Raw genomic sequence first — 102500 nt, 5'->3', positions numbered from 1 at the left:
TTTCTCTGCTTGTATTTTCTTTAATTCTTCTGGGATATCCATTGTAAATAATACTTTCATTTCTCTACTCAGCACCTTTATTTATTATTCTATAGTAAAAGTGTAGGACTTTTCATAGAAATAAGCAATCAACTTGCGTTTGCTACTCCGTAAGTTTTTATATAAAATAGAAGAGATGAAATTAATAAGGAGATGTCAATTGTGAATCATAGTAAATCAGAAGAACTGCATAAAGAGGCCTTGGAACATATTGTTGGTGGGGTAAATAGCCCTTCTCGGTCTTATAAAGGTGTAGGCGGCGGAACGCCTGTAACAATGGAACGAGCTGTCGGTGCGTATTTTTGGGATGTAGACGGCAATAAATATATTGATTATCTGCAAGCATTCGGTCCGATCGTTACCGGTCACGCGCATCCGCACATTGCTGCTGCCTTACGTAAAGTTGCGGAAAATGGATTGATCTACGGTACGCCTACTGTCCATGAGATCCATTTTGCGAAAAAATTAAAAGCAGCGATTCCTTCTTTGGAAAAAGTTCGGTTTACCAATTCTGGAACAGAAGCAGTTATGACCACGATTCGCGTAGCTCGTGCTTATACCGGTCGCGACAAGATCATTAAATTCGGAGGAAGCTATCATGGCCACTTTGATCTAGTGCTCGTAGAAGCCGGATCTGGTCCGTCTACGCTTGGTTCACCGGACTCAGCAGGCGTGACAGAAGCGACTGCAAAAGAAGTGATCACCGTTCCATTCAATGACATTCCTGCTTTTAAAGAAGCATTATCAGCTTGGGGTGATCAAGTCGCTGCGGTTCTTGTAGAGCCGATCGTTGGGAATTTTGGGATGGTAGCTCCGGAACCTGGCTTTTTAGAAAGTGTCAATGAGCTTACTCATCAAGCAGGAGCACTCGTAATCTATGATGAGGTTATTACCGCTTTCCGCTTTATGTATGGCGGTGCGCAGAACTTGCTGCATGTAACACCTGACTTGACCGCGCTTGGAAAAGTGATCGGCGGTGGATTGCCGATCGGGGCTTACGGTGGCCGAATCGATATTATGGAAAAAGTAGCACCACTCGGACCTGCTTATCAAGCTGGAACGCATGCTGGTAATCCTGCTTCTATCCAAACCGGGATCGCTTGTCTAGAAGTACTGGAACAGCCCGGTATCTATGAGGAGTTGAATCGGCTTGGTGAAAAACTCAAATCAGGGTTGCAAAATGCTGCGGATAAGAACGGAATTGCTGTAACGATCAACCAGATCGGTGGATCATTAACAGTTTACTTTACAGATAGATCGGTTAAAAATTATGAAGATGCTAAAGCCTCCGATAGCGAACGATTCGGACGTTTCTTCAAGGGCATGCTCGAAGAAGGAGTAAATCTAGCTGCTTCCAAGTATGAAGCATTATTTATCACGACAGCACACACCGATAAGGATATCGAGGATACAATCACAGCAGCGGAACATGTCTTTGCCGATATGGCACGCAAATAATCAAGACATCCGCGCAATTACTTGTTATAATAGCAACAAGTAATGTACTAAAAAGGAAATATAAGAGAGAGGAATACGACAAATGAAATTCGGAGCAAGAATTTTAAAAACTGGAATCGCCATTTGTCTGGCGCTCTTCATTGCAAAATTGTGCCATTCACCATCTCCGTCACTTGCTGGTATTTCAGCAGTCTTCGCCATTCAGCCTTCCCTCTACCGCTCCTATCTAACCATTTTGGAGCGTGCACAAGGGAATATTATCGGAGCGATCATTGCTATTATATTTGGATTATTTATCGGCCATGATTTTATTTTGATCGGTGTCGCGTCTATCATCTGTGTGGCCTTACTGATTCAACTCAAGTTGGAAAATACGATTGGATTGACTGTCGTAACGCTGATCGTCATCATGGATTCTCCTGGAACAGAATTTCTTCAAATCGCTTTGATTCGTTTCGGAACGATCATGCTGGGACTGGTAGCAGCCTTTATCGTAAATATGCTGTTTATCCCGCCAAAATATGAGATTTCTTTATTTCAATTGATCTATCAGACCAATACAGAGATCGTTCGCTGGATAAAGCTTAATTTACGGCATGCCGCCGACTTTCCGCTTTTAAAGAAAGACATGAAGTGGATGGAGAAACAATTGGGGCAAACGCGTAGTATTTATGATCTTTATCGCGAAGAACGTACGTTTTTAAAGAAAAATGAAGTATCGAAAGGTCGGAAGATCGCGGTCTATCGGCAGATGATTCTTTGTTCACAGAAAGCTTATGAACTGCTTAAAATCCAAAACCGCTATGAAAATGATTATCTTCAGCTTTCCGATGAAAAGCAAGAATTGATCAGGCAACAGATCGATTATCTGACCGAGAAACATGAACAGCTGCTTCTCACCTACATCGATAAAGTATCGATCGATGAAGAATATGCAGAACAGAATCTCGTACAGGATTCTCAAGAGTTGCTACAGCTATTTATGAAAGAGATCGATCCAAATGGTTTTGAAAAAGATGATGAAATGTTAGATAAATATCATTTGATGCGCATTATCGCCAGTATTTACGGCTATCAGGAAACACTTGATTACTTGGAAAAGCTGATCCACAGCTTTAAAATTCGCCACCGCGAAGCCAACAAAATCAACATTTCTATTACAAATGACTAAAAAAAGAACGCCGGGATATCCCAGCGTTATTTTTTTAACGATACTCTTTATACTTATCATACCAAATATCAATATAATCCGGAGAGAACGGTCCTTTTTTATCTAAAATCCAGTGACTCAAGATATCGACATTCTTTCGAAGTACACGATCAATAGCGTCAGGGTAATGCATTTGCTTACGATGTTGCTCATATTCTCCTTCGTCCAGCAAATGAAATCTGCCGTCCGGAAAGACTTTAATGTCAAGATCATAATCAATATACTTGAGTGCTTCCTCATCCATTGCAAATGGCGTTCCCAAATTGCAGTAGTGATAAATCCCGTCTTCTCTGATCATCGAAATCACATTGAACCAATACTCACTGTGAAAATAACAAATCGCTGGCTCGCGGGTCACCCATTTTCTCCCGTCTGATTCTACAACAAGTGTATGATCATTGCCGCCGATAATGATATTTTCTGTAGATTTTAGGACAACCGTTTTCTTCCAAGTACGATGAAGTTTACCGTTATGTTTGTAGCTTTTGATTTGAATTGTTTCTTTTTCTCTAGGTAGGTACATACTTTATCCTACTTTCTTCATGTACTAACATATCCAAATCCATTATAACACAACTATTGCTTTCTAAAAAACTATATATTCTGTAACTTGCCCAAAATTCATTATAAAATCTGATTTTAGCTGTAAAAACCTTCCTTTATACTAATAAAGTCCGTCCACCGTCGACCACGATCGTTTGACCACGGATCATGTCGGCTTTTCCACTAGCCAAGAATAAAACAGCTTGGACCAAATCATCCAGTGCTACCATTCTACCTGCTGGTGTTTTACTTGCTGCATCCGCGATCAGTTCCGCTTTATTCGGGAAATGATCCAATGCTTCGGTTTCGATCAAGCCACCAGAAACCGCATTAACGACAATCCCAAGCGGTGCCAATTCTACTGCTAAATATCGAGTCAGTGATTCTACCGCCGCTTTCGATACGCCAACTGTCGTATAGTTTTCTAAATAACGAATCGCTCCGATCGAACTCAAACTGATGATCTTGCCGCCCCCATTTTTAGTCATTCGTTTCGCTGCTTCTTGTCCAGCGAACAGTAGTGCTTTTGCATTGATATTCATCGTCCAATCCCAGTGAGATTCTTCGAGTTCCATCAAAGGCCGAAGCACTCCACTCGCTGCGTTGTTGATAAATAGATCAAGCCGTCCGAATGCTGCATCGACTTCTTCAAATAAGGTTTTTATTTTCGCGACATCTCCGACATTTGCCCGGAAAATCTCGCATTTTCTGCCTAGCGCTTGGATCTCTGCTTGTACAGCTTCTGCTTTTTTGCGATTTCTTGCAAAGTTGACTGCAATGTCATAGCCTTCTCTCGCTAAAGAAATTGCGATCTCTCTGCCAAGGCCTCTACTACTTCCTGTTATTAATGCTACTTTAGTCATTATTTTCCTCCTTATATTGACGCCACATTTTCTGATAAGGCACGGGAAAAGCAAATTGTTCTAGCTCTTCTTCCCGGACAAATTCCCAACTGTCTTTCTTTTCATAACCATCGATCACTGCGGTATAAATATCCACATTCCACACCAAATGAGAGAAAATGTGTTTGACGGCAGTGACAGGTGTTTGGCTGAGATGGATATCTAAGTGATATTCTTTCAAAAACTGCAGTTTGATTGCGGTAGGAGAAAGGTCTTCGGTGATATCGATCGTTGGGAACTGCCAAAGTCCAGCTAATAAGCCTGTGTTAGGGCGCTGCTCAATGAGATATTTGCCATCTTCTCGTATTGCGATCACTGCGATCCGTTTTTTCTTAGTCACTTTTGTTTTTTTGATTTTAACTGGATAATCGAGCTCCGTCCCATCTTGATGCGCTTCGCAAAACTCATTCAACGGACACAACAGGCACATTGGTTGTTTTGGTGTGCAAATCAATGCACCAACCTCCATGAGTCCTTGATTAAAGGAAGATGGTTTTGTTCCTGCCAGTAAGGGTCTTAATTTACTATCAAAAAGTTTGCGCGTTGCCGGTTTCATGATATCGGCATCGATTTTGAACACCCGCGACATGACCCGCATGACGTTACCGTCGATCGCCGGCTCTGCCTGTTCATAAGCAATACTTAAAATAGCGCCTGCTGTGTAAGGGCCTACGCCTTTAAGTGACAATATCGTCTGCAGATCGCTGGGTACTTTACCAGCATGATCCAGTAAGACTTGCTGCATCGCTTTTTGAAGGTTGCGTACACGTGAATAATAGCCCAGCCCTTCCCATATCTTCAAAATAGCATCTTCTTTTGCTTCTGCAAAATCCCGCATCGTTGGAAAAGTTGTCATAAACCGTTCAAAATATGGAATAACGGTGTCTACTTTCGTCTGTTGCAGCATCACTTCAGATACCCAGATACGATAAGGATCATTATTCTCACGCCATGGCAATATTCGCTTATTGCTCTCATACCAGCCAACTAGGGCTTTTTGGAAAGCATTGATTTTTGATTGGTCCCAATCTAAACTATCGTTTTTCACTAAATATCCCCTAAATTCTAATAAATTTCTAATGTGTAGTTGTTCCCAATGTGTAGTATAATGGAAACAGGGAATAATGTATACATGACCTGTTTGACCGTTTTCTATTATACAAAATATCTACTTACTTGAATAGTCTTCTAGAAGAATTCGTCAAATCTAACAGGTGAATCGGCTTTTATTCCTAGCACATCCTAACGTCCCGATTCCATAAAGGAGGAATATTCTTGGACACAGGTACTCACGTCGTAATGGGAGTAGCATTAGGTGCATTAGCTACGGCTGACCCGATGATTGGAAGCCACCCGACCGCTACAATCGGCATTATGGCAGCGACGATAATCGGTTCACAAATCCCCGATATCGATACTGTCTTGAAATTAAAAAACAATGCAGACTACTTGCGAAATCACCGCGGGGTCACACATTCATTGCCAATGCTTGCTATTTGGCCATTACTATTATCATCGATTCTATATTTATTATTTCCACAGGCAACTTTCCTACATCTCCTGCTTTGGACCTTCATTGCGGTTGCCGTGCACATTTTCGTCGATATATTCAACGCCTATGGTACACAGGCTATCAGGCCATTCAAAGATACTTGGGTCGCTTTTGGATTTATCAATACATTTGACTGGTTTATCTTTTCCACACATATTATCGCGATTTTGCTTTGGCTACTTGGCGCTCCGCCATTGCCAACGTTTATTACCTTGTATGTCGTGCTTGCCGCATACTATGTCTTGCGTTTCATCACGCAGCAGGTCATTCGCGGTCGCGTGTTGAAACTGATTCCGGATGCAGAGGAAGTCATCACTGCTTCTACCATTCATTTTTTCCAATGGCGTATCGCAGTAACTACGAAAGACCATTATTATGTCGGTCGTTCTTTCAAACGAAACATTTCGATCTATGAAAAGTTTGAACGATTACCGGTACCAGATAATGAGATCATTCGTAAGGCAAAACAAGACAAAAATTTAGCGGCTTTTCTCTCTTTCTCAAAAGTGTATAACTGGCGAATCGAAGAAAAGCTTGATGGAACTTACGTGACTTTTACCGACTTACGTTACCGCAGTAATGGTCACTATCCTTTCGTTGCAGTAGTGAAGCTGAACGATGATCTGGAGATTCTCTCCTCTTACACCGGTTGGATCTTCAGCAACGAAAAATTGCATATGAAATTAGCAACTGTTTAATTAAAAACCGGCTTATACATCTAAGCCGGTTTTTCTATGTTTCTTATCTACCTGTACTCCCGACCCCGCCGATCCTAGCTTCATTGGCGACGTTATCTTCATCAGCGAGCAAATATTTTTCAAAAATACCTTGGGCGATTCGTTCTCCTTTTTCAACGCGAACGTTTTCGCCTGATTGATTGCGGATCGCGATTCCAATGTTCCCGTCATTGCCGGGATTATTGTAATAGGAGGAATCGATAATGCCTGTTCCGTTAGAAAGGACCAATCCTTTTTTGATACCTACTGAAGAACGTATGTAGACTTTTAATACCTCGTCTTCTAGCATATAGCTTTTCACATCTGTCCAGAAGATGTGCTGTTTAAGAGGCGCTATATCAACGGTTTCATTCGAAAAGAAATCATAGCCCGCTGAACCTTTGTCCCCTCGAAGTGGCAGGGAGATCGTTTCCGCTGCAAATTTACGATTTTCTGTTTTTACTACTTCAAATCCTCTTGTTTTCACTACTTATTCTCTCCTTTATTGATTTCATGTAAATGTTTCCCATGCTGTTGGATTTGTTTAGCGACATAATCAGCCGTATAATCCGGTCCTTTATAGGGATAACCAGCTTTTGCATAAGAACTTTCAAAATCATTCCATAGCATTTCGACCCACCAAACTGCTTTTTCTTTATCAAGCTGCGGATTCTCCGCAAGTAGGCTGGCTACTAATTCATCTAAATGTTCGTACAATGTTTATTCCTCCTCTTCCAATGGATGTTCCATTAAATAACCCTGGATACTATCATAACTGAAGCCTTTTTGCATCAAAGACTGAATGATTTTTTGTTTGGCTTTTTTTGGATTATGACGGCTATTTTTGCGGACGGCTTTGGCGAATTGTTCGGCCAAGATAGCATCTTCTTCTTGGGTATCAAGCTCACTTACAACATCTGCACTAATTGCTTTCGCATCGTCTGTGCCATACCCTTTTTGAATCAGATCGGTCACGATTTTTTGGATAATATTGCGCTTTGCCATTTTTTTAGAACGCCGCATGATTTTCTCGGCTGCTTTTCGACCATTTTCAAATTGCGCTTCTTCAGAATAAGTCGCCATCACACGCTCAATGATTTCTTTAGTGATTCCTTTTTCTATCAATTCGCGTTCAATTGTTTTGGGACCTTTTAAAGTTGTTTTGATTTGTGTGCGGACAAATAATAAGGCAAACTCTTCGTCGTCCAAATATTTGCGGTCGACCAACATTTCCAGTATCACTTCGATCTGATCATTCTCGATCTCTTGTTTTTTTAAAAACTCCCGCACTTCTTTTTCCGAACGGACACGATGTGATAAAAAGTGAATGGCTTTATTTAATCCAGTACGAAGCATATCGGCTTGTTCGATCTCCGTGATCTCCGCTTCGGTGATTTCTCTGCCTTTCAACAGATGGAACCTAGCTACTACTTCTTCGTCGGCGCTAAAGCGATAGGTTTCGTCAATAAAAATATTATAGCGTTCTTTTTTCTTTTGCTGCACTTGGATCGCTGTCACTTTCATTTGGTCTCGCCTCCTTTATTCATTGTAACCTATTTTTGCTTCTTAATAAATATTCACGTTTCTTTATGTGCGAAAAGGGAATATACTAGTTAATAAAACGAGGTGATAGATATGCGTATTTTAATGAGCGGAGCAACGGGGTTTATAGGTAACCATCTCGTCTCCTATTTTCAAAATGAAGGACATACCTTATATATATTAACGAGGCATCCAAAAGAGGATCAAGATAATATCCATTATATCGAGTGGCTGACAGATGATAATGTTGTTCCGGACCTTGGGACAACAAGGATCGATGTGTGCATCAATCTCGCAGGAGCCAGTATCAACGGTTCGCGTTGGACCGATGAGTATAAAGAAAAAATCTTAAAGAGCCGTTTGGAAGCAACTTCTGCGTTGCTGGAGATCGTCAAACGCTTGGAGCAGAGACCAACTACATGGATCAATGCCAGTGCGATCAACATTTATCCATCTTCTAAACGAACAATTTATTTAGATACGGTAAAAAATCCGCATAAAGACGATTTCCTAGCGGATACTGTCGCGCGTTGGGAGGCAAAAGCCAAAGAAGCCGAAGCACTAGGTATTCGTGTTGTTTTCACTCGCTTTGGGTTAGTACTTGGAAATGATGGAGGGGCATTCCCAGTTTTCCAAAAACTATTTGCATCTTTTCTTGGTGGACGATTCGCTCATGGGAAGAACTGGTATTCCTTCATCCACATCGACGACCTGGTTCGCGGCTATGGACACATTATCGACCATCCAGAGATTGCTGGCGTCGTCAATTTGACAGCTCCCCATCCCGTTACTCAGAAAAAATTCGCAAATATCTTGGGACATGCCTTGCATCGCCCTAGTAAGGTCAATATTCCCAAATTTGCTCTTCGCATCGGTGCCGGGGAACGCGCCACTGTTTTACTGGAAAGTCAGCGTGCACAGCCGCAGAAACTGATCGAAAGTCAGTTCCATTTCCAATATCCAACGATTGAAGAAGCTGTGGATGCTCTAATCGACGATAAATAAAGAAACAGTGCCTTTCCGGCACTGTTTTTTATTTGTCCCCTTCCTCCTTCTTTTCCGTCAATGGAAAGTCTAGGACCATTTGATTTTTAGTGAGTGGACGCTTTTTACCTACTAAGATCATTAGCTGTAGCATTGTAAAGGCGATCGAGCTGCGTTTACGAAAGGCTACAAATTTTTGATCCCATGTGGTAACATATTTCGCTTTAAATTTACGAATCCCTTTAAAACCATAAAAGCCTTGGCTATATCGATATACCAGTCCAGCCAAGCGTTCACCAAGAAAAGCAAATTTGGATTCGCCAACATTAGCAAGTGGGGCCATGCCGGTATTGAAGCTTTGATAGCCCTGCTCTTTAGCGCGTTCAAACAAATGAATGAAAATATAGTCCATGATCCCGGACGGGGCAGCTTTTCCATAACGCATCAAGTCGATCGATGTCACTTCATCATTGTAATTAGGCATCATCGACACAAAAGCAATAATCTCTTGTTCGGCATCACGAACGATTCCGATTTCTGCCTGCTGCAAATAATAAGGATCAAAAAATCCTAATGAGAACCCTTTTTCCATTCGCCCATCCAGCCATTCTTCTGAGATGATCTCCAATTTTTGCAGCAATGCATCGTCAAAAGGTGGTGCTAGCACTTCAAACTGGTAGCCCTCACGTTCAAAACGGTTCATCGTTGCCCGCTCACCTTTACGTTTTTTACCAGTCAGCGAGAAATTCTGAATGTCCACAAACCCTTCTTCTCCGAGCTTGATAAAGTCAAATCCATGGTCATGCAGGTAAGGAATCAGATTATTGCTCACCTCATAAAAGACCGCACGATAACCAAATCGATCTGCTTCCAATATTACCTCTTCGATCGCATCATCGAATTTGGATCTATCTCCAACCGGTTCCCCCATGATCACCATCTTATCTGCGATCAATCTAAAGATGAATAATACCTCTCCTTCTGCTGCCCAAAACAATAATTTATCGCGCAGAAAGACTGTATGGGTTACTTCATTTCCTTCATATTTTTCTAAATGCTCTCGCACCCGTGTGGCATCAAATGGAGAACCGATTTTTTCTTTGGAGGTCGTCAAATAGAGATAAATGATCACCAAACTGATCACAGCAATCATCACGCCGATAAATCCAACGATCCAAAGTCGTTCTGAGGTGATCTCCAAAAATTCCGGAATTGGTCTGCCATGATGCATCTTGGGTGAATTATAGATTCCAATCAACAAATAGCCTAATAAACAAGCTAGGAAAATAATCGAATCCTTGATGATCTTGCTCCATGTATAAACAAGTTTTTCACGGTAAAATTCATTTCTTGCTAAGAATACACATAAGAGCACGATTCCTAAGAAAATCGCTTGTTTCAAAGAGAAAACTCGGAAAAGCGTATTGAAAATCGCACAACCGAGGACGATGATCGTTGCCAAATAAGCCTTTTTCGTTTTCCGTTCGATCCCTCGTGCAAGTCCGAGTAACAAAAAGCCGAATGCAACGGTGGTGATTTGCGACATAAAGATAAAGCTGAACGGCAACAAGCGATATAAGAATGGCACATGGAAAATAAAATATGGCGCTGAGGCAGATAAAATCAGCATCAGCCCGGCAAAGTATACAAAGATAACTAAAAATTGGTGCGCCACTTTCTGCAGAAATAGTAATGGCAGTCCCTCTAAAAATTGGTTGAATCGCGTACCTGCTTTTTGAACAAAAAACAACAATCCGGCCAGAAAAGGAATAATGTAGTAGAAGATCCGGTAAAACAACAGCCAAACAACTGCAAACTCGCTGGAAACGCCTAAAACTTCCAGACCGCTGATCATAACGATATCAAAGGCACCGATACCACCGGGCGTCATGGAGATGATTCCTGAGAAAGAAGCAATAATAAATAGTAAGAATAATTTCGTATCATAGATCGGTATGTTCAAAAAGTAGCCGATCACAGCAAAACAAACAAATGCCATTCCCCATTCCAGTAAAGAAGCACCAATCAATGTCACTTCTCTACGCCAAGGTAAATCAACAAATAATGATTTGCTCTTCCATTTCATGACTGCAAAAACGATTGGAAAATAAAGGCCACCTAGTAAAAGGATGATCCAATATTTCCGAAACGGGACAGCGAAGTCCGGGAACAACAACAAAATAAAGCCGATTAAACTGTAGATGGAGAGGCCAGCTAATAAGAATAAGGCGATTTTCGAAATAGCAGCTAAAATCTGCTTGTGTGTCGCATTTTTCCCATAAAAACTAGCACGCAGCGAAGCGCCGAGTACGCCACCAAAACCACCGATATTCGTAAATGTGTTGGTAATCCAACCGGAAGAAAAAATATGCATTTTCGAAAATTTTCCCGGTAGCAGTTGAACGATCACTAAATCATACAGTAGCATCGGAGTAACTGAGATAAGTCCGATCAATGTCATCCAAAAAACACTCTCTGTCGATTGAGAGGTCAGATTTTGTTTTAGTTCACCGTAATCGATATCGCTGAAAATTTTTACCACTTCAAATACAACAAAGACCAAAATAAATAGTATAAAAACAATCTTTACGATCGTCCCGTTTTTTTGAAACCATTCATAAAATTTTTTAAAGAGATTCTTCATTTTTCTACCTCGCATTTCGTCTGTTTGTCTTTTTATCTATTTGCGCCCCATCCGCTTACGCACTTTCGGGATAAGATAAGCAGCGAGAATGCCGAGCAGCCCACTGCAGCTGTTTAGAATAATGTCATCAATATCTGCGGAACGATGGCTATTAGCTGGCATTAGCTGATACATCGAAGCAAATGTCGTTTGCAAGAATTGGATACATTCGATCCCAATTGCTACTGCTACGATCCAAAGAAAAGTTTTGCCCGCTTTTTTTGTCAATTGAAAATACAGCAGGAAAAATGCCAATGGTGCGAGCATCAAGATATTGCCAATCACTTGGATCGTGACCGAAAAATTCGGATCGATCTGGTTGAAGGTTGCTTCGATCGTTGCAAACGGTACAAGATTGATAGATTGGAACTGCAGATGAGGATGTGCCGTCAGCTGTCCTTTGATAAAATTGCCGATGTATAAATAAGTGACCAAATAATGCAAGATCATCAAATATAAGCTGAAAACTAAAAACCAAATAATATCTAAAAATTGCTTGATATTGGCTTTTCTTGCGATCAGTAAAATGATAATAAAAAGAATCAAGCTATTACTCAATGCATTGATCTGATCAGCGGAAGTACCTAATTGTTTTGCTAAATAATAATCGTAAATAAAATAAAGAACGGGCAGTATCAATGCACCGTATTTCCACGTTTGAAGTTTCATCGTTTTTCCCATACTTTCTTGGTTAATCTGCTTTGTGTTTATTATCAAGTTTAGCAAAAATATTTTTGAAAAGAAAGTAAATCTTTTGCAATATGTAAGTCGCTACTCTTCTATAATTGGCTTTTAGCTCATAAAATGCTATTATTTTTTTAGAATGGAGCGAAGAAAATGAAAGAATTGATGCAATTACTGAAAAAAGGGAATAAATCCGCATTATTAGCGGCAGTTGTTAATGCGGTCGTTTCGCTAGTTAAAGGAGTGACTTTCTTTTTTACTGGAAACGTTGCTATGTTTGCGGAAACGCTGCATAGTCTTGGTGATGCGGCGAACCAACTCTTTGTGTTTACTGGATCGGCATTGAGCAAAAAACGGCCTACCCGTCGTTTTCCGAATGGCTTTGGGCGCCTCGTCAACTTAGTGCTGCTTGGTGCAGTCATCGTAGTTGGGATCATGGCTTACGAAACTATTAAAGAAGGATTTTCCCATATCTTTGAGCCGAATGAATCTACTGGATTTTGGCTGAATGTCATCGTGCTACTAGGATGTACGCTATTAGAATCTACGGTATTGATCAAAGCTATGCATGAGATCACGGAACATGCTGGGATCGAATCAAAGGGACTTAGCCTGTTTACAGATAGTCTGAAACATTTCAAGACCGCAAGCGGACCGACGAAACTCGTATTCCTAGAGGATTCTGTCGCAAAAGGCGGTGGACTGTTGGCAGTCATTTCGATTTTCATTTCCCACTATACGCCGTTTCATCAAGCAGAAGGAATCGCTTCGATTTTGATCGGGATCTTGATGTTCTTGGTAGTTGGACGCGTTTTCCTTGATAATGCGGCCGGTGTTATCGGCGAATCGGATGAAAGCATGTACTTGAAAATCGGGCAATTAGCGATGAATGATCCAGATGTACGGGATATTGAGAAATTGACGGTCATCAAAGAAGGCGACCATTTTCATGTCGCGATCGAGATTGAGTTGGATGCATCGCTGACTTTAGCCGAAGCAGATGATATCAAAGATCGTTTGGAAGAAGCGATTTTGAATGAGCAAGGTGTTCAGGATGTAAGTGTTTCTTTCGATGAAGATGATTCCATTCCAGATTGGGATTATGGAGATGGCAGATAAAAAACCAAGGCGCAATGCCTTGGCTTTTTTATTGGGACAAGCCTTCGTATATTTTGTCTAGATTCCACTTCATCATCGCATAATAACTGTCACCATTTTCACCTTTTTTAGCAATAGAATCTGTAAAGATTTTTGCATAGATCGGAATATCCGTATCTCGAGAAACAGATTTCATCGGACGTTCATCGACGCTGCTTTCCACAAATAATGCTGGTACATCTGTCTTTTTCAACTTGTCGACAAGGTCTTTGATTTGATCCGGAGTTCCCTCTTCTTCTGTATTTATCTCCCAAATATAGGCAGATGGGATACCGTATGCTTTCGAGAAATATTTAAAACAGCCTTCACTCGTGACAATCATTTTTTTCGCTTTAGGAATCGAATGGAACTTCTGTTTTGCTTCTTTATCCAATTTTTGCAATTTCGCTACATATTTGTGTAGATTCTCTTGATAGAAGGCTTTATTTTTTTCATCTTTTGCGGAAAGTTGTTTTTCGATGTTTTTTGCGAAAATAATGCCGTTTTCGATATTCAGCCAAGCATGTGGATCTTCTTTACCTTGTTCTTTTTTGCCTTCTAAATGAATGACAGCAACACCGTCGCTAACTGCAAAATAATCACGATCCGGTTTTTTATCTGCATTTTTCATTAATTTAGTAAACCAAGCATTGCCACCCGTTTCTAAATTGATCCCGTTGTAAAAGATTATATCTGCATGGGTGGACTGACGCACATCATTTGGAAGTGGTTCATATTCATGCGGATCTTTTCCTACGGGAACAATGCTGTGCAGATTGATTTTATCTTTGCCGATTTGTTTGGTGATATCAGCAATGATCGAGTTGGTTGCGACGACATTTAGTTTGCCATTCTCCTTTTTGGGAGCGGCGTTATTTCCACATGCAGTAATGATAAAAACGGCAGCGATGAGTAGTAGTGCGAGTCCATGATATTTTTTCATTTTGTTGCCCCTCTCTTCCATAATATAGTGAATTTTTGCTTTGGTGAAATAAAGAAACTGATTGTAAAGATGATAGCGGCAGTTAATACAATACAAGAGCCGACAGCAATATTGAAACGATAACCAATAAATAACCCTAGAACGGAAGATAATGCGCCTAAGCTTGCGGAAAGCAACATCATCTTTTTCAAACTATTGGTATATAAGTAAGCCGTTGCAGCCGGCGTGATCAGCATTGCCACGATCAAGATCGTCCCCACACTTTGCATTGCTGTGACAGCTACCAATGTCAGTAAGACCATAAGTAAGTAGTGATAAAAAGAAACATTCATACCGACAGCCTTTGCCATCGCAGGATCAAAGGATGTCAGCAACAGTGGTTTAAAAAATAAAATGATGGTTATGATGACGACAACTGCAACGCCGATCGTCAGCCACTTATCGATATCTTGAACAGCAAGGATATTTCCGAATAAAATGTGGAATAAGTCTGTAGAGCTGTTAGCTACACCAATCAATATGACACCGAGCGCCAAAAAGGAGCTGAATGTGATCCCAATCGCGGTATCACCTTTGATCATGCTGTTGTTTTTTACATAAGTAATGATAATGGAGGCAAGTAAGCCGAAAAAAATTGCACCGATAAAGAAATTGATGCCAAGAATAAAGGAAATCGCAACGCCTGGCAACACCGCGTGAGAGATCGCATCGCCCATGAGTGACATCCCTCTAAGAATGATAAAACATCCGACTACTCCGGAAACGATTCCGATTACTACAGCAGTGATCAAGGCATTTTGTAAAAAATGATATTCTTGGATCCCCCAGATAAATTCATTGATCATGTCAAAACTCCCCTTTCGTCAACACGCTGCTTCCATAAGCATCATGGAGGTTTTCTGGTGTAAAAATTTCCATTGTTGGTCCAAAGGCAATTCGCTTTTTATTAAGTATTAATAGATGATCAAAATAATGATTTACCTTACTCAAATCGTGATGCACAATCAAGATCAGCTTGCCTTCCTGCTTTAGTTGGCGCAAGATCGCCATAATGATTTTCTCGCTTGCCATGTCGATGCCGACAAATGGTTCATCCAACAAAAAAATATCCGCATCCTGAGCAAGTGCTCGTGCTAATAATACGCGTTGAAACTGACCACCGGATAACTCGCCGATTTGTCTCTCCTTATAGTCCGTCATTTCTACAGCTGCCAAAACTTGAGCAACCTTTCTTTTATCGGCTTTCTTCACTAGCCCAAAACGTTTTAGGCGTGGATAGATGCCTAGCTCCACGCATTCCGCAACTTTAATGGGGAATGTGTAGTCGATCTGGCTTTTCTGCTCCACATACGCCACATTGGCTAAATGCTGGATCAGTGAAGATTTCCCTTGATGCGGGATCATATTCAACATCGCTTTGAATAAAGTGGATTTTCCCGCCCCATTTGGACCAATGATCCCGACAATACTTGGTTTATCGATGGCGAAAGTAACGTCTTTGATCGCATATTCCGCTGCATCGTAAGAAACAGTTAGATTTTTCACTGCTAACATAGCACCCCTTCTTTCCTTAGAGAAAATAAGTTTCCTTAGGGAAACTTTATAAGGATATGCTAACAATAATGAGAATGAATGTCAATCGTTAATAAAAAAAACGTTCCTTTTTGAAGGAACGTTTTTTGATACTTATCGTTTTTGCATTACAGTGACTGTCTCCACATGTGCCGTTTGCGGAAACATATCCACCGGCTGAATGGCGTTTATCTGATATTCTTTTGAAAATAACACCAGATCTCTTGCCAATGTCGATGGATTACAAGATACATAGACGATCTGTTTCGGCGCGTAATCGAGCAGTGCGCGTATCAAGGCTTGGTCACATCCAACTCGTGGCGGGTCTAAGATCACTGCATCTGCTTGGAAGCCCTCTTCTAGCCATTTCGGCAAGATCGTTTCTGCTTTTCCTACTTCATAATAACTGTTGGTCACTTGATTGAGTGCGGCATTATGTTTCGCATCTTCAATCGCTTCGGGAATAACGTCCATGCCTCTTACTTCGCGTACTTGTCCGGCTAGCGACAAGCCGATCGTTCCTGCCCCGCAATACGCATCAATGATTCGTTCGGTACCAGTCAGGTTTAGCGCACGCCGAACTTCGTTATACAGCTTTTCCGTTTGCACTGGATTGAGTTGAAAAAAAGCGCGGGCGGAAAGATCGTATTTCATTTCGCCTAATGCTTCCTGCATCGTTTCCTCGCCATCTAAGTGCATGGTTTCTTCACCGAAAATCAACGAAGACTTTTGCGTATTTACGTTCTGCATGATGGATATGATTTCCGGGTGTTTTTGCTTGATGATTTCTAAAAGTGCCCGTTTTTTCGGTAATTTTTTACTATTAGTGATCAGCACCAGTTGAGATTGACCTGTTTTGAAGCCAGTTCGAACCACGATCGTCCGTACAATCCCACTGTTTTGCTTCTCATTATAAATGGGGATATTTAATTCTTGCAGAGCTTCCTTGACGGTATTCGTGATCGCAACAGTAGCCGGGTCTTGTACCAGACAGTCATCGATGGGGACTAAGTCATGAGAATTAGCGCTGTACAATCCCGCCACCACATTTCCATCCTCAGAATATCTAGTTTGAAACTGGCTCTTATTTCGATAGCGGAAAGGCTCATCCATGCCAATTACGTCTTTGATCGGTAATTTGCCGATGTTGAATTTCGTATGCTTTTCGAGTGCTTGAATCAAGATGTCACGTTTCAGTTCTAATTGTGCCTGATAGGAGATATGCTGCAACTGACAGCCCCCGCATGCTTCATATACTGGACAAGGCGGTTTGACCCGATTAGGAGAAGGGATGCGGATCTTCTTGATTTCTGCTTCTGTATAGCGTGGGGCTATTCTTTTCGCCTCCACCACCACTTCTTCTCCTGTGATCGCTCCGGGCACAAATACGATCGCCCGTTTATAATAACCGATTCCTTCTCCATTTATCCCCATTCTTCTAATCGTGAGCGGGAAGCGTTGTCCTTCTTGGACAGGGTTTGTCTTCATCCTTTTTCTCCTTTTTTATTCAGAAATGATTTCTACACTTTCCGTAATTTCGATGCTACCTTCTACAGAACGTGCCATGGAACAATGTTTTGGTACTAATTTCAATGCCTTGTCTAAACTAGTTGCATCAAGATCTGTTCCTGTTATTTTAAAATGGATATGGACAGCAGATATCCGGTTTGCTTCTTCCGGTACTTTTTCAGCCGTTGCCTCTAGCCATAGATCCGTATACGCCATTCTTTTTTTGCTTAGAATATTCCGGAATACGAGCGCACTGCATCCTGCTAAAGAAGCGATCATTAGATCGGATGGGCTGTGTCCATTGCCCTTATTATCAATAATAATGGTTTCTGCTGGAAGTTCTGTTTCAAAACCTTGTTCGGTCAACTTAATTTTTAATGGTTCACTCATGTCTTCGCCTTCTTTCTTTTACCATTGTACAAAAAAATTACGTTTTTGGCACTATTTTAGCCCAGAAGATATTGATATTATTTAAGTAAGCCTAGCAGAAACAAAAAGTCTTATATATCAACGTTTTATACATTAATAAATAGAGTCTTCAAAATCTATATAAATCTAATCAAATACTATTATTAGGGGCAAACTAGGGGCATGAATGAAATTAAGACCTTTACAATTTTCAAAGTAGGGGTCTTTTAAATATAAAAACCCCGCCGAAGCGAGGTGCTTATATAATGTGATCCTATAAAATCGTTTCAACTTCTATATCATTATTTGCAAGCAGCTCTATCCACGGTTTACCATCGATTTTGCTCTCCATAATTAGTTTATAATAATTTTTTTCAGGCCCTACTTCCCAGCCATCATCTTTGCAAAAATAAAATCCTTCTTTAGCATGCAGGAAGATATATTTATCATCATTATAGCTGAATTCGATTTCACGTCCCGAATCAATAGCATCCAATAGTTCTTGATAGTCTTTTATATTCATAATTAATCTTCTCCTTTTATTTAATGCCCTTCTCTTTTCATTTTTCCATTTTTCCATGTTATTTTGTGTCGATGTGGAAACTTAACTGTTTTTTTCAAACTTTTAGACAGAGCATGAAAGTAATCAATGTCTAATTCTGCTTTTCCATTTTTTCCGTAATATCTCCGTTGTTTTACTTTACCATCGACAATTAAATCTTTTGAAGAATATTTTTTACCAGTTTTTGGCAAATTACTATCGCCTTTTTTACTTACTTTCTTAGAATCATTCCCCTTAACCTTTTTACCTTTTTTCTTAGCTGACTTGTATTTTTGAGCTTTAGTTTTTTTCTTCTTCTTTTTCTTTTTGCTCTTCTTCTTGCCTTTTTTACCTTTGTTTGATTTTGGCTTAGGCTTAGGTTCCAGAGTTGGCTTTGTATAACCTCCACCCGATGCAGGTGCTCTTCCTACTCCACCACCCGGCGAAGGTGGGCTACCGTCTGTTTGATTTGCTGCAGGGCTAGCAGTCTGTTCTTTTGCTATTGCTGCAGTCGCTGGTACACTTACAGAAAATAACATTAAACTAGCTGCTAATATGTACATCAGATGCTTTAATTTCATTCTCTCACACTCCTATTTATTTTCAAACATTTATTTTACTTGATTTCCCGATAAATGTCTGCGGAGATTTTGTGACAATTTGGAATGAAATGTGTCGTTTTATTGTGTAAGTATGTAATTTCTTTGATCGTTCAGTCATTATTATCTACTAAAAGAATCAAGAACAACACGGGTTTATAACCATGCTGATGATAAACTTAATAAAGACACACTTAGCAAATATACAGCGTATAAAAGTGTAAAAGGACTCTGAATATCTTTTAGGGGCACGGCTAGGGGCAAAACAGCAATATAGCGTTTTACAAGCCCCCTACCCGTTGATAAATAGCAATTTCTTTTAAAAATAGCACTATTTTAGCCCAAAATGTACTATAGTAGTAACGGAGGGGTCCAAATTGAAAGGAGACGACATGAGTGTGATTGTACTTGCAGGAATGATAGGTGCTGGTAAAAGCAGCTATACGGAATTATTGGCTAATAGCTTAGAAAGCAAGGCTTTTTATGAAGAGATCCAAGATAATGCCTTACTGGAGAAATTTTATGAGGATCCAAAGCGATGGGCTTTTGCTTTGCAGATCTATTTTTTAAATACTCGTTTTCGCAGTATCAAAGCTGCACTAACGGATAAACATAATGTGTTGGATCGCAGTATTTATGAGGATGCGTTATTTACACAGATCAATTATGAGAATGGCAATATGTCTAAAGCGGAGATGGCTACATACCTAGATCTGCTCAGTAATATGATGGAAGAACTTGACGGCATGCCGAAAAAAGCGCCGGATCTGCTTATTTATCTGCGTGGTAGTTTGGACACGGTACTTACCCGGATCAAAAAACGTGGACGTTCCTATGAACAGATTCAGGAGCACCCGGAATTATTTGCATATTACAAACAGCTCCACAGTAGATATGATGACTGGTTTGCTTCATATGATAAAAGTCCGACGCTGCTTATCCCGATCGATGAGATCGATATATCTGATCCGGCTGATGCGGAAAAAGTAATCGCGCTGGTAAAAAAACATTTATAACCTTGCCCCGCCTATATTTAAAACAGGTACTCATTGGAGTACCTGTTTTTTAATTCAAATCGCCTACTTCTTTCTTTTGTTTGATAAAAGCAAGTGTCCCATTTAATTCGCCGCCAACGATCAATATGATGCCTGTTAGGAAAAACCATAGCATGAGAATGATCACGATCCCGATACTGCCGTAAGTCGCTGTGTAGTTGCCAAAATTATTGACATAAAAAGCGAAACCAATCGAAGCAAGGCTCCAGCCAATCGAAGCGAACAAAGCTCCGGGCAACACTGTTTTGATCGTCCCCTTGCGATTAGGTGCAAACCAGTATAAGAATGTAAATACGACCAAGATCACTAGAACCGAGAGCAGTTCACGTATTCCATTCCAAACATCGATCACCTGACTTGGCATATGTAGAGAATGCAGTAAAAAGTCCCCGATTTGCTGTCCGAAAACAAGCAATACTAATGTGATCGCAACGGTTACCAACATCGCAACGGTAAATAAAACGGATAATAATTTTTGGATGATAAAGTTGCGGCGATCAATGATCCCGTACGCTTTATTCAGAGCCTTCATCACAGCCGCCATCCCGTTTGATGCCGACCATAACGTTGCCAAGATACCAACTGACAATAATCCGCCACTCCGGTTAGAAAGCACTTGATCCAAATTTGTCTGGATAAAATCAATGATTTGTTTCGGAGCAAAGTCTTCTACCATTTGAAAGATCGAATCTTTGTCTAAATTTAAAAAACCAAGTAAAGCTACAGCAACTAATAACAATGGAAATATAGAAAATAGCATATAATACGCTAACTGCGCAGCATTCCCGGTGACGTCATTTTTTTTCATTCGCGCTAATAATAATTGCACAAAGCGAAAAAAATCTGAGTGCATGAACCTCGTAAGCATATTGATCCCTCCCGTTTTTTAGTGAATTCCCCAATTTCTGAGGCTCCAAACGCCCAGCTACTAGCTTAGACGAAAGAATTATGATAAAATCTTTCTATTGAACCTGAAAGAGGTGCCGCAATGGACTTAACGAATCGCACGCAAGAAAATGTGGATTATATGATTAAAACAATTACGACCAAACTGAAAATGGTAAATGCTGGCGTTTTTGAAAATCTACAGCTGGAAAATATCCACTACGACACATTGCTTGATCTTTATACGCTTATCGATCGCAAAGCGAACTTTAGTCCGCGCGATATGCAACTATTTGCAGAAGAATTAAAGGCGATACGCAAGTAAAAGGCTCAGATCCTATTTTTCATAAGGATCTGAGTCTTTTTTCTGCAAATAATCCACTGCAAAATCGATCAGTTCGCGCATTTCATACAATTTGCAAGGTGCTCCTGCAAATCGCTGCTTATGATACTGCGTTGCTCTTTCATATGCAGTCCCGATCTCGAGAAATCGATCGCTGTCATAATCAGGCTCTTCAAATTCTGCCCACTGTGTTACTTTTTGCCGGCTGACTGGCGCTCGTCTGACCACTATTTTCGCTGTACCGGCACGTTCTTCTGCCAAATGGAGCGAAGTATTATTATCGTTGTCTACGCCGAGCAACAGGATCTTCGTCCGCAGCTGATATAATTTAGCAAGTGGTGACTGTTCTCCAAATCCGTGACCAAGAGAATGGTCTGCTACAAGCCATTCCTTTTTCGAGCCCCATGCCACAAAAGAATGCAAAGGGTGACTGCTGCGAACTACATCTGGAAAAGAACGGAATGTTTCGGGAATAACACCCATGCGATAGCAAGGCGTCTTCGCTTTATGAAAGGGAGGCATTTCTTGGCGGATCGTTTCCCACCATTCTTCCGGAACGGGCGGGTTCTGCCATGTACTGGGATCAGAAAGATTCTCTGTTTGCGATGGCATGACAAGATTGCCTTCTGTCCCGACGCTTTCCTGTAGCGCTTCAATAAAAGTGACCGCGCCACCGCAAACCCAGCCCGCCTGGCCCATTGCGGAGTGGAAAATGAGCGTGTCCCCATTCTTCACACCTAATTTCCGCAATCCTTGCACCAGTAAATCTTTGGTATACGGCTTTTTAGACCGCCAAACTGCCATTTTCTCGCCCATTCTCGTTCTCTCCTATAGTTGGTTCATTTTTTAATCGTTTTCACCTTGATACGTCAATATTTCCGGACCATCTTTGGTAATCGCCAAAGTATGCTCATACTGTGCGGATAACGAACCGTCAACGGTTCTTGCTACCCAGCCATTATCATCCATTTTAGCTTTCCAGCCGCCTGTGTTGACCATCGGTTCGATCGTAATGACCATTCCTTCTTTCAAGCGCGGTCCCTTGCCAGGATTGCCGTAATGTGGGACTTCTGGCTTTTCATGCATCGTTGGTCCGATTCCATGTCCGATAAATTCCCGGACAACAGATAGATTTTGACTTTCGACGTAGCTTTGGATCGCATGCCCAATATCGCCGATACGGTTACCGACTTGTGCTTGTTCAATTCCCAAGTAAAGCGATTTACGCGTTACTTCCATTAACCGGGCAACTTCTTCCGAAACTTCCCCCACACCATAGCTCCAAGCAGAGTCTGCAAGTGCGCCGTGATGATTCACGACCATATCGACCGTGATCAGATCTCCTTCGTTCAGTTTCTTCTTCCGCGGGAAACCGTGGCAGATCTCATCATTGATACTTGCACAAATGGCATATTCGTAACCTTCAAATCCTTTTTGTTCCGGTATCGCATCGTGCTTACGGATAAATTCATCGGCAAATACTTCCAGATCCCAGCTTGTGATCCCGGGTTTGATCAATTTTTTGATCTCTTTGTGCGTCGCTACCAAGATATCGCCCGCTTTTTTCATTTCATCGATTTCTCGTCTCGATTTCAGTGTGATCATCTTTCTTTCCCCTCTCTCTACATTTCACTGCCTTTTATTATAGCATCATTATCTGTATCTGACGAATGAAAAATGTAAGAAGGACTTGCTTTCATTTCCGGATATTTGCTATAATTATCTGGATTATAGGGTAGGATTCAAGTGCTACGGACTCGTTTCTTTTGGCAGCTTTATTAAAAAGTGCGTAAAGGACAGATCATCCACTTGGTCTAGCAGATGATAAAACTAAAAAAGATGGTGATAATGTTGGCAAAAGTAATGATTGTATATGCGAGTATGACTGGTAATACTGAGGAAATCGCTGATATTCTCGGCGAAGAATTGGAAAAATACGATATCGAAGTCGAGATCGAAGAATGTATTTCTGTTACTCCAGAAGATCTTTTGGAATATGATGGTGCATTGATTGGTGGCTATACCTATGATGATGGCCAATTACCGGACGAATTTGTTGATTTTTATGAAGATATGGCGGATGTTGATTTCAGCGGCATGATCTGTGCATCCTTTGGTTCAGGCGATACTTTCTACGATGAGTTTTGCCTGACAGTAGATCTTGTGGAGACAAGATTGAAGGAACAAGGAGCGACCGTTCCTGTGGCAGGTTTTAAAGTTGATCTTGATCCAGATGAAGACGATGTTGCTAAAGCAGAAGAATATGCGAAAACTTATGCGGATGCCCTTTTAGGAAACGCATAATCGATTTAGCCGACCTAAATAATGGTCGGCTTTTTATTTTGCTTTGATTTTTCTGTTTTTTTTGAAGTTTCGATCTCATGGAGTTGCTTTCTCATGCCCTTTAAGCTACAATTTCAATATTGAGAAAAAAAAGAGGTGTAATTATATTGGCAACATTTGAAGAAAATCTAAAAAAATATGCAAAACTGATCGTGGAGGTTGGCGTGAACGTACAACCTGATCAAAAAGTAGTTGTTAATGCAACACTTGAAAACGCACCGCTTGCTAGACTTATTACAGCATTTGCGTTTGAAGCAAGTGCAAAAGATGTCATTATCAACTGGTCCGATTCAGAAGTAACGGCACTTCGCTATAACAATGCTCCCCTCGCTGTCTTTGAAACGCCGGATAAACACCGCGCTGCAAAATTGACAGAATTAGCTAAAGAAGGTGCTTGCTTTATTTCCATCACTTCGGAAGATCCTGATCTACTCAAAGGCGTCGACGGTGCTAAAATTGCCGCTAACCAACGCGCTAATGGCGATGCACTGGCCGAGTACCGCGAATTAATGATGTCCAACACCGTGAGCTGGACTGTTGTCGCTGCTGCTTCAGAAGGATGGGCGAAAAAAGTATTTCCAGATGCAGCAGAATCAGAACAAGTGGATAAATTGTGGGAAGCTATTTTCCAAAACACACGTATCCACACAGATGATCCGGTTGCAACATGGAAAGCACATGATAAAAATCTAGCTGCTAAGGCGGATGAACTGAACGAAAAACAATTTAAAACATTACACTATACTGCTCCCGGCACTGATTTATACATCGGACTGCCGGAAAACCATTTATGGGTCGGAGCTGGCAGTTATAATCAAAAGGGACATGAATTTATGGCAAACATGCCGACAGAAGAAGTTTTCTGTTGCGCGGATAAGTATGCTGTATCTGGTCACGTTTCCAGCACGAAACCACTTAGCTATGGTGGCAATATCATCGATAACTTCACCATCACATTTGAAGAAGGCCGTATCGTTGATGTAAAAGCAGAACAAGGTGAAGAAATCTTGAAAAACTTGATCGAAACTGATGAAGGTTCGCATTATCTTGGCGAAGTTGCATTGGTTCCAGATCCTTCCCCTATTTCGCAATCAGGTATTCTTTTCTATAATACGCTGTTTGATGAAAATGCTTCTAACCACTTGGCTATTGGTAGCGCGTATGCCTTTAATGTAAAAGGCGGCGAGGAAATGTCCCGCGAAGAGTTAGAAAAAATGGGTGTCAATAATAGTCGTACGCACGTCGACTTCATGATTGGTTCCGCTCAAATGGATATTGACGGTATCACACAATCTGGCGACTCAGTTCCCGTTTTCCGAAATGGAGATTGGGCATTCTAACCTTTTACGTTATAACATATGCCTAAGCGATACAGACCCTTAGAAACTTAATGTTTTTAAGGGTCTTATTTTATAGAGAGAAAGAAGGTATATGATGAAATTCAATACTTGGGATATTAATTTAAAAGTACGGTTGTTCGGGGAAGCGTTGCTTGATATTTCTTTTTGGACAGTTTTCCCCTTTTTAACGATTTATTTTTCAAAAGAACTTGGTATTCAGATCACTAGTTTTCTACTGATCGGTTCTCAGGTACTCACTGTGTTCACTGGTCTGTTGGGAGGGTATTTTGCTGATAATATTGGCCGGAAAAAGATGATGAGCATTTCGGTGATCGGCGAATGTTTTGGTTTCTTGTTGTTTGCCTTCAGCGCTACAGAAAGTTTCCACCAGCCTTATCTCGGTTTTCTCGGCTTTACGATCGCTAGCGTATTCACTTCTTTTTATCAGCCTGCCAGCCAAGCAATGATTGCAGATGTGGTTGCTGCGGAACACCGCTCGCATGTGTACGCTGTTTTCTATATGATGATCAATGTAGCCGTCGTTATCGGTCCGATTATCGGCTCGGTCGTTTTCTATAATTATCCTGTTGTGACCCTTGTGGCAATCGCGCTTGCCGACCTGCTGCTGCTTGTATTGCTGCAAAAATTCGGTCATGAAACGGCGCCGCTCGTGCTCCATCCAGAAGGGAAAATCAAAAAAACGGTGTGGGAAGCTTTGCGGGAGCAGGTCAGTCAATATAAGATCATTTTCAAAGATAAAGTGTTTTTACTATTTATCGTAGCCGGAATCATCATCGCACAAGCCTTTATGCAGCTGGATCTATTATTCCCGCTTTACATTAAAGATGTGATCGGAACTAGCTCGCTTTTTCACTTCTCATTGCGCAGCGAGCAGCTATTTGGCGTTAGTGTAGCGTTGAACGGCTTTATCGTTGCTACGTTTACTGTCATTATCTCCCGGCAGATCTCGCGGTTCAAAGAGAAGTTCGTTTTTATGAATTCTTCCTTTCTTTACGGGATCGCACTCTTTATTTTTGGTTTCTCCGCTGGGCCTTGGGGTGTTATTATCGCGATCATCCTGTTCAGCTTTGCCGAATTGATGACCGTTGGGATCCAACAGAATTTTATTTCTATTATCGCGCCTGAAAAATTACGTGGTATGTATTTCTCTGCCTCCAGTCTGCGTTATACGGTAGGAAAGGTGGTCGCACCCTTTGCGATCACACTAGCTTCTGTGATCGACTATCCACTCACTTTTATTATCATTGGTATTTTGGCGATCTTCAGCGGTTTTGTTTATTACTATATGTACTTCTTGTTTGAAAAACAGCGTTGATTTGTTAGAATGACACTAGAGAGAGAAAAAAGTAATGATTCTTACCAGTTTCAGATCCGTGATAGATGGCAAGCTGTCGTTTCTTTTTTTACAAGTTAATGACGCTTTGCATTATTTCTGGGCAATATGTATTAAACTTTTTTACTATTTCATGTCAACTTTATTGTATACCCAACATATTGCCCAAATTCCTTTATACTGGAAAGGGAGTTTTTGAAAAATCTCGTATTATTAGAAAGTTAGGTGGAAAAATGTTTGGAACTACAACGATAGGAATCGATTTAGGAACAGCAAATATTCTAGTTTACAGCAAAACAAAAGGAATCATTTTGAATGAGCCCTCTGTAGTTGCACTGAATCGTGAAACGAATGAAGTACTGGCAATCGGCCATGAAGCTAAGGAAATGATCGGAAAAACACCGGCCAACATTATCGCTGTCCGTCCCATGCAAGATGGTGTCATTGCAGATTTTGATTTAACAAGTGGTCTACTTAATGCCATTATGCGCCGAATCGGCAGTAAATCCGGCAACAACATCCGTAAACCTAATGTCGTTGTTTGTACGCCTACGGGTGCTACATCTGTAGAGCAACGTGCGATCCAAGATGCAGTACGCTCTACAGGTGCAAAAAATGTCACATTGATCGAAGAACCCGTTGCAGCAGCAATCGGAGCAGACCTGCCAGTCGACGAACCGATCGCAAATGTGATTGTTGATATCGGCGGCGGAACTTCTGAAATCGCGATTATTTCGTATGGCGGTGTCGTTTCTAGCACATCCATCCGTACCGGCGGCGATCATATGGATGAAGAAATCATTCAATACATTCGTAAAAATTACAATGTGCTTATCGGGGAGGCAACTGCTGAACGCATCAAAATGGAACTTGGCTATGCGCCAATCACGCACGAAACTATCACTTCTGATGTTCGCGGTCGCGACCTTCTAACTGGTCTGCCAAAAACGATCCAAGTAGAATCTACCGAGATCCAGCGTGCACTGACCGAAACATTGAACCGTATTTTGGAAGCGATTCGTCATACATTGGAACAATGCCCGCCAGAACTCAGCGGCGACATCGTTGATCGTGGCATCATCCTTAGCGGTGGCGGTTCCCTTTTACACGGCTTCCAAGATTGGCTTAAACAAGAAATCGACGTACCTGTCCACATGGCACCAAGCCCGCTGGAATCCGTTGCAATCGGAACAGGACGCTCACTGCAAACGATTGAATCGTTGGGGAAAAAGGTGAAATAAAAAAACGCTTTGGCAATGCAAAACGTTTCGTAAAATCGAGGTAGCACTACGCTACTTCGATTTTTTTCGATATTGATATACTTTTATGCCGATATAGATAATACCAACTAAAATAAACACATTTACTGCAAACAGACCAATCGTGTAGACGATCTCAAAATTTTTGTATCCCTTCATATTCTTTATTTCCTCTCTCTTTAACCGCCAAAGACAGTCTGCTTCCTTTTATTTTATCAACATTATAATCTCAACTGCATTCTTATACTAGCTTAATCATCCACTTTATCTTTTTCAATCAAATCAATCAGTTCATTTTTCTTCTGTTCAAGAATATTCAGTTCTGATTCAAATTGAGTAATACCTATCTCATACGAAATCCCCTGTGAAAATGTCATAACCGGTTCCCAAACTTTATAGTCAGCATGCAGCTTTTCAATTATGTCTCTTTTTCGAAGAAGCTCTTCTTCCACCCATTCTAGTAGTTTCTTTTTTGAAACGTATTCACCCAAATACATTCGCACTAAAAATTCTGATTCTCTGGCTTCCGGAGAAATTTGAGTTTGTAAATACTTATAAAATTCTTGCTCTCCGGTTTCTGTAATCGTATATACGTTCTTATTAGGTTTACTTTCTTGGATAACAACCTCTTTTTCAACAAAGCCTTCTTTCGTAAGCTTCTTCAAAGTAGGATAAATCATTCCATAAGAAGTTTTATAGAAATGTGTAAAAACTTTTTCAAATACCTCGTTTAATTCATATCCAGTCCTACTTTTTTCCATTAATAATCCCAAGATTATATCTTTTCCAGTCATATTTCAAACTCCTTTAATTGAAACAATCAATGTTGCTTTCGCAATTATATCATTTTCCTCATTATACACCTTTGAAGAAACAAAGTGAAAATTAGTTACTGTTCTATTTAGATATGTTTCTATATAAATCAACGTATTCGGCTTAATACTTTTTTTGAAAACTGCATCTATAACTTTACTAAGATATACTTTTTCAAACTTAATCTCCCGCTTTTTCAAAAGATTTTCAAGCAGAATAGCTGATTGCGCCATAGATTCAATTATAAGAACACCTGGAGTAATGGGTGCTTCTGGAAAGTGTCCTTCAAAGAAAAATTCATTTTCGAGAAATAGTTTTTTGCATACGATCCTCTTACTTTTACAATCAAAAGAGTTTACTGTATCAATGAACCTAAATGGATTTTTTTGTGGAAGAATCTCCCCTACTTCATGATAAGATAAAAACATATGATCACTCCTTTCCAGTTCCCCTGCGAAATATTGTAAAAATAATCATGGCTAGTAGTATATATATTACGCTAAAAGCAAATATATATTTAACTCCTTCAAATAAAAATGGTTTCAATAAAGATGGTGCTAACCCAACTCCTATATAAGACATCAAGCCTATGATAGCATAAGTATTATTTTTAACTCTTTCGTCCTTTATATTGCTGGCCTCCATATAAAAAACATTATAAATCAAGCCATACATAAAACCATAACAAAATCCAGAAAAGTATACAATCAGAACATTTGAAATAAAAGACAGGAGTAATAAACTGCTTGCACATCCTGCTAGAATAAGTAATAAGCCCCTACGCCTGTTTGCATTCAGCCGATTGGTAATTGATCTTAAATATTGTACAGCTACATACGCTACCCAGAACAAGAAATAATATATGCCAATGGAATAACCAAATTCATCGAAATAAATTGGCAAATAAGTAACAATCGCACCATACGAGATGGAACTGAAAAGAAGTGGTAAAAACTGTTGACCATAGCTTCTAAGATCTTTAAATATCGACAATTCCTCTTGCTTTACTTGAATAATTTTTTTATTTTTTGGCTTATCTTTGAATAAAAGATAGGTTGCCAATACTGACATAGCGAATGCCGAACAAATCCAGAACCCAAATAAGGTTTTAGTGAAATCTTTATACATGACTTCTCCAACAAATGGTGCACTAGCAGATGCAAAAGCAATTATTAAATTATACATGCTGATATTTTTTTTCGATTCACTTGCCTCTCTAGTAAGCAATGTAAGAATAGCTGGTGGAACTAGACCAATTGAAACCCCAAATAGTATACTTCCTCCATAAAAAACAATTAAATTTTTTTGGAAGTAGAATAGCAATAAAAACCCGCAAAAAAAAAGAATACATCCTGCTACTACTGCAAGAACTGGATCCATATATCTTTTTAAAGAAATTATTCTTACTAGTAGCAAAGAAATCATAAAAACAGTTAACACGCCTCCAACGTCAGTAGTACTCCGGGTAATATTAAAAACTAATATTGGAAGTAGTGTTGTTAACATCATAAATATAAAATTAATTATCAAAGAAATAGCAATCAGAATACGATTCATTTAATACCTCCAAAACAAATTTATCTTTAAAATCCCATTTCTTTTATGTTTTCATCAATTTCAGCCCCAACAAATTGCAAGATTGCTTTTCTATGAACCAATGTACATCCTAATCTTCTTTTCACATCATATGTGGTAGTACCACAAAGCATTTTTTTATACTTATTTTCTATCGCAAAAAGTATGGCCTCGTAATAAAGATTGAAATAGCAATACGAATCCTTTTCCAATTCATAATCCATACCCACATGCTTAAAAAGCAAATTTTCACCATCTAAAACAATTAGTGCAAACGCAATGATTCTATTTCCTTTATAAACTAGAAACCATTTGTAAGAATCGTCCAATAATGAAAACTCATGAAATTTATTTTCTCTGCTATAAAATATATAATTGATATTTGTATCATTTTTTTCCTCTGTTTGGATATATAAGTTATAGATGTCTTTATAATCTATAATCTCTGAATTCGCTCTAATGATGACTTTATTCCCTTTATCTAAAAAAATGTTTCTCTTGTTTTTCAAATCCCATCTCTTCTTTTTTTTCAATGATTGTAAATAATCGTTAAAATTATCATATTGTAACTCTAATTTTGTATTTGGAAGGTATGGAAAAGTGATACCTTCCATGCCAGAAATATTATCTGGTAGATTTGTAATAAACAGTCCATTTGCCAGTCCTTTTGCCAGAATATATTCATTTATGTTCTGCATGAAACTTGTTAAACTACTTTCTTCACAAATCATCCCAGAATTTGTAGACATTGGGACTCCTAAAAATAAGACATTATAAAAAAAATAGGTAGGATTTTCCTTTCGTTTTTGAGATACTTTATCTATGACCTCGGCATCTTTTATAAAGTTTATACAATCCAAATCCTTTTTTAGTCCGCCAATCGCTATTCCTTCTATTTCATCGTTTTTTATTAAAAAAAAGTAGATTGGCGAATAATCTGCTAATAACATCTCACAAGCTTCTAACCATTGAGGTCGTTGTTCTATACTAATATCGCTTTTACCATTCCATTTATCGATAAGCTTTTTTGGTATATCAACTATTCTTGAATATACACTTAACATAGGCTCACTCCTCCATCTATGATAATGTTTTGCCCAGTGATATAAGCTGAATCATCATTTACCAAAAATAATATTAATTTAGCAACCTCTTCTGGTTTTCCCAGTCGTTTTAATGGGATTTCTTTTTCAATACTCTCTTTATCTAAAGAAGCTGTCATTTCAGTTTCTATAAACCCTGGACTAACTGAGTTCACTCTTACTCCGAATGGACATAGCTCTTTTGCAACAACTTTTGTAAATGCCTCTACCCCTGCTTTAGATGCTGAATAATTACTTTGACCATTTAATACATGGGATGAAGTAATGGAAGACATATTAATGATTACACCTGAATGATTTGCGATCATATTGTTGCTTATTAATTTTGTGAAATGAAAAACCCCATTTAGGTTAGTTTCTATAACTTCATCCCATGCTTTTTTACTCATAAAATGTAATGTTCTATCTTTCGTGCATCCAGCGTTATTAATCAATATATCTACCTTACTTTCCTGATCAAGAATTTTTTTCACAGTTTCTTTGACATCTTCATATTTTTTAACATCACATCTATGAAAAAACAAATTTGGATACGACGCTGATTCTTCATCCAATTTAATATTTGATTTATAGTATATGCAATGAACAATGGCCTGCTCTGCTAATAGTTTTTTCACAATTGCTGCACCAATTCCTCTTGTTCCTCCAGTAACCACTGCAACTCGCTTCAAATTGCTCACCTCTTATGTAATTTAATAAATGCCTTATTGCCATATTGATTATTTTCTATTACTATCGCCTTAGTATTTTTTGAATTAATAAAATCATAAATTTTCAAAAATGAATTAATAGAGAAACCTTCACCGTATTTATCAAGTTTAATATCACAATTTAGCTTTTGATTATGGCTCATCTTGGAAACTATTGTATTAAATGAATCATAAATAATACGCTTTGATCTATCTCCATCAAATTCTATTTTAGAAAGCTTATCTTCGAATTTTTCTTGGCTTTCAAAATTAGTTGAAATCTGGCTAATCATGCATAATTGCTTACCTTCATTTGCCTTTTCCACAAGTAAAGCTACTGTACCTTCAACATAATTATCACTTGCAGTTAAGTCGCTTTGAATAATAGCTTTCGATATTTCTTCTGTTGCGACAACAAGTGCTTGCTCTATTAACCCATATTTAATATGATCAGTTGCTATTTTTAAAGCATCTAATGCCGAAGTTCTACCTGTATTTATTGTTATATTGGGACCACTTACACCTAAAATAATGGAAATCCACCCCGATATACTATTTAGAACTGTATTAGGAAAAGCCATAGGACTTACAAACTTTGCCGAAGTATTAAAAGTATTGTTCATAAAATTTTTTGTATGTTCTATATAACTCATGGAGCTAGCAACATAAATACCTACCTTTTCCAAATCTGAACATAACATATCTCTACTACATTCCATGCTTGCTACTAAAGCATTTTTCGTAGCATGAGGGAGCTTCCTAAGGCCTTTTTTATTCGTATATTTACTAATATCTATATTTTTAATTTTATTGACTTTACAAAATAACCGATCATTAATCAGGTACTCAATTTTTTCTTCAGGTGCTAACGAGATGATTTTAGAAATCTGCACGCACATAGTTTAACCTCACCTATCCTTTTTTTTGAAAATTATTGAAGCATTTGAACCACCGAATGCATAAGAATTATTAATTGCATAATCCACTTTAGTGTCAATTGCTCTATTTGGTACACAATAAATATTACATTCAGGATCTGATTCAGAAAAATTTATAGTTGGTGGTATCTTCCCTTCTCTAATCACAAGGCAACACACAATGGATTCAATAGCACTAGCTGCTCCCATAGTGTGACCTAACATAGACTTTATTGAGGAAACAGGTATAGGTCTGTTAAAAATTTCACTTAGAACTTTTGACTCGATTTTATCATTAGCGACCGTTCCCGTTCCATGAGCGCTGATGTAATCAATTTCTTTAGTAGTTATTCTAGCAGATTCAATCGCATTTTTTGTTGCTTGAAAAATACCTTTTCCTAAAGGATGTGGTGCATTAATGTGAAATGCATCACTACTTACACCATAGCCTGCTATTTCAGCGTATATAACAGCACCTCTTTTTTGTGCGTGTTCTAAACTCTCTATGACCAAACACCCTGATCCTTCTGCTACGATCATTCCATCTCTATTTTTATCGAATGGTTTACATTGCTGGTCAGCAATGGCATTTAAACGACTAAACCCGTAGTATGCAGTGGTTGAAAAAGAGTCTACTCCTCCCACAACAGCTACTTTTGCATCACCATTTTTAATACTTTCAAATGCAGAAATCAAAGCATAATTTCCGGCTGAACATGCATTACAAAAAATGATGCTTTCCGCTTCAATCCCAATCCTATGTATAGTATCTACTAACATATTTTTCACATTATTTTGCTTCAATAGTTTCTCATTATTTTCTATTGAAAAAAAATCATTTTTCACAGTGATATCTATTGCTGTTTCTCCCATTGTCGTCCCTATATATACTTTATCGATATCACTTGGATCAAGCGTTGAACTTTTTATTGCTTCTTCCATGCTAGATAAAAGTAAGGCAGAGCTCCTTCCCGACTCACTTTCTTCATCCATGTGGAAGTTTTTTATTTGTCCTCCATACCGTGCAGATAACAATTCAAGACCTTCTTGCTCTATCAAACTGATTCCAGTTCTTCCTTCTAAGCAGTTTTCCCAAAAAGTTTGAACATTATCACCAATAGAAGTAATGACGCCCATTCCTGACACAACCACTCTGGACTGCATATATATCACCTCTATCCCATTATTTTTTTAACAATATTACTAATGGAACGAACACTAGTAAAATTTGGTAATTCCTCATCCGGAACTCTTATTTGAAAACTTCTTTCTACATCCGTTAAAATTTCAAGCGCCATCATTGAATCAACATCCAATTCTTCAATTAAATCTGTATCTGAACCAACCTCTGTAATCTCAACTTCTGCTATGTTACTGACAATTTCTTTGATTTTTGCTTCCATGTTTTATCCTTCCTCCAAACATTTAAATTTTCACAGTTTTTAATTCCATTCTCATTGGACATTCATATGAAATGTTCTCATACATTTTATATGTTCCAATTTGTATAAAACCAATCCTTTCATACATTGATTGAGCTTCTCTTGTTGTTACTAAATAAAGAGTTTTTAATTGCTGATCCTTAACTATCTTTTCAACCATCCCTAACAGATTTTGTAAAATTTTTCCTCTTTTTGCCAATTCCTTTTTACTAACAAATTCATCAGATATTACTAATCTCATGATTTCAGCACTAGAATAATCTGCCACTATTTCATGCTGCATTTCGATAGGTAGCTTTTCACAATTCTTTTTAAGAATCACAGTTAAAAATCCTAAGAGGTTTTTTCCTTCAAAACAGCCTACATGAAGCCCTTTTGTATCACATTTATCTACTAGATATCCATCAGGATACAAATAACCTGGAGCATCTTGGTCTTTTAAGACAAATACATCAAATCGCTTTTTAAATAACTTCATCTTTTCCTTTCTAGATGTAATTATTCTCGTATTCATTGGCATCCCTCCAATAATATTAATGAAAACAATATTAATCAAATTAATATTATTTGAACCAATAATATACTTAGAGATAGAAAATGTCAATGCTTTTTTAAATTTTCTAAATTTTTAAAAATAGAATACATTACCTATTTTTGATATACTGATAGGTGTTGATTCAACTAGGAGAATTTCATTTCATCATCTTTGTAGGAGGAATAATAGAAATGTTAAAACTTTACTACTTAAATACACAGAATAGCTCAAAAAGTATGGAAAACTATCTTTTAAAAAAGATCTCTTATGAACGATTTAATAAAATAAAAAATTTAAAATATACTACTTACAGAACTCTATCTCTATATTCTGAACTAGTATTAAGATATTCGTTAATGCGTGATTTTGCAATGACAACACAAAAAATCTGTTTTATGTCGAACAAATATGGTAAGCCTTTCATAAAAGGACATCCAAATCTTCATTTTAATATTAGCCATTCAAAAAAGGTTATTGTTTGTGCTATTAGTACGAACAATGTCGGTGTTGATATTGAGTTTACACAAAAAAATCTACTCCATTTCATATAGCAAAGCGTTTTTTTCATCCAAAAGAATATATAGACATAATAAGTACTCCTTTCGCAAGTCGTGCAGAATATTTTTATGCTTATTGGACATTAAAAGAAAGTTATATTAAATATATCGGCAAAGGATTCTCAATGCCTTTAAAGGATTTTTGGGTATCTATTAATCGTTCTCAAAATAAACTAATACTCAGCTCATCAAATAAACACCCTAAAAATATGCACCTTATTCATATCACTCCAGGTTATTCTGCAGCTATCTCTTTTGATGCGCCTGAAATCAACACCATCGAATCCATTTCACCAATACAGCTTTTATAAAAACAAAAAATGCCAGAACCTAAAAAAAGGTTCTGGCGAATAACTGATGTCCCCGACACGATTTGAACGTGCGGCCTATTGCTTAGGAGGCAATTGCTCTATCCTGCTGAGCTACGGGGACAAATTAAGGCACAATGACATTTGATCATGATGCACTTTTCTTATTGTATCAAAATTCCGTTTACAGCGCAATTTCTTACGGATGTATTCGTTTTTCAATAAATAAGTCGAAAATAATATTGCAGATGGTGAATAAAGCAAAGAAATACACGCCGACAATGAGTGCTCCAACATCCGTTGCCTGGATACTTGGTGCAAAGTAGCAGTAAATAAAAGCGAAGGCGATCATGGAAAACAGACCGACAATGTTTTTCACCACGTGTTTGGCAAATCCTGTTTCCGGCATGTATGGTTGCAAGGTGAATTCATAGCTGATATCAAGACAGAATAAATAAACAACGCTTGAGATTCCTAGGATGACGCCGTTTCCTACAAAGTCTAGCGGGTTGACGATCGTGATGTCGATAAATGGTAAGAAATTTAAGCCACCAAAGGCAAGCAGATAAAGTGCAAACGGAATTAGGAGAGTGAAGCCAACAAGAATAATAAGTAAAAAGCTTACAATGACGACATCTACTATTTTTTTCATTATCAGCCCTCCTTTAAACAGTTTACTTCTGTAATATAGCATAAATATGCTGTTTTGTCAGTTCTCATCCGTTGTTCTGAGCACCTTCTTAGGTTATACTAAATTACGTATCGAAGACGAAAGGAATGATGCCGATGATGTGGGGTCCTCTTATCACAGCAGGAGTACTGGTCATTATTATTATTGGTATCGCTGCCGGATATCATATCGAATATCGCAAGCGTGAGCGGTTTGTTCAAAAATACCATATCACAGAAAAAGATATCAAAGGCCAAATCAAATTTTATGATGATTAAAAAGACCAAGCATTCGTTACAAATGCTTGGTCTTTTCGCTTTATTTTTCGATAACGCGGAAATGCTGCCACGGCAGGATGCTATCTAGCAGATATTTTTCTTCAGGGATGACTCTGGCTACAATATTTGTGTTGCCGGAATTATTCATTTGCCGAAGTGCTACCTGCATTTCGCCTTTATAGCGTTCATACCCATTATTATCAACGGTAATGTCGCCGCGTTCGATCGTGTCTGTATCGTGTGTTGGGAAATCGAACTGTTTATAATTGACACGTGTCATTGTGGAACGAATAACATAGTCAGAAACATCGCCACGATTAAAATGTTTTTGTGTCAGTACCAATTCTTTTTCTGTCGCCGTAGTTTCTGGTAAAAATTCGACTGTCAGTTCTAATTCATTGCGGTTCAGTGCCGCTAGAGATTGCAGTTCTTCTTCGGATGCAAACATATTGCCAACGATCACGTCATCGATCAAACCGGTATTCCATAGATCTTTTGCCTGTACGGCGATCGGCAAGCCGCGATGTTCTTCTAATGTCGGCAGTCCTCCGTCTACTACAAACCAAGGACCAAACTCTCCGCTAGTTGATGAAACGAAAGCCGCTGTGCGGATATTCAAGTCTTTGAACTGCTTGCTCGTTTTTAAGAAGTGCTCTCGGCTAAGCGCTGTATATTTACGTGGATAGAAATTATGGCAGCCGACGATATTCGCTAAATTGGGACGATAAGAGAGAATATTTTCTACATATCTTGTCCCATTACTGATATTTAATTCGATTTTCAGATCCGTATCATTGAAAGACATCATCGCTTCTTCCGCACCGGAGAATCCCATATCGAGACGCAGCCCCGCTAGACCGATCTCCTTAAATTTTTCTAATTCCCGATACGTAATACCAAGGGACTCAAATACGCCAGGATCGACATCGGCAATCACTTCAAAGCCTAATTCTTTCGCACGTTTGCAGATCACTTCTAATTTGCTGAATTCTTCTTTGTCATTTGCCGAGATCAAGCAAGTGAAAATTCTGCTGAAACCATGTTTAGCTGCAAGCTCAATATAATCTAAAGATGCTTGTAATTCCACATGCTGCGGAAAAACGGAAATTCCTAATTTTCTCATCTTAGCTACCTCTTTTCTTATTTAGCGCGGTATAATTCCACGATTTCTTTAGCTAGATCTTTGAATGTAATCGCATTCATCAAATGGTCTTGGGCATGAACTAAAAGTAAAGAAACTTCTGTCCGGTCGCCACGAGCCTCGCCTTGGATAAGTGCTGTTTGCGAATGATGTGCTTCAAGCAAGGCATCATCTGCCAATTTAATTTGTTCATCTGCTGTTTTCAGATCGCCTTTTTTAGCTGCTTCAATAGCTAGCATGGCATCGCTTTTCGCATTTCCCCCATAAATAATCAATTGCATGATGGTTTGTTCTAATTCTTCCATTTCCAACATTCCTTTCTATCTCTTTCTCTCACCTACCAGCTCGATTGCCCGTTCCAGTACTTTCGCGCCATTCATCGTTCCATAATCGATGCCACCCATTACTTCCACTGGGACAGATTCGCCCATTTTCCGCTTGACATTTTTTTCTAAAAAACGGACTTGCGGGGCAAGAAAAACGACGTCAACCTGATCGCGATATTTATCATAATCGACTTCCGCCACTGCCATGACATTCGCAGCGACTTGTTTTTTTTCGATGGCTTCATTTAATTTTTTGACAAGCAAACTAGTAGACATGCCAGCTGAACAAATAAGCATGATTCTAATCATAATATGCCCTCCTCCATTCAAACTGTCACTAAATAAAAATGCAAAAAGCGTGCCAACTTTTACATTGCAATAGCGTGCTTTTTCGTTACACATCTCAAAAAGCAAGTGTGTAAACCTACACACTTGCTTTTTTTATCTACTAGGACTGTTGATTTTATTAGCGAGCATCATCTGAGTCAGATAAGCGATCTCGGATTGCGGGATCGTAACGCTGTATTCTTTTTCAATATTTTCCATCATTTGCTGGGTGATTTGCATTTCGACCAGATGTGTTTTTTCAAACTCGTTGAGGTTAGGAAATTCTCGGTCGACAGCACCTAGTCGAATTCGCTCGATCAAGAAGGCCATATGAAGGATCAGTCCGATATCGACATCGGAGTCTAGCACGATATTAAGCTGGACTTGCAATTCGGAAATGACTTTTCTTAAGAAGTAAACAAGCTGTTCTGGAGAATCCACGACCTTTAGATTGCCTTCTAAGGAAGCGATAAGTTTTTCATAAGGGACTTCATCATTAATGATCCGCTTGATAATATTGATGCCGCCTTCTGACAGCACTTCTAGAGCACTGAAAAAGGGAATATCGCGATATTCAAATTCGACAGAACCCATAATGGCCAAGATATTGTAGTTTTCCATCAGCTGGTCGATCCGCTCGCGAAATGCTTCTTTATGCAAGAACTGTAGCAGGATCAGTTCGACATTGGTATTGCCAATAAATGGGGCAACGACGCTTCGCAGCTGTTCTGCCACTCCCTCGCCAGTAAAACAAGTCAATACGACCGCATTTTTTGTTGGTTTGGCACGCAAGACCCGTGCTTTGTATTTATTTTCGAAAAGCTGCTGGCAACTTTGGTAAATATCTTCCAATCCTCTCCCCATTGACGCTTTGCGAATCGCTTCCAAAACGACAGGAGTACTGACCATAGAAACGCTTTTGGTCCGAATACCTAGCTCTTCGGTCAGCATATTCCCAAAAGATGTCAAGGAACCCATGTCACTGAGTAGTAGCACGCCTTTTTGTGGATTCAACTGTCTAACGGTATTTTTTAATTTTTCATACATGGTCTGCACATCCATCGAAAGTGGCATGTCCATTGCCGTACCGGTCTCAATGCTAAGTAGTTCTTGGACCGTTTCGACCATGCTGCTTGCTGTCGAACGACCATGCATCATGACAATCACTTCGACTTGTGATTCTGGGGAATTATCGGTGTCCACTGTTTCTTCTGTTAAGAACATTGTCAGGAAACCGATTTCATCAAATGGAATCTCAATATCCAGCGATTGCTCGATCGTTGCAGAAAGATCGATCGCGACTTGGAATTCTTTGGGATAGCGTTTGCGAATGTTGTTAAGATCGGGATGAATGATATGTTTCTGTTCTTTGATACGCTCGATCGTACTTTGCAAGTGCAGCGCAAATGCAAAACGCATTTTTTCGTTATAGGTCCTGCCCAAACTTTCGCCTGCTTGCTGATAGATTGCTCCAGCCAACTCCCAGATCGGCGGCGCAATGATTTCTTTGGCTGTTTGTTCGGAAGGTAGCTGGATCATATACTCATGAAAATATTTATCGACATCGATGTAAAGCATTTTTTCCATTTCTGTCTGATCTTTACCCTCTTTTTCCAGGCGTTCTGCTTTTTCTTGGATGACTTGGTAAACATCATCAAAATCTTCGTCGGGATCAGATTTTGCGCTTGTATCGGTGAACTTGAAAATCGTTTGGTTCATATCGATCAAACGATTGATTTTATCCGGTTCGTCTTTGACATGAAGCAGTCCTTTTTGAACATGGATCGGCAAATCATTTTGTTCGATCAGGATATATGTGCTCGCTTTGGTTTTATAATGTAAAAATGCTTTGGCACAAGCGAGTTTCAAATCGCGTTGCAATTGGCCGACATTAGCACTTGCTTTATAAAGTAAAAATGCGAGCAACGTCTTGCGATCAATGTGAATCGTTTGTTTCAAACGAGAAGCTTCTTGTTTCAGGAAAAATTCGATCAGCTCATAGCGTTCATTCAAACTCCGTTCCGCTAGGGAAGGTAGCGTGATCGTCATGGGAATACGCCGTGTAAATGTTTCTAACAAGAAGTTGTCTGGCGATTCCGTTGTGGCCCCGATGATCTGCACATCTGCATGATGCACGTCAGCGCTTTCGCCAAGCGGGCGATACTCTCCTTTGTCAATAAAAGTGAAAAGCATTTCCTGCCCTTCTGGAGGCAGTCGATGAATCTCATCTAGAAATAAGATCCCACCGTCTGCACTGCTGAGCAAGCCATCTTGAGAAACTTCTGCTCCGGTGTAAGCCCCTTTTTTCACGCCAAAAATATGTCCGAACAAAAGCTGCGGATTTTGTGCATAGTCCGCGCAATTAAAGGCAATAAATGGAGCATCTGTTTTGATCATCCCTACTTCTTTTGAAAAATAATACATACATTCAGCAAAGAGTGATTTCCCTGTCCCGGTTTTACCGAGTACAAGCGAATGAAGACCGCGGGGAGGATAAAGCATCGCAGCTTTTGCTTGCTGGATGCTCACTTTAAGGCTCTCCTCAGAACCGATCAATCGATCAAAGGCCGCGGATTCTTCTGCAGCTTTCGTTTCTAATTCTTGCGCTAGACACTTATATAAAACTGGCTTACCGTTTATTTTTTCGATCTTGTTTTCTTTATATAATTCATTTAAATATCGACTGCTGTTTGCGCGGTCCATGTGGAGGTATTCAGCAATTTCGGCTGCTGAAACATTTTTATTCCATTCGTTTAAAAGTGCAAGTATCTCTTCTTTTCTACTCGACATCTACTCGTCTCCTTTAGACAAATCTCTGTACCTTCATTATAACGGTTGCCTAGAAACAATCAATAGATTTTGTTCACTATTTTAAATAAAACAACTTATTTCTTCTTTTTCTTGTTAGGTTTTCTGACATTGACGTTTGTTCTAACCGGTTTGGTCGTCTTGGCTTGAATCTCGCCGTGGTAAAATTGCACAAATTGACCTTTGACATCCATATCTCGGTAATACTGTTTTAATGTCCGGATTTCACGTGGAGAGGCAAATGTGATCACATTCCCTGCTTTTCCCATTCGACCGGTACGTCCGCTGCGATGGGTATATTCGCGGGCACCAAGCGGCATATCATATTGGATAACATATGGTAGATCTGGAATATCCAATCCTCTTGCCGCTACATCTGTAACCACAAGAAATGTGATTTCCTTGTTTTTAAATTGTCTCAGTACTTTTTTCCGAATTTCACGATTGATATCGCCATGGATACCTGCTGCTTTGACGCCATCAAATTGTAATTTTTCAAGCAGAATATCCATTCGTGGCTTGTCTTTCACAAATACAAGTGCTTGCATCCCTTTTACAAACGACAATCGCTTCAGCAAATTACCTTTTTCGCGATGCTCGACTTCCATGTATTGATGTGCGATATTATCCGTGCTTTGTTTACTAGTCTGGATATCGATATAAGTGATCTCATTCTCGACCTGTGCAAAGAAACGTTCGGGTTCTTCCAACTTTGTCGCGGATACTAAAATCAATTGTCGATCTCTTTTAGCACTGTTTACGATCTCCAAGGTAGAAGCGAAGTTTTCTTGACGCAACAGCTGATCGGATTCATCCAATGTGATTGCTTCGATCTCGTGCATTTTCAGTTTCTTTTGTTTGATCAGTTCAAGCGCTCTTCCGGGTGTAGCGACCACGATCTGTGGTTTCTTTTTCAATTTCTCGATTTGGCGTTTTACGTTGGCGCCTCCAATTATTGGCATCACATCGATTTTTTCTTCTGGTTCTATCCAGCTGCGGATCACATCACTGATTTGCATGACTAATTCATGGGCAGGTGCCAAAACCAGCCATTGCGTCTTCGGCTCTGGTGTTATTTTTTCTAACATTGGGAGTAGATAAGCGACAGTTTTACCTGTTCCTGTCGCGGAAGCAGCAATAATGGCTTCTCCATTTTTTATCGGTTGATATAACGCTTTTTGGACATCGGTAGGTGCTTCGTAACCATGCGCTTCCCACTGTTTATTCCATCTTTCATTCAGCATGCTTTTATCTCCTTTATTTCATTCTTATTTCATCATATCATGTCTACTAAAAAAAAGCATCGCCATGAAAGGCGGAGTTTATTAAAATAAGCATGTTTCCTAAGAAAATAGGAAACATGCTTTCCGATCAAAGTTCTACTTTTTGTGAGCGGATCTCAGCCAAAATGGTTTGTGCGTTTGCTTGATTCATTCGACTACCTTGAAGTTTTTCCACCAGGATCTCCACTTCTTTCCCCGTAGCTCCAACAGAAAGCGCTAAAGAGCGAGCTTGAAGGGACATATGACCTTGCTGGATACCTTCTGAAACAAGCGCCCTCAAAGCGGCTAGATTCTGCGCCAGACCAACTGCGGCTGTCACTTCTGCAAGTTCCTTCGCTTCCGTGATGCCCATGATCTCAAAAGCAGCTTTTGCTTTCGGTAAGACCTCGATCGCGCCGCCGACACTTCCAAGCGCCAGTGGCAGACTGATTTCGCCATGTAACGCACCTTCCGCCACTTGCCACTGGCTTAGGCCTCGGTAGTGCTGGTCTCTTGAAGCATAAGCGTGTGCCGCAGCTGCGACCGCTCTGGTATCATTACCGCTTGCTAACACCACTGCTTCGATGCCGTTCATGATTCCTTTATTATGGGTCGCCGCTCGGTAAGGATCTAGCTGAGCAAATTTAGAGGCTGCTGCCACTTTTTCAGCAATACGTTTTCCATCCCCCTTTTTGCTTAACGCTTCATAAGGGATGCGGCAGCTTGCAGTAACGATCGATTCTGTCGCATAATTGCTGAGGATACTGAAAAGGATCTCTTCTGTGAGTATTTCCCGCAGAAAGCCTGCTACGCCTTCTAAAATCGTATTGATGATATTCGCACCCATGGCATCTTTCGTATCCACGATCAAATCGATGGATAGAAAGGTTGGATCATCATCAAAAGTACGGACTACTATTTCTTTTAAACCACCGCCACGCTTGACGATCGACGGATGACTTTGCGCTGCAGCACGAAAGATTGCTGCTTTTTCGGCAGTGATCGTATGCTCGATTGTGGCAGGTTCTTTTACATTCATCAACACGATTTGGCCGCGTAAGAAGCCGTCTTTCAGTTCGCTTTGAAAACCGCCTAAATGGTTTGCCATTTTTGCTCCGTTATTACATGCGGCAATGACGGATGGCTCCTCTGTTGCTAGCGGAATAGTATAACTTTTATCGTTGACACGCAGATTCAACGCGACCCCAAGCGGGATTTCCATCTCACTGATTTGATTTTCGATCAAATTGTCGGCAATATCCTCCGGCAATGTCATTTCTGCTAATACGTGTTTCGTTGCCGGAGAAATGACTGCTTGTTCCTGCAGCCTAGCTAGACGGTCTTCTCTAGCTAATTGGTAGAACTTTTTTACAGGTTGGTCCTCCTGTGGGACTTCTATTAATATCGCTAAGCCCAATCCGCCACCAATACAAAGGGAGGCGATCCCATATCTACCGTGTGTTCGTTTCAGCTGATGTGCCAATGTCGTGACGATCCTTGCACCTGTGGCTCCAAGTGGATGACCGAGTGCAATGCCGCTGCCGCCGATGTTGATTTTTTCATCAGGAATACTTAATTCTTTTTGAACTACGACTGAAGAAGCTGCAAAAGCTTCATTGATTTCAAATAAATCGATCTCTTCCATCGAAATTTGGTTACGATCAATCAGTTTGTTGATTGCAGAAACCGGTGCGATACCCATGATACTTGGATCGATTCCGATCTCGGTAATATCATGTACGATAGCTAAATATGGGATTTGATTTGTTTCAGCAAATTCCTTAGAAGCGATAATCACGGCAGAAGCACCGTCATTGATCGTTGAAGCATTGCCGGCTGTTACAGTTCCGTCTTCTTTAAAGATCGTACGCAATAGGCTTAATTTTTCCAGCGTCGTTTCTTGGCGGACACCTTCATCTTGTGTAATGACCTCGTCGCCGATTTCAAGGGGCAGGATCTCTGCTGCAAATATACCTTGTTCCTGCGCCTTGGCTGCTTTCATTTGTGAGCCATATGCAAACGCATCTTGAGCTTCGCGACTGACGCCATATTGCTCAGCTACATTTTCAGCAGTCAGCCCCATTATTTTCCCACTAAAAGCATCCGTCAAGCCGTCGAACGTCATCGTTGGCACCGGTTTGCTAAGCGTGTCTTCTTCTTTATTATAATAAGTGATCGAAGGCGCATTTGTCATACTTTCAATGCCACCTGCAACAATAACCTCTGCTTCTCCTAGCAATATCTGCTGGCGAGCCATACTGATTGCTTTGAGCCCCGATCCACATACTTGATTGATAGTTGATGCTGGTATTTCCGCACTTAATCCGCTGTTCAAAGCGATTTGCCTTGCGGGATTTTGACCATTCCCTGCTTGCAAGACATTTCCAAAGATCACTTGCTCTACATGGTCTTTCACTTGGTCATTTTTTTCGAATAATGCTTTTGTAACGGCAGTTCCTAATTCAACCGCTGTCATTTTGCTTAATTGGCCTCGGTACTTACCTATCGGTGTTCTCAAGGCATCGATAATCACGATATCTTTCACCACGCCACCTCCATTTAAAATATATCACATCTCTTCTATAAAAACACCTCGCGAAGCCCAATAAAAGTTATTTTGTGGAACTTTGCGAGCTTACTTTTTTAAAATCTTGTATTCTATGGTAAAGTTATAAAAGTATACTATATATAAAGGAGAATGACAATGAACGTTGGTATAGATAAAATGAGCTTTTTTGTCCCACCTTACTTTGTGGATATGACTGACTTAGCAGTAGCAAGAGATGTTGACCCAAATAAATTCCTTATCGGGATCGGCCAAGATCAAATGGCAGTGAATCCGAAAACACAAGATATCGTGACATTTGCCACGAATGCTGCCAAGAACATTTTGTCAGCGGAAGACCTAGACAAGATTGATATGGTCATTGTCGGAACTGAGTCAGGCATCGACGAATCCAAGGCCTCTGCTGTTGTGCTACACCGCTTATTAGGCATTCAAAAATTCGCCCGCTCCTTTGAGATCAAGGAAGCATGTTATGGTGGTACTGCTGCCCTGCAATTTGCGATCAACCATATTCGTAATCATCCAGAAAGCAAAGTTCTAGTGGTTGCTTCCGATATCGCAAAATATGGACTTGCCTCTGGTGGAGAACCGACGCAAGGGGCTGGTGCCGTCGCGATGTTGGTCTCTACTGATCCTAAAATCATTGCTTTTAATGATGACTGCCTGGCACTGACGCAAGATATTTATGATTTTTGGCGTCCAGTCGGACATGACTATCCAATGGTCGACGGTCCGTTATCTACAGAAACTTATATCCAGTCTTTCCAAACTGTTTGGCAAGAATATACCAAGCGTTCTCAGCATGCGCTTGCTGATTTCGCGGCACTCAGCTTTCATATTCCTTATACAAAAATGGGCAAGAAAGCCTTACTTGCTATTTTAGAAGGTGAAAGTGAAGAAGCACAAAACCGGATTTTAGCCAAATACGAAAAAAGTATTGCTTATAGCCGCAAAGCCGGTAATCTTTATACTGGCTCTCTGTATCTTGGCTTGATTTCGCTGCTTGAGAATGCAGAAGATCTTAAAGCTGGCGATTTGATTGGTCTGTTTAGCTATGGCTCCGGAGCAGTGGCAGAGTTTTTCAGCGGTCGCTTGGTAGAAGATTATCAGGAGCAACTGTTAAAAACAAAGCATGCCGAGCAGCTTGCGCATCGCAAACAATTGACGATCGAAGAATACGAAATCATGTTTTCTGACCGTCTGGATGTAGATAAAGACGCGGAATACGAGGATACGCTCGCTTATAGTATTTCGTCAGTTCGAAATACGGTTCGGGAGTATCGAAGCTAGGAATTGATTTAAAATAGAGACGGAGCTCCGTCTCTATTTTTTTTGCATTAGTCGCCAAATGCAGGATATAATCGAAAACTATCAGCGTTAAAGCAAAGACCAACCAGCTAACATGCCTGGTTGGTCTTTGCTTTAGGTCACTTCGATACCGAAGGACTTGTGATTAGTGTCGTATAAATAATCTCATTCGTTGCTTCTTTTCCTTCCAGCAATTTTACCAGCTGTTCTGCTGCCAAGGCTCCCCACTTATACTTCGAATATTCGATCGTCGAAAGTCGAGGGTTTAAGTATTCGCTGATTGGCGTATTATCGAATCCCACGATGCGGATATCTTCACCGATTTTTAGATTGGTTTGTTGGAAGTGGCGGTACATGCCGATCGCCATATTGTCATTGAGTGCAAAGACGGAAACGGGTTTTTCCCATTCTTTTTCGATTTTTTTAGCAGCAAGCTCACCACTTGCCTCGCTGAAATCCCCTTCAATGATATGCACTTCTTTATCACCGAAACGGGCTAACTCATCTTTTGCCGTCTGCAATCGGATCATTGCATCGTACGAATCATCTGGACCTGTCACGATATAAAAATCGCCGGAAAAATTGGTTGATAGATAATCGATCGCCAGTGTTGATCCAGCTCGGTTATCCAATAATACCTGACCGATATTCTCATGAGTGATCTCACGGTCCAAAACTACTAATTTATGTCCGCGATCGGCATAATTCAAAATCTCTTCGGTCGGGAAAGTGGCATCTAGGATAATCGCACCATCGATCATTTTTTCGGGTAGAAAGCGATGACTCTTTTTACCGCTACAGGCAATCAGTTCATAACCATGCTTATAAAGCGAATTTGTAAGTCCATCTAATAATTCACTGTAAAAGACGCCGCCATACGAAGTCAGGTAAACGCCGATGATTTTCGTTTCTCTCGTTTTCAGCGTTCTTGCCGCCATATTCGGGATATAATTTAAATCGTTTGCGATCGCCATGATTTTCGCTCTGGTCTTTTCCGTAACTTTCGAACTATTGTTAAGTGCATAGGAGACCGTAGAAATAGAAACGCCAGCCTTCTTTGCAATATCTTTGATCCCTACCACATTAATCGCTCCTTTGTGTTTTATTTCATTATACATGAATTACAGCTATTTAACGACTTGTTTCCTTAAAAATAAATCGTCAGCTGCGCATTGTTCGGCAGTTGATTTTTATCGATTGAAAGCGCTCCCTCACGGTAAGGATTTGCTTCTTGTTCAAAGACGGCTGTTTCACCATTTATTTCGATCGACCGCTTTTCTGCTGCTATAAATTGGATATCGAAGCGTTTGCCAGCCAACTGGATATGGGCTTCCAAACCATCTAGTTCATTCGGCAGTACTGGGTCGAATAACAATTGCGTTTGTGTTTGCCGTATCCCAAGAACGGAGCTGATCAATTGATTCAAATAAATGCCTGGTCCGCTGGAATAAATTCGCCAGCCTCCTTGTACCGGTATCCCGCCTTTTTTCACCAAATCATATTTTTCTTGCGCTTCATAACGGTTTATAAAGGCGGCATCTGAACTGCTGAAATAGGTATTTGCTTGGCGCGCGGCCGCATTGGGAACGGCTTCGCTGATATTGATCGGATTGATTTTTTCCAGCATTTCCCATGCTTCGGTATTCCCCACTTTTGCCAATGCTTCTACATAACGAATGTGTGCATGGACATATTGTAAACCGATCTCTCTGCCAAAATTCGCTGCTTGTTCAGCACGTTTGAAATGTCTGCTCACTCCGCCCGTATAATTTGCCGGCCGATCCATCAATCGAACGCCATCTGGATAGAATAAATGCTCTCGAATAATATCGAAATTCGCTGCCGCTTGTTTGGCATCGACCAATTCGGAGATCACACTTTGCGTCATCGGGATCAAACGATAATGGCTGTTTGTTTCCTTGTCATTTGGATGGATCATGTAACGAACTTCTTGTGGATCTTCTAAATTTAAAAAGCCAGGGATAATATCCGTTTCCCCAAGCATATATTGGTGGAAATCCTTATAGATACCTTCTGCAATCGTTTGATAACGTTCGCTCTCAGGTAGCCAGTCTGCTAGCTTCCCTAGAACTTGATAGGTCAAGGCAACGGTCCAGCTCGATACCATTGAAGCTTTCAGCTGACTATTAGCAGGCTGCAAGGTATCGTCCCAATCCCCATCGCCGTAATTAGATAGATACGTTCCTGGCATAAAGCGTGCTTCGATCGTTGCGACTGCTTTTTGGACATGCTCCAATAACGTTGCTTTCTCCGCTGTAAATGCTTTGGCTTCACTATCGACATAAGGTAATTCTGCGCTCAGGATGTCTGTATCTCCGGTTGCTTCTAAATAATCGCTCAGCATTTTCAGCGGCCAAACAATCACATCCCCATGGCTTTCTTCTTGCTGGATCGCTGTATATTTATCAAACATAAACCACTGTGGCCAGTCGCCCGTCTGTTCATATTGATGAGAAAAGACCGTTTCGATAATGGCTTTCATCACTGGTTGATTTCCCGTTGCATAGAAAAATTCAAATGGTCCCTGACTGACATCCCGCGTTCCCCATGCGGCTCCGCTGTACTGTTCCAAGCCATGTGGCGCTGCATAATGAACGAGCATTTGATGCGTATACCAGAAAACAGTGATGTTTATTTTTTCGGTAAAGCGACTTGGATGTTCTAAATAAAGTTCCGCTGTCAGTTCATCATAATGCAATCGGAACTTACGGCGATCTTCTGCATGGTCGATTTCTAGCTGAGAAAATTCTCCATCGAAACTTGCTTGTACATAAAAATGCGCTTCCGATGTAGTGGGATAAACAAATACATCCAGTTCCGCAGTCCCTTGATAAACGTCCGCAAAATAGCGCTCATCTGTGATTTGGTCGTAATCACCTGTCACTTGATAAGCCAGTTCTGGATAGATCTGTTCTCCTAAGCTATTAGCAGGCAGCTGATAAGTCACCGTTTTACCGCTGATGTGTTTACGCGGTGTTTGTTCATATTCATTTGCTCCCATTGTCACTTGATTGGTGATCACAAAAGAGTAGGCACGTTGTCGAGCAGAAGAAATGGCAAGTTCGATCGTTTTGGAAGTTGCTGTGATAAAAGCGCGAACAGTAATGACATCATCCGCCAACCAGTAATGCCAAACTGCTTCGTTCGTTGTAATCTCCCAAAGCGAAGGCATCCCCAGATTTTGCAGACCAGCTTCTGTTTCTAAATAGACACGGACACCGCTTGTTTTAAGCAGATTTAATGGGTTGCGGGCATTGCTATTCCACTTATTCATATTCGTATTCCCCAGCACGGCTTGCGATAGGAACAATCCATACATATACGAAGAAGCAGACAGTGTATTTTCAGGATGGAGCGGATCGACTTGATCCAGTAAAATCGTCCCGTGCGGCCGGAGCAACTGTGTTTCTTTTACGGGAAGAACCACATGCTTATAATCAGGCGTAAAGAAGGACAATAATTCTCCTCCCTGCCATTCTTCTTGGATACGATCCGGGTATCGTTCATCGATGATTTCCATCTCGACTGCTTTCCCACTGATTGTAGGGCCAAGTGGACGCTTCCACTGAACTTCTGTACCAGCTTGCCAAGCGATTTCCCGTTGCTTCACATATGCTTGGCGAATGGTTGCCAATGCGACTGGTTCTCCTGACGCCTCTGGCTGATTCGAGCTGAATTTCCCATAGAAAACAAATTCCGCCTTATCTCGGAAACTTTCTGTCTGCAGGACCGCTTCTGTAAATTCATATTGATATACGCGATTAGGCAATTGTTTTTGATAGAGACCTGTTGGCTCTTCGGTCGTTTTATAAGTAGTCCCGTAAATATCAAAACCATCCGTAGCAAAGCCGATAGTTTTTTGGAAAGAACCGATCTGAACGGCAGGAAATTCTCCGTTTTGCGGCTGATTTTGTCGCGCTTGGATAACGTAACCACTATCGGTAGTATCAGTCACTTTCATATCAATATATTGCGAAATGTATGCTTCATTGGAACGAACTGCGCCGCTGTCTGCCAAACTCAGATCTTGGATATACACAAAATCAAATGTCCCGCTTCCTTCTATCGCTACTTCATAAAACCAATAGTTTTCAATCAGCGTAAATAACACGGTGTAAGTAGCATCAAATGCCTTCCCTTCATATTTAACACCACTAGCGCTGTAAGAAAAACGCGCCGTGTCAGTTAACAATGGGGCGATCAAGATTTTTTCGCCTTGATGCTTCCGTACATAAAGTTGAGTCAAACGATTTTCCAGCGGATTTTGGATCACTTGATTGATCATCTTATCATTGCCAGTTAGTACTGCAAGCTGACCGGTTTCATGAAATTTTGCTTTTAATTGTCCTGTTTCGACTGAAATTGCTGGTTTAAGCATTACTTTCTTCCTTTCTGATTTGAATTAGTGCTACTTCTGGTGCTAAACTGCTAGTCCCCACGAAAATCCGATGTCTGCCAGGTTCTTGGATTTTTTCCAGATTAGGAAGGTAGAAAGAAAAATCATCGGCAGTCAATGTGAATTGCAGTTGACGTTCTTCACCGGCAGCTAAATTTACTTTTTCAAATCCTTTCAATTCTCTTACAGGCCGGGAAACAGATGCAGTTTCATCTTGAAGATAAATTTGAACAACTTCTTTTCCGGCACGCGAACCGCTATTTTTAATACGCAATCGAATCGTTACTTCTTCGCCAAGAGCAATTTCTGTTTTAGATAACTTTACGTCTGAAATCTCAAACTCTGTATAGCTTTTCCCATAACCGAATGGGTAAAAAGGTCGGTTCGGGATGTCGAGATATTTAGAAACGTAGCGTTCTTCTGCGTTTTGTCTTGTTTTCGGTCTCCCGGTATTCAAGTGATTATAATAGATTGGGATCTGTCCTGTCGTTTGTGGGAAGGACATTGGTAATTTCCCAGAAGGATTTGCTTTTCCAGTCAAAAGATCTGTGACCGCGTGGCCAGCTTCCGTTCCCGGGAACCACATCTCGATCATTGCTTCGCTATTTTCGGCAAGTTCTTTGATCTCGATCGGGCGGCCACTGAATAATACAGTCACCACTGGTTTTCCAAGGGTGTGTAAGTAGTCCACTAATTGATATTGCGATTCGGGGAGCCGAACTGTTGCGAGACTCCCCGCTTCGCCTTCCCACTCCGTTTTTTCTCCGACCGCTGCGATAACGATATCGCTTCCTTCGACTGCTTGTTTGATGGCTGCTTTGTGGGTTTCTGTCAAAGTGGTATAAGGAGTTGGAATAATTGCAGGGTTTGTAAAGGTTTCTTGGAAAGCTGCTTCTAGCGTTACCGCCTGCTCTTTTTCTCCATACACTGTCCAGCCGCCTAATACATCATTGGAATCAGCAAGTGGTCCTACTAAGGCTACTTGTTGATTTGCTGCAAACGGAAGTGTATGTGCTTTATTTTCTAATAAAACGGCAGATTCGGCTGCTATGATTCGTGCGATATTACGATGTTCCTCGGAAAAAATTTCCTTTTGACGGTCATTCGCTTTTAAGCCGCGATATGGATCTTGGAATAAGCCTAGTTCTTCTTTCAACGTTAAAATCCGCAAAACAGCCTCATCTAAAATAGTCGCTTCTAGCTCACCGTCTTCGATCAATGCCTGCAGATTTTGCATATAACAGGATGTCATCATTTCAATATCGACACCTGCTGTCATCGCAAGCTTTGCTGCCTCTCGTTTGTCAGCAGCGGTACCATGATTGATGACTTCTTGGATAGCTCCCCAATCGGAGATCAGCACACCGTCAAAGCCAAATTCTCCGCGGAGAATATCACGATTTAGCCAACGGTTCATCGTTGCTGGAACACCATCGACAACATTGAAAGAAGTCATGACCAATTTGGCGCCAGCGTCTAATGCAGCACGATAAGCTGGTAAATAATTTTGATATAATTCACGATTTGACATATCTACTGTATTATATTCACGGCCACCTTCTGGCTGTCCGTAAGCAGCGAAATGTTTTACTGTTGCTGCCATTTTTGTATAGTCCTTTTCTAAATCAGCTGTTTCCCCTTGGTAACCGCGTACCATCGCTACGCCTAGTTCGCTGTTCAAATATGGATCTTCTCCTGTAGATTCCATCACCCTACCCCAGCGAGGATCTCTGACCAAGTCGAGCATTGGTGAGAAGTTGACATGTAGCCCGTCTGCAGTGGCTTCTTTTGCAGAAACTGCTGCCATTTCTTCTGCTGCTTCGCGATCAAAGCTTGCGCCTAATGCGAGTGGGATCGGGAATACGGTCTTGTAACCGTGAATCACGTCTGCCATAAATAATAGTGGGATATTCAGGCGACTTGTTTCTAAGTGTTTTTCTTGGATCGCGATCATTTCTTCTGCTGAGCTTGAGCCAAGCGTAGATCCGACTAATTGCACATCCTTTTCTGTCAGTTCTAGTTCCGCAAGCGGCCCTGTTACTTCTCCTTCTACTTTTGTTCCCGGGAAGAAAAACGGGGATAACTGCATACATTGTGCGACCTTTTCTTCGATCGTCATTTGTGCTAATAGATTTTTCATAGTTTCAGATGCCATAGTAACCTCCATAAAAACGATTTCGTCGAAACGTTTCTATTTAGATATAAAGTCATTATAAGCGCTTTCTTTTATAACGTCAAATCAAATAATTATTTTGTTCGATTTTTTGGGTTTCTTCTTATTGTTACTGCTAGCATCCGCATCAGTACAAGTTTTTATTTTCTTCGATTAACACTTGAAACCGATTTCAATGTGTATTATAATAATTTTGTCGAAACGTTTCTATAAATCAAATATGCTTATAAATGGCAGATTTAGGCTGTCATATCAATAAAAGAAATCGTTGGTTTCTTTTAAGGAAATGGAAGGAGCGTCTATGAAACAGTTTTTTAACCGTCACACCCCTTATTTTTTCATCTCACCTGCGCTTTTACTTTTAATTCTATTTTCATTACTTCCGATTGTTATTGCTTTTGTCATCAGTTTTACAGATATTGATTTGGTCGGACTTGCGGATTATTCGCAGATCCACTTTATCGGATTAGAAAATTACATCAATGTAATGAAAGATCCGACTTTTTTAAAAGCAATAGGAAATACACTTTTTTATGTTATTATCGGTGTTCCGCTTGTTATCGTTTGCTCGCTTGGTATTGCGCTGATGATCAATTTCTCGCAAGCAAAGATCTTTCAATTTTTCCGATTGATTTTCTACACACCCTCGATCACAAACGTTGTCGCTGTTGCGGTCGTATGGAGCTACTTATATAATCCGCGCTTTGGATTATTGAATTATCTGCTTTCCTTCTTGCATATCGGTCCGATTCCGTGGTTGCAAGATCCTGTGATGGCAAAGATATCGCTGATCATCCTTGCTGTATGGCGGGCGATCGGTGTAAATATGATCATCTTTTTGGCCGCTTTGCAAGGTATTCCAAAGGCTTATTACGAAGCAGCACAATTGGACGGCGCAAACAGCTGGCAACAGTTATTCCGTATCACAGTGCCACTACTTCGTTTTGCGATTTTCTTTGTGACGGTTACAACTATGATCGCTTGGCTGCAATTCTTTGAAGAGCCATTTGTCATGACTCAGGGCGGGCCGCTCGACAGTACTACTTCTGTTGCCCTCTTTATTTACCAAAACGGGTTCCAGTTGAGTAAATTCGGTTATGCGGCGGCTGGATCATTTATTCTGTTTATTGTCATCATTATCATTACCTTGATCCAATTCCGGATCCAGCGTAGAGATAATGAAGAATATTAAAGGAGAGGAGTCTTTTTAATGGACCAATCAACACACAAATCTCGGCTTTCCAAATGGCTGATAATCCTTATTTTAACTGTTGGCGGCTTCTTCATGATCTTGCCTTTTATCTGGATGATCCTCTCTTCTGTCAAAACAGATGCAGAGATTCTTCAGATCCCGCCGACCATCTGGCCTCGAGGTTTTACTTGGGATAGCTTTGTCAAACTATTTACGGAAATGAATTTTGCTGTTTATCTTAAAAACACCTTGATCATCGTCGTGTTCTCTTTCTTGGGACTTTTCTTAAATGCGATGGCTGGTTATGGTTTTGCGAAATTTAAATTTAAAGGAAAAAACAAGTTGTTTTATTTAGTATTAGCAACTATGATGATTCCCGGACAAGTGACCATGATTCCCGTTTACCTGCTATTGAATGCAGTAGGTCTTACCAATACGATGACAGGTATCGTACTGCCCGGCCTTGTTGGAGCGTTTGGGATCTTCTTATTCCGGCAGTTCATGTCCACGATCTCCAACGACTTGATCGAAGCTGCCCGACTTGACGGCGCTAGTGAATTTTATATTTTCTGGCGGATCATCTTGCCGATCTCACGTCCAGTACTGGCAGTTCAAGGTATCTTGACATTTATTGGGGCATGGAACTCCTTTATCTGGCCACTTATTATTGCCAACGACGAAAAATTCTACACGCTTTCCGTTGGATTGCAACTTCTCAAGGGCCAATACGGCAGCAACTACGCGCTACAAATGGCTGGTTCCACGTTTATGGTCATTCCGATCATTATTATCTTTATGATTTTCCAAAAATATATTCTGAAAGGATTCAATGTTTCAGGAATGAAATGATTTATCCTTCGACCAATGGATTTGTTGCTTCTTTTCAAATAGAAGCTTCAAATCCATTTTTTATAGACAATTCATCGAAAAATGATTCTCGCTGTTGCTTCTTGAGAGTAGAAGTGCTACTATGAATATGAAAAGAGAGAGCTATGCGCTAACATAGCCCCCTCTCAGCAGCACCGTTAAAAAGACGGTAGCTTAATAGAATAAATGATAATCATCTTTCCTACTCTGCTAAAGCGTAAAGATGATTATTTTTTTGGCTTATGGAAGTCCAGTATTAGAACGACTAAGGCAGCAAAAGCTACTGCAAAAGTCATTGCTTCATACACAGACATGATTAACCCTTTCCAGGAGTCAGACCATTAAAAACCATTGGCATCACCCCTTTGTTCAGGATTAGCCACCATCTTTTTCACTTTACTGCTGAAGAATATTATACCATTTTCCGAAGATTATCACGTTCTTTAATTTGAGCGATGATTCTGGATTTTAGGATATAATTACCTCCCATTATTAGCTTAGCTTGCACAAAGAATCAAAAAAGATCAAAATCTAGGATTTTGATCTTTTTTAGTACTTTTTTTATGCGCTACTTCATGGTAAAAATGTTTCTTCCATCAAATAAAAATCTACTTCCCGAGCTGCTTCTCTGCCTTCTGCAATTGCGGTTACGACAAGGCTTTGACCATAACGGGCATCGCCGCAAGCAAATACGCCTTCTTCGCTTGTTCGGTAAAATCCTTTTCTTGCATCGATGGTGTGCCGTTTTGTCTTATCGACGCCAAAGTTGCTGAAAATATCGTCAGTCGCACCTGCAAAACCAATAGCGATCAGTACCATATCTGCTTCCCAGAAACGTTCTGTTCCTTCTACCGGCGTATAACGTCTATTGCTTCCTTCTTCATTCATGGTCACGTCCACCGTATAAAGTCCGATCAATGTGCCATTGTCATCTTTCACAAATGATGTCGTGCTGACTAAATACTCACGCGGATCTTTACCGTACACATTAGCTGCCTCTTCGTGGGCATAATCCATCTTGAAGACTTTTGGATATTGCGGCCATGGATTTTTTCCTGTTCGGTCTTCTGGAAGTCTTCCTGCTAGACCAAATTGGTGGATGCTTTTTGCCCCTTGCCGCAATGCTGTAGCCACGCAGTCAGCACCTGTATCTCCGCCGCCGATAACGATCACGCGTTTGCCTTCTGCCGAAAGAGTCTGCTTACCGTCATTTTCTAAATTATCACGAATACTTTGCGTAAGATACGGTACCGCCATATGGATGCCGTCCGCATCTCTGCCTGGTAAAGAAATATCACGTGGCTTACTTGCGCCAGTTGCCAGAACGATCGAATCATAGGTAGCTTTTAATTCATCATAACTGATCGTTTCGCCGACATTGACACTTGTTTGGAATTGTACGCCTTCTGCTTCCATCAGTTGCACACGTCTTGTCACTTGCTCTTTTTCTAATTTCATTGTTGGGATGCCGTACATCAACAACCCACCGATCCGGTCGCTTTTTTCAAAAACGGTTACCAGATGACCTGCTTTATTTAATTGGTCCGCACATGCTAAGCCTGCCGGGCCTGAGCCAATGACAGCAATCCGTTTTCCGGTCCGATGTTTCGGGATCTCTGGTTTGATCCAACCCATTTCAAAGCCTTTATCGATAATAGCTTTTTCAATTGACTTGATGCCAACAGCCGGTTCGGAGATTGCTACAGTACAACCGCCTTCACAGGGGGCAGGACAAACCCGTCCCGTGAATTCCGGGAAATTATTCGTTTTAAGAAGAGCTTGTAGCGCTTCATACCAGTCGCCTCGATAAACCGCGTCATTCCACTCAGGGATAAGGTTATGGAGCGGACAACCAGAAACGCCATTTTTGATTTCCATTCCGACACTACAGAATGGAACACCGCAGTCCATACAGCGAGCTGCTTGGACAGTCAAGTCTGCTTCTGGCATCGGTAAACTATATTCGAGCCAGTCACGCACACGTTCCCGCGGTTTCCTTGTGGGCGATGGAATACGCTCATATTCCATAAATCCTGTCGCTTTTCCCATGGTTATCACTCCTTTCTATTTTCCTGCACCTGTAAGTAGTTTGCCGTCTTTGTGCTCATAAAATGCTTGTAGTTCCGCAGCGTCGTGTTCATTTCCTTCTGCTTCTAACGTCTCGATTCGGTCACGCATTAGTTCAAATTCATTCGGGATCACGTAAGCGAAGTTTTTAAGTTCTGCTTCCCAGTTTGCGAGCAGTTGTTTTGCAAAGTTGCTTTTCGTATAGCGATAATGATTTTCGATCAATTCTTTCAGCAATCTGATCTCACGCTTTTTTTCTACACTGCGGATACGGACCATTTCATGATTCGTTTTGATCACAAAGCGTTCACGTTCCGGTGCATAGATGAATGCTTCCCCTCCGGACATCCCAGCGGCAAAGTTATTTCCGATCTCGCCAAGAATGACTGCCACGCCGCCTGTCATATATTCACAGCCATTATCGCCGATTCCTTCTACCACGACTTTTGCACCACTGTTACGAACAGCAAATCTAGCACCCGCTTTGCCATGGAGGTAAGCCTCTCCACCAGTCGCCCCATAAAAAGTAACATTTCCTGCAATTGCAGATTCATGTGGATCGATCGGTGTTTCTTTTTGGGGACTGACGATCAGTTTCCCCCCAGAGAGTCCTTTTCCAAGGTAGTCATTTGCATCGCCATGGACTCTCAGTGTCATACCGCGCGGGGCATAAGCTCCGAAACTTTGACCAGCAGAACCAATAAAATCAAGTTCGATCGTATCTTCCGGTAAACCGACTGCTCCGAATTTTTTACTTACATAAGAACCAGCAATGGTGCCGATTGCTCGATCAATATTGCGAACAGCAAATGTCCCCGTCACTTTTGCTTGTGTTTCTAAAGCTGGTTGGATCAATGGAACAAGTTCTCGCATATCCAATGTTTGGTCGATTTTATGATTTTGTGGTTTTGTACAATACTGGATTTGATTTTTATAGAAATCGTCTTGATACAACATCTTGCTGAAATCAATATATTTAGCTTTCCAATGACTGTCCTTCCGTTCATGTGTGGTCAAATATTCTTTATGTCCAATCAACTCTTCTAGTGAGCGAACTCCCATTTCTGCCATCATTTCCCGCATTTCCTGTACTACAAACTGGAAGAAATTCACGACATAATCTGGAGAACCACCGAATTTTTTCCGCAGCTCCGGGTTTTGGGTCGCGACGCCGACTGGACAGGTATCCATGTGACAGACACGCATCATGACGCAGCCAAGTGTTACGAGCGGAGCGGTTGCGAAACCGAATTCTTCGGCTCCTAACATGGCAGCAACTAAAACATCTTTCCCGGTCATCAGTTTGCCGTCGGTTTCCACAACGACTTGATTACGCAGACCGTTCAATAGCAATGTCTGATGGGCTTCGGCAAGGCCGATCTCCCACGGCAGACCAGCGTGACGGATACTTGTCCGCGCCGCTGCTCCTGTTCCACCTTCATATCCACTTACTAAGATGACATCAGCAAGGCCTTTTGCTACCCCGGCTGCGATAGTACCGATCCCCGTTTTCGATACCAATTTGACATTGATTCGAGCTTCGTGGTTAGCATTTTTCAAGTCGAAAATAAGTTGCGATAAGTCTTCGATCGAATAAATATCGTGATGCGGCGGTGGCGAAATAAGTCCCACGCCTGTCGTAGAGCCACGTGTTTTTGAGATCCACGGATAGACCTTCTGTCCAGGGAGATGTCCGCCTTCACCTGGTTTAGCCCCTTGTGCCATTTTGATCTGCAATTCTTCGGCATTTACCAAATAATGACTGGTAACACCAAAACGTCCTGAAGCAATCTGCTTGATAGCACTTCTACGCCAATCGCCGTTTTCGTCTTTGACAAAACGCTCTGGATTTTCGCCGCCCTCACCGCTATTACTTTTCCCGCCGATCCGGTTCATTGCGATCGCTAATGCTTCATGTGCTTCCTGACTGATCGATCCATATGACATCGCACCAGTTTTAAAGCGTTTGAAGATGGCTTCAGCTGGTTCGACTTCCTCGATTGGGATCGGCTGGCGGTCGCTTTTGAACGTTAATAAACCTCTTAGAAAGGCACTGTTTTGATTTTGCATCAAGTCCGCATAAAGATCATATGTCTCGCGGTTATTTTCCCGCGTTGCTTGTTGAAGAGAATGGATGGCTAATGGATTATAGACATGATATTCGCCGTTAGACCGCCATTGATATTCACCGCCAGTATCCAGTGTGAACGACTGATAGCCGATATCATGGAAAGCTTCGCGATGTCTGAGCCATGCCTCTTGGGCAATGATTTTGAGCGGGATTCCGCCGATTTGTGTAGCTGTTCCTGGAAAATAGGTATTGATCACAGCATCACTGATCCCGATCGCTTCAAAGATCTGCGCCCCACGATAGCTTTGTACTGTCGAAATACCCATTTTTGACATTACTTTCAGCATGCCGTCCGTAAGTGCTTCAGCATAGCGTTGTTCTGCTTCTTGAAGGGTAAAACCTTTGATCCGCTGTTCGTCGATCAAACCTGCGATCGTATCGATAGCCAAATATGGATAAACCGCATCGGCACCATAACCAACTAATAAAGAAAGATGATGAACATCTCTGACCTCTGCTGTTTCCAAAACAAGACTTGCTTTGGTACGTAATCCTTGCTGAACGAGATAATGATGTAGACCGCTGGTTACTAACAGCGAAGGAATCCCGATCCGGTCATCATTCACGCCGCGGTCGGAAAGTACAAGCAACTCGGCGCCATCTCGGATTGCTTTCGCCGCTTCCTCAAATACTTCCTGCAGCCTCGCCTCTAATTGATCACGCTCTTTTTCAGAAAAATGGATCGCTATTTTGCGAGTTTTTTTGGTAAAAACATTCTGCTCCATCAGTGCTTGAAATTCAGCGCGCTTTAAAACAGGCGTTGCCAATCTGATTCGATGTGCATTTTTTGCAGAGGGTTCTAAAATGTTCCCTTCGTCTCCCAAGAGCGTCATCGAAGAAGTCACGACTTCTTCCCGAATACCATCAATTGGTGGATTGGTTACTTGCGCAAACAGCTGCTTGAAGTAATTGAACAATAGCTGGGGCCGCTGGGATAGTACAGCGAGTGGTGCGTCATAGCCCATTGCTCCCATTGGATCTTTTTTCTCTGTGACCATTGGAATCAAGATCTTATTGAGCTCATCTTGCGTATAACCAAACGCCCGCTGCTCTTTGAAACGTTCTGATTTGGAAAGCTCTGCTTGTTCGCTTGGCTCTTCTTTCGCAAGATCTGCTAGCTCTGTTAATTCCGCCTTTAGCCATTCTCGGTAAGGTTTAGCAGCCGTCAAATGCATCTTTACTTCTTTATCTGTGATCAATTTCCCCTGCTCTAAATCGATGAAAAGCATTTCTCCAGCGCCGACAGTTTCTTTGCGGATCACTTCTTCTGCCTCTACAGGTACAACGCCTGTTTCGGAAGAATAGATGATCGTGTGATCTTTGGTTTCGTAATAGCGTGCTGGACGAAGCCCGTTTCTATCTAAAATCGTACCGATAACCCGGCCATCTGTAAATGAGATCGAAGTTGGTCCATCCCACGGCTCCATCAGCATACTGTGATATTCGTAAAAAGCTCGTTTGGGATCTAGCATGTTTGGATTTTTATCCCATGGTTCCGGGATAAGCATCATTGCTGCGTGTGGCAATGAACGGCCGGTCTGCACGAGAAATTCCAAGGCGTTGTCTAAGGTCGCGGAATCACTTCCGTTTTCATCGATAACTGGAATAACTTTTGCCAAGTCATCGCCAAACAGACTGGATGCGGCACGTTTTTCTCTTGCTTTCATCCAGTTGACATTGCCGCGTTGGGTATTGATCTCGCCATTATGGACAAGATAGCGGTAAGGATGTGCGCGTTCCCAGCTTGGAAACGTATTTGTAGAGAATCTGGAATGCACAAACGCAAAGGAAGAGGTATACGCTGGATCCGCAAGATCCAAGTAATAGCGGTCGATTTGTTCTGGTGTAAGCATCCCTTTGAAAATAACCGTACGTGTCGAAAGACTAGGAATATAAAATACTTCTGTCACTGCTTTGCTATTCGCCGCAAAATTTTCGATCTGACGGCGGATGAGATAAAGCTGTTTCTCAAATTCCCGCTCCGTTAGTCCGCGCTCCTGCTCCACAAATAATTGGTAGATCGCTGGTTCCGTTTCCCGCGCTCCTGCTCCAACTTTGCTAGCATCCGTTGGTACTTTACGCCACCCTAAGAAATGCTGCCGTTCTTGCTGGATCAATTTCTCCGCCTCTGCCATCAATAATTCCCGCTGTGCTGGATCTTGGGGGAAGTTAAACATACCGACTGCATACGTGTATTTGGCAGGTAATTCGATACCCATTTCAAGGCAAACATGACGAAAGAAAGAATCCGAGATCTCTAGGAGGATGCCTGCTCCGTCCCCAGTATCGCCGCCAAGCTCACCGCCACGGTGCTTTAACTGACAAAGCATGTGGATGCCTTGCTCAACGATTTTATGCGAATCACGGTGTTTAATATTAGCAACAAAACCGATGCCGCACGCATCATGTTCTCTGCTCGGATCATACAAACCGTGTTTTTCAGGCAAATTCGTTACTTTCATTAGGGGTTCCTCCTCTTTCAAAGCCATTTATCGAAATAATTGATTGAATAAACTGACTATTCAACCCTCATTAATTAGCTGACATTATTTGTAGTTTCCATTTTAGTCCTTTTCATTTATCTAAACAATATATATAATAGAATAAAACAATATCAAATTGAGAACAATCGAGGTGTAGGTATGGAACTTAGACAATTGAAGTATTTTATGGAGGTCGCAAGTTTTGAACATATGACTCAGGCTTCGGAGAATTTACACGTTGCGCAATCTGCCGTCAGCAGGCAGATAACAAAATTAGAAGAAGAACTTGGGATCAAGCTTTTTGACCGAGTTGGTCGAAACATGCAGCTGACAACCGTTGGTGAGGATTTTCTGAATCAAGTCAAAGTCGCATACAATGAACTGCTCAAAGCAGAAGCGATCGTAACCGAGTATTCTGATCCAACGAAGGGGTCCGTCCGGATCGGTCTGCCCAATTCACTTGCTTCAAAAGTATTGCCCGCTGTTATTTCTGCTTTCCGAGCAGAGTATCCAGATGTGACCTATCATTTTGTCGAGGGATCTAATGCCGAATTGAAACAGTTGTTATTGGATGGTGAAATCGATATCACTTTCTTATCTCCCGTCCCGGAAACAGATGATTCCGTAGAAGCAGTGAAATTTTTCGATGAAAAGTTGAAAGTGATTTTCCCCGCAACTCATCCGTTGGCAGATCGCTATAATGTCTCGCTGGAAGAGTTAGCAGCTGAAAAATTCATTTTGTATCCACCCAATTTTGATTTATTCAAAATCGTGACCACAGCAGCCGAAAAAAAAGCAATATCGCTTGATATTGCTTTCCAAAGTCAAGATTTTTATACGATTCAAGGGCTTGTTGGAGCGGGGCTTGGCATCAGTATTTTACCAGAAATGATCTTGGATGGTACCATTTTCAAAGACACCAAAGCGCTTCCGCTCCGAAATAAAGAACTGCGTCGTTCTGTCGGCTTAGTTGTGACGAAAAAACGCCAATTATCGCCGACTGAAAAATTATTTTACCAGTTTATCAAGAAATTTTTCCTGAATCATCAGTAGTTCCAGCTAACTGATGTAAGGTTTGTTTTTTATCTGTCGAGCGAACTAGTGCCGAAATAAATGATAATCCGGCAACTCCCTGCGCCAAGATCGCCCGCGCATTTTCTGGATAGATGCCTCCAATCGCAACGACAGGATAATCACTTGCTGCTACCAATTGCTGTAGACCATTTAGCCCTAATTCAGCTTCTGCATCTGCCTTTGAAATCGTTTGAAAAACTGGTCCGATACCTAAATAGGCAAGTTGCCGCAGTTGGTTAGCTTTTTCCACCTCAGCCAGTGAGTGACAAGATAAACCAATAGAAAACCGATCCGCGTGTTCGTGCAATGCTTTTTCCACCGCGTAATCCGATTGACCCAAATGGATCCCATCTGCTTCCAACTGGATCGCTAAGTCGACATCATCATTTACGATAAATGGAATGGCATGCATACGGCAGATTTCCCGCAGTGTTTTTCCTAATTCGATGATTGCTTCGTTTGACTCCAAACTTCCGGCACCTTTTTCCCGGAACTGAAATGCCGTTATGCCTGCTCTGATTCCTTCTTCTAGCATGTCTGGCAAGGATTGCCCTGCTGCCAGATCTTGCGTACCAGCGATCCAATACAACTTTAGATCTGAGGCTGTCACTCGCATGGCTATTCCTCCTTTCGATAAGCCCAGTGATTGACTGGACCATGGCCGTGTCCTACTTCGATCGATTGCTCAATGCTTGCCGTGATAAATGCTTTTGCTGTTCGAATCGCGGCTTCGACATCCGCCTGTTTGGCTAATTCGGCTGCAATACATGCAGAGAATGTACAGCCTGTTCCATGCGTCCGAACGGTTTCGGTTTTAACACTCGAAAGCCAGAATGATTTGCCATTTTCCAGCAAAACAAAGTCTTCTGCTGCTTCGGTATCTAAACGATGTCCACCTTTGATAACAACGTTTTTCGCTCCAAGCGCTTGTAACTTTTGGGCCGCTTTCTGGATGGCGGACTGCGTAGGAAGCTTTTCATCTACCAAAACTTCTGCTTCGGGAAGATTAGGCGTTAGCACAGTAGCAAGCGGCACTAGCTGTTCTTTTAAAGTTTGAATGGAATCTGCCGCTAATAGGGAAGCGCCTCCCTTAGCAATCATTACTGGGTCGATCACAAGTTGCGGAAGTGACTGCTGCTGGGCGAATTGCACGACTGCCTGCATCGTTTCTGTATCTGCCAGCATACCCGTTTTCACTGCTCGAATATCGAAATCAGCAAAGATCGAGGTCAGCTGACTAATAAGGACATCTTTTGGCAATGTATAGCTAGCCTGCACGCCCTGTGTGTTTTGAGAAGTGACTGCAGTGATCGCACTGGTACCGAATACCAATCGTTCTTGAAAAGTTTTCAAATCTGCTTGGATTCCAGCACCGCCACCACTATCAGATCCGGCGATCGTTAATGCTTGTGGATACGTTTCAACCATTTGTAACGACCTCCATTTTCACTTGGGTCTTCACATCTGCCTCATTAAGTTGATAAAGTGCATCCATTAGTTGCAAGCGGAAACTTCCTGGTCCTTCGGCGATCTCACTTGCTTTCTCTCCAGCGATCGCATATGTTGCTGCTGCGGTTTCAAGCGCTGTCAGTGAATTTTCCGTTGCTAAAAAAGCTGCTGCGATCCCGCCAAATAAACAGCCCGAACCGGTCATCTTCGGAAATAGCGCCGTTCCATTATCGATCCGAACGACTTGTTTGCCATCCGTTATAAAATCAGACACGCCGCTAATCGCTACAAGCGTCTGATACTGCTGCGCGACTTTTTTCGCTGCTGCCACTACTGATTCATGATCTCCCTCTCCCGCATCTACACCTTTACTTTGCCACTCTATTTCCGCGAGCGCCGCGATTTCTCCGGCATTTCCGCGGATCGCATCTACCCGGATCGCTTGCAGTAATTGTAAGTTGAAATTTTTACGATAAGCAGTTGCTCCGATCCCGACCGGGTCTAACACAACTGGAATACGCCTAGCATTTGCTTTTTCAGCTGCTGCCTTCATCATCTCAAAATTACCACCGGAAAGTGTGCCCGTATTGATCAAAAGTCCACTGGCATGCGCCACCATTTGCACGACATCTTCTACTTCATCTCCCATAACTGGCGAAGCGCCAATGGCAAGTAATCCATTTGCCACGTCATTGATCGTGACTGTATTTGTCAAACAAACCACAAGTGGATTCTGCTTTCGTAATGCTGTTAAAAGTGCTGGTTGAATCATTTTCCTTCCTCCTTAGGCAACAAAAAAACCACTTCCCAGACAAAGGAAAGCGGTTAGACAGCTATTTAGCAACTATATCCACTCACTTCCCTACGTTGGTGCTAACCAAATCAGGTTCAAAGGGACCAATCTCTCGATTATCTCAGCTAAATAGCGCCCCTAGCGATTTATTGTTTTTAGTTATCTTCTGTTTTAGAATAACGCTTTTTTGATGAAAATGCAATGTTTCGTAAATAATAAAAAAGCTTCCCTATGTCGTTTCGCATAAGGAAGCTTTTTTCACACTTGGATCCTTTTTTTCTCCATAAAGATCTCTAATTGATCGATCGCTTGCAACACTTTATCCGCAGTCATCTTACCAGGCATCAAGTGGATCGTTTCGTGTTCGGAAGCTGCACGCTCTGCCACTTCTGCTAATCTCGCTTCTGGAAGCTCTGCTAAGCCAAGATCTACAAGGCTTGCTGGAAGTTGCAAGGATTGATAGAACGGCAGTAGCGTATCGATCTCTTGCCAATTGCCTTCTAAAACTAATTGCACAAAAATACCATAGGCTACTTTGTTTCCATGGAGGAGATGATGCGTTTCCGGTAAGATCGTCAACGCGTCATGGATCGAATGCGCACCAGCACAGCGACCGTAATCGTCACCAAATCCGCCGACCATTCCACCAACCATAATGTTTGTCTCTACGATTTTCACAAATGCTTCATTCAATTCGCCTGCTTCCATTGCTGTCAGAGCTGCTTCGCTATATTGCAAAAGATTATCGCGGCATAATTTCGCAGTAAAGTGAGCAATTTCGACTTCGACTGGTTTTTGCTCCAGCTGACGAATGATAACATCGGCTTCGTACCATTTTGCAAGCGTGTCGCCAATACCGGCGATCAGTAGTTCTTTCGGTGAATGGAGGATCACTTCTGGATCAAGTAGAACAAGACCATTGCTGCGGGGGAAAACATCATAACGAATCATACTTCCCTCTGGCGAGTACATAACACTAAGCGGGGTATAAGCTGCACAAGTAGAGGCTAATGTGGGCAAAATAATAACAGGCTTATTCGAGACGATAGCGGCCGCTTTTGCCAGATCAGTTATCTTCCCACCGCCAACTGCAACAACTGCTTCCCAGTTTTCCTCAGCTATTTTTTCTACTAAAAAGTCACGTTCTTCATACGTGCTTTCACCTTGATATGTGTGAAAAGCTACCGTGTAATTTGGCAGTTCTGGGAAAAAGCGTTCGGCAACTTCCCATGATTTCGTTCCCTTTAAGACAAGGATGCGCTGCAATCCACGACGTTCTAAGTGACGGGGCAACGTTTGCCATGCCCCCGTTTCGCATACAAATTCTTGCGGTGCTCCGCGTACGATCAGTTCTTTTTCCATTTTTCATTCCTCCAACTTAGACGCAATCGATAATAGGAAATATTGTAAAACAAACAATGATAATTGTCAATTTTCAGGCTGTTTGGATATTTCATCTTTTCCAAACCATTTTTTGCTGATCTGCTGCATTTTTCCTTCTTTATATAACTTGTCAAACGCCTGGTTGACTTTTTTCTGCAGCGTTTTATCTGTTTTGCGCATACCTACTGCAAAATCTGCTGGTTTAAAGCCGCCGGTAATGATTCGGTAATCCGCCCGGTTCTTTTGTTTGGCGATAATATACCGCGCGTAGACATTGTCAATGATCAGCCCGTCGATCCGATTGTTATTCAGATCGATAAAGGCATCATTAAAACTGTCATAGAGTTCTGGCTGCTTATTTTTGATGATATTTGTCAGCACTTCCGGCTGCTTCGCCATATCATCAAGGGCGCTGGCACCATTTTGGGCACCTAATAGTTTGCCTTTCATTCCTGCAAAGGAGCGAATGTTATTCTTTTTGAGTGTCACTAGCACTTGTTCATTTTTCATATACGGCTGCGAAAAAGCTACTTTTTCCGCTCGTTCTTTATTTACTGTATAGCCATTCCAGATCAAATCGATCGATTCGTTTTTCAATTCGGTTTCTTTGAGCGTCCAGTCGATCGGCTGGAATTTTACTTTAATGCCATATTCTTTGAAAACCGCCTTTGCGAGATCGACGTCAAAGCCGATGATCTTATCTTTTTTATCACGAAACCCCATTGGCACAAAAGTATCATCTAAGCCAACAACGATCTCTTTCTCTTTTTTTATCGCTGTCCATCTATCACTACCGGCGATCCTGCAGGCAGAAAGCAAGACTGCAAGTAGTGTCAGAATGAGTAGCAGGTAATATTTGCGTTTCATATGATTTGCTCCTTTATCATCCTTTTGGTTCCACTTCCATCAATTGATCCGCGATATTTTTCGCAAAGTCATGGTCATGGGTAACGACGATCTGCGTGATGCCTTCTTTTTTCAAATCTAAAATCAATTTTTCCACGTGCCCCTTCAGATCCGGGTCAAGCGCAGAAGTCGGTTCATCGTAGCAAAGCACTTTCGGTTTCATCGCCAAAGCTCTGGCAATCGCAGCCCGCTGCTTTTGTCCCCCAGATAATTGGAATGGCAAATGTTCTTTTTTATCTGCCAGCCCAAGCAACGCCAAGATGCGTTCTGCTTCTTGTTTGGCTTCTTGCTTCGATTGTTTGCCGACCAGCTGCGGCGCTAAAATAATATTATCCAACACTGTCAAATGTGGGAAGAGGTGGAACTCTTGAAAAACGACACCAATCGGTTCAACTGGCTTTTTCTTGTTTTCAAAATCGATTTTTTCCTCATCGATCCAGATCTCTCCACTGTCCATCGTTTCAAGACCGCTGATACAGCGCAGTAATGTCGTTTTCCCGCCGCCTGACGGACCAACGATCGATAGTATCTCATTATCCGCCAGTGTCAGCGATACGTTATCTAAAATCAATCGATCATCAAATTTTTTCGTTACATTTTTGATTTTTAACATATGATCCACCCCTTATTTATAGTAATTGTAGTGTTTTTCGATCCGTTTGAAAAGCAGTGTCAAAACGGCGGTCAGCAGCAAATAGATAAGACCGACTAATACGAGTGGTATCAACGTCACATCGCGGTTGGAAGCAATTTTCCCAGCTCGCAGCAAATCACCTAATCCTAAGACATAAACTAGCGAGGAATCTTTCACTAGGTTGATGACTTCATTCCCGATTGCCGGTAAAACACGTTTGATAACTTGTGGCAACACGATTTTTCTAACCGTTTGTCCATAACTCAGACCTAAAACTTTTGCACTTTCATATTGCCCTTTTTCAATCGATAAAATGCCGCCGCGGAAGATTTCCGCAAAATAGGCTGCATAATTGAGAACAAATGCGAATAATACCGCTTCATATCGTTCTAGGATCAAATGGAAATAAGGTGCGCCATAATAAATAAAAATCAATTGTAATAATAGCGGAGTCCCTCGCATGATCCACACATAGGTATCGATGATCCAGCGAAGCGGTCTGATTTTGCTGACATTCCCCAGGGCTATGATCGCTCCGAGCGGAATGGATAATAGTAGTGTGTAGAAAAATACTTGTAGCGTCGTCTTCAAACCTTCAAGTAACGCTGGCATGATTTGTAGTACATAAGTCATTTGTTTTCGCTCCTTTTTTGTAAAAATAAAAAATCCCGTTCTCCGGGCAGCAGTGCTGCTCAGAGGACGGGAATATCATTCACGTGGTTCCACCTCAGTTTTATTGATATCTCACAATATCAACCTCAACCAGTCATAAAATTGACTGTCCGGCTTTAACGGGCCGTCCCGAATTTACCTACTTCTTCCTTCAATAAACCTGCTCCCAGATGTGTTCACCTAAGTGCCGCTACTCTTTCCCAGCAATCAAGAGCTCTCTATAAACGGCTAAACCTTAAATTACTATTCTGTTCTTCACATTTACTTCTATTTGCTAATACTGTACCATGATAAAGCAAAGAAGTCAACTATTCAAAAAAAGAGACCAAAAAATCTCTTTTTCGGTCTCCAATGCGAACTAAAATGTTTTTTTTCGTTTATTTTCGATCCCCACTTCAATTTCTCCTTTAAATGTATAAGAAGAAATGATTTCTTTTCGAATAATAATTACGCCATCCGCACGTCCGTCAACATCAAAACTTTGAAATTCGATGGCATCTTCTACATTTTCCAGCACATAGCCATAAAAGCTTTCACTGTCATCAAAAAGCTCTACACCAAGCACGAGCTGCTCTATTTTCGACAAATCTGTGATATATTCCATTAGTGAGTATTTCTTTTTCAACTGGACTTCTAGAAACGGAGCTGTATGCTCTGTTCCTCTGTGTTTTGCCAATACCAGTACATCCTGCATAGCTAACGTATTCGTCTCTAATTGATAGATGGATTCGATTGGAATGGCCCGATACCCATTCGCTTCGCCATTTTCGCTGATTACTCGGAACAAGCATTCCAAATTGGTCACTGCTTCAATATATCCCGCATAATGAAAATCAGCATCCGGATTGGCATAAATAGCTACTAGCTCTTTCCTCTCTTGAAAGCCAATTAATTTGTCTACGATAAATTTACTCATCTCTTCGAACTCCCTTTTTCTATATTTCTATCTTGCTGATTTTTTCAGACCGACTAGCAAAAGCGCAATCAAACTACCCAACGTAATAATGTCTGCCAACCAACCTAAACCTACTTCTTCCCATGCTCCGCCAAACAAAGAAAAAAAGTCGGCTATAACGATGAATGCTACTAACCATGGGATAAGATTACTATTCATTCCAATATCATAACAGCGCCTAGAAAATAACGCTAAAGAAGGAATAAAAGTAATGACGTTAAAAAGAAAACTTACGCCAAGCGAATTATCTTGCGAGAAAAACGCTAATACAAATTCTGCTACTACTAGCCATAAAAAATTAAACCAAAATTCGCTTCTGCTTGTTCTTGTTGTAAAATTAAAATAATTTTTCCAAAATGAAACGAATGCTTCTTTGAATGTCATGATTTCTCCTTTTTAAAATAATTCGATTAATTTGTCTATCCATTCAATCCCCAAAAAAATTAAAATCGGCATATTGATATAATAAGTGATTTTTCTTTTTTTCGTTTCTCGATGACTTGTTACTGCACTAATAATAAGTGACACAATTAAAAAAGCAGTGATCACTAAAAACATTTCTTCTCTCCTTTAGTTAACGTAAAAATGGATAACTGAAGCAACAAACGGAATTGCACAAATAACAATAATAAAAAGGAATAGCCCAATTCTCCCTCATCGCCAATCATTTCCGCATATTCATCTTCTAAGTAACGCCGATATTTTTGTTTCGTCACAACCAGTTCTCCCTTTTTGCAAACCATGCATTTATTACATAAATATTACATTGGTTTCATTTTTTTGTCAAACGCTTTTAGGTAACTACTGCTTTTCTCCTCAAAAAAAGCGTAAGCATTTGGTCAAATACTTACGCAAAACTATTTTTATTTCATTTATTTTCTTACTATTCTACTTCCACCGGAATCACCTGGAATTTTTCAAAATCAAACAATCCGTTATCCGTTAATTTTAATGTCGGGATAACTGGCAATGTTAAGAATGATAGTGTTAAAAATGGATCAAATCCGCGAGCTGTACTAATGCTGTGGAATGCTGTTTCTAATTCCAGTAGCCCGCTCTGGACGTTTTCAAAAGTGTCATCGCTTAGAAGACCGGCAATTGGCAGCGGCAGGCAAGATAATACTTTCCCGTCTGCAACCACAACGATACCGCCATTTTTCTCCGTGATCGTTTCAATAGCAAGCATGATCGAATCGTCATCAGCACCAACGGCCACGATATTATGTGAATCATGTGCCACTGTGGTAGCGATCGCGCCTTTTTGTAGTCCAAATCCTTTGACGATGCCAAGACCTACGTTTCCGGTATTTTTGTGTCGTTCGACCACGACCATTTTTTGTTGATCGGCATGAATCGAAGGCATAAATTGACCACTTTCAAGGGAAACGGTCTCTTGAAGTGGATCAGTAAATAATTGGTTCGGACGAATACCGATAACATTACATAATGAAGAATGAAGGTGCAATTCCAGATCTTCTGGCTTCAGCTGATGTCTAACGGTTGGTGATCGGAACTCCGTTTTTCCAGTCGAATGGAAATAACTTTCTTTACGAACACGGTCGGCTACGACAAGTTCTCCTTTTTTCATCACATCTGTGATAGAGACTTCTGTTAAGTCATCCATGAAGAGGATGTCTGCTTGATAGCCTGCTGCGATCGCACCTAAATAGGGAAGTTGATGGCAAGTAGCCGCATTGATCGATGCGAGCTGGATTGCTGTGATCGGATCCATTCCACTGGCGATCGCCATCTTCACATGGTAATTGATCGAACCTTCTGTCATAATATCGGAAATCAATTTATCATCGGTACAGAAACAAAAACGATGACTATTCGTTTCATTTACAGCAGCTAATGTATGCTTCAGATCCCTGCCGACTGTTCCCTCACGAAGCATCACATACATCCCTGCGCGTAACCGATCGAGCGCTTCTTCAGCGGATGTGCTTTCGTGGTCGGTGCGAATCCCTGCTGCTAAGTAATTATTAAGATCTTGACTGTGCAGGCCGGCGCCATGTCCATCGATTCGGCCGCCTTCCGCTTTGGCGTCAAGAATCTTTTGCAAGATATCCTCGCTTCCGCTAGCTACAGAAGGAAAATCCATCACTTCCGCTAGACCGATCACCTTTGGATGCGCATAAAGTGGCTTTAGCTGTTTTGCTTTTAATTCTGCACCATTATTTTCTGTTTGGGTGGCTGGTACGGAGGAAGGCAGCATGACAAACATATCCAGCGGGATCCCCTCCGCATTCTCAAGCATAAACGTAATACCTGCTTCTCCAGCAACATTTGCGATCTCATGTGGATCAGTAACGATCGTTGTCACGCCATTTGGAAGCAAGACTCGAGCAAATTCTGCCGGTGTCACCATTGCGCTTTCGACATGCACATGACTATCGATAAAACCTGGGACCAAGTATTTTCCTTTTGCATCGATAACGGTCTTTGCCTTTTGAAACTCGCCGATTCCAGCTATATAGCCGTTCTTGATCGCAATATCACCTGTCATGATCTCTTTGGAAAACACATTCACAATTTTTCCATTCTTAATAACGATATCTGCAGCTTCTCGATGATTGCTCACCGCGATACGTTCCTGCAGCTGTTTCACTGTTTCCAAATCCTCTTCCTCCTATCTATCGGTCAAGCTTCGTAAAAACCTTCATCTAGCAAGTAGCCTTGCGCAGCTTCCAAACTAGGAAAAACGGCTTCCACATTATCACCTGTATAGATGATCCACATTTCATTTTCATAACTGGTACGTAATTCTTCGCCGCGGTCATTGCGGAAAAAAATCGTATCCCCATTTTGATAGGGTTCGCCATCGGTCTGTAGATAGCCGATCGCCCCTTTTAAAACGGCTTCCAGTTCCGAGGCACTATAGTCGCGGATGTTTACAAAGCCATCTTTGCCGGCTTCGGGAGAATCTGGCCAATAAACAAAGCCATTGCCGTTCGGGTGTAAAAATTTAACTACGATCTGCTTATCGCGCTTGCTTTCGGGATAATGGTAATTGATGCGTCCAAGCGAGACCGGATTTGCTTCTAAACCATCCATTTTTTCAATAATTGCTTGTTTTTCTTCAAATGAGAGCATATTTTTCTTCCCTTTCTATTTACCAGATTGAATCAAGGTATCGACTAATTTTGGAAACCAATCTTCTAAATTCTCAAATTCAAATCCGGCTTCTTTTGCTTTAGCTGTATTCAGCGTGTTCGTTCCTGGAATGTCAAATGGCGAATTGTCCTCTTGGTCGGCGATAAATTCTAATTTGCATTTTCTTGCTACTTTGCTTTCAATGATCTCGATAATTTTTTGAAGGGTATAGCTGCCGTCCGAACTAGCGTTGATCGGTCCTGTTACATCTGTTTCTGTTCCTACCCATTTCAAAAAGCGTGCTGCTTCCTGATCTAAGATGAAATCAGTCGCCGCATGTTCATGCGTGATCGCGATTTCTTTTCCACGACGGATATGTTCAATATGAAATTCCAACCGCTCGGTATAATCTGCCTCGCCAAGCACGATCGGAAAGCGAACAGCCACTACTGGGAATGTTGCTTTTTGGAAAAAAACTGCCTCGGCAAGACGCTTGCCTTCACCATAATCGAAATCATCTTTTGAGCCATGAATGATCTCATAGGTGCTTGGTTCAAAGTCGCTTTCCGTAAGTTCGCGGTCTTTGTTGCGGTAGACAGCTTTAGAAGATGTGAAGATATAGCGTTTCACTTTGTCTTTAAAGGCACTCACTGCATAGCTGGCTTCTTGTGGTGAATAACAGATATTGTCATAAACAACATCCCACTTTTCATTCGCGATTCGAAACACATCATCACGTAAAGTACGGTTGAGCACGACGGTCCTCACTTTATCTCCGAATGGATGCTCCTGCTTCCCACGCGTTGCGATCGTTACATCGTGTTCCGCATCTATCAATGCCTCTACAAGCTGTTTCCCAAAAAATCGTGTCCCACCAAAAACCAAAATCTTCACTTTTATTGCCCCCTTAGCAAAAACAGGAACCTCCTTTTCCGAGATTCACTGCTATTTCTTTTAATTGAATTCTACCGTTTCTGTACTTGTGAACTGCCGGTAAGTATTGATCCGCACTAATAATTGTTCTAAGTCCAACTGACTATCCGCAGCGGTGATATTCCAAATGACTTCCTCACGTCCTTTGATCGACGTTGTCAAATGCAGTTTTTGCGTAAACGCCAAACCGAATTTCCCCGGGATCAATTCTATCTTTTCGATCTCCTCCCATGTTTTGAAATCCGTGCGATACGTCAGCCCGGCTTCCGAGAGGGTGATCACAGGGAAAACTTGTAGTAGTTTACTTCCCCGCCAAATCATCACGAGTAGTAAAAACAGGAATAAAATCGTTTTTTCCAAACCAGTAACACCTTTGATATGGACAAAGCCGATGTAGATAAAGAGACAAGCCGCTAGCCAAATCAAAATCTCCGAAACAATGAGACGCTTATTGGTATATATTTTTTCTTCGCTCATAGACGCTCCTTTAGCTAAAGTTATTATCTCTATTGTACAATGAAACCGTATGATTTAAAACCATTGATTCCTATTTTCGGAAAATCGTGTTTTGTGCTATACTTTCTTTAGCGCTTTTATGTATAAAATAAGGAGGGACGCAACATGAAGCAAGTCATCCTTGTCGGGTTCATGGGTGCCGGCAAAACGACGATCGGAAAGTTACTGGCGAAACGTAAGGGCATGCCTTATTATGATATCGATGAAGAAATCGTACAGGATCAGAAGCAAACGATTGCGGCGATTTTTGCGGAAAGCGGAGAAGAAGCTTTTCGGAAATTAGAAACAGCGAAATTACAGGAATTGCTAGGGAAAAACGGTGTCATCTCAACTGGTGGCGGGATTGTTCTGAATGCCGACAACCGCGAATTACTCACCTCGCATCCAGCTGTATTTTACTTACAGACATCGCCTACGACATTTTTAGAACGTTTGAAAGAAGATACCTCACGGCCATTGATCCAGCAAAAAACGATGGCAGAAGTAGAAGCGATTTTTGAGCCACGGGTTCCGTTGTATGAAGGAGTCGCGAGCCATATTATTACGACAGACGGAAGATCGCCGGAGGTTATTGTGGAGGAGATCATAGCAAAAACGACTTGCTAGCGAGACGAGTGTCTTACTTGCAAGTCGTTTTTTTATTGTAGTTCTAGCACCGTCACTGCCTCAATATGATTCGTCATCGGAAACATATCTACCGGCTGAACCGTCTTCGCAGTATAACCACCTGCAGTCAAAATCTGCATATCTCGGGCAAGTGTAGCCGGATTACAGGACACATAAACCACTTTTTTCGGTTTCATATCCATAATCGTTTCTAAAAGCTTTTCATCGCAGCCCTTGCGAGGTGGATCGACAACTAAAACATCTGCTTTGATGCCAGATCGATACCAATTTGGGATCACTTCTTCTGCTTTTCCGGTTTCAAAGGTGACATTGTCCAGCTGATTCAACTGGGCATTTGCTTTTGCGTCAATAATGGCTTGTGGTACAATTTCCACGCCATAAACATGCTTGGCATTTTTGGCTAGGCAAAGGGAGATCGAGCCGATTCCGCAGTAAGCATCGATTACGATCTCATCCCCTGTCAGTCCTGCTGCGTCTAGTGCTTCTTGATATAATACTTCCGTTTGCTCTGGGTTGACTTGGTAAAACGACTTCGCCGAAATAGCAAAATGGATGCCGTGGATCGTATCGGTGATCATTTCTTTTCCCCATAATGTACGGGTCGTCTCGCCCATGATCACATTCGTTTTTGCGGCATTGATGTTTTGCACGATGGAAGCAATGTTTGGTACTTCTTTTTGGATATCAGCCACTAATTCAGTCAGGTTCGGAAATTTTTTGCGCGTTGTTACGAGCACGATCATCAGTTCGCCGCTTGTTTTGCCATAACGCGTCATGATATGGCGGATATCGCCACGGCCTGTTTCTTCTTGATAGGGCATAATCGCATATTTTTCGAGTAAGCGGCGTACGATCTGAACAGCATCGTCTCCGGTTCGATTATGGATCAGGCAGGTATCCATATCAATAATGTCATGGCTTCGTTTTTGATAAAAACCTGCTTGGATCTTGCCATTCACGTAACCAACAGGGACTTGTGATTTGTTCCGATAGCGAAATGGCATCTCCATTCCCAGTGTTGGTTTCACTTCCACATCCAGTTTTCCGATCCGTTTCATGTTTTGCGCGACTTGGTTCTGTTTGAACGCTAGCTGCCCGTCATAACTTAAATGCTGCAAGCTGCAGCCACCGCATTTAGCATAAACTTCGCAAGGGGGTTCCACACGCTCTGGACTTGTTTGGGTCAGGTTTTCTAAACGGCCAAAACCGTACTTTTTATTCGCCTTCACTACGCGGACACTTGCCTTTTCACCTGGCAATGTATTGGGAATGAAAAGCGGATATCCGTCGATTTTTGCAACGCCGTTTCCATCGTGTGTTAAATCTTCTATTTCTACATCAATGATGTCATTTTTCTTTACTAATTCTGTGCTCATTGACTTCGCCCCTTTCATTCGGAAAGTACTACATGATAAAAATGTCCCGACTCCGGGTCAAAGGCTCTGCTTTCCTTTTCCTAGAATCTGAACATTTCATCGTGCTGCGGATCATTTTCCGCCTTTATTTTTCGATAAATAGATCTGTATCAAGTAGTGCCACGCTATCAGCGAAAAATTCAATGTGTTGTTTTAAATTCAAAAATGTCATTGGTGTCTCGCCGCCAAGTTCGCCGTCTAAGTTGATCAACATTTTGTCTTTCGAGGTTACGACAACTTTGCTCGATTTTGTATAGATGATATTCGGTTCTTTGATGTGATCGCCGCGTAGTGCCAATGTAATCAGCCGAATAAGTTCTGGTAAATTCGTCTTTTTCACGATGATCAAGGAAAATTTCCCGTCATCGAGTTTCGCATCTGGAGCGATTTTCTCAAAACCGCCGATCGAATTTGTTAGTGCGAGCAGAAAAAGCAAGGTTTTGCCTTCAAAAACGCCGTCATCATATTCAATTCGTACTTTTGTCGGTTTCAAAGAAGGAATCATTTCGATTCCTTTTAAATAGTATGCCAATTGGCCAAGCATCGTCTTCAACTTGCTGGGAACGTCATACGTAAGCTCAGTCAAACGTCCGCCACCGCCGATATTGATAAAGTAGGTATCATTTGCTTTTCCGATATCCATCGCAATGCTATCACCTTCCGCAATGATCTTCGTCGCTTTGATAACGTCGCGTGGAATATGTAATGCTCTGGCAAAATCGTTAGTCGTTCCAGTTGGGATAATACCGACTTTCGGACGATAAGGTTTTTCAGCGATCCCGTTGATCACTTCATTGATCGTCCCGTCGCCTCCAGCAGCGATCACCAGATCATAATGTGCTTCGACTGCTTCTTCGGCAGCTCGCTTGGCATCGCCTGGTTCAGCCGTTGTTGCGTGAGCGGAAGCAACATACCCTGCCTGCTCTAATATCGATAGCACGTCTGCTAAGTTTTTTTTGATAATTTCACGGCCAGATGTCGGATTATAAATCACTCGGGCACTTTTTTGCATGATGGTCATCCTCTCTTACTAAACAAACAAGCCTAACGGCCAATCTCATTTTTTCCTCAGTATTTCTATTATAGCAAATTTAACTGGCAAAAACTATTCTGATACTTTTTTTGCAAACAAAAAAGGAATAAAGACATGAGCTTTATTCCTTTTCTTATGTTTAGCGCTTGTTCATTTCTTCTACTAATAATTTATTGACCATTGGCGGGTTTGCTTGGCCTTTCGTTGCTTTCATTACTTGACCGACTAAGAAGCCGACTGCGCGATCTTTCCCATTTTTGAAATCAACGATCGATTGTTCGTTGTTGTCTAAAATATCGGAAATGATTTTTCGCAATTCACCTTCGTCAGAAATTTGTACAAGACCTTTTTCTTTCACGATGACTTCTGGATCGCCGCCATTTTCAGCAAGCTCACGGAAAACCTTTTTGGCGATTTTGGAAGAGATCGTTCCTGCTTGGATAAGTTTGATCATCGCTGCTAAGTTTTCCGGTGTCAAACCTGTATCATGCAGTTCTTTTTGTTCCGCGTTCAGATAAGCAGACACTTCGCCCATCAGCCAGTTCGATGCTTGTTTTACATCTGCACCTGCCTGTACCGTACCCTCAAAGAAATCAGACATTTCTTTTGTGAGTGTTAATACCATAGCATCATAGGCTGGTAATCCTAGTTCGGAAACATAGCGTGCCTTTCTTGCATCCGGCAGTTCCGGAATCGTACGCTTGATTTTTTCCTTCCAAGCTTCGTCGATGAATAGATCCACCAGATCCGGTTCCGGGAAATACCGATAATCATCGGAACCTTCCTTGACACGCATCAATGTCGTTTTCCCAGTTGCTTCTTCATAGCGGCGTGTTTCTTGCAAGATCTCGCCACCGGCTTTAAGTACGGCGATTTGGCGTTCTACTTCATATTCGATTCCTTTGCGCACGTTATTAAACGAGTTAAGGTTTTTAAGTTCCGTTTTCACACCAAATGCTTCTTGTCCTACTGGACGCACAGAAATATTCGCATCACAGCGCATCGATCCTTCTTCCATTTTCACATCGGAAACGCCCGTGTATTGAATGATCGATTTTAATTTTTCTAAATAGGCATAAGCTTCATCAGCTGTACGCATATCTGGTTCAGAAACAATCTCGATAAGTGGTGTTCCCTGACGATTGATGTCGACCAGCGAATAACCATGAGACGTATGGGTGTTTTTACCAGCATCTTCTTCTAAATGCAAACGCGTGATACCGATTTTTTTCTTCACGCCGTCTACTTCTACTTCCAAAAAGCCATGCTCGCCGATTGGTTTATCGAATTGCGAGATTTGGTAGGCTTTGGGATTATCGGGATAAAAATAGTTTTTACGGTCGAATTTTGTGTGCGTAGCGATTTCGCAATTGATCGCCATGGCAGCTTTCATTCCGTATTCTACGGCGCGTTTATTCAAGACTGGAAGGACACCTGGCATCCCTAAATCTACGACCGTCGTATTGGTATTCGGTTCTGCACCAAAATGGGCCGGCGCAGAGGAAAAGATTTTTGATTCTGTTTTTAATTCTACATGGACTTCAAGTCCGATTACTGTTTCAAAGTTCATTTCTACAGCGCCTCCTATAAATTTGGTCTTTCTTTATGGAATGAAGTTGCTTGTTCAAATGCGTGGGCAACTTTATAGATCGTTGCTTCATCGAAATAATTACCAATGATCTGCAAACCGACAGGCAATCCGTCAGAAAAGCCACATGGAACAGAAATCGCCGGTACGCCGGACAAATTGATCGGGATCGTAAGTAAGTCATTTAAATACATGGTGATTGGATCATGGATCATACCGTCAATATCGAAAGCCGTTGTCGGTGCAGTTGGTCCAATGATCACATCGTAATCCGCAAACACATCTGTGAAATCTTTTTTGATAAGTGTACGTGCTTGTTGGGCTTTTTTGTAGTAAGCATCGTAATAACCGGAGCTAAGAGCATAGGTACCAAGCATGATCCGGCGTTTGACTTCATCGCCAAAACCTTCTGAACGTGTTTTCGTATATAATTCTTCTAAGTTTGCAGCGTTTGGTGTGCGGTATCCATAGCGGACACCGTCGAAACGTGCAAGGTTGGAGGATGCTTCACTGGAAGCTAAAATATAATAGCTTGCCACGCCGTATTCAGAATGCGGTAGGGAAACTTCTTCCCATACTGCTCCAAGTTCTTCTAATTTTTCCAATGCTTCCATGACGGCCTTTTTCACACCGGGTTCGATACCATCGCCGAAGTATTCTTTTGGTACACCGATTTTCAGACCTTTGATGTCGCCTGTTAAATGATCCGTATATTTAGTGATCGGTTCATCGATCGAAGTCGAGTCATTTTCATCCACGCCAGCAATTGCTTCTAATAAATAAGCATTGTCTTCTACTGTACGTGTGATTGGACCGATTTGGTCAAGCGAAGAAGCAAACGCGATCAATCCAAAACGGGAAACACGGCCATATGTAGGCTTCATTCCGACAACTCCGCAGAAAGCTGCTGGTTGACGGATCGAGCCACCAGTATCGCTTCCTAGTGAAAATAGCACTTCACCTGCTGCAACAGCTGCTGCGCTACCACCAGAGGAACCGCCGGGAACTTTATCCAAGTTCCATGGATTACGTGTTTTATGGAAATAAGAAGTTTCCGTAGAAGAACCCATCGCAAATTCATCCATGTTTAGTTTACCGATATTGATCGTTTCCGCTTGTTTTAATTTGCTTACAACAGTTGCGTCGTAGATCGGGTCAAAGTTTTCCAGCATTTTACTGGCTGCTGTCGTACGCAGATTTTTGGTTACGATATTATCTTTGATCCCGATCGGCAAACCGCTCAAGATATGTTTGGCGTCAAAACCGGCATCATCTAGTTCTTCTGCAACGCTTAGGGCTTGTTCTTTATTTAGTTCCAGAAAAGCACCTACCTTGTCCTCTACTTCTTCAATTCGATCATACGATGCTTTTACTAAATCATAAGCCGTGATCTCTTTATTTACTAACTTATCATGTAATTCTTTTATTGAATAATCCAATAATCCCAAAGTACTTTCCCTCCTTGAATGTTCGCTTAGTCTTCTAAAATCGTTGGCACTTTGAACATGCCGTCTTGTGTTTCCGGTGCATTTTTGAGTACCAATTTGCGGTCTAAACCAGGATGTGCGACATCTTCACGCAATACATTGGAGACATCGATCGCATGAGAAGTCGGCTCGACATTTGCCGTATCCAAAGTGTTTAGTTTTTCGACCATTGTAATGATATTCCCAAGTTGCTCCGCGAATACTTCTGCCTCGCGCTCACTTACTTCTAGTTTTGCTAAATGAGCCACTTTTTCTACTGTTTCTTTTGATATATTTGACAACCAAAATCCCTCCTAATTATAGATATGAGCCACTGCTTTATCGTCCTCTTTGGAACGGGTGATCAATGCTGCCGGACCTTCCGAAGTGGAAATATTGATTTGGATATCCGCATCTTTCGGTAAATATTTCCCGACTAGATCGGTGATATATTGGCTAAATCCGATAATTTCTGCTTCCCCGTAGAACTGAAGCGGAATATCGATATCTAGTTCTGACAACTGATTGTTTTCATATCTTGCACGACCGACTACACCGGTATAATTCGGATAATAGTCTTCAATATCGGCTTTGAAATTCAAAAAACTGTCGTTATCTGTTTTGTATTTTTTGGCTGCTTCGCTTGATCCAAGTACATAGTATTTTTCATTGAGATTTTTCCAGTTACCGACGTTGTCATTATCCGTGGTCGAATATGCCAAGAAATTCCCCGGAACAACCGCATTACGCTGTCCTTGTTTGTAGATCGCAATGGTAACAGGAACATTGCCTAGTCCTTTTGTTTGACGGATACGATTCAATATCGTGTTTGCCATGCTTTTCCCTTTACTTAACAATTCGCTATCGGAAATCGCTTGTTCAAAGGTATCGCCGTACTCTTCTTTTTGGTAGTAATCGACGGAGTTCATTGCCAGCGCGATCGAGATCCCGCCGAGTGCGACTGTGTCTTTATCTACTTTTTTCAAATAATCCTGTTCCAAAATATGGGCAAGATAAATCGGATTCCGATTTTCCCCGAAGCCGTTATCAGTTGGATTCAAGCCAGCACTGTTTTTCTTGCTTTTACGATCCAGCCATTTCGTCAACGTCTCTTTGTCTAAGTACTGCCCTTCTTGGAAAAGATAATTGTCTGGAGAGTAGTCATTTTGTGAGATCCGCATCAATCCCGTTTCAAGCTCATTGATATCGTATCTGGAATTAATGTTGGAAACGACTAATCCTCGCGATTTACTCGCTTTGTAAGGCAAGACAGTCTTATAAAAATCAGAGGAGATCTGATTTTTTGTCATGATACCTGTTTCTGCTTTTTTCGTTTTATTCTTTTGTACGACTTTGTCATTTGCATCGAGTTTCGGTGCACAACCTGAGAGAATCAATAATAGTCCCAAAGCTGCGATCATTATTTTCTTCATTTTATCAATCCGCCTTCGTCTGGTAAATATTCTAAAAGGTCGTTTTCAGACCAGATAGGGATGCTCAGTTCTTCTGCTTTCTCCAGTTTGGAACCTGCATCACTGCCAGCTACAACAATATCTGTATTTTTACTTACACTCCCAGAAACACTGCCGCCCAGCGATTCAATCAGCGCCTTTGCTTCGTCTCTTTTCAGTTGTTCCAATTTCCCAGTCAAAACAACTTTTTTACCAGCAAACACGAGGTCTTCTTCCGGAACTTCTTCTAAACGCGGACCAGTATACGTCATATTGACACCTGCACGTTCTAATTCCTGAAGCAGACTGTGGACTTCTTCATTTTCAAAATAAGTCACGATCGAATCCGCCATGATTTCCCCTATATCATTGATAGCTATGAGGTCTTCTAAAGATGCTTCCTTCACATTATCCATGGTTTCAAAATGAATCGCAAGTGATCGTGCTGCCTTCGCTCCGACATGTCTGATGCCAAGCCCGAACAGCAGCCGTTCTAATGAGTTTTGCTTGCTTTTTTCAATGGCTGCCAGCAAATTGGTGACTGACTTTTCACCCATTCGTTCTAATTGTAACAATTCCTCTTTAGAAAGGAAATAGAGATCTGCGACATCGTGGATCAATTCATGCGTAAACAGCTGCCGAACTACTTTCTCTCCCAAGCCGTCAATGTTCATCGCCGACCGGGAAACAAAGTGGATAAGGCCTTCTTTAAGCTGTGCCGGACACTTCGGATTAATACAACGCAAGGCAACTTCGCCTTCCAGCCGTACTAATTCACTGCCGCATTCCGGACAATGCGCTGGCATATGAAATTCTTCCTCACTGCCTGTACGTTTCTCAGGGAGACTGCGGATCACTTCAGGAATGATGTCGCCTGCCTTTTTGATCATGACAGTGTCCTTGATACGAATATCTTTTTGTTTGATCAGGTCTTCATTGTGAAGGGATGCTCGGCTGACAGTCGTTCCCGCCACATGAACGGGATCAAGGATCGCCGTTGGGGTAATGACACCCGTCCTACCCACGCGTAGTTCGATATCACGCAGGACCGTCGGCACTTCTTCTGCTGGAAACTTGTACGCGATCGCCCAGCGCGGCGATTTGACGGTGTAGCCAACTTCTTCCTGCTGCCTAAGGTCGTTCAGTTTAACAACGATCCCATCGATCTCGTAGGCTAGATCGGAACGTTTGGCGGTCCATTCTTCGACGTAAGCAAGTACTTCCTCGATATTTTTGCAGACGCGGCGCTCTTTATTGACTTTTAATCCCAGTTTTTCTAAATAATCAAGGCCTTCGCTATGCTTTGTCACACCCATATCGCCGAAATCGGCAACGGAATAAAGAAAGATATCCAGATTCCGTTTTGCAGCGATCTTCGTGTCTAATTGACGTAACGATCCCGCTGCTGCATTGCGTGGATTTGCGAATAATGGTAGTCCCTCTTCTTCCCGCGCTCCATTCAACTTTTGGAATGATTTTTTGGGCATATAGGTCTCGCCACGCACTTCAATCGACAAAGTTTCTTTTAATTTGATTGGGATCGAACGCACTGTCCGTAAATTGGCCGTGATATCTTCTCCGGTTGTTCCATCGCCGCGGGTCGCTCCCTGGCGATACTCACCGTTTTCATAGATCAACGATACTGCCAATCCATCGATTTTAAGTTCACACATATATTCGTATTCTGTTCCATCACCGATACGGTCTTGGATGCGGCGGTCAAAGTCGCGCAAATCGTCTTCTCCAAAGGCATTTCCTAAACTAAGCATCGGTGTTTTATGCGTTACTTTTTGGAAACCTTCCAAAATTTCTCCGCCAACACGCTGGGAAGGTGAATCTGCTGTGATCCAATCCGGATGTGCTTCTTCGATTTTCAAAAGTTCCTGCATGGCTTTATCGTAAACGACGTCCTCCACGCTCGGATTATCTTGCACATAGTAATCGTAGCTGTATTGATTAAGTTCTTCGATCAATGCTTCGTAACGTTTTTTGTCCCCCATCATCTACACCTACTTCACTCATATTTTTTCTACAGGCGCAAATTCTGCCAGTAAACGCTTGATGCCAACCGGGTCAGGAAAAGCGATATCTAGTTCCATACCTGTTCCTTCACCTTTGACGCTGACAACCGTTCCTACGCCCCATTTTTTATGATTGGCCTTATCCCCGACTGCCCAGCCGAGTTTAGCAGCGCCTGAAGCCTGATAAGCGGGTACATTTTTCTGAGCGGCAATTTTTTTCCGTTTCGCAAACGGCATTTCTTTATTGACTTTGCTTTCATTGCCTGTTTCGACAAGATCAGCGGGGATCTCACCAATAAAGCGAGATTCCAAGTTGGAAGACGGACGGCCATAAAGCATCCGGGAATAAGCACTGGTGATAAATAATTCTTCTTCCGCACGTGTGATCCCCACATAAGCAAGCCGGCGTTCTTCTTCCATTTCCGATTCTTCATAGATGGCACGGGAATGCGGGAAAATCCCTTCTTCCATGCCGACAAGGAAAACGACTGGGAATTCCAATCCTTTGGCAGAGTGGAGCGTCATCAAGGTGACGGACCCATTATTTTCTGTTTCATCTTCCAAACGATCGACATCGGCAACAAGTGCCAGATCTGTTAAGAAAGCAAGTAATGATTTGTCTTCGCTTTCCTTTTCAAAGTTTTGAGTAACAGAAAGGAACTCGTCGATATTTTCCAACCGTGTTTGTGCTTCGATCGTCCGCTCGTTTTCTAGCATTTCACGATAACCGGTTTTCTTGAGGATTTCTTCCACCAGTTCTGTTACGGATAAATAGTCCTGCATTTGGGTAAAGCCATGGACAAGTTCGTAAAATTCGACCAGCTGTTTGCTTACTTTAGCAGAGATCCCTGCCATTTCAATACGATTAAGCACTTCAAACAATGGTAGATCGTAGCTTGTTGCGACGTTATTCAATTTATCAAGCGTACCCGCACCAACTCCACGCTTCGGTACATTTACGATTCGCGTCAGACTGATATCATCGTCATTATTGCTTACTAAGCGTAAATAAGCCAAAATATCTTTGATCTCTTTGCGGTCATAGAACTTTGTACCGCCGACCATCGTATAAGCGATATTCGATTTCATGAAATATTCTTCCAGTACCCGCGACTGCGCATTGGTACGATATAAAATCGCGATGTCGCTGTAAGGGCGCTTCAATTCTTGGATCTTGGAAACGACGTAAGCCGCTTCTTCTTTTTCTGTCAGTGCTTTATGATAAAAAATCTTTTTCCCTTCACTGTTGCTGGTCCACAGTTTTTTCGGTTTACGATTGCTGTTGTTTTCGATCACGCTGTTCGCCGCTTCTAAAATGCGCTTCGTTGAACGATAGTTTTCTTCCAGCAAAATAACCGCTGCTTTCGGATAATCTTTTTCAAACGATAAGATATTACTGATATCAGCTCCGCGCCAACCATAAATCGATTGGTCAGAGTCCCCTACGACGCATAGATTTTTAAATCTAGCAGCAAGCAGTTTGACCAATAGATACTGCGCGTGGTTCGTATCTTGATACTCATCCACATGGATATATTGAAACTTGCGCTGGTAGTATTCCAGCACTTCCGGCACACGTTCAAAAAGCTGGATCGTTACCATGATCAAGTCGTCAAAATCAAGTGCTTGGTTGCGTTTTAATTTCTTTTCATAAGCTTCATATACATCGCCAACCATTTTGTCATAAAAACCGACTGCTTCTTTTTTATATTCCCCGGCTGTGATCAGTTCATTTTTTGCGTTGCTGATCGATGCTAAAATCCCGCGCGGTTCAAATTTTTTGCTATCGACATTCTTATCTTTCAAGATACCTTTGATAACAGATAACTGGTCGCCGCTGTCGAGAATTGTAAAGTTTCGTTCATAACCGATCCGATCAATATCACGGCGCAAGATCCGAACACACATCGAGTGGAATGTCGAGATCCAAATGGATTCGCCTTCTCCTCCCATAAGACCGCCGACCCGCGCTTTCATTTCGCGAGCTGCTTTGTTCGTAAAAGTGATCGCCAAGATATTATACGGGCTTACTCCTTTTTCACGTACTAAATAAGCGATGCGATGTGTCAGCACCCTTGTCTTTCCACTACCGGCTCCCGCCATGATAAGTAATGGTCCTTCTGTCGTTTCTACTGCCTTACGTTGTTCCGGATTTAATCCGTGGACTAATTGTTCTGCATTTCCTTGCATTTATCTACACCACCATACAAACATTTGTTCTTATTTTATCATATTGTCTCTGGATTCGTCACGGATTTATCCGCGAAAATTTTTGCCGTCTGAATCGCTTCTTCCACATCTTCGTAAATCACATTGCCGACAATGATCGTATCAGCGACAGTCGCCATTTCGAGCGCCTGTTCTCTATTCCTGATCCCACCGCCATACCATAATTTGGTTTGCTTCAAAAAACGCTTGGCATGTTGGACTAAAGCCGCATCGCCATATGTCCCGCTATATTCGATATACAAAATGTTCAATGCGAAAAGCTTTTCTGCCATCAGTGCATAAGCTGCAACATCATCGTATGTCAGATCCGTATTCGCATCGGCATGTTTCGCCGCTTTTGCCTCCGGATTCAAAATCACATAACCCTCTGTCCAAATTTTCGACCACGGCATGTAGGGATGATAGGTTTTGATGACTTCTTGATGCTTCCCGCCAAACCAAGCGATATTCGTCGTATTTAAGACAAGCGGAACGAGAAAATGATCTGCCGCTCCAACAATAAAAGCTTCTTCACTTATTTCCATAAAAATCGGCAGCGCTGTTTTATCCGCCCATTGATAGAGCGTATGTACTTGCTCTGCCTCGATATCATCTGTTCCACCAATAATAAAACCATCTGTTCCTGCCTCCGCCAATCGCTGGATAAGTGCTTCCGTATTTGCTTTTGCCGGGTCCAATTTGAATAAATGTCTCATTTTCTTCTCCTATCCCAATCAGGCATCGCATTTGTTTTATTAACCTTACTATTATACCATTAGTTTTTCTCAGTCGCATCTGTCTATTTACCGTTTTTTCACTAAAATAAAACCAGTGATTTCTGCAAGAAACAAAAACCACTGGTTTGCTAACGCCTGCTTAAAATACTGCGAACGAAAAAATTAATTTATAGCGCGCGGATCACTAGGCTTGTCACAAGTAAGAACAATCCTCCAAGCCCGATCGAAAGGCCGACTAAATGACGTCCGCGAATGTTGACTAACAATGTAACGACAAAACAGCCGATGAAAACCCAATGCCATGGCAACGAGTATTCGAGTGGTGTTTTCGTTATCATCATGTTGACAGCGACGATTATAGCAATGATCACAATGATAACAGCAGCTATTCGCCAAATAATTTTACTTTTCATTATCCTGCTCCATCCTTGCAAACACGACTTCATACATATCATTTCCGTAATTGAGCGACCGTTTGACTCTTGAGATCGTTGCCGTGCTAGCACCTGTCTCCGTTTCGATCACACTATAGGTCTTGCCTTCATGCAGCATTTTCGCAACTTGAAAACGCTGTGCCATAGATTGGATCTCATTTACCGTACAAACATCATCAAAAAATGCATAACATTCTTCTAAATTATTTAAAGACAAGATACCTTCAAAAAAGTGGTCTAACCCTTGTCCACGTAACTTTTCTATTTGCATAGTGATACCTCCGCGATTTACTCTTATACTTTTATATTTTAATGTATCAACGCATGGAACACAAGCGTTTTCACTTCGGTGACTGTCCCTATCTAGTTTAACACACAAAAAAGACATTTTGATACACTCAAAATGTCTTCCCCTTTTATTCTTCTCTTGTGCCGATATCCATTCGATAAAAGAAATTCGGATCATCTAGTTTTTCCATTTCTTTATATAACTTCGCTCTGGCTGCATTCATCGACTCCGCTTCAGTTTGAAGCAATAGCACGCGGCCGCCGTTTGATACAATGGCCCCATCTTTTTCTACTTTTGTTCCAGCATGAAAAACATGCACTTCGTCCGTTAAGTCCGCCAATCGCTTCAGCGGTTTTCCGGTCTCATAATCACCTGGGTATCCACTGCTGGCCAAAACCACTCCAAGCGTGGTACCTTCTGTTTTGAAACGAACATCTGGTACTTTTCCATCCAGTAGATCCGCTACCAAGTTAGCAAAGTCACTTTCCAATCGTGGCAGCACGACTTGTGTTTCCGGATCACCAAAGCGAGCGTTGAACTCAATCACTTTCGGACCTTCTTCTGTAGCGATCAATCCTGCATATAAGATACCCTTGAAAGGACGTCCTTCCTGTACTAAGCCAAGTGCTGTTTTTTCTAAAACTGTTCGCACTGCCGTATCCACCAAACTGCTATCGATATGTCTGACTGGGGAATATGCGCCCATTCCGCCCGTATTCGGACCTTTGTCGCCTTCGTAAGCGCGTTTATGATCTTGTGCGATCTCCATAGGATAAACTGCTTCCCCATTTACAAATGCCATCAATGAAAATTCTTCGCCGCTCAAAAATTCTTCGATGACTACTTTATGTTCCCCAACCTTGCTGAATTTATCTTCAAGTAGCATATCTTTGAGTGCGATTGTAGCGATTTCCATCGTTTCTGCCACCACAACGCCTTTGCCGGCTGCTAGACCGTCCGCCTTGATAACGATCGGCGCGCCTTGCTTATCTAGATAAGCCTTTGCGGTCTCATAGTCGGTAAAGGTTTGGAATTCTGCTGTTGGGATCGCATATTTTTTCATAAATTGTTTAGCGAAATCTTTGCTCCCCTCGATCAAAGCTGCCTTCTGTGAGGGACCAAGTGTAGGGACTCCGGCTTCTTCTAGCACATCTGCAAGTCCTGCTAGAAGTGGTACTTCTGGGCCAACGATCGCATAATCGACATGCTTTTCTCGTGCAAGGTCTGCTAAGTTTTGATGTTCTTGTTCGCTAATAGCGATCGTTGTGATTTTTGTTCCCGTTATCCCACCGTTACCAGGAGCAACGATAACTTCTTCTACGCGTTCTGATTTGGCAAGCTGAAGGGCGATAGCGTGTTCTCTCCCACCACTTCCAACTACTAAAAACTTCATTTTTTCCACGTCCTTTTAGCTTCTTAATGTTTAAAATGACGTACATGCGTTACGACCATTGCCACTCCGTATTGGTCGGCCATTTCAATCGATTCTTTATCTTTAATGGAACCACCGGGCTGAATGATAGCTTTGATCCCTGCTTTGGCAGCTGCTTCTACTGTGTCATTCATTGGGAAAAAGGCGTCCGAAGCAAGTACCGCTCCATGACTTTTTTCACCAGCTTGTTCTAAGGCGATCACCGCAGAGCCAATCCGATTCATCTGGCCGGCACCGATCCCAAGCGTCTGCTTGTCATTTCCAACTACGATCGCATTGGATTTGACATGTTTCACGATCTTCCACTGCGTGAGAAGCGCTTTCCATTCTTCTTCCGTTGGTTGTTCTTTTGTTACCACTTCATACGTAGCAATGTCCTCCACCTGCGTGTCGCCGTCTTGTACCAACAATCCACCGATGACGGAAGTCTTTTCTAAATTCGGTTTGGTCTTTGTAAACGGAAGTACTAATAAGCGGATATTTTTCTTTTTCGTCAAAATATCGAGTGCTTCGGCGCTAAAATTAGGTGCTAAGACGATTTCGAGGAAAATCTCGCTCAAATGTTCGGCTGTTTGCTGATCTACTTCGCGGTTTAACGCAATGATCCCGCCAAAGATAGACGTGCGATCCGCCTCATAAGCACGCAAGAAGGCTGTTTCGATCGTATCACCAACACCTACACCGCAAGGATTCATATGTTTGACTGCTACTGCGACTGGCTCTTCAAATTCTGCTGCGATCTTGAGTGCTGCATCGGCATCTTTGATATTATTATAGGAAAGTTCTTTTCCGTGCAGTTGTTCTGCTGTGCTGATCGCATCATATTTAGCAATCGGTTCTGCATAAAATGCCGCCTTTTGATGCGGATTTTCGCCATAGCGAAGCGGTTGTTTCAAATCATACGTCAATGTTATTTTTTCTGGGAACGTTTCTCCCGCTTGCTCGGTCAAGTATTCAGCAATAAGAGCATCGTAAGCGGCCGTATGGCGAAATACTTTCGCCGCTAACCGTTCTCTTGTCGCAAAGGTTGTCGCCCCATGCGTCCGAAGTTCCTCTAAAACGGCTGCATAGTCATTGTTGTCGACAACTACTGTCACCGCTGCATAATTTTTAGAAGCCGAGCGCAACATCGAGGGGCCTCCGATGTCGATGTTTTCAATTGCTTCTTCTAGCGTAACATCTTTTCTGGTAATCGTCTCCTGAAATGGATATAGATTAACACAAACAACATCGATCGTTTCGATATGATGGGCATGAAGTGCTTCCATGTGAGATTCGTGATCGCGTCTGGCAAGGAGTGCGCCGTGAATCGCTGGATGAAGCGTCTTCACTCGTCCGTCCAACATCTCTGGAAAATCGGTCACTTCTTCTACACCGATAACCGGGACGCCGGCTTCTTCCAATGCGGTCTTAGTTCCGCCAGTGGAAATGATCTCATAATCCAGCGCAACTAATTCCTTCGCAAACTCGGTCACGCCTGTTTTATCTGAAACACTTATCAATGCTCTTTTCATTTTTCAAAACCCTCTCCTTGTTTTAAGATCAATTGTTTCACAACGTTCGGATAAAAATGATGTTCGATTTGATGGATCTTTGCCGTAAGTTCTTCTAAGCCGTCTTCTTTCTCGATAAGGACCCGCGCCTGGTCAATGACTGGTCCAGTATCCATTCCTTCATCGACAAAATGTGCTGTCACCCCAGTTTCCCTCTCCCCAGCATCAAGTGCTTGCTGAATCGCATCTTTGCCTGGAAATTTCGGCAAGAGCGAGGGATGCAGATTAATGATCCGGTTTGGAAATTTTGTAAGTAGCGTTGGCCCGATCAATCGCATATAACCCGCCAATACAACAAAATCAACAGCATATTTTTCCAGCTCATGTAAAATCGCGTTTTCATAGGCCGCTTTGTTCGCAAATGCTTTTGCTGAAAAAGTGAATACTGGAATTGCATGTTGCTCCGCACGCTTGATCACATAGGCTTCTGGACGATCGCAAACTACCAACTCAATATGTGGTCGGATCGTTGCTTCATCGATCAGCGCTTGAAAGTTGCTGCCATTTCCAGAAGCGAAAACTGCAAGCTTCATTTGGCACCGCCTTGATCGAAAACGACCACTGCATCTGTCCGCTTCGTAGTCTGACCGATGATATAACCTGTTTCATTTTGTTCTTCCAATATGCGTAACACTTCCGCAACATCGCTTTCTGAAACGGCAAGTACCATTCCGATCCCCATATTGAAAATCTCGTACATCTCCGCTTCTTCCAGCTGTCCTTCTGCTCTCAAGACATCAAAGATCGGTAATACCGGCCAGCTGCCAAGTTTAATTACAGCAGCTAGCTCATCGGACAAGATCCGCGGGATATTTTCGACAAAGCCGCCACCAGTGATATGGGAAATGCTGTGAACATCGATTTGCTTCAATACTTCTAATACTGGTTTAACATAAATGCGAGTCGGCTCGAGCAACGTTTCGCCTAATGGTTTGGCTAATTCCGAAAAGGTTTGTGTTAGGGGATACTGCTTTTCTTTAAAGAAGATCTTGCGGACCAAGGAATAACCATTGCTGTGGATACCGCTTGAAGCTAAGCCGATCAGCACATCGTTTTCTTTCACTTTCCCGCTTTCGATCAGTTTATCCTTTTCTACGGCACCAACCGTAAAGCCAGCAAGGTCGTAATCATCTTCCGCGTACATATCCGGCATTTCGGCTGTTTCTCCACCAATCAGAGCTGCGCCAGCTTCTTTACAACCTTTTGCCACGCCAGCAACGATCCTCTCCATTTTTTCGGGAATCGTTTTGCCAGTAGCGATATAATCAAGGAAATACAGAGGTTCGGCACCTTGCGCTAAAATATCATTCACACACATTGCAACGCAGTCGATCCCAATGGTATCATGCTTATCTGCTTCAATCGCGATCCGCAGCTTCGTTCCGACCCCGTCCGTACCGGAAACAAGGACCGGTTTTTCCAATTGTAACGTGCTCAAATCAAACATTCCACCAAAAGCTCCAAGTGTGCCCATTGTACCAAGGCGTTCCGTACTTGCGACATGTTTTTGGATACGGCTCACCACTTCATAGCCAGCCTCCACATCCACGCCAGCTTTACTATACGCATTCTCTGCCATTTGTCCCGCTCCTTTTACCCGTTATTCTTTTCCGATTCGATACTTGCAAGATATTCTTGTTCATAGTCATACAGCGCAGTTGGATAATCACCATTGAAATACGCCATACAAAGACCGCCATAAGGTTCGTTTGGATAAGGTTTGCCAATAGATTCCACCAGACCGTCTTCGCTTAAATATTCTAGGGAATCTGCCCCGATAAGCTCGCAAATCTCCGCTTTAGTATGATTTGCTGCGATCAACTCATGCCGCGTTTGAATATCAATCCCATAAAAGCATGGAAAAGCAAGTGGCGGTGAAGCGATCCGTACATGTACTTCTGCTGCTCCTGCTTCTCTAAGCAGCTGCACGATGCGTTTGCTAGTCGTGCCGCGGACGATCGAATCATCGATCATCACGACCCGTTTACCTTCCACGACACCGCGAACAGCTGATAATTTCATCCGTACGCCTTGTTCCCGTAATTCTTGTGAAGGTTGGATAAAGGTCCGGGCGACATACCGGTTTTTTATCAATCCTAATTCATAAGGCAGTCCCGCAGTTTCTGCATAGCCGATCGCCGCGGAAATACTGGAATCCGGTACACCGGTCACGACATCTGCATCAATAAATGCTTCTTCCGCCAATCTTTTGCCAGAACGTTTCCGAGCTGAATGGACATTGATCCCAGCAATATTGGAATCTGGTCTAGCAAAATAAATATATTCCATACTGCAGATCGAGTGTTTGACATCCTCTGTGTAACGCTCAATCTGTAGGCCATCTTCATTAATAATAACTAATTCTCCTGGTTCGACATCTCTGACAAATTCTGCGCCGACCGTTTCAAAAGCACAGGTTTCGGAAGCAACGACATAGGAATCCCCGATCCGGCCGATCGAAAGTGGACGAAAACCATTTGGATCAAGCGCTGCGATCAATGTATTTTCCGTCAATAGCATATAAGCGAAGCCGCCCTTCACTTGATTAAGTGCTACTTTCAGATCTTCAATAAAATCGCCTGTGCGACTTCGTTTGATCAAATGGGCAAGCACTTCGGTATCAGAACTGGTTTGAAAGATCGCCCCCTCTTGTTCTAACTGTTTGCGAAGCGATTTCGCATTTACCAAGTTACCATTGTGTGCCAGTGCAAATGAGTTTTCCTGAAAATGATAGAGAAATGGCTGTACATTGCTGAGGCTTTTCCCACCAGCAGTCGCATAACGAACATGACCGATCGCGCCTTTTCCTTTCAAACGATCTAATTCCCCGTGTTTGAAAACATCTGCAAGAAGTCCTAGGTTTCGGTGTCCTTGCAATACATTGCCATCAGTGGAAACGATGCCCGCCCCTTCTTGACCGCGATGTTGAAGGCTGTGTAAGCCAAAGTAAGTGATCTCTGCAGCTGCTTGATGATCCCAAATGCCAAAAATCCCGCATTCTTCATTCAAACTTTTTACTTCAGTAAGCATGGAATAGCCCCTTCCCAGAGTGCTTGTAATTCTTCTACTGCCAATTCGATCTTATTTTGCGGATTAGCCACTTTGATTATCGCTGCTTCTGTGACAACTCCGATTTTTTTAAATTTTGCCGCTTTGATCAATTGTTCAAATGCTGCTTCTTTTTCTGGTGCGACTGTTACTAAAAAGCGTGATTGTGATTCACTGAAAAGCCATGCTAGATCAAAATCTACATGAACATCAGCACCCAATCCATTAACAAATGCTGCTTCTGTAAGTGCCACAGCTAAACCGCCTTCTGCCAAGTCATGCGCTGATTTTATGAGGCCTGCTTGAATCGCTTCCAACACAGCAGTTTGATGTTTTGCTTCCGTATCTAGATCCAATGCCGGTGCTTTACCGCTGATTTTACCGGTAAATAGTTTTTGTAATTCGGAGCCGCTAAACTCTGCTTTCGTATCACCAATTAGATAAATCGAATCTCCTGCTGTTTTGAAAGCTTGTGTCGTCACATGTTTTAAATCTTCGACCAATCCGACCATCCCAATGACTGGTGTCGGGTAGATCCCCGTGCCGTCCGTTTCATTATAAAGCGATACATTTCCAGAAATAACAGGCGTATCTAGCTTCAAACATGCGGCGCTGATACCATCTGCTGCTTGTTCGATCTCCCAAAAGATCTCTGGCTTTTCCGGATTACCGAAATTCAATCCATCTGTGATCGCAAGTGGTTTCCCGCCGGAAGCAACAATATTACGAGCTGCTTCTGCAACTGCGATCGCACCGCCAGTTTTCGGATCTAAATAAAGATAGCGAGAATTACAATCGGTCGTCATCGCGATACCTTTGTTTGTACCGCGTACACGAATAACCGCTGCATCAGAGCCGGGTGTTACTACTGTATCCGTACGCACTTGATAATCATATTGTTCATAGATCGCCTTTTTGCTGGCGATCGTTGGTTGTGTCAATAATTGTTTCCATGTTTCCATAAGTGAAGTGATCTCCGGGAGGTAGGCTGTTTCTTTCTGAAAGGCTTGAAAACGTGCGGGTTCTGTAGAAGGTTTATGGTAAACAGGCGCATCTTCTGCCAAACTATCGACAGGAACGCTTGCTACTACTTTGCCATGTTGCTTGATCGTGTATAATTTATCTGCAGTAACGTGACCGATCACAACCGCTTCGAGACCATAATGTTGGAACAAATCATAGATTTCTTGTTCATGTCCTTTTTTCACACATAGTAGCATTCGTTCTTGCGACTCGGAAAGAAGCATTTCATAAGCGCTCATTCCGGATTCTCGAACTGGCACATCATCCATGACAAGTTCCAAACCAGAACCAGCTTTGGATGCCATTTCCGAACTCGAACTCACCAGTCCCGCTGCTCCCATATCTTGAATGCCCACTAAAATATCCGCATGATTATGGATCACATCTAGACAAGCTTCTAATAACAGCTTCTCCATGAAAGGGTCGCCAACTTGCACTGCCGAGCGCTGCTGTTCACCTTCCTCGCTAAATTCTGCAGAGGCGAAAGTTGCGCCATGGATACCATCGCGTCCAGTTTTTGCGCCAACGTAAATGATTGGATTCCCGACGCCGACTGCTTGCCCTTTTTGGATATCTTTCTTTTCGATCAGCCCCACACACATGGCATTGACCAATGGATTTTTTGCATAGCAAGGATCGAACTGGACTTCGCCGCCAACAGTGGGGATCCCGATCGAGTTCCCGTAACCAGCGATCCCGGCAACGACTTCATTCAACAAGTATTTCGTATAGGCATTGTCTACTTCGCCAAACCGCAGCGAGTTGAGCATCGCGATTGGTCTCGCACCCATGGAGAAAACATCGCGGATGATCCCGCCAACGCCTGTTGCAGCGCCTTGATATGGTTCTACATAAGAAGGATGGTTATGACTTTCTACTTTAAAAGCAACTCCCAAACCATCACCGATATCCACGATCCCTGCACCTTCACCAGGCCCTTGTAAAACTTGCTTGCCCGTGGTCGGGAATTTGCGCAATACTGGTTTGGAATTTTTATAGCTGCAGTGTTCTGACCACATGACGGAAAAAAGTCCCGTTTCCGTGTAGTTGGGTTTCCGTTTGATAATGGAGCAGATCAACTGATACTCTTCCGTTGTCAATCCCATTTCCTGATATAATTGTTTCGCTTCGATTTGTTCCGCAGTGGGCTCTACATTAAGCATGAATCATATCCTCCTTCCAAGCTTTCACGATCGATTGGAATAATTTGAGTCCATCTTCGCCGCCAACGATACTTTCGACCGCACGCTCTGGATGCGGCATCATTCCAAGAACATTGCCACGTTCATTTATGATCCCTGCAATATTATGCTTGCTGCCATTCGGATTTTCGTTGGCATAGCGAAACACAATTTGATTCTGCTTCACTAATTTTTCTAGCGTTTCATCATCGCAGTAATAATTTCCCTCGCCATGTGCGATGGGAATTTTAATGAGCGCTTTTTCCGTGTATTGATTTGTAAACATCGTTTGCTTGTTTGTTACTTCAAGATCGATCGTTTTGCAAACAAAGTGTAAATTGCGATTACGGATCAATGCGCCGGGAAGAAGCCCTGTTTCCGTTAAAATCTGAAAACCATTGCAAACACCAAGTACAGGTTTCCCCTCAGCAGCAAAGCGCATTACTTCCGGCATGATCGCCGCAAACTTAGCAATCGCACCTGTACGGAGATAGTCTCCATAAGAAAAGCCCCCAGGAAGCAGACAAGCGTCAAATCCTTCCAGTGAGTCTTCTCCATGCCAGACATATTCTGCTTCTTCACCTAACGCATCTTGAATCGCATGAAGCATATCAAGGTCGCAATTGGAACCGGGAAACTGGATAACAGCGAATCTCATTACGCTTCCTCCTCAATCTCATAACGATAATCTTCCATCACAGGATTAGTAAGTAATTTATCACACATTTCATTCAATACATCATGAATGTCACGTTCTGATTTTTCCACCGTCAGCTCCATGAATTTCCCAATACGAACGCTGTCGATCTCGGGATACCCCATTCCTACTGCTGCATCTTTAACTGCCACACCTTGAGGATCTAACACACTTTTTTTCAATGTTACGTAAACTTTTACTTTATACACGGAACAAGTCCCTCCCAAAATTAATGATTCACGTTTTGTAATCGCGTCAACACTTCTTCATAAACAGTTGTTAAATTCCCAATATTCTGGCGAAAAACATCCTTATCCAGCTTTTGATTCGTTTCCAGATCCCATAAACGACAGGTATCGGGGGAAATCTCATCCGCCAGCAAAACAGTGCCTGCGGTATCTATGCCAAATTCTAACTTGAAATCGATCAATTCGATTCCCATTTTTAAAAACAACTTTTTTAATGCTTGGTTGACAGTAAGTGCTTGCTCCTTGATCGTCTCGACTTGTGCTGTTGTCGCAATTTTCAAATATCGGATGTGGTCTTGATTGATAAATGGATCATCTAATTCATCATCTTTATAGTAAAATTCAATGATTGCCGGATCGATCGTCTCTCCGTCTGCTCTTCCTAAACGTTTAGAAAGACTACCCGCCGTTTTATTACGAACCACGACTTCCAATGGAATGACCGTTACTGCCTTCACTAATTGTTCGATCTCCGAGATTGCTTTTATGAAATGACTCGGGATTCCTTCTTTGCGGAGATAATCAAACAACAAGCTCGTGATCTGATTATTGAGCCGCCCTTTTCCTGAAAAAACTTCTTTGCGCTTGCCATTGAGTGCTGTAGCATCATCTTTATAAACAACGCGCAGGATAGTGGGGTCATCTGTTTGGAACAATCGTTTTGCCTTTCCTTCATACAACAAAGTTTCTTTCACTTGAAAAACTCCTTTGACTTATGATTAAAATGCAAAATTCCAGCCCAGCATATGCAACTAGGCTGGAATTTATATTTATAGTCCTAAACGTTCAAATATAAGGTCCACATTCTTAAGATGATAATTATAATCGAAGCAGTCTGCTATTTCTTCTGGGGATAAAAGAGCCGTGATCTTCGGTTCGCCTTCTACTAACTGCCGGAAAGGCTGTTTTGTTTCCCATGCCTCCATCGCTTTTGGTTGCACCACATCATATGCTGCTTCTCTTGCCATTCCCTTGTCGATCAGCGCTAATAATACACGCTGCGAATAGATAAGACCTAATGTCCGATCCATGTTGTTTTTCATATTATCAGGAAAGACCGTTAGATTTTTAACGATATTACCAAACCGATTTAAAATATAATCTAATAAAATCGTTGAATCTGGTAAAATAATACGTTCTGCAGAACTATGTGAAATATCGCGTTCATGCCAAAGCGGTACATTCTCATAAGCTGTCATCATATGACCGCGGATCACCCGTGCCAATCCAGTTACGTTTTCCGAACCGATCGGATTACGTTTATGTGGCATTGCGGATGAGCCTTTTTGTCCTTTTGCAAAAAATTCTTCTACCTCGCGTACTTCACTTTTTTGCAAGGCACGAACTTCCACGGCAAATTTTTCTACCGATGTCGCGATCAAAGCGAGCGTAGCTACATAAGCTGCATGACGATCTCTTTGCAATGTTTGTGTAGAGATCGGTGCCGGCGTAGTTCCTAATTTTTCACATACATATGCTTCCACAAACGGATCAATATTCGCATACGTACCTACAGCGCCGGATATCTTACCAAATTCGACGCCTGCAGCTGCTTCTTCAAAACGCGCGAGGTTCCGTTTCATCTCCTCATACCACAATGCTAACTTCAAACCAAATGTGGTCGGTTCCGCATGGACACCATGCGTCCGTCCCATTGTAACGGTATATTTATGTTCTTTTGCTTTCTCACCTAGGATCGTTACAAATCGTTTTAGATCCTCACGCAAAATCACGTTTGCTTGTTTTAATAGGTAAGAATTGGCAGTATCGACAACATCGGTAGACGTTAACCCATAATGCACCCACTTACGTTCTTCACCAAGTGATTCTGACACAGCACGCGTGAAAGCAACGACATCATGTCTCGTTTCTGCTTCGATCTCTTTGATGCGATCGACATCGAATTTCGCATTTTCACGAATCTTACGCACATCTTCTTTCGGGATGTCCCCAAGTTCTGCCCACGCCTCGCATGCTAAGATCTCTACTTCCAGCCAAGCATTAAAGCGATTTTCTTCTGTCCAGATCTTGCCCATTTCTTCTCTTGTATAACGATCAATCATTCTTTTTCGTTCCTCCAATTATTTCCAAATTTGCAATTCTTCCAGATCCTGAAGCGTCTCATCCGGTTTATCTGTCAAAATCGTGATATGCCCCATTTTACGATTCTCGCGCGCTTCTTTTTTCCCATAATAATGTACATACCAGCGAGGGTAATTAGGGATTTCTTCTTCTAGCGGAGCGACATGCTGACCGAGGATATTGACCATAACTGCTGGTTTTAATAGCTCGGGTTTCAATAGTGGTAAACCGACAATCGCACGGATGTGTTGCGTAAACTGTGAGATCGTACAAGCTTCAATCGTATAGTGCCCAGAATTATGAGGTCTCGGTGCTAATTCATTGACATAGATCGCACCAGATTTCGTTACAAACATTTCGACAGCCAATACCCCTTGCAAATTTAGAACCTCGGCCAATTTATGCGCGATCCCCTCTGCCTCTTCATGCGTCTCCTGATTGATAAACGCAGGCACCCGAGAAGTATGCAAGATATTTCGTTTATGTACATTCTCGCTTGCAGGGAAAGTTTCAATTTGACCACGTGCATTTCGCGCAACCACGACAGAAATCTCTTTTTCAAATGGTATCCACGCTTCTAAAACGCAAGAACCGTATTTCAAAAGCTTTTCTGCTTCTTCGATATCATTTGCATCAGAAAGCACGACTTGGCCTTTACCATCATATCCGCCTTGAGCTGTTTTTAAAACTGCCGGATAACCGATACTATTGATTTCCGCTTCGATCTCATCTCTGCTGACAATTACAGCATATGGTGCAATATTAATGTTTGCTGATTCCAAATAGGCTTTTTCTAAGATTCGATCTTGGGTGATCGATAATAGATCTGTCCCTTGCGGAAGCCGTACGCTTCCTTCTATTTCTTTCAATGCTTCATAATCAACATTTTCAAATTCATATGTGACAACATCAGAAAGCTCTGCAAGCTTCTGAAGAGCTGCTTTATCATCATAACGCGCGATCAAGTGCTGATCGCTCACTTGTCCAGCAGGGCAATCTTCTGCCGGATCCAGCACAGCGATCCGATATCCCATTGCTTTGGCTGCAAGTGCCATCATTCTGCCTAGTTGTCCACCTCCGACGATACCAATCGTCTGATTAGGACGCAAATAATTACTACTCAAGAAAATCACTACTTTCTAGTACATTTTCTTCTAGTTTATCACGTCTTTTTTGTAAACTGTTAGCAATAGCCTCTTCATGGATCGACAATATTTGTACCGCAAGTAAACCGGCATTGGTTGCTCCACTGCTTCCGATCGCCACGGTGGCTACAGGAACCCCGGCAGGCATCTGCGCAATAGATAATAAGGAGTCAATGCCATTCAAAGCTTTCGACTGAACTGGCACTCCAATTACCGGCAACGTTGTTTTTGCTGCGACCATGCCCGGCAGATGTGCTGCTCCTCCTGCCCCGGCAATAATGATTTGAATCCCACGATCTCTCGCACTTTCTGCATAACGAAACATTAAATCTGGTGTTCGATGAGCGGAAACTACTTTTTTCTCATACGAAACGCCAAATTCATCTAGTACTTCACATGTTTTTTTCATCGTTTCCCAATCAGAAGCACTACCCATTATGACCCCTACTACTGCAGACATCGCTGATTCAGCTCCTTTTAAATAGTTATTTCCTTGACTATTTCATTCTAACAATCAGTGTTACGCTTGTCAATTAAAAATCGAACTATTTTTATACTTATATAATTAATGTTCGTGTTTTACCTTCACAAAAAAATATATCAGGAAATTCCCTGATATATTCTCTCTTATTTATGTTTACGCATTTGTTTGACCCAGAACCCACCATATATCTGCTTCGGCTCTGTAGAAACAATAAACGCTTTTTCATCTAAGGAAATGATCTCTTTATACAGCTTTCGTTCGTTTTTTCGCTGCGTCAGGATTTCCAACACCATCCGCTCACCATCACGCCCACTGGCAAACCAACTCGTCACGCCATAGCCTAAATCACGAATATGATTCGGAAGATCAAGATTATACCCATCTGTAATTACTTTCACTGTAATATATCCCAGTGCTAAACGCTCCTCGATTTTCATACCGATAACGATCCCTACACCAAATCCAAGTGAATAGGCAATGACGTTCCAGATGTTATTCAGATTATTGAGTACTAAACTGAGCGCTAGTACATATACCATCATTTCTACTACACTAGATAAAGCCGCAAAATATCGATAACCTTTCATTGTCAGTAATAAGCGTATTGTTGAAATTGTTACATATAAAATATTAATAACAAAAATAGTTATCAATACAATAATTGCATTGTCCATCGTATCCCCCCACTAAAGCATCCTCTTTATTTATTCTACTCTTTGTTTTCACTAATTTCAAAAAGTAAAACATCAACATATTAGTAGATAAAATAAAAAAGCCTAGAAATATCTAGACTTTTCAAGGAGCCCGGCAGCGACCTACTCTCACAGGGGGAAACCCCCTACTACCATTGGCGCAGAGAAGCTTAACTACCGTGTTCGGGATGGGAACGGGTGTGACCTTCTCGCCATAACTACCAGACAATATAAGAGAAAAACATTCTCTCAAAACTAGAGAAGAAAGGTTGTAAAGTTTTCACCGATAATCATTTTTATTGGTTAAGTCCTCGATCGATTAGTATTTGTCCGCTCCATATGTTGCCATACTTCCACTCCAAACCTATCTACCTGATCATCTTTCAGGGATCTTACTTTCCGAAGAAATGGGAAATCTCATCTTGAGGGGGGCTTCACGCTTAGATGCTTTCAGCGTTTATCCCTGCCGCACATAGCTACCCAGCGATGCTCCTGGCGGAACAACTGGTACACCAGCGGTGCGTCCATCCCGGTCCTCTCGTACTAAGGACAGCTCCTCTCAAATTTCCTGCGCCCGCGACGGATAGGGACCGAACTGTCTCACGACGTTCTGAACCCAGCTCGCGTGCCGCTTTAATGGGCGAACAGCCCAACCCTTGGGACCGACTACAGCCCCAGGATGCGACGAGCCGACATCGAGGTGCCAAACCTCCCCGTCGATGTGGACTCTTGGGGGAGATAAGCCTGTTATCCCCGGGGTAGCTTTTATCCGTTGAGCGATGGCCCTTCCATGCGGAACCACCGGATCACTAAGCCCGACTTTCGTCCCTGCTCGACTTGTCAGTCTCGCAGTCAAGCTCCCTTGTGCCTTTACACTCTGCGAATGATTTCCATCCATTCTGAGGGAACCTTTGGGCGCCTCCGTTACTCTTTAGGAGGCGACCGCCCCAGTCAAACTGCCCACCTGACACTGTCTCCCCACGCGCTAAGCGTGGCGGGTTAGAATGGTCATACAGCCAGGGTAGTATCCCACCATTGCCTCCTTGCACGCTGGCGCGCGCAGCTCTTAGGCTCCTACCTATCCTGTACAAGCGGTACAAACATTCCATATCAGGTTGCAGTAAAGCTCCACGGGGTCTTTCCGTCCTGTCGCGGGTAACCTGCATCTTCACAGGTACTATAATTTCACCGAGTCTCTCGTTGAGACAGTGCCCAGATCGTTGCGCCTTTCGTGCGGGTCGGAACTTACCCGACAAGGAATTTCGCTACCTTAGGACCGTTATAGTTACGGCCGCCGTTTACTGGGGCTTCAATTCGCACCTTCGCTTGCGCTAAGCGCTCCTCTTAACCTTCCAGCACCGGGCAGGCGTCAGCCCCTATACGTCACCTTACGGTTTTGCAGAGACCTGTGTTTTTGCTAAACAGTCGCCTGGGCCTATTCACTGCGGCTCTCTCGGGCTTTCACCCTAATAGAGCACCCCTTCTCCCGAAGTTACGGGGTCATTTTGCCGAGTTCCTTAACGAGAGTTCTCTCGCTCACCTTAGGATTCTCTCCTCATCTACCTGTGTCGGTTTGCGGTACGGGCAGTACAGTTCTAACTAGAGGCTTTTCTTGACAGCGTGAAATCAGGAACTTCCGTACTTAATTTCCTTCCCCATCACAGCTCATGCTTCGCGAG

The 102500-nt window shown here is 41.9% G+C and carries 97 protein-coding genes, 1 tRNA gene, 2 rRNA genes, 2 pseudogenes, 1 riboswitch and 1 other annotated feature (2 of these 104 cut by a window edge); of the genes and pseudogenes, 19 read left to right on the top strand and 83 right to left on the bottom strand.

Annotation, left to right across the window (positions count from 1 at the left end):
* Positions 1-60 carry the 5' end (the start) of an NAD(P)-dependent oxidoreductase gene (locus tag EL241_RS05680; protein ID WP_036107277.1) on the bottom strand. 885 nt of this gene lie to the left of the window's left edge, so the window shows 60 of its 945 coding nt (coding positions 1-60); it begins with the start codon at positions 58-60; the stop codon falls past the left edge of the window.
* Between the two features lie 141 nt (positions 61-201).
* On the opposite strand from EL241_RS05680, the gene EL241_RS05675 reads away from it, so the two are divergent.
* Both EL241_RS05675 and EL241_RS05670 read left to right on the top strand, forming a co-directional pair.
* Positions 202-1497 (top strand): glutamate-1-semialdehyde 2,1-aminomutase, encoded by a 1296-nt coding sequence (locus EL241_RS05675; protein ID WP_036107280.1) that lies wholly within the window; start codon positions 202-204, stop codon positions 1495-1497.
* A gap of 82 nt (positions 1498-1579) precedes the next feature.
* Positions 1580-2668: an aromatic acid exporter family protein gene (locus EL241_RS05670; protein WP_003756209.1), complete on the top strand. Its 1089-nt coding sequence runs from the start codon at positions 1580-1582 to the stop codon at positions 2666-2668.
* Between the two features lie 34 nt (positions 2669-2702).
* On the opposite strand, the gene ntdP is transcribed toward EL241_RS05670, so the two are convergent.
* The 3 genes from ntdP to mutY all read right to left on the bottom strand — a co-directional run bounded on the left by ntdP (position 2703) and on the right by mutY (position 5200).
* On the bottom strand, positions 2703-3230 hold the full coding sequence (ntdP, locus tag EL241_RS05665) for a nucleoside tri-diphosphate phosphatase (protein WP_003756210.1): 528 nt from the start codon (positions 3228-3230) through the stop codon (positions 2703-2705).
* A gap of 136 nt (positions 3231-3366) precedes the next feature.
* Positions 3367-4113, bottom strand: coding sequence for an enoyl-[acyl-carrier-protein] reductase FabL (gene fabL, locus EL241_RS05660; protein ID WP_036107283.1), 747 nt, complete (start codon positions 4111-4113; stop codon positions 3367-3369).
* Entirely contained in the window at positions 4106-5200 is a 1095-nt protein-coding gene (mutY, locus tag EL241_RS05655; RefSeq protein WP_036107291.1) for an A/G-specific adenine glycosylase, read from the bottom strand. The genes fabL and mutY overlap by 8 nt, the downstream gene beginning before the upstream one ends.
* A 227-nt stretch (positions 5201-5427) precedes the next feature.
* On the opposite strand from mutY, the gene EL241_RS05650 reads away from it, so the two are divergent.
* Positions 5428-6402: a metal-dependent hydrolase gene (locus EL241_RS05650; RefSeq protein WP_036107294.1), complete on the top strand. Its 975-nt coding sequence runs from the start codon at positions 5428-5430 to the stop codon at positions 6400-6402.
* A gap of 43 nt (positions 6403-6445) precedes the next feature.
* On the opposite strand, the gene EL241_RS05645 is transcribed toward EL241_RS05650, so the two are convergent.
* Genes EL241_RS05645 through recX form a run of 3 tightly spaced genes read right to left on the bottom strand, consistent with a single transcriptional unit; the run spans position 6446 to position 7944 of the window.
* A complete protein-coding gene (locus EL241_RS05645) occupies positions 6446-6907 on the bottom strand; it encodes a dCTP deaminase/dUTPase family protein (protein WP_036107297.1) in 462 nt (153 codons plus the stop codon).
* Positions 6907-7137 carry a YfhJ family protein gene (locus tag EL241_RS05640; RefSeq protein WP_003756215.1) on the bottom strand — a complete coding sequence of 77 codons (231 nt, stop codon included), beginning with the start codon at positions 7135-7137 and terminating at the stop codon, positions 6907-6909. Before EL241_RS05640 ends, EL241_RS05645 begins: the two co-directional genes overlap by 1 nt.
* A gap of 3 nt (positions 7138-7140) precedes the next feature.
* Positions 7141-7944 (bottom strand): recombination regulator RecX, encoded by an 804-nt coding sequence (recX, locus tag EL241_RS05635; protein ID WP_036107301.1) that lies wholly within the window; start codon positions 7942-7944, stop codon positions 7141-7143.
* A 111-nt stretch (positions 7945-8055) separates the two neighbouring features.
* Between recX and EL241_RS05630 the strand changes: the two genes are divergently transcribed.
* Positions 8056-8967 (top strand): TIGR01777 family oxidoreductase, encoded by a 912-nt coding sequence (locus EL241_RS05630; protein WP_036107304.1) that lies wholly within the window; start codon positions 8056-8058, stop codon positions 8965-8967.
* 28 nt (positions 8968-8995) lie between these two features.
* On the opposite strand, the gene mprF is transcribed toward EL241_RS05630, so the two are convergent.
* Together mprF and EL241_RS05620 are read right to left on the bottom strand one after the other, a co-directional pair.
* Positions 8996-11590 carry a bifunctional lysylphosphatidylglycerol flippase/synthetase MprF gene (gene mprF, locus EL241_RS05625; protein ID WP_126320414.1) on the bottom strand — a complete coding sequence of 865 codons (2595 nt, stop codon included), beginning with the start codon at positions 11588-11590 and terminating at the stop codon, positions 8996-8998.
* 36 nt (positions 11591-11626) lie between these two features.
* Positions 11627-12298, bottom strand: coding sequence for a VanZ family protein (locus EL241_RS05620; RefSeq protein ID WP_036107465.1), 672 nt, complete (start codon positions 12296-12298; stop codon positions 11627-11629).
* A 168-nt stretch (positions 12299-12466) separates the two neighbouring features.
* Here EL241_RS05620 and EL241_RS05615 point away from each other — a divergent pair, with 168 nt between their 5' ends.
* On the top strand, positions 12467-13432 hold the full coding sequence (locus EL241_RS05615) for a cation diffusion facilitator family transporter (protein ID WP_036107307.1): 966 nt from the start codon (positions 12467-12469) through the stop codon (positions 13430-13432).
* A 28-nt stretch (positions 13433-13460) separates the two neighbouring features.
* On the opposite strand, the gene EL241_RS05610 is transcribed toward EL241_RS05615, so the two are convergent.
* The 7 genes from EL241_RS05610 to EL241_RS05580 all read right to left on the bottom strand — a co-directional run bounded on the left by EL241_RS05610 (position 13461) and on the right by EL241_RS05580 (position 19004).
* Positions 13461-14393 (bottom strand): metal ABC transporter substrate-binding protein, encoded by a 933-nt coding sequence (locus EL241_RS05610; protein ID WP_126320413.1) that lies wholly within the window; start codon positions 14391-14393, stop codon positions 13461-13463.
* Positions 14390-15238, bottom strand: a complete 849-nt coding sequence (locus EL241_RS05605; protein WP_126320412.1) for a metal ABC transporter permease — start codon at positions 15236-15238, stop codon at positions 14390-14392. Before EL241_RS05605 ends, EL241_RS05610 begins: the two co-directional genes overlap by 4 nt.
* A gap of 1 nt (position 15239) precedes the next feature.
* Positions 15240-15947: a metal ABC transporter ATP-binding protein gene (locus EL241_RS05600; protein WP_036107310.1), complete on the bottom strand. Its 708-nt coding sequence runs from the start codon at positions 15945-15947 to the stop codon at positions 15240-15242.
* A 132-nt stretch (positions 15948-16079) separates the two neighbouring features.
* Positions 16080-17453: a 23S rRNA (uracil(1939)-C(5))-methyltransferase RlmD gene (rlmD, locus tag EL241_RS05595; RefSeq protein ID WP_126320411.1), complete on the bottom strand. Its 1374-nt coding sequence runs from the start codon at positions 17451-17453 to the stop codon at positions 16080-16082.
* A gap of 15 nt (positions 17454-17468) precedes the next feature.
* Positions 17469-17864, bottom strand: a complete 396-nt coding sequence (locus tag EL241_RS05590) for an OsmC family protein (RefSeq protein ID WP_003756225.1) — start codon at positions 17862-17864, stop codon at positions 17469-17471.
* A gap of 292 nt (positions 17865-18156) precedes the next feature.
* Positions 18157-18405: a hypothetical protein gene (locus EL241_RS05585; protein ID WP_036107313.1), complete on the bottom strand. Its 249-nt coding sequence runs from the start codon at positions 18403-18405 to the stop codon at positions 18157-18159.
* Between the two features lie 20 nt (positions 18406-18425).
* Positions 18426-19004, bottom strand: a complete 579-nt coding sequence (locus EL241_RS05580; RefSeq protein WP_126320410.1) for a hypothetical protein — start codon at positions 19002-19004, stop codon at positions 18426-18428.
* Between the two features lie 410 nt (positions 19005-19414).
* Here EL241_RS05580 and EL241_RS05575 point away from each other — a divergent pair, with 410 nt between their 5' ends.
* Positions 19415-20038, top strand: coding sequence for a deoxynucleoside kinase (locus EL241_RS05575; protein WP_376701034.1), 624 nt, complete (start codon positions 19415-19417; stop codon positions 20036-20038).
* 49 nt (positions 20039-20087) lie between these two features.
* On the opposite strand, the gene EL241_RS05570 is transcribed toward EL241_RS05575, so the two are convergent.
* Positions 20088-20945, bottom strand: coding sequence for a YihY/virulence factor BrkB family protein (locus EL241_RS05570; protein WP_126320409.1), 858 nt, complete (start codon positions 20943-20945; stop codon positions 20088-20090).
* Positions 20946-21065: 120 nt separating this feature from the next.
* Here EL241_RS05570 and EL241_RS05565 point away from each other — a divergent pair, with 120 nt between their 5' ends.
* A complete protein-coding gene (locus EL241_RS05565) occupies positions 21066-21287 on the top strand; it encodes a DUF1128 domain-containing protein (protein ID WP_036107327.1) in 222 nt (73 codons plus the stop codon).
* A gap of 12 nt (positions 21288-21299) precedes the next feature.
* Here EL241_RS05565 and EL241_RS05560 read toward each other — a convergent pair whose 3' ends face one another.
* Together EL241_RS05560 and map are read right to left on the bottom strand one after the other, a co-directional pair.
* Positions 21300-22121, bottom strand: coding sequence for an AAC(3) family N-acetyltransferase (locus EL241_RS05560; protein ID WP_036107329.1), 822 nt, complete (start codon positions 22119-22121; stop codon positions 21300-21302).
* Positions 22122-22151: 30 nt separating this feature from the next.
* Entirely contained in the window at positions 22152-22910 is a 759-nt protein-coding gene (gene map, locus EL241_RS05555; protein ID WP_003756233.1) for a type I methionyl aminopeptidase, read from the bottom strand.
* A gap of 246 nt (positions 22911-23156) precedes the next feature.
* Between map and EL241_RS05550 the strand changes: the two genes are divergently transcribed.
* The 4 genes from EL241_RS05550 (at position 23157) to mreBH (ending at position 27583) form a co-directional block, all read left to right on the top strand.
* Positions 23157-23609, top strand: coding sequence for a flavodoxin (locus tag EL241_RS05550; protein ID WP_036107468.1), 453 nt, complete (start codon positions 23157-23159; stop codon positions 23607-23609).
* Positions 23610-23755: 146 nt separating this feature from the next.
* Positions 23756-24988 (top strand): aminopeptidase, encoded by a 1233-nt coding sequence (locus EL241_RS05545; RefSeq protein ID WP_036107331.1) that lies wholly within the window; start codon positions 23756-23758, stop codon positions 24986-24988.
* Positions 24989-25082: 94 nt separating this feature from the next.
* A complete protein-coding gene (locus EL241_RS05540; protein ID WP_036107335.1) occupies positions 25083-26324 on the top strand; it encodes an MDR family MFS transporter in 1242 nt (413 codons plus the stop codon).
* 251 nt (positions 26325-26575) lie between these two features.
* The gene (gene mreBH, locus EL241_RS05535; protein ID WP_036107337.1) at positions 26576-27583 is read left to right on the top strand and encodes a rod-share determining protein MreBH; all 1008 of its coding nucleotides are present in this window, start codon (positions 26576-26578) and stop codon (positions 27581-27583) included.
* A 51-nt stretch (positions 27584-27634) separates the two neighbouring features.
* On the opposite strand, the gene EL241_RS13890 is transcribed toward mreBH, so the two are convergent.
* The 10 genes from EL241_RS13890 to EL241_RS05490 all read right to left on the bottom strand — a co-directional run bounded on the left by EL241_RS13890 (position 27635) and on the right by EL241_RS05490 (position 34654).
* On the bottom strand, positions 27635-27760 hold the full coding sequence (locus EL241_RS13890; protein ID WP_260450449.1) for a hypothetical protein: 126 nt from the start codon (positions 27758-27760) through the stop codon (positions 27635-27637).
* Between the two features lie 92 nt (positions 27761-27852).
* Positions 27853-28395, bottom strand: coding sequence for a PadR family transcriptional regulator (locus EL241_RS05530; protein WP_036107340.1), 543 nt, complete (start codon positions 28393-28395; stop codon positions 27853-27855).
* A gap of 3 nt (positions 28396-28398) precedes the next feature.
* On the bottom strand, positions 28399-28842 hold the full coding sequence (locus tag EL241_RS05525; protein ID WP_036107342.1) for a 3-hydroxyacyl-ACP dehydratase FabZ family protein: 444 nt from the start codon (positions 28840-28842) through the stop codon (positions 28399-28401).
* 4 nt (positions 28843-28846) lie between these two features.
* Entirely contained in the window at positions 28847-29971 is a 1125-nt protein-coding gene (locus EL241_RS05520; RefSeq protein WP_126320408.1) for an MFS transporter, read from the bottom strand.
* A gap of 26 nt (positions 29972-29997) precedes the next feature.
* Positions 29998-31053 (bottom strand): peptidogalycan biosysnthesis protein, encoded by a 1056-nt coding sequence (locus tag EL241_RS05515; RefSeq protein WP_126320407.1) that lies wholly within the window; start codon positions 31051-31053, stop codon positions 29998-30000.
* Positions 31047-31763 (bottom strand): 3-oxoacyl-ACP reductase FabG, encoded by a 717-nt coding sequence (gene fabG, locus EL241_RS05510; protein ID WP_036107350.1) that lies wholly within the window; start codon positions 31761-31763, stop codon positions 31047-31049. Before fabG ends, EL241_RS05515 begins: the two co-directional genes overlap by 7 nt.
* A 5-nt stretch (positions 31764-31768) precedes the next feature.
* On the bottom strand, positions 31769-32680 hold the full coding sequence (locus tag EL241_RS05505) for a beta-ketoacyl synthase N-terminal-like domain-containing protein (RefSeq protein ID WP_036107353.1): 912 nt from the start codon (positions 32678-32680) through the stop codon (positions 31769-31771).
* A 9-nt stretch (positions 32681-32689) separates the two neighbouring features.
* Positions 32690-33862 carry a beta-ketoacyl-[acyl-carrier-protein] synthase family protein gene (locus EL241_RS05500; RefSeq protein ID WP_036107355.1) on the bottom strand — a complete coding sequence of 391 codons (1173 nt, stop codon included), beginning with the start codon at positions 33860-33862 and terminating at the stop codon, positions 32690-32692.
* Between the two features lie 11 nt (positions 33863-33873).
* Complete coding sequence (locus EL241_RS05495; protein ID WP_036107358.1) at positions 33874-34101, bottom strand: acyl carrier protein; 228 nt, start codon at positions 34099-34101, stop codon at positions 33874-33876.
* A gap of 22 nt (positions 34102-34123) precedes the next feature.
* Positions 34124-34654: a GNAT family N-acetyltransferase gene (locus EL241_RS05490; RefSeq protein ID WP_052009251.1), complete on the bottom strand. Its 531-nt coding sequence runs from the start codon at positions 34652-34654 to the stop codon at positions 34124-34126.
* 212 nt (positions 34655-34866) lie between these two features.
* Between EL241_RS05490 and EL241_RS13920 the strand changes: the two genes are divergently transcribed.
* Together EL241_RS13920 and EL241_RS13915 are read left to right on the top strand one after the other, a co-directional pair.
* Complete coding sequence (locus tag EL241_RS13920; RefSeq protein ID WP_145985335.1) at positions 34867-35226, top strand: 4'-phosphopantetheinyl transferase family protein; 360 nt, start codon at positions 34867-34869, stop codon at positions 35224-35226.
* A complete protein-coding gene (locus EL241_RS13915) occupies positions 35223-35543 on the top strand; it encodes a 4'-phosphopantetheinyl transferase family protein (RefSeq protein ID WP_077912819.1) in 321 nt (106 codons plus the stop codon). The genes EL241_RS13920 and EL241_RS13915 overlap by 4 nt, the downstream gene beginning before the upstream one ends.
* A 47-nt stretch (positions 35544-35590) precedes the next feature.
* Here EL241_RS13915 and EL241_RS05480 read toward each other — a convergent pair.
* Both EL241_RS05480 and EL241_RS05475 read right to left on the bottom strand, forming a co-directional pair.
* Positions 35591-35664: transfer RNA gene (locus EL241_RS05480), tRNA-Arg, on the bottom strand.
* Positions 35665-35739: 75 nt separating this feature from the next.
* Positions 35740-36192 carry a hypothetical protein gene (locus tag EL241_RS05475; protein WP_036107362.1) on the bottom strand — a complete coding sequence of 151 codons (453 nt, stop codon included), beginning with the start codon at positions 36190-36192 and terminating at the stop codon, positions 35740-35742.
* A 134-nt stretch (positions 36193-36326) separates the two neighbouring features.
* Between EL241_RS05475 and EL241_RS13630 the strand changes: the two genes are divergently transcribed.
* Positions 36327-36488, top strand: coding sequence for a hypothetical protein (locus tag EL241_RS13630; protein WP_159099862.1), 162 nt, complete (start codon positions 36327-36329; stop codon positions 36486-36488).
* A 40-nt stretch (positions 36489-36528) separates the two neighbouring features.
* Here EL241_RS13630 and EL241_RS05470 read toward each other — a convergent pair whose 3' ends face one another.
* The 7 genes and pseudogenes from EL241_RS05470 to EL241_RS13790 form a co-directional block, all read right to left on the bottom strand.
* On the bottom strand, positions 36529-37611 hold the full coding sequence (locus EL241_RS05470; protein WP_036107365.1) for a DUF871 domain-containing protein: 1083 nt from the start codon (positions 37609-37611) through the stop codon (positions 36529-36531).
* Between the two features lie 17 nt (positions 37612-37628).
* Positions 37629-37934, bottom strand: coding sequence for a PTS sugar transporter subunit IIA (locus tag EL241_RS05465; RefSeq protein WP_126320406.1), 306 nt, complete (start codon positions 37932-37934; stop codon positions 37629-37631).
* A 15-nt stretch (positions 37935-37949) separates the two neighbouring features.
* On the bottom strand, positions 37950-38264 hold the full coding sequence (locus EL241_RS05460) for a PTS sugar transporter subunit IIB (RefSeq protein ID WP_036107368.1): 315 nt from the start codon (positions 38262-38264) through the stop codon (positions 37950-37952).
* A gap of 132 nt (positions 38265-38396) precedes the next feature.
* Entirely contained in the window at positions 38397-41072 is a 2676-nt protein-coding gene (locus EL241_RS05455) for a sigma-54-dependent transcriptional regulator (protein ID WP_036107372.1), read from the bottom strand.
* Positions 41073-41167: 95 nt separating this feature from the next.
* Positions 41168-42334, bottom strand: coding sequence for a DEAD/DEAH box helicase (locus EL241_RS05450; RefSeq protein ID WP_036107375.1), 1167 nt, complete (start codon positions 42332-42334; stop codon positions 41168-41170).
* A 127-nt stretch (positions 42335-42461) separates the two neighbouring features.
* Positions 42462-43709, bottom strand: a pseudogene (locus EL241_RS13795) (hydroxymethylglutaryl-CoA reductase, degradative); the annotation flags it as partial.
* A 36-nt stretch (positions 43710-43745) separates the two neighbouring features.
* A pseudogene (locus EL241_RS13790) lies at positions 43746-44897 on the bottom strand (thiolase family protein); the annotation flags it as partial.
* Between the two features lie 159 nt (positions 44898-45056).
* On the opposite strand from EL241_RS13790, the gene EL241_RS05440 reads away from it, so the two are divergent.
* Positions 45057-46208, top strand: a complete 1152-nt coding sequence (locus EL241_RS05440; RefSeq protein ID WP_036107377.1) for a hydroxymethylglutaryl-CoA synthase — start codon at positions 45057-45059, stop codon at positions 46206-46208.
* Positions 46209-46345: 137 nt separating this feature from the next.
* Here the strand turns inward: EL241_RS05440 and EL241_RS05435 are convergent, their stop codons facing one another.
* From EL241_RS05435 to EL241_RS05425, 3 genes are all read right to left on the bottom strand, one after another.
* Positions 46346-47308 carry a LacI family DNA-binding transcriptional regulator gene (locus EL241_RS05435; RefSeq protein WP_036107380.1) on the bottom strand — a complete coding sequence of 321 codons (963 nt, stop codon included), beginning with the start codon at positions 47306-47308 and terminating at the stop codon, positions 46346-46348.
* Between the two features lie 65 nt (positions 47309-47373).
* Positions 47374-50625, bottom strand: a complete 3252-nt coding sequence (locus tag EL241_RS05430) for a GH36-type glycosyl hydrolase domain-containing protein (protein ID WP_036107383.1) — start codon at positions 50623-50625, stop codon at positions 47374-47376.
* Complete coding sequence (locus tag EL241_RS05425) at positions 50618-52798, bottom strand: glycoside hydrolase family 3 N-terminal domain-containing protein (protein WP_170166143.1); 2181 nt, start codon at positions 52796-52798, stop codon at positions 50618-50620. The genes EL241_RS05430 and EL241_RS05425 overlap by 8 nt, the downstream gene beginning before the upstream one ends.
* A 319-nt stretch (positions 52799-53117) precedes the next feature.
* On the opposite strand from EL241_RS05425, the gene EL241_RS05420 reads away from it, so the two are divergent.
* Positions 53118-54008, top strand: a complete 891-nt coding sequence (locus tag EL241_RS05420) for a carbohydrate ABC transporter permease (protein ID WP_040486501.1) — start codon at positions 53118-53120, stop codon at positions 54006-54008.
* Positions 54009-54026: 18 nt separating this feature from the next.
* Positions 54027-54857, top strand: a complete 831-nt coding sequence (locus tag EL241_RS05415) for a carbohydrate ABC transporter permease (RefSeq protein ID WP_036107386.1) — start codon at positions 54027-54029, stop codon at positions 54855-54857.
* A gap of 591 nt (positions 54858-55448) precedes the next feature.
* Here EL241_RS05415 and EL241_RS05410 read toward each other — a convergent pair.
* Positions 55449-56924 (bottom strand): glutamate synthase subunit beta, encoded by a 1476-nt coding sequence (locus tag EL241_RS05410; protein WP_003756272.1) that lies wholly within the window; start codon positions 56922-56924, stop codon positions 55449-55451.
* A gap of 15 nt (positions 56925-56939) precedes the next feature.
* Entirely contained in the window at positions 56940-61535 is a 4596-nt protein-coding gene (gltB, locus tag EL241_RS05405; RefSeq protein WP_036107391.1) for a glutamate synthase large subunit, read from the bottom strand.
* 180 nt (positions 61536-61715) lie between these two features.
* Here gltB and EL241_RS05400 point away from each other — a divergent pair, with 180 nt between their 5' ends.
* Positions 61716-62609 carry a LysR family transcriptional regulator gene (locus tag EL241_RS05400; RefSeq protein WP_036107397.1) on the top strand — a complete coding sequence of 298 codons (894 nt, stop codon included), beginning with the start codon at positions 61716-61718 and terminating at the stop codon, positions 62607-62609.
* Here EL241_RS05400 and thiE read toward each other — a convergent pair.
* The 14 genes from thiE to EL241_RS05335 form a co-directional block, all read right to left on the bottom strand.
* Positions 62581-63246 carry a thiamine phosphate synthase gene (gene thiE / locus EL241_RS05395; RefSeq protein ID WP_052009253.1) on the bottom strand — a complete coding sequence of 222 codons (666 nt, stop codon included), beginning with the start codon at positions 63244-63246 and terminating at the stop codon, positions 62581-62583. The genes EL241_RS05400 and thiE overlap by 29 nt on opposite strands.
* Positions 63247-63248: 2 nt before the next feature.
* A complete protein-coding gene (gene thiD, locus EL241_RS05390) occupies positions 63249-64058 on the bottom strand; it encodes a bifunctional hydroxymethylpyrimidine kinase/phosphomethylpyrimidine kinase (RefSeq protein ID WP_036107401.1) in 810 nt (269 codons plus the stop codon).
* Positions 64051-64851 (bottom strand): hydroxyethylthiazole kinase, encoded by an 801-nt coding sequence (gene thiM, locus EL241_RS05385; protein WP_036107404.1) that lies wholly within the window; start codon positions 64849-64851, stop codon positions 64051-64053. Before thiM ends, thiD begins: the two co-directional genes overlap by 8 nt.
* 70 nt (positions 64852-64921) lie before the next feature.
* A riboswitch (TPP riboswitch) is annotated at positions 64922-65022 on the bottom strand.
* 108 nt (positions 65023-65130) lie between these two features.
* Positions 65131-66234, bottom strand: a complete 1104-nt coding sequence (locus tag EL241_RS05380; protein ID WP_036107407.1) for an iron-containing alcohol dehydrogenase family protein — start codon at positions 66232-66234, stop codon at positions 65131-65133.
* 66 nt (positions 66235-66300) lie between these two features.
* Positions 66301-67122: an amino acid ABC transporter substrate-binding protein gene (locus EL241_RS05375; RefSeq protein ID WP_036107409.1), complete on the bottom strand. Its 822-nt coding sequence runs from the start codon at positions 67120-67122 to the stop codon at positions 66301-66303.
* 16 nt (positions 67123-67138) lie between these two features.
* Positions 67139-67774: an amino acid ABC transporter ATP-binding protein gene (locus EL241_RS05370; protein WP_003756292.1), complete on the bottom strand. Its 636-nt coding sequence runs from the start codon at positions 67772-67774 to the stop codon at positions 67139-67141.
* Positions 67775-67786: 12 nt separating this feature from the next.
* The gene (locus EL241_RS05365) at positions 67787-68428 is read right to left on the bottom strand and encodes an amino acid ABC transporter permease (protein WP_003756294.1); all 642 of its coding nucleotides are present in this window, start codon (positions 68426-68428) and stop codon (positions 67787-67789) included.
* Positions 68429-68487: 59 nt separating this feature from the next.
* Positions 68488-68732 (bottom strand) — a binding site (T-box leader).
* A gap of 93 nt (positions 68733-68825) precedes the next feature.
* On the bottom strand, positions 68826-69383 hold the full coding sequence (locus EL241_RS05360; protein ID WP_036107411.1) for a hypothetical protein: 558 nt from the start codon (positions 69381-69383) through the stop codon (positions 68826-68828).
* Positions 69384-69410: 27 nt separating this feature from the next.
* A complete protein-coding gene (locus EL241_RS05355; protein WP_126320404.1) occupies positions 69411-69806 on the bottom strand; it encodes a DUF805 domain-containing protein in 396 nt (131 codons plus the stop codon).
* Between the two features lie 164 nt (positions 69807-69970).
* Positions 69971-70138: a hypothetical protein gene (locus EL241_RS13625; protein ID WP_159099863.1), complete on the bottom strand. Its 168-nt coding sequence runs from the start codon at positions 70136-70138 to the stop codon at positions 69971-69973.
* A gap of 167 nt (positions 70139-70305) precedes the next feature.
* Positions 70306-72042 carry an adenine deaminase gene (gene ade, locus EL241_RS05350; RefSeq protein WP_036107413.1) on the bottom strand — a complete coding sequence of 579 codons (1737 nt, stop codon included), beginning with the start codon at positions 72040-72042 and terminating at the stop codon, positions 70306-70308.
* A 23-nt stretch (positions 72043-72065) separates the two neighbouring features.
* The gene (locus EL241_RS05345) at positions 72066-72518 is read right to left on the bottom strand and encodes a hypothetical protein (protein WP_036107415.1); all 453 of its coding nucleotides are present in this window, start codon (positions 72516-72518) and stop codon (positions 72066-72068) included.
* Positions 72519-72533: 15 nt separating this feature from the next.
* Positions 72534-73412: an NAD-dependent epimerase/dehydratase family protein gene (locus EL241_RS05340; protein ID WP_003756308.1), complete on the bottom strand. Its 879-nt coding sequence runs from the start codon at positions 73410-73412 to the stop codon at positions 72534-72536.
* A 60-nt stretch (positions 73413-73472) separates the two neighbouring features.
* Positions 73473-73928, bottom strand: a complete 456-nt coding sequence (locus EL241_RS05335) for a hypothetical protein (RefSeq protein ID WP_036107418.1) — start codon at positions 73926-73928, stop codon at positions 73473-73475.
* Between the two features lie 144 nt (positions 73929-74072).
* On the opposite strand from EL241_RS05335, the gene EL241_RS05330 reads away from it, so the two are divergent.
* The gene (locus EL241_RS05330) at positions 74073-74573 is read left to right on the top strand and encodes a shikimate kinase (RefSeq protein ID WP_036107420.1); all 501 of its coding nucleotides are present in this window, start codon (positions 74073-74075) and stop codon (positions 74571-74573) included.
* 32 nt (positions 74574-74605) lie between these two features.
* Here EL241_RS05330 and rlmD (EL241_RS05325) read toward each other — a convergent pair whose 3' ends face one another.
* The 26 genes from rlmD (EL241_RS05325) to EL241_RS05200 all read right to left on the bottom strand — a co-directional run.
* On the bottom strand, positions 74606-75970 hold the full coding sequence (gene rlmD / locus EL241_RS05325) for a 23S rRNA (uracil(1939)-C(5))-methyltransferase RlmD (RefSeq protein ID WP_036107423.1): 1365 nt from the start codon (positions 75968-75970) through the stop codon (positions 74606-74608).
* A 124-nt stretch (positions 75971-76094) separates the two neighbouring features.
* Entirely contained in the window at positions 76095-77021 is a 927-nt protein-coding gene (locus tag EL241_RS05320; protein WP_040486504.1) for a diacylglycerol kinase, read from the bottom strand.
* A gap of 160 nt (positions 77022-77181) precedes the next feature.
* Entirely contained in the window at positions 77182-78612 is a 1431-nt protein-coding gene (gene gatB, locus EL241_RS05315; RefSeq protein WP_115345517.1) for an Asp-tRNA(Asn)/Glu-tRNA(Gln) amidotransferase subunit GatB, read from the bottom strand.
* Positions 78613-78626: 14 nt separating this feature from the next.
* Positions 78627-80078, bottom strand: coding sequence for an Asp-tRNA(Asn)/Glu-tRNA(Gln) amidotransferase subunit GatA (gatA, locus tag EL241_RS05310; protein WP_036107432.1), 1452 nt, complete (start codon positions 80076-80078; stop codon positions 78627-78629).
* 26 nt (positions 80079-80104) lie between these two features.
* On the bottom strand, positions 80105-80398 hold the full coding sequence (gene gatC / locus EL241_RS05305; protein ID WP_003756324.1) for an Asp-tRNA(Asn)/Glu-tRNA(Gln) amidotransferase subunit GatC: 294 nt from the start codon (positions 80396-80398) through the stop codon (positions 80105-80107).
* Between the two features lie 12 nt (positions 80399-80410).
* Positions 80411-81529 carry a CamS family sex pheromone protein gene (locus EL241_RS05300; protein ID WP_036107433.1) on the bottom strand — a complete coding sequence of 373 codons (1119 nt, stop codon included), beginning with the start codon at positions 81527-81529 and terminating at the stop codon, positions 80411-80413.
* The gene (gene ligA / locus EL241_RS05295; RefSeq protein ID WP_036107434.1) at positions 81526-83547 is read right to left on the bottom strand and encodes an NAD-dependent DNA ligase LigA; all 2022 of its coding nucleotides are present in this window, start codon (positions 83545-83547) and stop codon (positions 81526-81528) included. The genes EL241_RS05300 and ligA overlap by 4 nt, the downstream gene beginning before the upstream one ends.
* A gap of 18 nt (positions 83548-83565) precedes the next feature.
* A complete protein-coding gene (gene pcrA, locus EL241_RS05290) occupies positions 83566-85758 on the bottom strand; it encodes a DNA helicase PcrA (RefSeq protein WP_115345516.1) in 2193 nt (730 codons plus the stop codon).
* A 38-nt stretch (positions 85759-85796) separates the two neighbouring features.
* Positions 85797-86492 (bottom strand): geranylgeranylglyceryl/heptaprenylglyceryl phosphate synthase, encoded by a 696-nt coding sequence (locus EL241_RS05285; protein WP_036107435.1) that lies wholly within the window; start codon positions 86490-86492, stop codon positions 85797-85799.
* Positions 86493-86680: 188 nt separating this feature from the next.
* The gene (locus tag EL241_RS05280) at positions 86681-86926 is read right to left on the bottom strand and encodes a hypothetical protein (protein ID WP_003756332.1); all 246 of its coding nucleotides are present in this window, start codon (positions 86924-86926) and stop codon (positions 86681-86683) included.
* Entirely contained in the window at positions 86916-87218 is a 303-nt protein-coding gene (locus EL241_RS05275; RefSeq protein WP_036107437.1) for a YerC/YecD family TrpR-related protein, read from the bottom strand. The genes EL241_RS05280 and EL241_RS05275 overlap by 11 nt, the downstream gene beginning before the upstream one ends.
* A 145-nt stretch (positions 87219-87363) precedes the next feature.
* On the bottom strand, positions 87364-88629 hold the full coding sequence (gene purD / locus EL241_RS05270; protein WP_036107439.1) for a phosphoribosylamine--glycine ligase: 1266 nt from the start codon (positions 88627-88629) through the stop codon (positions 87364-87366).
* A 23-nt stretch (positions 88630-88652) separates the two neighbouring features.
* Positions 88653-90182, bottom strand: a complete 1530-nt coding sequence (gene purH / locus EL241_RS05265; protein WP_036107440.1) for a bifunctional phosphoribosylaminoimidazolecarboxamide formyltransferase/IMP cyclohydrolase — start codon at positions 90180-90182, stop codon at positions 88653-88655.
* The gene (gene purN, locus EL241_RS05260) at positions 90179-90754 is read right to left on the bottom strand and encodes a phosphoribosylglycinamide formyltransferase (protein ID WP_036107442.1); all 576 of its coding nucleotides are present in this window, start codon (positions 90752-90754) and stop codon (positions 90179-90181) included. Before purN ends, purH begins: the two co-directional genes overlap by 4 nt.
* Positions 90751-91800 (bottom strand): phosphoribosylformylglycinamidine cyclo-ligase, encoded by a 1050-nt coding sequence (gene purM, locus EL241_RS05255; protein ID WP_036107444.1) that lies wholly within the window; start codon positions 91798-91800, stop codon positions 90751-90753. Before purM ends, purN begins: the two co-directional genes overlap by 4 nt.
* Positions 91801-91814: 14 nt before the next feature.
* Entirely contained in the window at positions 91815-93251 is a 1437-nt protein-coding gene (gene purF, locus EL241_RS05250) for an amidophosphoribosyltransferase (RefSeq protein WP_036107446.1), read from the bottom strand.
* Complete coding sequence (gene purL / locus EL241_RS05245) at positions 93236-95455, bottom strand: phosphoribosylformylglycinamidine synthase subunit PurL (RefSeq protein ID WP_036107447.1); 2220 nt, start codon at positions 95453-95455, stop codon at positions 93236-93238. Before purL ends, purF begins: the two co-directional genes overlap by 16 nt.
* Positions 95448-96131, bottom strand: coding sequence for a phosphoribosylformylglycinamidine synthase subunit PurQ (purQ, locus tag EL241_RS05240; RefSeq protein ID WP_036107449.1), 684 nt, complete (start codon positions 96129-96131; stop codon positions 95448-95450). Before purQ ends, purL begins: the two co-directional genes overlap by 8 nt.
* Positions 96131-96379, bottom strand: a complete 249-nt coding sequence (gene purS / locus EL241_RS05235; protein ID WP_036107450.1) for a phosphoribosylformylglycinamidine synthase subunit PurS — start codon at positions 96377-96379, stop codon at positions 96131-96133. The genes purQ and purS overlap by 1 nt, the downstream gene beginning before the upstream one ends.
* 20 nt (positions 96380-96399) lie before the next feature.
* Entirely contained in the window at positions 96400-97113 is a 714-nt protein-coding gene (purC, locus tag EL241_RS05230) for a phosphoribosylaminoimidazolesuccinocarboxamide synthase (protein WP_036107451.1), read from the bottom strand.
* A gap of 75 nt (positions 97114-97188) precedes the next feature.
* Positions 97189-98481 (bottom strand): adenylosuccinate lyase, encoded by a 1293-nt coding sequence (gene purB / locus EL241_RS05225; RefSeq protein ID WP_036107452.1) that lies wholly within the window; start codon positions 98479-98481, stop codon positions 97189-97191.
* An 18-nt stretch (positions 98482-98499) separates the two neighbouring features.
* On the bottom strand, positions 98500-99624 hold the full coding sequence (gene purK / locus EL241_RS05220) for a 5-(carboxyamino)imidazole ribonucleotide synthase (protein WP_036107453.1): 1125 nt from the start codon (positions 99622-99624) through the stop codon (positions 98500-98502).
* Positions 99617-100105 (bottom strand): 5-(carboxyamino)imidazole ribonucleotide mutase, encoded by a 489-nt coding sequence (gene purE / locus EL241_RS05215; RefSeq protein WP_003756359.1) that lies wholly within the window; start codon positions 100103-100105, stop codon positions 99617-99619. Before purE ends, purK begins: the two co-directional genes overlap by 8 nt.
* A 167-nt stretch (positions 100106-100272) precedes the next feature.
* Positions 100273-100803: a DUF2179 domain-containing protein gene (locus EL241_RS05210; protein ID WP_003756360.1), complete on the bottom strand. Its 531-nt coding sequence runs from the start codon at positions 100801-100803 to the stop codon at positions 100273-100275.
* Positions 100804-100931: 128 nt separating this feature from the next.
* Positions 100932-101047: ribosomal RNA gene (rrf, locus tag EL241_RS05205) — 5S ribosomal RNA — on the bottom strand.
* Between the two features lie 73 nt (positions 101048-101120).
* Positions 101121-102500, bottom strand: a 23S ribosomal RNA gene (locus tag EL241_RS05200); it runs 1553 nt beyond the window's last position.

This window comes from Listeria grayi (assembly GCF_900638015.1).
GTDB lineage: Bacteria > Bacillota > Bacilli > Lactobacillales > Listeriaceae > Listeria > Listeria grayi.
Note: the sequence above shows the minus strand (reverse complement) of the source record. Positions and strands in the feature narration are given on the sequence as shown.

What these genes read in the sequence shown, in the direction of transcription:
- EL241_RS05420 (WP_040486501.1), top strand. Translation starts at nt 53,118, where the DNA reads ATGAAACAGTTTTTTAACCGTCACACCCCTTATTTTTTCATCTCACCT.
- EL241_RS05505 (WP_036107353.1), bottom strand. Translation starts at nt 32,680, where the DNA reads ATGTGCGTGCAGATTTCTAAAATCATCTCGTTAGCACCTGAAGAAAAA.
- EL241_RS05320 (WP_040486504.1), bottom strand. Translation starts at nt 77,021, where the DNA reads ATGCAAAAAAGTGCCCGAGTGATTTATAATCCGACATCTGGCCGTGAA.
- EL241_RS05440 (WP_036107377.1), top strand. Translation starts at nt 45,057, where the DNA reads ATGAACGTTGGTATAGATAAAATGAGCTTTTTTGTCCCACCTTACTTT.
- EL241_RS05210 (WP_003756360.1), bottom strand. Translation starts at nt 100,803, where the DNA reads ATGGACAATGCAATTATTGTATTGATAACTATTTTTGTTATTAATATT.
- EL241_RS05630 (WP_036107304.1), top strand. Translation starts at nt 8,056, where the DNA reads ATGCGTATTTTAATGAGCGGAGCAACGGGGTTTATAGGTAACCATCTC.
- gatB (WP_115345517.1), bottom strand. Translation starts at nt 78,612, where the DNA reads ATGAACTTTGAAACAGTAATCGGACTTGAAGTCCATGTAGAATTAAAA.
- EL241_RS05600 (WP_036107310.1), bottom strand. Translation starts at nt 15,947, where the DNA reads ATGTTAGCAGTGAAAAATCTAACTGTTTCTTACGATGCAGCGGAATAT.
- EL241_RS05355 (WP_126320404.1), bottom strand. Translation starts at nt 69,806, where the DNA reads ATGACATTCAAAGAAGCATTCGTTTCATTTTGGAAAAATTATTTTAAT.
- thiE (WP_052009253.1), bottom strand. Translation starts at nt 63,246, where the DNA reads ATGCGAGTGACAGCCTCAGATCTAAAGTTGTATTGGATCGCTGGTACG.
- EL241_RS05280 (WP_003756332.1), bottom strand. Translation starts at nt 86,926, where the DNA reads ATGAAAAGTAAAATTATTTGGCGAATAGCTGCTGTTATCATTGTGATC.
- EL241_RS05605 (WP_126320412.1), bottom strand. Translation starts at nt 15,238, where the DNA reads ATGATCAATGAATTTATCTGGGGGATCCAAGAATATCATTTTTTACAA.
- purM (WP_036107444.1), bottom strand. Translation starts at nt 91,800, where the DNA reads ATGGCAGAGAATGCGTATAGTAAAGCTGGCGTGGATGTGGAGGCTGGC.
- EL241_RS05450 (WP_036107375.1), bottom strand. Translation starts at nt 42,334, where the DNA reads ATGCTGAATGAAAGATGGAATAAACAGTGGGAAGCGCATGGTTACGAA.
- EL241_RS05580 (WP_126320410.1), bottom strand. Translation starts at nt 19,004, where the DNA reads ATGAAATTAAAGCATCTGATGTACATATTAGCAGCTAGTTTAATGTTA.
- EL241_RS05335 (WP_036107418.1), bottom strand. Translation starts at nt 73,928, where the DNA reads ATGAGCGAAGAAAAAATATATACCAATAAGCGTCTCATTGTTTCGGAG.
- thiM (WP_036107404.1), bottom strand. Translation starts at nt 64,851, where the DNA reads ATGATTCAACCAGCACTTTTAACAGCATTACGAAAGCAGAATCCACTT.
- purE (WP_003756359.1), bottom strand. Translation starts at nt 100,105, where the DNA reads ATGTCTGCAGTAGTAGGGGTCATAATGGGTAGTGCTTCTGATTGGGAA.
- EL241_RS05520 (WP_126320408.1), bottom strand. Translation starts at nt 29,971, where the DNA reads ATGAATCGTATTCTGATTGCTATTTCTTTGATAATTAATTTTATATTT.
- EL241_RS05455 (WP_036107372.1), bottom strand. Translation starts at nt 41,072, where the DNA reads ATGTCGAGTAGAAAAGAAGAGATACTTGCACTTTTAAACGAATGGAAT.
- EL241_RS05400 (WP_036107397.1), top strand. Translation starts at nt 61,716, where the DNA reads ATGGAACTTAGACAATTGAAGTATTTTATGGAGGTCGCAAGTTTTGAA.
- rlmD (WP_036107423.1), bottom strand. Translation starts at nt 75,970, where the DNA reads ATGAGCACAGAATTAGTAAAGAAAAATGACATCATTGATGTAGAAATA.
- purN (WP_036107442.1), bottom strand. Translation starts at nt 90,754, where the DNA reads ATGAAGCTTGCAGTTTTCGCTTCTGGAAATGGCAGCAACTTTCAAGCG.
- recX (WP_036107301.1), bottom strand. Translation starts at nt 7,944, where the DNA reads ATGAAAGTGACAGCGATCCAAGTGCAGCAAAAGAAAAAAGAACGCTAT.
- EL241_RS05530 (WP_036107340.1), bottom strand. Translation starts at nt 28,395, where the DNA reads ATGACTGGAAAAGATATAATCTTGGGATTATTAATGGAAAAAAGTAGG.
- EL241_RS13920 (WP_145985335.1), top strand. Translation starts at nt 34,867, where the DNA reads ATGTTAAAACTTTACTACTTAAATACACAGAATAGCTCAAAAAGTATG.
- map (WP_003756233.1), bottom strand. Translation starts at nt 22,910, where the DNA reads ATGATCACACTGAAATCGAGACGAGAAATCGATGAAATGAAAAAAGCG.
- mprF (WP_126320414.1), bottom strand. Translation starts at nt 11,590, where the DNA reads ATGAAGAATCTCTTTAAAAAATTTTATGAATGGTTTCAAAAAAACGGG.
- EL241_RS05360 (WP_036107411.1), bottom strand. Translation starts at nt 69,383, where the DNA reads ATGAGTAAATTTATCGTAGACAAATTAATTGGCTTTCAAGAGAGGAAA.
- EL241_RS05460 (WP_036107368.1), bottom strand. Translation starts at nt 38,264, where the DNA reads ATGATTAGAATCATGCTTATTTGTTCAGCTGGCATGTCTACTAGTTTG.
- EL241_RS05515 (WP_126320407.1), bottom strand. Translation starts at nt 31,053, where the DNA reads ATGTTAAGTGTATATTCAAGAATAGTTGATATACCAAAAAAGCTTATC.
- EL241_RS05560 (WP_036107329.1), bottom strand. Translation starts at nt 22,121, where the DNA reads ATGGGCGAGAAAATGGCAGTTTGGCGGTCTAAAAAGCCGTATACCAAA.
- purQ (WP_036107449.1), bottom strand. Translation starts at nt 96,131, where the DNA reads ATGAGATTCGCTGTTATCCAGTTTCCCGGTTCCAATTGCGACCTTGAT.
- EL241_RS05670 (WP_003756209.1), top strand. Translation starts at nt 1,580, where the DNA reads ATGAAATTCGGAGCAAGAATTTTAAAAACTGGAATCGCCATTTGTCTG.
- purB (WP_036107452.1), bottom strand. Translation starts at nt 98,481, where the DNA reads ATGATTGATCGTTATACAAGAGAAGAAATGGGCAAGATCTGGACAGAA.
- EL241_RS05590 (WP_003756225.1), bottom strand. Translation starts at nt 17,864, where the DNA reads ATGAGTGAACCATTAAAAATTAAGTTGACCGAACAAGGTTTTGAAACA.
- EL241_RS05345 (WP_036107415.1), bottom strand. Translation starts at nt 72,518, where the DNA reads ATGCTCTCATTTGAAGAAAAACAAGCAATTATTGAAAAAATGGATGGT.
- ntdP (WP_003756210.1), bottom strand. Translation starts at nt 3,230, where the DNA reads ATGTACCTACCTAGAGAAAAAGAAACAATTCAAATCAAAAGCTACAAA.
- EL241_RS05375 (WP_036107409.1), bottom strand. Translation starts at nt 67,122, where the DNA reads ATGAAACGCAAATATTACCTGCTACTCATTCTGACACTACTTGCAGTC.
- purH (WP_036107440.1), bottom strand. Translation starts at nt 90,182, where the DNA reads ATGAAAAGAGCATTGATAAGTGTTTCAGATAAAACAGGCGTGACCGAG.
- EL241_RS05370 (WP_003756292.1), bottom strand. Translation starts at nt 67,774, where the DNA reads ATGTTAAAAATCAAAAATGTAACGAAAAAATTTGATGATCGATTGATT.
- rlmD (WP_126320411.1), bottom strand. Translation starts at nt 17,453, where the DNA reads ATGAAGACAAACCCTGTCCAAGAAGGACAACGCTTCCCGCTCACGATT.
- EL241_RS05525 (WP_036107342.1), bottom strand. Translation starts at nt 28,842, where the DNA reads ATGTTTTTATCTTATCATGAAGTAGGGGAGATTCTTCCACAAAAAAAT.
- pcrA (WP_115345516.1), bottom strand. Translation starts at nt 85,758, where the DNA reads ATGCAAGGAAATGCAGAACAATTAGTCCACGGATTAAATCCGGAACAA.
- purL (WP_036107447.1), bottom strand. Translation starts at nt 95,455, where the DNA reads ATGCTTAATGTAGAGCCCACTGCGGAACAAATCGAAGCGAAACAATTA.
- EL241_RS05285 (WP_036107435.1), bottom strand. Translation starts at nt 86,492, where the DNA reads ATGAGACATTTATTCAAATTGGACCCGGCAAAAGCAAATACGGAAGCA.
- EL241_RS05425 (WP_170166143.1), bottom strand. Translation starts at nt 52,798, where the DNA reads ATGGCATCTGAAACTATGAAAAATCTATTAGCACAAATGACGATCGAA.
- EL241_RS05615 (WP_036107307.1), top strand. Translation starts at nt 12,467, where the DNA reads ATGAAAGAATTGATGCAATTACTGAAAAAAGGGAATAAATCCGCATTA.
- EL241_RS05575 (WP_376701034.1), top strand. Translation starts at nt 19,415, where the DNA reads ATGAGTGTGATTGTACTTGCAGGAATGATAGGTGCTGGTAAAAGCAGC.
- gltB (WP_036107391.1), bottom strand. Translation starts at nt 61,535, where the DNA reads ATGAAAGTAACGAATTTGCCTGAAAAACACGGTTTGTATGATCCGAGC.
- EL241_RS05570 (WP_126320409.1), bottom strand. Translation starts at nt 20,945, where the DNA reads ATGCTTACGAGGTTCATGCACTCAGATTTTTTTCGCTTTGTGCAATTA.
- EL241_RS05490 (WP_052009251.1), bottom strand. Translation starts at nt 34,654, where the DNA reads ATGAATACGAGAATAATTACATCTAGAAAGGAAAAGATGAAGTTATTT.
- EL241_RS05430 (WP_036107383.1), bottom strand. Translation starts at nt 50,625, where the DNA reads ATGCTTAAACCAGCAATTTCAGTCGAAACAGGACAATTAAAAGCAAAA.
- EL241_RS05465 (WP_126320406.1), bottom strand. Translation starts at nt 37,934, where the DNA reads ATGGAAGAATTAGAACAAACCATCATGCAATTGATTATTTATGGGGGA.
- EL241_RS13890 (WP_260450449.1), bottom strand. Translation starts at nt 27,760, where the DNA reads ATGAAGGGATACAAAAATTTTGAGATCGTCTACACGATTGGTCTGTTT.
- EL241_RS05470 (WP_036107365.1), bottom strand. Translation starts at nt 37,611, where the DNA reads ATGAGAAAATTAGGAATTTCCGTTTTTCCGCAGCATGTGGAATTACAA.
- EL241_RS05540 (WP_036107335.1), top strand. Translation starts at nt 25,083, where the DNA reads ATGAAATTCAATACTTGGGATATTAATTTAAAAGTACGGTTGTTCGGG.
- EL241_RS05410 (WP_003756272.1), bottom strand. Translation starts at nt 56,924, where the DNA reads ATGGGAAAAGCGACAGGATTTATGGAATATGAGCGTATTCCATCGCCC.
- EL241_RS05585 (WP_036107313.1), bottom strand. Translation starts at nt 18,405, where the DNA reads ATGAATATAAAAGACTATCAAGAACTATTGGATGCTATTGATTCGGGA.
- EL241_RS05300 (WP_036107433.1), bottom strand. Translation starts at nt 81,529, where the DNA reads ATGAAGAAAATAATGATCGCAGCTTTGGGACTATTATTGATTCTCTCA.
- EL241_RS05610 (WP_126320413.1), bottom strand. Translation starts at nt 14,393, where the DNA reads ATGAAAAAATATCATGGACTCGCACTACTACTCATCGCTGCCGTTTTT.
- EL241_RS05565 (WP_036107327.1), top strand. Translation starts at nt 21,066, where the DNA reads ATGGACTTAACGAATCGCACGCAAGAAAATGTGGATTATATGATTAAA.
- EL241_RS05495 (WP_036107358.1), bottom strand. Translation starts at nt 34,101, where the DNA reads ATGGAAGCAAAAATCAAAGAAATTGTCAGTAACATAGCAGAAGTTGAG.
- thiD (WP_036107401.1), bottom strand. Translation starts at nt 64,058, where the DNA reads ATGGTTGAAACGTATCCACAAGCATTAACGATCGCCGGATCTGATAGT.
- fabL (WP_036107283.1), bottom strand. Translation starts at nt 4,113, where the DNA reads ATGACTAAAGTAGCATTAATAACAGGAAGTAGTAGAGGCCTTGGCAGA.
- purD (WP_036107439.1), bottom strand. Translation starts at nt 88,629, where the DNA reads ATGAAGTTTTTAGTAGTTGGAAGTGGTGGGAGAGAACACGCTATCGCC.
- EL241_RS05330 (WP_036107420.1), top strand. Translation starts at nt 74,073, where the DNA reads ATGAAGCAAGTCATCCTTGTCGGGTTCATGGGTGCCGGCAAAACGACG.
- EL241_RS05365 (WP_003756294.1), bottom strand. Translation starts at nt 68,428, where the DNA reads ATGACTTATGTACTACAAATCATGCCAGCGTTACTTGAAGGTTTGAAG.
- EL241_RS05620 (WP_036107465.1), bottom strand. Translation starts at nt 12,298, where the DNA reads ATGAAACTTCAAACGTGGAAATACGGTGCATTGATACTGCCCGTTCTT.
- EL241_RS05415 (WP_036107386.1), top strand. Translation starts at nt 54,027, where the DNA reads ATGGACCAATCAACACACAAATCTCGGCTTTCCAAATGGCTGATAATC.
- EL241_RS05500 (WP_036107355.1), bottom strand. Translation starts at nt 33,862, where the DNA reads ATGCAGTCCAGAGTGGTTGTGTCAGGAATGGGCGTCATTACTTCTATT.
- EL241_RS05475 (WP_036107362.1), bottom strand. Translation starts at nt 36,192, where the DNA reads ATGAAAAAAATAGTAGATGTCGTCATTGTAAGCTTTTTACTTATTATT.
- EL241_RS05275 (WP_036107437.1), bottom strand. Translation starts at nt 87,218, where the DNA reads ATGCAAATAGAAAAGTTACGTGGACAAGGGTTAGACCACTTTTTTGAA.
- purF (WP_036107446.1), bottom strand. Translation starts at nt 93,251, where the DNA reads ATGCTTACTGAAGTAAAAAGTTTGAATGAAGAATGCGGGATTTTTGGC.
- EL241_RS05380 (WP_036107407.1), bottom strand. Translation starts at nt 66,234, where the DNA reads ATGGAAAAAGAACTGATCGTACGCGGAGCACCGCAAGAATTTGTATGC.
- ligA (WP_036107434.1), bottom strand. Translation starts at nt 83,547, where the DNA reads ATGGGGGACAAAAAACGTTACGAAGCATTGATCGAAGAACTTAATCAA.
- mreBH (WP_036107337.1), top strand. Translation starts at nt 26,576, where the DNA reads ATGTTTGGAACTACAACGATAGGAATCGATTTAGGAACAGCAAATATT.
- EL241_RS13630 (WP_159099862.1), top strand. Translation starts at nt 36,327, where the DNA reads ATGATGTGGGGTCCTCTTATCACAGCAGGAGTACTGGTCATTATTATT.